Here is a 115,343-nt window from a genome sequence, read left to right as displayed (position 1 = left end):
CAGTTTATCGCAGGAATTGCGGCATCGGCTGTCAAGGGATAACGTAATTTATATGAGAGGGAGTATTTCATGCAGGAAATATACAGAGTAAAGACAAGTCCGGTGGCATTATCGGACAATATGATAACAGGTGAAAAATACAGGATTACATTTCTGACAGAGGCGCTTGTCCGTCTGGAATACAGTGAAGATGGCGTATTTGAGGATAGGGCGACACAGACAGTATTGTTCAGGGACTTTCCAAAGACCGACTATCATGTGGTGCGCAACGCTGATGGAATTGAGGTTCATACATCAATGCTGCACCTGATATATAATGAGAAGGAGTTCTCATCACACGGACTGAGTATACAGATCAAGGGAAACCTGAGCGCATATCACAGCATCTGGCATTATGGCGAGAAGGTGGATGATCTGCAGGGCACAGCGCGTACACTCGATGACGTAAACGGAGCGACTGAGCTTGGACATGGTGTCGTTTCACGCTTTGGATATTCAATTCTTGATGACAGTAAATCACAGATTTTACTTGATGATGGATGGATTGAGCCGAGAAAAAAAGGCGTGTCGGATTTGTATTTCTTTGGATACGGACATGAATACAAGCAGGCGCTTAATGATTTTTACAGGCTTTGCGGCAAGACACCGATGCTTCCGCGATACGCACTGGGAAACTGGTGGAGCAGATATTATAAATACTCAGAAGATAGCTATATGGAGCTGATGGACAAATTCGATGAAAAGAACATCCCGTTCACGGTAGCCGTAATAGATATGGACTGGCATCAGGTTGATGTGGACCCTAAATACGGAAGCGGCTGGACAGGATATACATGGAACAAAAAGCTTTTCCCGGATCCAAAGCGCTTTCTTGGAAAGCTCCATGACAGAGGAATGCATACTACCTTGAATGTGCACCCTGCGGATGGTGTGCAGGGCTGTGAAGAGATGTATGTTGATATGGCAAAGGAAATGGGCGTGGACTATGAAAAAGAGGATCCGGTTGTATGTGATCCGGCGAGTCCTAAGTTTTTGGAGGCATATTTTAAGTATCTTCATCATCCGAGAGAGGCTGAGGGCGTGGATTTCTGGTGGATTGACTGGCAGCAGGGCAGCAACTGCAAGGTTGAAGGACTGGATCCGCTATGGATTTTTAATCATTTTCATTATCTTGATAATAAAAGAGGCGGCAAGCGTCCAATGACATTCTCGCGCTATGCAGGTCCGGGAAGCCATAGATATCCGATTGGATTTTCGGGAGATACGCATATTACATGGGAGTCGCTTGATTTCCAGCCGTATTTTACAACGACAGCGACAAATATCGGATATGGATGGTGGAGTCATGATATTGGCGGACATATGTTTGGCTACAAGGATGATGAGCTTACAGCCAGATGGACACAATACGGTATATTCTCTCCGATAATGCGTCTGCACAGCTCATGCAGCGAATTTAACGGCAAGGAGCCGTGGAGATTCAAAAAAGAGACTGAGGAAGCGATGGAGGATGCTCTCAGACAGAGACATTGTATGATTCCGTATCTGTATACCATGAACTATCGCAGCTATGCAGAGAATATGCCGCTGATTGAGCCTATGTATTATGAGTATCCTGAGAATGCAGAGGCTTACGAGGTAAAGAATCAGTATTTCTTTGGCAGCCAGCTTATGGCAGCGCCTGTTACAACTCCACGCATTAAGGGACTTAATGTGGCAAAAACCAAAGTATGGTTCCCGGAGGGCATCTGGTATGATATATATACAGGCATGCGCTATGATGGTGGAAGGATGCTGGAGACCTACAGGGATTTGAGCAGCATACCGGTGTTTGCGAAGGCAGGAGGCATACTTGTGTGCGCGGATATGGATGAGCTTGATGCAAGGTCTGTTATCAAAAATCCTGATGTGTTATGTGTCAGGGTATTCCCGGAGGCTGATGGTGAGTTTGAGCTGTACGAGGATGACAACGAATCCTGCGGATATGTAGATGGCAGCTGCGTGACCACAGCTATGAAATATTATGCGGATAAAGACACGTTCGTTATTTCCCCGGCAGATGGCGATACATCATTAATACCTGAAAACAGAACCTATAAGCTTGTCTTTGAGAGAAGAACTGAGGCAGCAGCCGGTAAGGTGAAGGTATCTGTGGACGGTAAAGAGGTCTGGGCAAAGAATAAATATGATTATGAAAAAAGAAAGCTCATCGTTACTGTAAATGCATCGACAGCAAGCGAAATAAGCGTTGCAATATCGAAAGACACAGTAGCGTTTGATAATCAACTCGAAAAAAGATGCTTTGATTTCCTGAATCAGGCAGAGATAGGCTTTAGGCTAAAGGATGAAATCTATGGTCTCGTTACATCGGGAAAGAAAACCACAGTGATTTTATCGGAGCTTAAGGCAAAGGAGCTTGATACAGAGCTGTATGGTGCTTTGACAGAGATACTTACGGCCTGAGGCTATTGATTTTTAAATTGGTTTTTATAGAAGGTTGCTGGTTGCACTGTTAGGTGTGACCGGTGACTTTCTTTATTGTAAAAAGTAAAAATGGATGATACTATTATAGTAAGTTGAAGTATTTTATAGGAAACATCAGGAGAAACAACATGAACAATTGGGACAGAATGAGAGCGGGAAAGCTCTACAATGCGGACAGCGCAGACATAGCGGGCTACCATGAAAGAGGAATGGGTCTGTGCGACAAATTCAACCGCACACCGATTTGGATGAAGAAGCGTAAGCAGCGTATTTTGGAGAAAATGATACCATCCGCAAAGGATGGCGGTGCATTCATTTTTGCACCATTTTACTGTGAGTATGGTGTGAATATCCACTTTGGAAAAGGCTGCTTTGTAAACTACAAATGTACATTTCTGGATTGCGCACCGATTGAGCTCGGTGACGGAGTCTGGATTGGAGCAAATGTCACTGTTGCGACACCTTGTCATCCGTTTTTATCAGAGGAACGCCTGCCACAGGAATATCCGGACGGCTTCCATGACCTGGAATATGCAAAGCCTATTAGGATTGGCGATGGAAGCTGGATATGCTCTAGCGCTACAATCTGTGGTGGCGTCACAATCGGAAAGAACTGCATCGTGGCAGCAGGCGCAGTCGTAAACCGCGATATTCCCGACAACTGTATCGCAGCAGGTGTGCCGGCAAGGGTGTTGCGCAAGCTTGACGAGCAGGATCGCATGAATGTGTGGGACACCTACATGAAAAACGAGGTGCCATTGTCACAGAGGGATAAAGCGAGGTAGTTATTGACCATCATACCGATGAATGGTACTATAGTAATAACAACGAAACGACTCGAAACTATATAATTCAAGGGAGGATTACGCAATGGGAAACTCATATAAGAACTGTAAAATACAGGACAACACAGCAGAGCTGATATACGAAAACGGCAGTCTGTTTGTTACCATATTTGAAAACAACATAGTACATGTTGCGCAGAAACCCGGCATCGAAAGTGTTGCAATAGAGGATAGCTTCATTCCGAAGGCTGCCACACCAAGCGTGACTTGCATGGATACGTCAGATGCTAAGGAGACAGTGGCAGAAGCCGATGCAAGTGATGCAGCAGTTAAAGCAGTCATCAGCGCAAGGGATATTACTGTAAATGTAAAGGATAACGAGAAGCTTGATATTTATTATAAAGGTAAGCTTGTGCTTTCAGATTATGAAAAAGCGCGCAAAAAGAGTGAGAAGAATCCGTACGAGGATCTTGCCATTGCAGAGCTTGAGGGACATACTGTCGGAAAAGATGAAGAAAAAACTGACTCTGTTACCATCATCAAAAAGCTTGGAAAGGATGATGCTATTTACGGTCTGGGAGATAAGCCGGGCTGTCTCAACAAGCGTGGATATTCATATGTAAACTGGAACACGGATGATCCTGCGCCACATGTGGACAGCTTCAAATCGCTGTACAAATCAATACCGTTTTTTATAGTGCTGGGCAATGAATATTGCTATGGAATTTTTGCGGATAATACCTACAAGACAACCTTTGATTTCGGTTATGAGAATACAGATTACTATTTCATTGAGCATGAGAAGGGTGAGCTGAACTACTATTTTATGCCGGGAAAAGATATGGCAGAGGTGGTAGGACTTTATACATCACTGACAGGCACCACACCGCTTTATCAGAGATGGATATACGGCAGCCATCAGAGCCGCTGGGGCTATTACACGCAGGATGAGGTACTTGATATAGCTGACAAATTCCGCGAGCTTGATATCCCATGCGATGTAATCCATATGGATATCGATTACATGAACGGCTACAGGGTATTCACCTTTGATGACAAGAAATTCCCTGATGTAAAGGGACTTTCAGAGAAGCTTGCTGACAGGGGCGTAAAGCTCATATCCATCATTGACCCGGGCGTGAAAAAGGATGAGGACTATTTCATGTACAAAGAGGGCATGGACATGGATGCATTTGCACATGATACAGATGGCAGTGTATACGAGAATGCTGTATGGCCGGGCACATCGGTATTTCCGGATTTCACAAAGCAAAGTGTCAGAAGCTGGTGGGGAGACAAGACAAAGATACTTCTCGAGAACGGTATCAGCGGCATATGGAATGATATGAATGAGCCTGCAAGCTTCAACGGACCACTGCCGGATGATGTGCAGTTTGAGTATGGAGCACATGAAAAGGTTCACAATATTTACGGACATTTTATGGCAAAAGCCACATATGAGGGACTTGCGAAAAATGATGGAGGAAAACGCCCGTTTGTACTTACAAGGGCTGCATATGCCGGAAGCCAGAAATACTGCGGTGGCTGGACCGGAGACAATCACAGCATCTGGGCGCATATAGCGCTTTCACTCGAGCAGGTGTGCAATCTATCAGTCAGTGGACTTGCCATGTGTGGCAGCGATATAGGCGGTTTCGGAAGTGATACTACACCGGAGCTTCTTGTTAGATTTTATGAGGCAGCAGTATTTGTGCCGTTTTTCAGAAACCATTCAGCGATGGGAACACGCAGACAGGAGCCTTGGCAGTTTGACAAGACTACGATAGATGCAGTCAGAAAGACAGTAAAGCTCAGATACAGATTTATCCCATATATCTATGATCTGGCACATGAGTGTGAAAAGACAGGAGCGCCTATCGTGCGCCCGCTCGTATACGAGTACCCTGCAGACAGGCATGTGAGAAATATTTCCGATGAATATATGCTCGGAAGCTTTGTGCTGGTTGCGCCTGTAATCGCACCGGGCAAGGAGGCAAGAGAGGTATATCTGCCGGATGGCGACTGGTATGATTACTACACAGGCGAAAAATACAGTGGTGGCAGATACATTTTAGCAGATGCACCACTTGATAAAGTACCTGTATTCATAAAAGCAGGAGCCATTATCCCTGTTGCAGACGGAAAAATTCGCTCCACAGAGGACATTACAGAGGATAAGGTCAGCATACTGACATATCCGGGCAAGGGCAGCTTCGTGCATTATCAGGATGACAATGAGACGTTCGCATACAGAGACGGTGCGTACAATGCTGTTGAGTATACCCTGGATGGGGATAAGCTCGAGAAGAAAGTGGTGCATAAGGGATTGTACGAGGAGTCCTAATATGAAGTGCTTTATGTGTAAAGGAACGTTGGAAAATAAACTAACAAATTTTATTGCTGATATGGGAAACTGCATTATTATTGTGAAGTATGTTCCATCTCAGGTATGCACTCAATGTGGAGAGGTATCGTACAGCAATGAAGTTGCCGAGCAATTAGAGAAAATTGTTGACAAGATGAAAAATGCAATGACAGAAATTGCTGTTGTACATTATTCAGACAAAGTGGCATAAATTAAGGATAATAGAATAAAATTGTCTTTTATAAATCAATCCGCTATACTATTGATATATTTAGTGTAGCGGATTTTTTATAGAAATATAGGTGAGTTAATGTTAAAAATAGGAATATGCGATGATGATCCGACTTTTGTTGATGACATAGAAAAGAATATAGAGCAGACGATTAAAAAACATCATTGGAAGGGCATAATAGTAAAATTTACAGAGGCAGAAAATTAGTAAGAAGTAATGAAAAAAATAAGTTTGACATAATTTTTCTGGATATTGACATGCCTGAAAAAGATGGATTTTCAGTTGCAAGAGATATACCTGAAAAAGATAGTCTTTTAGTATTTTGTACAAGTCATAATGAACTTGTATATAATTCGTTCTCATATCAGCCTTTCTGGTTTTTATGCAAAGAAAATTATGATAAACATTTAGATGAAGTTTTGACAGCAGCGCGAAAAAAAATAGCATTAAGAAATACAAATTATGAGCTTGATATTAATGGAAAGATTTATAGTGTAGATATTGAACAGATATTGTATATTGATGTCTTAAAACATAGGGTACACATTCATTTTAAAGATGGTGGAGAAATAGATTTTAGGGAAAATTTATCTACAATAGAAGAAATTTTTAGAGACTATAGTTTTGTTAAAATTAATAGCGGATGTTTAGTAAATATGTCATGGATAAAACATATTTATCAAACGGAGATCGAACTGAAAGATGGACAGAATTTTTCTTTGAGCAGGGGAAGAAAAAATGAAGTTAGAGAAAAATTCCATGAATACATGAGGATAAGACGATGGTGGATTTATTTTGGATGATATTTGAACTGGTGGTAAATTTATTTCAATCAGCTATTGTTTTACAGACGATAAGAGCAATTTTAAAGGACAAGAGAACCGGAAAGAAAGCAAATCTGGCATATATATTATTTGTAGCAATATTATTTTTGGAATTATCATTTGTAAATTTTATAGTGCCATTTGAAGGAATAGGAATTATCATATCAATACTTATCATATACATATATTCACTAATAAATTTAAAAGGAACATTTATGCAAAAAATGTTCTGGTCAATTTTTGTTATGCTGCTTATCATGGGGATTACGACAGTTGTGCTTAGCATTGAGGGATGTATTATAGGAAAGGGGTATTTGAATCTTGTGATTCAAAAGGACTTATATCGTTTTGTAGGGGTAGTTATAATTCAGATAGTTCTGTTTTATTTGACGCGGTTTATGATAAAAAGAACAAAAAAAGACAGCACATATTCTCTGAAATGGAATGAATGGTTTGTGTTATTGATAATTCCTGTTATATCAATATTTACAATGTCTTTTGTTTCATTGATTATAATTAATATTGAAGATCAATTGTCACCGATGCAGCATATTTTTTCAATTCTATCAATATTGGGAATACTGATGACAAATTCTTTAGTATATGTACTATATGTGAATATGCAGAAGGATCATGCAAAACAGCTTGAATATAGTATTTTGCAACAGGCTTTTAAGAGCCAGGAGAAAAGTGTTGAGGAAACCAAAATACTTTATCAGTCGGTCAGAAGTATACGTCATGATCTTAAACAGCATTTTCAGGTGGCATTGACAATGCTGCATTCGGGAAAAATTAATGAAGCTGTAGATTATATGGAAAAATATAACGATACCGTATTGGATGGAATTTCGAATAAAGTCTTTTGCGATAATGATGTAGTAAATTACATTATAAACAGTAAAAGTAAGATATGCTCCGATAGACATATTAAAATATATATTTATATTGCAAATGAAATACCTGAATTTTCAGATCTGGATCTGTGTGTACTATTGGGAAATGCCTTGGACAATGCTATAGAAGGAGTTTCAGGCGAGGGTAATAATGAAATATATTTAGAACTTAGGAATGTAGATAACTTTTTTATGATATCGGTAAAAAATACGATAATTAATTCGGTATTGGAAGATAATCCAAATTTAATATCTACCAAAAATGAAAAAGAGGTACATGGATTGGGTATTCTTTCCATGAAAGAAGTAGTACAAAAATATAATGGTTCTATTGAATTTTATGAAAGCGACAATAAATTTTGCTGTGATATGCTTTTAGATATTCCGGACAATATGCAGTTTAAGTCGAAAAATGTACATAATAGGACAAATTATTGATAAAAATTAAAAAAGAGAGTAGATATAGTATCAGCAAGCGAAAGGGAGAAATGCCATGATATCTCAGATTGCTGAAACTGTATCTGCTTTTTTTATAGTATGGACGTAATTGATGAGGAAGAAAAAGAATTATGATAGAAATAAAAAATTTGAATGTTTCGTTAGGCGGAGCACATATTTTAAAAGATATAAATTTGTCGATAAAGGAAGAAAATTCGATTATAGGAATTTTCGGACCGAATGGTGCCGGTAAGACAACGTTAATAAGTGTGTTGACCGGTTCTATAAATAACTATACAGGCGTAGTAAAAGGAATCTGTGCTAAAGATATTTCTTATCTGCCGGATAAACCTTTTATATATAGATACATGAAATTAGAAGATGCGATAAAATATTATAAGGATGCTTTTAATGATTTCGACTCAGATAAAGCTGCAAAATTGTTAGGAAAACTTGGATTGAAATTGAAACAGAAAATTTCCCAGTGTTCCAAAGGTATGCTTGAACAGATACATATGGTTCTTGCACTTTCAAGAAATTCGGATGTTTATATTTTTGATGAGCCATTAGCTGCTGTTGATCCTTTGACAAGGGATGACATAATGGAAATGATTAAGAGTGAGCGGAAAAAAGGAAGTATTGTTTTTATCAGCACACATTTAATTAGTGATGTAGAGTCATTGTTCGATAGCATTATCATGGTAAAAGACGGGAAAGTTATTTTGCATGATAATGTACAAAGTCTTAAAAAAGAAAACAAAGCAGATCTTGAGACAATTTTTAAGGAGAAATTAAGATGAGCATTTGGAAAAATGAATATTTGAGATATAAATATTTCTGGGGAACAATCTTTGGAATAGAATTTTTATTAGATATACTTCATATTTTGCATATAATACCGATGGTTGAAGGGGTAGATATGATTTATTCAATATGGCAAATGCTATCATGGGTAGGAATTGTATTTCTGACAATTTATGATTTGTTTTCATTCTTTTATTTGAATAAAGATAGAATGTTGCATTTACTTCCGATTAGTAAATATAGGCTTTTATGGATGAAAGCAATTGTGTTTGGAACATATATGTTACTATTTTTCGTTGTTGGTATGGTACGCTATTTGATTATTCTGCCGGATAATGCAGTGAAATCTTTAATAAAAGTTGGAATGATATATTTACTTAGTAAAATGGTTGCGATATTCTCATTTTTATCATTGCTGATCATGCTTTTGCTTGTTATCAAGAAAATAAATAATTCTGTATTTGGAGCAATAATAATGGCATCGCTTTTTGTTGGAATAGTAGGTGTTCAGGCATATGGCCTATTTCAGGTTGTTAGTGCAAGTCATGATATAACTTGGACAATAGGTATTGTGGATGGGGCAACAGGAATGAATCAATATGCCAATATTCTTCCAATTGTATTTACAGAAACTGATGATAAGTTTCATTATGTAGAGGATAGTTTCTACATAATATCAGTATGGTTAAATATTGGCATATCAATCATAAGTTTTATTGCTTCAAGAATATTATTTAAAACACAGAGGTTTAACTATATTGAAAAGTAGTACATAACCTTAAATTTAAAATTCAATATCAACCTCTACAGGGCAGTGGTCTGAACCGAGCACATCGGTATGGATTGCTGCCTTTTGCAGCTTATCATTGATGCGCTTTGACGTGATAAAGTAGTCGATACGCCAGCCTGCGTTCTTCTCGCGTGCCTTAAAACGGTATGACCACCAGGAATATATACCCTCAGCATCCGGATAAAAATATCTGAAGGTATCGGTAAAACCGGAACCTAAAAGCTCTGTCATTTTAGCACGTTCCTCGTCTGAAAAACCTGCATTCTTGCGGTTTGTTTTTGGATTTTTCAGGTCAATCTCATTGTGTGCGACATTCAGATCACCGCACAGTACGACAGGCTTTTTGGCATCGAGTGTCTTAAGATATTCACGGAAATCATCCTCCCACTGCATACGGTACGGTAGCCTTTTCAGCTCATTCTGTGAGTTTGGAGTATAGCAGGTTACGAGATAGAAATTGTCATATTCAAGTGTGATGACGCGTCCTTCCTTATCATGCTCCTCAATGCCTATGCCGTAAGACACAGATAATGGTTCATTTTTGGCGAAAATGGCTGTGCCGGAATAGCCTTTTTTCTCGGCATAATTCCAGTACTGGTGATAGCCCGGCAGGTCAAGGTCAATCTGCCTTGCCTGTAGCTTGGACTCCTGTATACAAAAGAAATCCGCATCTATACTGTTGAAAAAATCAAGGAAACCTTTCTGGACGCATGCACGCAGTCCGTTTACATTCCACGATATAAATTTCATGTCTTAATCCTCCATATCATTGCAATAAATTATCATATATTTTCGCTTAAACATGACATTTTCCTAATAAAATTACAAAATCGCATTTTTTATTTTGATGATTTACTACAAAATCGCATTTTCTTTTTGGCAATTTTACTACAAAATCGCATTTTTTAAAAGAGGTTTGTATCTGCAGATTACACTTTTTATATAAAATACGTATAAAAGAGGAAGAAAATACGCAAGATAATACGCAAGATGGAGTCGGTTCATAAGCTGCACCAAGCTGGCGAAGAAATCAGAAATATGTGAAAATATGACATAAATATAATAAATCCGCTGCACTATATCAGATGATTACGCACATGATATAATGCAGCAGATTTTATTGTTAATCATTTTAAAACTCAAGTAAAATTGTTTTCTTACAGTACATCGCTTCCATCAGGAATCTTTGAGATAATAGTTCTGTTGATCCTGATTAGGAATAATGTCGAAACAGTAAAGGATATCACCTCTGCTATCGGGAAAGCCCACCATACAGCGTGGAGTCCACCAAGCTTTGAAAGGATGTATGCTGCCGGAATTAAAACCACAAGCTGTCGCATGATTGATACGATCATAGAAAAGACTGCCTTTCCCAAAGCCTGGAATACTGTGCCGACGATAATACAAAACCATGCGATGAGGAAATGCACACCGATTATTCTGAGCGCCGGAACTCCGATTTTGAGCATATCGTCAGAGGCGCTGAACATTCCAAGAAGCACCTGTGGTATGAACTCAAAGCAGGCAAAGCCAACGAAGAGCAGGCAGAATGCTGTTATCAGGCTGACCTTTATTGTCTTAACCATACGCTTCCTGTTCTGTGCACCGTAGTTGAAGGCAATGATAGGTGTGATTCCGTTGTTCAGTCCGAATACAGGCATAAAGAAGAAGCTCTGCAGCTTGAAATAAACACCGAAAACAGCAGCGGCAGTCGATGAAAAGCCGATAAGTATTCTGTTCATGGCATATGTCATTACTGAGCCTATAGACTGCATGATGATCGACGGAATACCGATAGCATAAATGGTTCCCATGATTTTGAAATCCGGGCTGTAGCCTTTGAAGCTCAGCTTGATCTCATGATTGAATTTGTGGTTGCATGCAAAAGCAACAACAGCTGCCACGCACTGACCCACAACGGTTGCCACAGCGGCACCGGTAGCGCCGAGCTTAGGGAAACCAAGCAGTCCAAAGATCATGATAGGATCCAGAACGATATTTGTGATGGCACCACAAAGCTGTGAGGTCATGCTGAAAATAGTTCTTCCTGTCGAGGTAAGTACCCTCTCAAAATAGATTTCGGCAAAAATACCAAATGAAAAAATCATAACAGTACTCAGGTAGCTCACACCCATATCCATGATTTCGACATCAGCATTTCCAATCTGACTCATGTAAAAAGGCTTTACGATTGTAAGTCCGAGAATCAGAAATATTACGTAGCTGAATGCATATAGTACGGCACCGTTGATGCCGATTTTGTTTGCCTCGTCGTATTTATGGGCACCGAGTGACTTTGACAGCAGCGCGTTCACACCTACACCGGTACCGGTTGCGACAGCGATGATGAGTGTCTGCAAAGGGAAGGCAAGTGAAACTGCTGTGAGTGCGTTTTCGGACAGCTTTGCAACGAAAATACTGTCCACGATGTTGTATAGAGCCTGTACGAGCATGGAAATCATCATAGGCAAAGACATGTTAAATACAAGCTTGCCGATAGGCATGGTTCCCATCTTGTTCTCTGTTACAGGGGCTGAATTTGTTTCCTGACTCATAATTCCTCCTATTGTAAATGATTGTTAATTTAAAACTCCTATATTATATATGTAGGAAGCTTTAGTTATTAAAATTAAAATCACCGGTAGATTAGCCGGTGTTAAAAATGTGCAACAAAGCGCCAATTACATATAATACCATGACTGCAGGATACTTTCAAGGTGTTCGTAAAAATGTTAAATCATATCATATGGATAAGCAGCATATAGCAGATAGTTCCTCCCGCGATAGAGAGTAGCATCTGCCTTTTCCATATATACCGTACGCCATTCCCAGAAACCAGAATCCTGTGAAAATGGGAAGCGTGGATATAAATTACAATAAGCGCTTGACAAAATGACACAGAGATATATAATTAGTTCAAAATTGAATAATTCAAAAATGTAAAACATAGTATCAAAATACTATCAAAATATCAATAGGAAAGAAGGAATATCACATATGAAATTTAACTTTGAGTTTACAGAGAAAATTTCGCGAACCTACAGTGATGAGTGCAGACCGCTGTGCCATGAGCTAAAGCTCCCACAGACAGCATTTGATATACTCATGTTTCTGGCAAATAATCCGGAATATAAGACGGCAAGGGATATAGTCGAAATAAGAAAAATCAAGGCAAATCTTGTGTCTGTAAATGTTGACAAGCTTGTGAATGAGGGCTATCTGGAGAGAAAGCCTGTGGAAAATGACCGTAGGAAGACGGAGCTTGTCTGTACCCAAAAAGCTAAGACTGTTATCGAAAGAGGCAGAAACATACAGCAGCAGTTTACCGCAAATCTGTTTGCGTGGATAGATGAAAAGCAGAAAAAGCAGCTGACAATTATTATGGAACAGATTGAGAATAATCTGGATGAAATAATCAGGAGGAAATCACACAAATGAACACATTAATAACTATAGTAGTAACATTTTTTGCCGGTATGGGCGCAGGTCTTGGAACCGGCTTTGCGGGACTGAGCGCAGCGGCAGTAATAAGTCCCATGCTCATCACCTTTTTAGGAATGAATCCATATATGGCAGTGGGAATAGCCCTGTCGTCAGATGTACTTGCCAGCGCAGTGTCAGCCTATACATATGGAAAGAACAAGAATCTTGATGTAAAAAACGGGCTCATAATGATGGTCACGGTTTTGTGCTTCACAGTTGTCGGAAGCTATGTATCAAGCCTCGTGCCGTCAGCAACAATGGGCAACTTTTCGGTATTTATGACATTTTTACTCGGAATCAAGTTCATACTCCGTCCTGTCATGACCACAAAGGAAGCCATGCAGGGCGTCTCAGCTAAAAAGAGAGCTGTCCAGTCAATCATCTGTGGCGTAATCATCGGATTTATCTGTGGCTTCATAGGCGCAGGCGGTGGCATGATGATGCTTTTGATCCTCACATCAGTGCTTGGCTATGAGCTTAAGACTGCAGTAGGAACGAGTGTATTTATCATGGCATTTACAGCCTTTACAGGAGCAGCCTCGCACTTTGCCATCGGTGGAAAACCGGACTGGTTTGTTATGCTTTTATGTATTGCATTTACACTTCTTTGGGCGAGAATTGCAGCGGTCTTTGCAAACAAGGCATCCGCAAAAACCTTAAACCGTGCCACAGGAATCGTGCTTGTGATACTCGGTATCGTGGTATTTGCATTTTCGCTTCTGAGCTAATTTTCTTGAATATATAACTGCAAGCCCCGGCTGCCCGACCGGCACACACAGCTTCCCCACGTGCTACGCTGCGCTGCTAAGATACTGTACGAAATTATGCTTCAAGGGTTTCTATGCCTGACGAAACCGTCGAAACGCGCCGTCCGTGGCGCGATTCTCCTCGCCCCTGCGTCCATGCAGGAGCGTTTCTGTGTTTCATGGCATAATTTCTACAGTATCTAAGCAGCTTCGCTATTCGCACGTGGGGAAGCTGTGTGTGCCGGTCGGGCAGCTGGGGCTTGCATCATTACATAAAACAAGATGAAAATCATCATACGTATTTTGAGGGAAATACGAAAAAATCCTACCATTTTGTGCAAAACCACATATTTAATAGAAAGATTTACATAAAGATTATTAAGAATATAGTATTGAGCTCTTAGAAAAATAGTACTATACTAAATTCGTCTGATGAATTCAGACTTGAGTATAAATAATAATATGATTAAAAGGTCAAAAGGTATCATAAGATAGGAGGAAATAAAAAACTATGTCTTCAAAAAAAGGTACGATGAAAAAGAAATTGGAAAACATGCATTTGGGTGAAAGAATCAACTATGGTTACAGAATGGTTATTACCATGATGCTTATTTCGGGACTGCTTTCGATTGCGGTCATTGGTGTGTTGTTTTTCAATATGTTAGACTATGTAAACAAGGTAAATGCTTCTGATCAGGCGGTTAAGATATGCAGAATAAATGTAACTGCAGCGGCAAGAGATATAAGAGAGATGGCACTTAATCCTGACAAATCAACATATGACGACTATGAGCAGAGTGCAAAAGCTTTGCTCGAGGATGTTGATGTGCAGTTAAAAACAATAAAAAAATCAGGTGTTGTTCCGGAGAATAAGTATAATGAATATTCAAAGGCTCTTTCTGACTGGGCGAATACCGGATACTCAATCATGGATAAGATTAAAGCCGGACAGAAGGATGGGGCTGTTGATCAGATTATCAATGAGTGTACACCAAAGTTAAATAAACTTGTTGAGCTTGCAAAGAAAATCGACACGCTGACTGACGCAAGAAGCCATCAGGCAGTTGTAAGGACATATGTATGTGCTGCAGTCGGACTCATAGTCATCATTATCTGTCTGACATGTGCATGGCAGTTGACAAAGAAAACAGGAAAGATCGTACTTGATACAATCCTTGAGCCGTTACATGCAATCGAGGATGTGGCAAAGGAGCTGACAGAAGGAAATCTTCACAGCACACTTGATTACCGTTCAGAGGATGAAATCGGTAGATTGGCACACAGCATGAGAAAGTCTATCCGTATTCTCGGCTCATATGTGGATGATATAGACAGGTCGATGAAGCTCTTTGCGGACGGACATTTTGATGCACAGCCGGAAGTAGAGTGGAGAGGCGATTTTGTAGGTATTTTACATTCATTTATGGAATTTGAAAAAAGTATGGCAGTCACCATAAAGGGAATCCAGAATGTATCAAGCGAGGTTTCAAGTGCGGCAGAGCAGGTAGCTGCAAGCTCAAATGACCTTGCAGACGGTGCAACCAATCAGGCTGCAGTTGTAGAGGAACTGACAGCGACAGTTGCGGGAGTTTCAGAGCAGGTGGAGCAGAATTCAGAGAGTGCAAAGGAAATCAGTGGAAAAGTGGATGAGCTTGGAGGTGCAATTTGGGAAAGCAATGGAAAGATGCAGGAGATGGTTGCATCTATGCATGAAATAAACGAAGCTTCTAAACAGATTGACCAGATTATATCAACCATTAATGAGATTGCATCACAGACAAACCTGCTTGCATTAAATGCTTCTATTGAGGCAGCAAGAGCAGGGGAGGCAGGAAAAGGCTTTGCGGTTGTGGCAAATCAGGTAAATATGCTTGCCGATCAAAGTGCACAGGCTGCAAAGGAATCAGCTGCGCTTATAGAGACATCTGTGCAAGCTGTTGAAAAAGGCATGAATATTGCAGAGCAGACAGCCTCACAGCTTGAAGAAGTAGCAGAGAACTCTAAGGTGATTACAAAAGAGGTGATTAATATAGCTGATACACTGGAGACCCAGACCAGTGAGATCAAGCAGATTAACGAAGGAATTGAGCAGATCAATGATGTTGTACAGACCAATTCAGCAACATCACAGGAGTGTGCGGCAGCCAGCCAGCAGATGAGCAGCGAGTCTGAAAATCTGAGTGAAATGATAGCGAAATTCAAAATCTCAGACATTGAAGAGTAATATAATAGAAGGTGAAATTTAATAATGGCTTTTGATGCATATAAAATACTTGACGAGCTGAAAACAGGAAGTATGATTGATTTAATTGCACCTTGTATGGATGATTATCTGTATATTATAGATTTGAAGAATGATACACTGAGGATATCACAGTCAGCGGTAGATCGTTTTATGCTTCCTGATAAATTTATAAATGATGCAACAAAGCATCTTCGTACATTGGTTTATGAGAAAGACCGTAAGCTGCTCGAAAACCACAAGCGTAAAATATATGATGGAAAAGAAAAAAGGTACAACGTGCTATGTCGTTTGATTAGCAGGAAGGATTCACCGGTATGGATTAGCTGCCGTGGGGAGGTAATCAATGATGATGAGGGAAAACCGCACTATATTATCGGCTGTATGAATGAGACAGGAACAAGGCAGAGAGCTGACAATATCAGTGGGCTGTTAGGTGAAAAGGAGATGGCGTCATATCTCTATTCACAGCCTAAAGAGAAGCTGTCAGGCTATTTCATTCAGATTGGAATTGACGATTTTGGGATAATCAATAATGTTCATGGACAGATATATGGCAACTACATACTTAAAAGAGTGGCTGAATGCATAGCAGATTGTCTCTCAGGCGGTCAGAAAATATATCATCTTGTTACAGACAAGTATATGCTTGTGGATATGTTGAGCAAATCGCAGGATGAGGTGGTGCAGTTGTTCAAAAGGATAGGTGAAAAAATTGATGAGTTTATAGTTGATGAAAACTATAAATCAATCTTTTCGGTTTCTGCCGGAGTGACAGATATATCAACACTGGCAGAGGGAGCAATAGAGTGCAGGAAAAAGTCGGATTTTTCTTTAAAATGCGCAAAAAAAAGAGGCGGAGGAAGCCTTTATTTCTTCGAGGAAGAGGATTATAAAGCGTCATTGCGCAAAAATACCATCCTGAGTGCGCTTCGTAGCGCAACTGTAAATGATTTTGAAGGCTTTGAGGTATATTACCAGCCTATCTTAGATAGTGCTGATCGAATAATCGGTGCAGAGGCACTTTTACGGTTTTTCATGCATTCGGATGAGGGCGATGAAATGATTTCCCCGGTTGAGTTTATTCCTTTACTGGAGGAGAGCAGGCTCATCATTCCGGTTGGAGAGTTTGTATTGAACGAAGCAGCAAAAATGTGCCGTGAAATGCAGCAGTATATTGCGGATTTCAGGGTAAATATCAATGTATCATATATACAGATTATGCGTGGAAGTATGGCAAATAAAATCCTTACTGCTATCCAGGCAAACAATCTGAGACCTGAATCAATCTGTATCGAAATGACAGAGAGTGGATTTATGGATATGACGCCATGTTTTTGCAGCTTCAGGAAAAAGCTTGATGAGAATAATATCCAGTTTATAATAGATGATTTTGGAACAGGCTATTCAAATCTTCGCTATATCAGTGAGATGAACCCGGACTATGTAAAGATAGATAAGGATTTTACGGCAATGGCAATGCGCAGTGAAAAGGACCATGAGCTGTTCAGAAAGATTATAGAGATGGTTCACAGTGTAAATATAAAAATCTGCATTGAGGGAATTGAGAAGGAAGAGTGGGCTTGCGCAATGAAAGAAATCCATGTAGACTATATGCAGGGATATCTGTATGGCAGACCATGCGAAAAAGGCGTGTTTTTAAACAACTATGTGATATAAGGAATATTTTCCGGGAGTTACAGACAAAAAGAATGCCAATGAAATATTTGAAAGAATATTTAAACGAACAGAAAAGTTAAACATCAAGGCATTGGGCAACAGGAGGCAAATCACATGCAAAATTCCAAAGAAAAAACTCTTTCCCAAAGGATTACAGAGAGAATTATCAAATACATACTGGATGAAAACCTGCAGCCGGGTGATAAGCTTCCGAACGAAACCGTAATGTGTGAACGGCTGAATGTTGGAAGAAGCTCTCTGCGTGAAGCTATGCGAGCACTCTCATCACGTAATGTAATCACCATACGCCAGGGCTCCGGTTCATATGTTTCCTCCACTCCCGGGATAATTGATGATCCTTTCGGTCTGACCTTTGTTGAAGATAAACAAAAGATGATTAAAGATCTGATGGAAATCAGATTTCTAATCGAACCATCCATAGCTGCCATGGCCGCTATCCGTGCAGATGAGACAGATATAAAAAATATCCTTACTGCATGTGAAAATGCCGAAAAATTTCTTCTTGCAGATAAAAATCACACAGAAAAGGATATAGCATTTCATACTGCTATTGCCTTAAGCAGCAAAAATATAGTTGTTCCAAAGCTGGTTCCTATCATCAACAGTTCAATTCCTCTGATCAGTGAGTCTAAAGAATTCACCCTACGGGATGAAATCATCGAAACTCATCGTGAAATTGCAGATGCAATTGCAGCCCACGATGCCGTCCGTGCCCACGATGCGATGTATCTGCATCTGATCTACAACCAAAAGCATATAAAATCCACAAATTAATGACTGTCCGGTTATCACCGGCCACACTGCGATGTGACCGGCAGTACTATATTTTATGGTTCTGGCGCTTGAAATAGTCGCCCAGCAACCTGTTTACGTTATACATCATAAGGCATTTGGGATGTAATGTCAAAACATTGGTAATGATAAAAAGGCCTACAATAGTTACTACAACATAAAGTTAACATATTATTATAAAAGAAAGAAGGATGAAATTATGTATGAAATGAAACCAGAATATTATATCGGAATAGATATGATTGATGAAGAGCACAAGCAGTTATTTAAATATGCAGATGAAGCATATGAACTGCTGCATGACGAGTTTACACCGGATAAATATGATAAGATGGATATCATATTGGAGAAGCTGCGCGACTACACAGTAAAGCACTTTGCTGACGAGGAGCAGTACATGGAATCAATCCATTACAAGAAGATGTTTACACAGAAGGTTCAGCATATGGAATTTGTACAAAAGCTGGATGAGTTCATTGAGCATCACAGTGATGAGGAGATAGATCAGGATGAGCAGATAATGGGAATCCTCAAATATCTCACAGACTGGCTGATAAACCATATCCTGTACGTGGACTGCCAGATACCAAAACCGCAATAAAGTACCTGAGTTTTAGCAAAGAGTAAGGACCGCAGGTCACCGCCTGCCGGGGGCAACGCACACACTCCCCGTAAGCGAATAGCGAAGCGGCTTAGATACTGTAGAAATTATGCCATGAAGCACAGAAACGCTCCTGCATGGACTCAGGGCGAGGAGAATCGCGCCACGGAAGGCGCGTTTCGACGGTTTCGTCAAGCATAGAAAGACTGTAAGCATAATTTCGTACAGAATCTTAGCAGCGCAGCGTAGCTTACGGGGAGTGTGTGCGTTGCCCCCGGCAGGCGGTGACCTGCGGTCCGAATTTTATAGAAAAATATAGCGTAAACAGCATAAGTTTGGTATAATTTGGATATGAAGAATAAGCGAAGATTTGCAATGGTCTCAGTTGCAGTAATCGTAGTAGCACTGCTCCTCGAGGCGGGAATTTTGAAATATGTAAATGACGCAAATGCATATAGGGTATCAAAGGTGCTTCTGGATCGTGTTGTCACTGTGCTCGATAAAAATGACCAGAGTGAGGAGGAGCTTATAGAATCGTTAAAGGACGATTATATAGTCAGGGCAAAGGCAGTGTCATATATCGTAGATGCAAAGCCGCAGGTAGAAAATGATGTGGAGGAACTGCAAAAGATAGCAAAGCTGATGTCGGTAGATGAGATACATCTGTTTGATGAAACCGGTCGTATAACCAGTGGCAGTGTGCCAAAATACTTTGGCTATAGCTTTGATTCGGGGACGCAGATGTCATATTTTAAACCGATGCTCACCGATAAGAGTCTTACGATGTGTCAGGATGTCACACCGAATACCTCAGAGGGCAAGGCGATGATGTATGCCATCACCTGGAATGAGGCAGGTACAATGATGGTACAGGTGGGCTTGAAGCCACAGAGGCTCTTGGATGAATTGAAGCAGAATGAGATTTCCACAGTGGTTTCTGATATGCCTGTATACAATGGCATGGAAATATACGTGGCAGATGCAGATACCGGGCTTATTAAAGGAGCCACAGCTTGTGACAAAATAGGAAAAACCTTTAATAATTTAGGTATTCCGACAGATATTAAGGAAAGTGATAAGCCTACGGTAAGGCAGGTGAGCGTAAACGGTACCGGCTGCAGATGCGTAATCAGAAGAGATGACAAATATATAGTGGCCGTCACCATTGAAAGATCCTTTTATATGACAAACAGCGTAGTGGCGATGCTTTTGGTGGGCATATATCTGATACTCGCATCATGCTGCATGGCGTATATGTTTTCAAAGATTATGAAGGAAAAATATGAGAAAGAAAAGCTGCTGTATACATCAAATACCGATGAGCTTACAGGATGCTTGAACAGACATGCTTATGAGACAGATATCAATAAGCTTGATTTGAAAAAAGAGTGGATATATATATCACTTGATTTAAACAGTTTAAAGCATGTAAACGATACATATGGACATGCTGCGGGTGATGAGATGATTTGCGCAGCCGTAGCATGCATGATGTCAAGCTTTGGTGAGTTTGGCAGGGTGTACAGAATAGGCGGAGATGAGTTTGCTGTGATAATCACACAAAAGCCGGATGAGCTTGATGCAATGAAAAATGAGTTCGACAGCAGCGTAGCAGGATGGAGAGGAAAACTAGTCGATTCCATGACCATCTCATACGGCTGTGTAAGCAGTCTGGAGGAGGACTGGGAGCATGTATACGATATTGCGAAGGAAGCTGACAGGAGAATGTATGCAAGCAAATCACGCTATTACAGTGACAGCGGCATAGACAGGAGAAAATAAATTAAAAAAGATTCCATCATTCCGAATATGGTATTGATGGAATCTTTTCATTTATAGATATAAGTATTCTGTTAGTTATGCTTACCTGACCAGCTTTTCCGCATAATCAAGTGCATCCACGATATTCTCATGGAAATTCTCTTTACCGACAAGCTCGATAAAACCATCCTTTTCCATGACATGCATAGGCTGTTCATTGACATGTGAAAAAATGAGTGTGATATTCTTGCGCTTGGCACGGTTAAAAAGCTCATGGAGCGATTTCATGGCGCTGGCATCAATCGCAGGAACACTTCTCATACGGATGACAACAGCCTTTGTGTGATGATGACTGTTGATATTAAGTATCTGGTCTGCTGCCGCAAAAAACATAGGTCCGCATATCTCAAAAACACTAATAGAGTGTGGGATATCGCGCAGTTTTTCAGCCTCTCCCGGTGTGATATCAGGCGAGTCGGTGTATTTCCATGCTTTGATATCGGCAGTTTCAGCCATACGCTTCATGAAAAGCAGTGCAGCAAGTACAACGCCAATCTCGATAGCCACCACGAGGTCAAAAAATACTGTCAGGAAAAATGTAGCAACGAGCACGATGATATCGCTCTTTGGCGCACTCTTGCACAGGCGGAAAAATGATTCCCAGTCAGCCATATTTGCAGCAACAACAAGCAGAACAGCAGCAAGCGTTGTCATAGGGATGAGCGCAGCAAGAGGCATGAGTACGAGCAGTATTATTGTGAGCGTCACGCAGTGTGTGATTCCTGCTATAGGTGTGCGTCCACCGTTTCGCACGTTTGCAGCAGTTCTTGCAATAGCACCGGTCGCAGGGATTCCACCGAACAGTCCTGAGAAGATATTTCCAAGTCCCTGGCCTATAAGCTCTGCATTTGATTTATGTGTATCTCCAATCATTCCATCGGAAACAACAGCCGAAAGCAGAGACTCAATTGCTGCAAGCACGGCTATGGTAAATGCCGGTGAGAGCATCTGCTGTACGAGCTTCATAGATATAGCCGGTACATGGAATTTTGGAAATGACGAGTTGAGCTGACCATATACACTTCCTATGGTATTTACATCAAGCTTTGCAAAATACACAATTGCCGTTGTGACGATTATTGCAACGAGTGATCCCGGGATTTTGTCGGTCACCTTAGGCCAGATGAGCATGATTGCAACAGCCACCAATCCGATAACTGTTGCGGTTACATTGATAGTGCCTATGTGTTTTCCATAGGCGATTATTTTGTCCAAAAATTCGGATGGTACGGATTTCATCTGAAGTCCGAAGAAATCCTTTAGCTGTCCGACAAAAAGTGTCACAGCGATACCACATGTGAATCCTGTAGTGATTGTGTATGGAATGTATTTAATCAGAGAGCCGAAACGACATATACCCATGATAACAAGTATTATTCCGGCAAGTATTGTTGCCACAATCAGTCCGTCAGTGCCGTATTCGGCAACTATTCCGTATATGATGACTACAAATGCAGCGGTCGGTCCGCCAATCTGCACACGGCTTCCGCCGAAAAATGAGATGAAAAATCCTGCTATTATAGCTGTGTATAGTCCCTGCTCAGGTCCGACACCTGAGGCAATCGCCAGTGCTATAGATAGCGGCAGTGCGATGATGGCTACAATGATTCCGGCTATGATATCCTTTATCAGCTGCGCCTTTGAGTAGCCCTTCATCACATCAAAGAGCTTTGGTCTTAATTCGTTCATTATCTGATTTATCCTTTCGGTAATTATAAAATATTTATTAAAAAAATATAAACGCGCAGTTCAAAATTTTATCACTTTAGTTATGGCTTTTCAAGTGGAAAATAAATAATTAGTGAAACAGCTCTACCACAAATACTGCCACACAGGAAGCCACGGCCACGGTTGTAAGCCCCTTGCCCTTTAATGCAAATATCACAGCCGCGATAAGCCCTGCTGCGGCACCAACCCACCAGTTAGTTGCATAAAACACTGCCGGAATAGTCATGGCAGTTAACACTGCATATGGAATATAGTATAGAAAAGATCGCACGAAGCTGTTGTTGATCTTTTCTTTTATTGCGATAAAAGGAATGACGCGGATCAGATATGTGGAGCCCGCGAGTATGAGTAAATATATAAAAAATACACTGTTTTTCATTATGTAAAATCTCCTTATATGCTTATTATCAAATATTTAATAAATCATTCCTTATCAGTATCATCTGCAACCGGAAAAAGCAGCGAACCTACAACAGCAGCTGCAATAGCTACAACTGTGATAGTGATACCGCTTGAAATCCTTGACAAAACCGGTATGTAGTAAAACATGCAGCTAAGCACAAGTGCAAGCACCACAACAAATACGATCGCCCGTGATTTCTTCATCTCAGGAACCACGATGGCCACGAACATTCCATAAATAGCAAGACTGAGCGCACTCATAAGCCTATCCGGCAATATACTTCCCAGTATAGCACCTATCAGCGTACCGACAGCCCAGCCGATGTATGGAAGAGTTGACAGCCCAGCAAAAAAGCTTCTGCTCACAGAATCCTCCTGGCTTGCCACGGCAAAAATCTCATCGGTCATCATAAATCCGAGTATCCATCTTGAAATTCCGCTAAATCTGGAATCCGCCTTCTGACCAACCGAAATCGACATAAAGGAATATCTTATATTAATAGTAATCTGCGAAATAAGCATCTGGAAATACTGTCCCGGATGCATCATAATTCCGATGCCTGCAAACTGTCCGGCAGATGTGACAGTGGTCATCGAAATGAGCACAGCCTGCCACCAGGATAATCCATATGACACCGCCATAATTCCAAAAGTAAATGAAACTGACAGATATCCGAGCGCAATAGGGATTCCTGCTGTCAGTCCTCTTTTATAGTTTTCCATTCTAAATTCTCCTTAGTATATTACAACAACATGTTATTCTAGCACAAATTTCATGAAAATGCACTTTCAAATTGTTTTTGGAAACTACACCTGTTATGGTGCTGTGTTATTGTTCACATTATAGTGTGACCTAACCTTAAAATTATGATAAAATAATAAGTAGATGGTCAAATGGTATCATCAATACATGTAATTCGATGTATACCTTAGTGAACCGCATGTCATAAAAATTAGAGGAATGGAAAAATGAAAGTTGTAGTAGCGATTGATTCATTTAAAGGAAGCATGACCAGCATGCAGGCCGGGATGGCATGTAAAGAAGGTATATTGGCGGCAATACCGAAAGCAGATGTGGTGGTCAGACCACTTGCAGATGGCGGCGAGGGAACTGTAACCGCTCTGGTAGAGGGCATGAATGGCACATATGAACATGTTGATGTAACAGGTCCCATGGGACAAAAGGTGCGCGCGGTATATGGAATACTTGAAGATAATACTGCTGTTATGGAAATGGCAGAAGCATCAGGAATAACGCTTGTTGATGGTGCTCTTGATCCATGGAAAGCTTCATCCACCGGGGTTGGAGAAATGATTCTTGATGCAACTCGTAAAGGCTGCCGGAATTTTATAATCGGAATAGGTGGAAGCGCAACCACTGAGGGCGGCATAGGAATGCTGTCGGCGCTCGGCTATGAGTTCTATGATGAGGATGACAATATTCTTCCACCGGTATTTGGTTCGCTTGCAAGAGTAAGAAAAATCAAGGCTGATAAAGTGTCGGAAGAATTAAAGCAATGCCATTTTAAAATAGCCTGTGATGTTACGAATCCGTTGTGTGGTGAGCTAGGGTGTGTATACATTTTTGGAAAGCAAAAGGGTGTACAGGAACATGAAAAAGCACAGATGGATAAAATGATGAGACAATATGCAGACTGTGTTGAGAAATTCGCAGGAAAACATTATAGCGATATACCGGGTGCAGGCGCTGCCGGAGGTCTTGGATTTGCGTTTCTATTTGGACTCGAGAATGTGGAGCTTAAGTCCGGAATAGATATAGTGCTAAACGCCATACAGCTTGACAAGGAATTGAAAAATGCCGATATCGTAGTGACCGGAGAGGGAAGACTTGATGGTCAGAGTGCCATGGGAAAAGTGCCTGTCGGAGTAGCAAAAGCAGGCAAAAAAAATGGATGCAAAGTTATTGCACTTGCGGGAAGCGTTACTGATGATGCAAAGGCATGCAATAAAGAAGGTATTGATGCGTTTTTTCCTATTATAAGAGGGGCAACAACGCTTAACGAGGCTATGGATATCAAAAATGCTCAAAAAAATATGAAAAACACTGCAGAACAAGTTTTCAGGCTTATTGACATCAGCTCGCTTATGGAATAATATATGTTAGTAAAACTATCGTTACTGTTTATACTATTTATAATATGTGGCAGTAACAAATCATGCGTGGTGCAGGGCAGGGATGAAAAGCCCTGTATATCATAGAATATTTCAATATAAAAGGAGAAAAGCAATGGCTAAGGAGAAAAAATTAGTAGAGGCCATCACTTCCATGGAGGAAGATTTCACACAATGGTATACAGACGTTGTGAAGAAAGCAGAGTTGATGGATTATTCATCTGTAAAGGGATGCATGATCTTTAAGCCCAATGGTTATGCCATCTGGGAGAATATACAGAAAAATCTCGATGCAATGTTTAAAGAGACAGGTGTAGAGAATGTATACATGCCAATGTTCATTCCGGAGAGCCTGCTCCAGAAGGAAAAGGATCACGTAGAGGGCTTTGCACCTGAGGTTGCATGGGTCACACAGGGCGGACTTGAGACACTTCAGGAGAGACTTGCAGTAAGACCTACATCAGAGACACTTTTCTGCGAGCTTTTCAGCAAAACAGTACAGTCACACAGAGACTTACCAAAGGTTTATAATCAGTGGTGCTCAGTAGTGCGCTGGGAGAAGACAACACGTCCATTCCTCCGCTCATCAGAGTTCTTATGGCAGGAGGGACATACTGTTCATGCAACAGCCGAGGAGGCAGAGGCACGTACAGTACAGATGTTAAACATCTATGCGGATTTCTGTGAGAAATACCTTGCAATCCCTATGGTAAAGGGAAGAAAGACAGACAAGGAGAAGTTCGCCGGAGCAGAGGCTACCTATACAATAGAGGCACTCATGCATGATGGAAAAGCACTCCAGTCAGGAACCTCACACAACTTTGGTGACGGCTTCCCTAAGGCCTTCGGCATCCAGTACACAGACAAGGACAATAAATTACAGTACTGTCATGAGACATCATGGGGCGTTTCAACACGTCTTATCGGAGCAATCATCATGGTTCACGGAGATGACTCAGGACTCGTGCTTCCACCAAAGATTGCACCAACACAGGTTATGGTCATTCCAATCCAGCAGCAGAAGGACGGCGTACTTGACAAGGCATACGACCTCAAGGAAAAGCTCTCAAAGGATTTCCGCGTGAAAATCGATGCAACCGATAAGACACCTGGCTGGAAATTCGCAGCACAGGAGGTTCAGGGAATCTCAACACGTATCGAGATTGGACCAAAGGATATCGAGAAAAACCAGTGCGTTATCGTTCGTCGAGACACAAGAGAGAAAATCGTTGTCTCACTCGATGAGGTCAATGAAAAGCTCGCAGAGGTACTTGAGACAATGCAGAATGACATGCTTGAGAAGGCAAAGGCATTCCTTGCAAGCCATATAAACGATGCACACGACTACAATGAGTTCAAGGCAATCGCAGAGACAAAGCCTGGCTTTATCCGTGCAATGTGGTGTGGAGACGAGGCCTGCGAGAACAAAATCAAAGAGGACACAACTGTTACAAGCCGTTGTATGCCATTTGGTGACCAGGAGCAGATTTCCGACGTATGCGTATGCTGTGGAAAGCCAGCGCACAAGCTAGTATACTGGGGCAAGGCATACTAAAAATTCGCGCCTAAATTCCCGTATATGAATGTTACAAGCCTCGGCGTAGTACCGCTACGCCTGCGTTTGTAATCATCCGTCTACGGAAATTTATTTCGCGAATTAATCATTACTTTTGTATATTATTATGATAAACAGCTCGCCGGAGGGGCGCATTGACGCAGTATACGGCTGTGGCGCATGCTCGATTTACGACGTGTTGTGTGTGAGAGTTAATGCCACCTGCGGCTGAAGCTGGCGCAAAAAATACTCGTTCAAGCGTAAGCGCGTTTGATTTTTTAGCGCCTAATAAGCTCTGCCGCAGGAGGTATTTACTCTCACCAGACTAAGGAGTTATGAGAGCATGTGTCACAGTCGTATGCTGTGGCAATGTGCCTCTCCGGCGAGCGTCATTTAGAATAAAAAGGAGAAAATGCAGATGCGCATAGATTTACCGCAGAATGTCAACTTCATAATAGACAGGCTCTACGAGCATGGCTTCGAGGCATATGCGGTAGGTGGATGCGTGCGTGATAGTCTCCTTGGCAGGACACCGCAGGACTGGGATATCACCACATCTGCAAAGCCTGCGCAGGTCAAAGCGATATTTGACCACACCATAGACACAGGTATCCAGCATGGCACAGTCACGGTCATGCTGGAGCATGTGGGCTATGAGGTCACCACCTATAGGATAGACGGAGAGTACGAGGATGCACGCCATCCAAAGGAGGTCACCTTTACCTCCAATCTGAAGCTCGACTTAGAGAGGCGCGACTTCACAATCAATGCCATGGCATATAATCACAGGGCAGGGCTCGTCGATGAATTTGATGGCATAGCAGATTTAAAAGCACATGTGATCAGATGTGTGGGCTGTGCACACGACAGATTCAGTGAGGATGCACTCAGGATGTTTCGTGCGGTGCGATTTGCAGCCCAGCTTGGCTTTGATATAGAGGCACAGACCAAAGCTGCCATAAAAGAGCTTGCACCTGCCATGTCAAAGGTCAGCGCAGAGCGAATCCAGGTGGAGCTTGTGAAGCTTCTGACATCAGACCATCCGCAGATGATGAGAGATTTGTATGAGCTTGGACTCACAGCGGTGTTCATGCCGGAGTTTGATGTGATGATGCAGACACCTCAGCACAATAAGCACCATATGTACAGTGTCGGCGAGCATACGCTTCATACCTTGGAGCATGTGCGAGCGGACAAAATCCTAAGGCTTACAATGCTGCTTCATGATGTGGCAAAGCCGGTGTGCATTACGACAGACGAGGAAGGCCAGAATCATTTCAAGAAGCATCCTGTTGTGGGAGCTGATATGACAAGAAAGATACTCAGGCGCCTTAAGTTTGATAACAGGACTACAGACTGCTGCTGTAAGCTTGTAAAAGAGCATGATGACCGTCCGGCCATCACGGAGCGCAACGTGAGGCGTGCCATGAGCCGCATAGGGACAGAGCTTTTTCCACTGTTATTTGAGGTGAAAAGAGCCGATACACTCGGACAGAGCATGTATAGGCGCGCAGAAAAGCTTGAATACATCGCAGAATATGAGCGTGTATACAGGAAAATCCTTTCAGACCACCAGTGTGTATCCAAAAAGGAAATGAAAATAAATGGCAGCGACCTGATTAAAATGGGAGTAGAGCCGGGACCGAGGCTTGGCGATATCCTGGACAGGCTTTATGAACAGGTGCTTGATGACCCGTCGCTCAATGAAGCACAAAAACTTAAAGAGCTTGCGAATAAAATAATAACCTCTCTCATATGATTAAAAAGCATCTGAATAGTTATGATGTATTAATCATATGAGGGGGGATTTTTTTGTATAATCAGCCGGAAGTGGCTTTGGAAAATTATGAGCTTACAGTAAGCAGGATAATAAAGGGAAGAGGGGCATATATATGTGATACAGGCATCGGGCAGAAAATGCTCGTGCCGTACAGAGGGCATGAGCAAAGGGCATGCACCCTGCGGGATACGCTGGCATTTATCCAGAGAAACGGCATGGATGTGGAGCAGATATCACAGACAAAGGAGCAGTGTATCATATCGCGAGACAACTGTGAGGCCGCATACATATTAAAGGATTACAGAGCAGGCAGAGAGTGCAGCACGGACAGCATAGATGATATGCGTGGCGGCAGCAGGGCATTGGCGCAGCTGCACAATATACTGGAAAAGTATCCGCTGCCTTCGGATATGGAGGTAGAAAGTCTGCACGAAAAAGCTCAGCGCAAATGTGCGCAGATAGTAAAGCTTAAAAACTACATACTGCGTCACAGCAAGACAAATGCCTTTGAGCATCTGTTTTATGAATGCTATGAGCGATTCTTAGAGCAGGGGCAGAAATCGGCGGAAATATTGTGTGAGCTGGAAAATAGTAAAAAGTCGGTTCCGATATACTGTCACGGAGCCTTCAACCAGCACAATGTCGTGTATACACAGTCCGGAAGATGGCTCCCTGTCAATTTCGAGACCATGCATCCGGGATATCCGGAAACTGATATTGCGGAGTACATGCGCAAGATGCTCGAAAAAAATCACTGGGATACAGCGGTTGCAGATGCAATTCTCGACAGCTATTGCAGCGTAAGAAGTCTTGATGATACATCAATGAGGCTGCTTGGAGCATTGCTTTTGTTTCCTGAAAAATTTTGTAAGCTCTGCAATCACTATAGCAACTCGCGCAAGTCATGGGTATGCGACCGCGATGTGGATAAGCTTGCACAGCTCATACAGCTAAGCGGGGAGCGCGAGGAGTATCTGCATGCCATAGTGTAAACAGTGATGAACATATATAGTAAATTTAATTGAAAAGTAAATGACTATACGATATATTATTATTGTGGAAAACGTTTAAAGCCGGCTATTGGCCATGATTGATGAAATACAAAAGAGAAAAGCATATTATATAAATCAATAAAGGAAATACAGATGAAGAAATTCACAGGATTATTTTGTGTGTTCTGCATGCTTATGCTGTCACTTGCAGCATGTGGAAAAACAGACACTGATGATGGTGTAAAAAAATTCTATAACAGCATGAATGATACGACGGAGGCCGTGGGAGAAAGCACGCAGTCCGGTTTGGAAACTGCTGCGGCGGAAAACGGAAAGTCCGTCAAGAAAAATTCAGATATTCTCATAGTATCGGACATAAACAGTGCCAACGAGACAATCAGGGTATACAATTACTCGACAGGAGTGCAGTATCAGTATTACTATGGACTGACCACCGGCTTTTTCGACAAATATGGCAATCACATGTCAGTTTCGGACATACATCAGGGTGATGTGGTTGACATATCAGGGGCAGATTCAGATGGCAAGGCAAAGCGTATACAAAAATCCGATAAGGTGTGGACAAACGACACAGTAACCAATTTTTCTGTGGATAAGGATAAGAGCGTGCTTGAAATCGGAAGCAGCAGCTACAGGCTGGGTGAGCGCACCATGATATTTTCAGGCTCGGAAGTCATAGATACTGACAGCATCACGGCGCAGGATAAGCTGTCTGTTGTCGGGATTGACAAGGATATAGTGTCAATTTCTGTCACAACAGGGCACGGCACACTGCAGCTTAGCAACACATCGCTGTTTGAGGGCAGCTTTTTGCAGCTCGGAGACAGGATATTTGCGGAAATCACTAAGGATATGTCGCTTGATGTGCCGGAGGGCAGCTATACGCTTGCCGTGGCCAACAACGGCTGGGGAGGCAGCACGGATATTGAGATAAAAAGAGGCGAGACCACAAAGGTCAACTTAAATGATTTAAAGGGTGAGGGACCTAAAAAGAGCAGCATACTTTTCGAGGTTGACGTGCAGGGAGCGAAAATATATGTCGATGGCAAGGAAATAGACTATACGAGCCCTGTTGAGATAACCTACGGAAAGCACACGCTTAAGGTAACAGCTGATGGCTATGACACCTGGACGAGGACACTTTACGTGAACTCAAAGGAGGCCACCATACAGATTACGATAAATGACAATGCGGATAGCACGGGCAGCGATGCATCAGGCAACGGCAACAACAGCACGGCCACCGCACAGACTCCTTCCGAGACAGCCTCAGAGAGGGCAGATGAGAAGGACAATCAAAGTACATCTCAAGGCACCACCGGCAGCTCACAGAGTACAAATTCATCACAGGGAACAGACAGCAAATCCTCTGACAGCTCGGGAAATAGTCTGACAAATAAGGATATATCCGATTATCTTTCTACATTAACCTCTTTATTAAGCTCAAAGTAAGGTTTTAAGAATGGTAAAAGTACATAAAAGCCTAGGAAATAGCGCATTTTCCTTGACAAACCCCATAAAAACAAGTATATATATTCTTGTAGGTAATTTGGGAATACAGCTCGAATTATATAAATTATGAAAATCCAGAGGAGGAATTTTATCATGAACAAAGCAGATTTAGTTGCAGCTATGGCAGAGAAGGCCGGAGTATCAAAGAAGGACGCAGAGGCATCTTTAAAGGCATTCACAGATGTTGTTGCAGAGGAGTTAAAGAAAGGCGAGAAGATCCAGTTAGTTGGATTCGGTACTTTCGAGGTATCTGAGAGAGCAGCAAGAACAGGAAGAAATCCACAGACTGGCGCTGAGATGACAATTGCAGCATCTAAGGCTCCTAAGTTCAAGGCTGGAAAGGCTTTAAAGGATTCTCTTAACTAATAAGTTAGACTATCTGGAGTAGAAGAATGGGTGAAGTCTTTAAGGCTCCACCCATTTTTGGCTATATCCCTTGAATTATATTAATAGTTATGAATTGGTTTATTAAAACCAGACACAGAGGTAACAATGAGATTAGACAAATTTTTGAAGGTATCGCGTCTGATAAAGAGGCGTACCGTGGCAAATGAGGCATGTGACGCAGGACGTGTCACAGTAAACGGCAGACCGGCAAAGGCATCTGTAAATGTCAAGGTCGGAGACATAATAGAGATAGCATTTGGACAAAAAACAGTCAAGGTCAGGGTATTAAATCTCCTTGACACAACAAAGAAGGAAGAAGCAAAAGATCTTTTTGAGTATATATAGGTAATATTTTCATGAATCCCGGCATATATTTACATATGTGATTCCACAGATGGCATGTATATGTGCGGCTGTCTATGGAGCATATTAAAAAATATGTGAGGGACAGGGAATGGAAGAAATATCAGGCACAAAGAGTCATAAGCTTATCTTGAATAATCGCAGAACAGGCAGCTTTACAGGCATTTTGGATGTGCTCTCCTTTGATGTGGGAGAGATACTTTTGGAGACGGAGCTTGGCATGCTTGACCTAAAGGGCAAGGATCTTCACGTAAACAGACTAAACCTTGAGAAGGGAGAAGCCGATATAGAAGGTGAGATAGACATGATTACGTATTCGAAGGTACCGGAGGTGACCGGAAAGAAGGATAAAATGTTTGGCAGGATATTCAGATAAGCACCTAAGGAGGAATAATGAGTAGACGTCGTGCAAAGAGAAGAGGCGGAGCTTTAAGTGTTTCTATCATAGTTATTGCATTTCTTGTGGTTATGGTAGTCCAGGTTGTGCAGCTAAAGCAGAAGGAGGCGGCATATGCCGCACAAAAGGCACAGCTGGAAAAGCAGTACACCAAAGAATCGGAGCGTGCTGATGAGATAGAAAGCATGCAGCAGTATATGCAGAGTGACCAGTACATAGAGGATATAGCAAAGAGCAAGCTGGGGCTTGCGTATGACAATGAAATAATCTTCAAGGAAAAGGACAAATAATTTTTGAAGAGATAGTTGCGCTTTTTCGTCAAAACCTTCATTTTTGACCACATATAATCGTTGAAAAAAGATGGAGGCAAAAAGATGAGGAGTGCAAATTTAAAAAAAGCTGTGTGGGGGCTTATGGCATTTGCATCCACACTGGTGTGTGTGATGGATTGTTATCCGCTGATACCGGCAGTGTACGGAGTTTATTGTCTGAGCAGTGAGCATACGATTATTTTTTACATAGGATTAATTATTGGAATGGGATACTTTATATCGATACCGTCGATATGCAAGTATCTCTTTATTATTGCGGTGATTTGCTTTGGAGTGAGGCTTTTCGTGAGAAAAAGCGCTAAAAACGGATGTCTGATAACAGCCGTTGTAGCAGCCTGTGCCACGGCGGGGATGAATCTGTCGGTAGCATTTCTGGGGAAGCCTGATACGGATGAGCTGGTGCTGGCTGTAGCGGAGAGCCTTGTTGTGTTTTCGATGGCCTTTGCACTGTGCAGGGCATGCGAATACTTAAGGACCTTTGGGCAAAATGAAAACCCGGTCATAGCAAGGCTTCTGCCCGACAGGGAGGAGGCATTTGCCACAGCGGTTTCAGGACTTTCGGGCATTATTTCGACTGCAAATGTCATGGCTGTAAAATGTACGGCAGATAAAATCCCTGATGAGAGTGAGAAAATACAGCTTGAGGTGACAGGCAGGCTTTGCGCATGCTGTGAGGGCTGCAGTGTGTGCTGGACAAGCGGGGCTTCGATTTCAGACGGTATAAAAATGCTTGCTGATGCAGTGCGCAAACGTATGAAAACAGAGGAAATTGTGCAAAACAGATATGTGGAGGGCTGCCCGCACTATACGCGCATGGTGGAGGCCGCTACAGAGGCATTTGCCCGTATTGAGCTAAATGAAGCCTGGTACAGGCGCCTTACGGAAAACAGACGCGTCATAGCCGCACAGCTTGACGCTATGGCAGAGCTTATGGAGGATTGGTGCAGGGCTGAAAAATGCATAGATAAAAAAAGAAGGCTTCGCCTTTCAAGAGTTTATGTATATACGAAAGAGGCCGGTATACAGGTGGAAAATGCCCATATTTATGAGAATGTAAGGCAGCAGATATGTATAAAGGCGGATGTCTGCACCAAGGCAGATGGCGGGATTGAAATTTCAAGGTATGTACAGTCGGTTTCGCGCGCCATGGGAGTGAAGCTTAGGCAGGCGCAGGGGACTGTTTCGATAATCTCCGACGAGAGGACATCTATTGTGCTGTACGAGGAGAATCAGTTCTATGCGCTTTCCGGAGTGGCGACCAAAAAGAAAACAGGCTCTCAGGCAAATGGCGACAGCTGCAGCATGTTTCAGCTGGATGATGGCATGTATCATGTGTGTGTATCCGATGGTATGGGCTCGGGCAAGCAGGCGCAGGCTGAGAGTACTCTGGTGGTGGATTTGCTTGAAAAGCTCTTAGAGGCAGGCTTTAGCAGGGAAAGTGCCCTAAAGCTGATGAACTCTGCCATGGTCATATCAGCGGGCGAGGAGTCCTATTCCACGGTTGATTTTGCCACAATAGACATGTACACAGGTGAGCTTGAGCTGACCAAAACAGGTGCAGCACCGTCATTTATCAAATCAGGGAAAAAAGTAAGTGTTATAGAAAATGAATCACTCCCGGCGGGAGTCGATGCAGCTCAGGAGAGCATACACTCAAAAAATACGCTTCAAAGTGGCGATTTTCTTGTCATGGTGACGGATGGTGTGCTAGAATATCTGCATGTGAAGGACAAGCAGGAGAAGCTTATGGATATCATCGCAGGCGTCAAAGGTGACAATGCCGGCGTGCTGGCGCAGGAAATTCTGGACAGGGTGCTGCTTGACACAGGCGGATACGCCATGGATGATATGACGGTTGTTGCAATAGGAATCTGGGAAAAATAATGATTAGACGGACAAAAGATTATATTTTGGAAAACAAAATGATAAAAAATCACAGCACAGTGCTTGTTGCGCTGTCGGGCGGTGCGGATTCAGTCTGCCTGCTGCTGTTGTTAAATGAGATAAAAAGACAGTGCGCAGATGAGCTGGATTTTGCGCTGGAGGCGGTGCATGTGGAGCATGGCATCAGAGGCGCCCAGAGCAGGGAGGATGCGAGGTTTGCGTCAGACCTCTGCGAGAGGCTTCACATACCGTGCCATGTACACTCTGTTGATGTGCCGCAATATGCAAAAAGCCATGGACTTGGGCTGGAGGAGGCCGCCAGGATATTGCGCTATGAGGCATTTGAAAATGAAGCCACCAGGATATTGCGCTATGAGACATTTGAAGAGGAAGCTGGCAGATATCCTTGCGAACCGGGCTGTGCATCAGACAAAAAGCAGGATAACAGCAGGCAGGTCGTCGTTGCAGTTGCGCACCATATGGAGGACAACGCGGAGACAGTCCTTTTTCAGATGCTGCGCGGAAGCGGAGCGAAGGGACTCGCCGGCATGCATCCGGTTTCCGTGAAGAATGGTGTCACCTATATCAGGCCGCTTTTATCGGCAACACGCGCACAGATAGAGGAATATCTGAGGGAAAAAGGACAGGCTTTTGTCACCGATGCCACAAACACTGACACAGCCTACTCCAGAAATAAGCTGCGCCATGATGTGTTTCCGCTGCTTTTGCAGATTAATGACAGGGCTATAGAGCATATCAATGAGAGTGCAGGACAGCTTGCGGTGATGAATGATTTTTACGAGGAGCAGCTAAAGGAGGCGTGCGACAGCATGGTTTCTAAAAAAGAAGACAGGGTGATACTTGAAATCAGCCGCTTTGAGAGTCTGCATCCGGCATTAAAAAGCGGAGTAGCGCGCGAGTGTATACATTTAGCGTCAGGGCGGCTCAAGGACATCACGAGCACGCATATCGGTGCGCTTGTAAAGCTTGCAGGGCAGCAGTCGGGCAGAAAAATCAATCTGCCGTATGGAATTATTGCGGAAAAATCATTTGGCGAGGTGATACTCTACGCCGGAAAGTGTGACGATGAAAAAGAAGAAATTCACGTTACAGCAAAGGAGCTTGAGGCACTAAGTGCCACGGGAGAGAAAAAAACCATCAGACTTTCGGCAGATGGCTCATATGTCACGCTTTGTATACAGGATTTTAATGGTAAAATGGACGAAATTCCCAAAAAACCATATACGAAATGGTTTGATTATGATAAGATGAAGAAAGGCTTTGAAATCAGAACGAGAAAAGCCGGTGACTATATAATTGTGGATGACGAGGGCCATCACAAGAAGCTGAAGCAGGTGTTTACAGGTGATAAAATCCCTGCACAGCAGAGAGCAGGACTGTGGCTCATAGCCCATGAATCACTGGTGCATGCCATTATCGGATACAGATCCGGCTGCAGCGCACTTGTTACACCACAGACAGGAAAAGTACTTAAGATCACATTTTACGGAGGAGAACAAAATGGATTTTTCAAAAAAATATGATATTTCGGTTTACCTGACAGAGGAGCAGCTCAATAAGCGTATCGCAGAGATTGGAGCGCAAATCACAGAAAAATACAGGGGACAGTCAGTATATCTCATTTGCATACTCAAGGGCTCAATATTCTTTACCACTGAGCTTGCAAAGAGAATTGATTTGCCTATGACTATGGATTTCATGTCGGTATCCAGCTATGGCTCAGGCACAGAGTCATCGGGCGATGTCAAGATTAAAAAGGACCTTGAGCATTCTATCGAGGGAGAGAATGTCATCATCATAGAAGACATCATCGATTCGGGAAATACTCTTAGCAGGCTTTCAAAGCTCCTTGCCAAAAGAAACCCGAAGAGTCTCACAATCTGTACACTTCTGGACAAGCCTGAGCGCCGTGTGGTTGATGATGTAAATGTAGACTACGTGGGCTTTGTGATTCCTGATAAGTTTGTGGTAGGCTATGGCCTTGACTATGATCAGAGGTTCAGAAATCTGCCTTACATCGGCTTCGTCGAGGGCGAAATAAAATAAAAAGGAGAAGTAAATTGAATAAACAAAAAAGCGGTATGCGCGGAATAGGCGTATACATTATCATTGTATTTGCAGTAATCTGCATCTGGTACTGGCTGAGCGCCGGGGCTACATCAAACTCTTACACACAGAGTCAGTTCGAGAAGGATCTTGACAAGAATCAGGTGAAGAGCGTAAAGGTAGTGCAAAACAGGGAGATACCGACAGGAAGTCTGGAGGTGAAGTTCAAGGATGGCACATCAAAGGTGCTTTATGTATCAGATGTAAATAATATCGAAAAGACCATGACAAAAGCAGGGTACACCGACTATACAGTTGCGGATGTTCCGGCTGAGAGCTGGATTATGACACTGCTTCCGTATCTTTTGGTATTCGGAGCCATGTTCATACTCTTTGCAGTGATGAACAACAACGCAGCAGCACAGGGCGGCGGTGGCAAGATGATGAACTTCGGCAAGAACCGTGCGAAGCTCACCACACAGGAGGAAAACCATATCAAGTTTTCCGATGTAGCAGGCTTAAAGGAGGAAAAGGAGGAGATTGCAGAGATAGTTGATTTCCTTCGTGATCCGGGAAAATACACCAGACTTGGAGCAAGAATCCCAAAGGGTGTCCTTCTTGTAGGACCTCCGGGAACAGGTAAGACTCTCCTTGCCAAGGCAGTAGCCGGAGAGGCAGGGGTACCGTTTTTCACCATTTCAGGATCTGATTTCGTGGAGATGTTCGTCGGAGTCGGAGCATCACGAGTGAGAGATTTGTTTGAGGATGCCAAGAAAAATGCGCCTTGTATCGTATTTATCGATGAGATTGATGCAGTAGCCAGACGACGTGGCACAGGAATGGGCGGCGGACACGACGAGCGTGAGCAGACATTGAACCAGATGCTTGTCGAGATGGATGGTTTTGGTGTCAATGAGGGCATTATCGTCATGGCAGCCACAAACCGTGTGGATATACTTGACCCTGCTATCATGCGTCCGGGACGTTTCGACAGAAAGGTTGTAGTAGGCAGACCGGATGTGGGCGGCAGAGAAGAAATTTTAGGTGTCCATGCCAAGAAAAAACCTCTTGCAGAGGATGTAGACTTAAAGCAGATTGCACAGACTACAGCAGGCTTCACAGGTGCAGACCTTGAGAATCTGATGAATGAGGCGGCAATCCGTGCAGCGGGCGAAAACAGAGAATATATCACACAGGATGATATCAGAAAATCCTTCGTCAAGGTTGGTATCGGAGCTGAGAAGAAGAGCCGTATCATCTCTGATAAGGAGAAGCGCATCACAGCCTACCACGAGGCAGGACATGCAATTCTTTTCCATCTGCTTCCGGACGTAGGACCTGTATACACAGTTTCAATCATCCCTACAGGAGCAGGCGCAGCAGGCTACACCATGCCTCTGCCTGAGAAGGATGAGATGTTCAACACAAAGGGTCGTATGCTTCAGGAAATCGTAGTGGATTTAGGCGGCCGTGTCGCAGAGGAGCTTGTATTTGATGATATCACCACAGGTGCATCACAGGATATCAAGCAGGCCACAAAGCTTGCTCGTGAGATGGTTACCAGATACGGTATGTCAGACAATATCGGCCTTATCTGCTATGCAGATGATGAGGAGGAGGTCTTCATCGGACGTGACCTCGCACATGCAAAGAACTACAGCGAGAGCATAGCATCGGCAATCGATGTTGAGGTAAAGCGTATCATCGACGAGTCATACGACAAGGCAAAGAGCATGATAGCAGAGTACAGAGGTGTGCTTGACAGATGTGCAGCACTTCTTCTTGAGAAGGAGAAGATCACAAGAGATGAGTTTGAAGCACTGTTTGATGAGGACAGCAAAACAGAAGTTGGACATAATATTTAAAAAATAGTCATACTTTTGTGCATAATGACTATATGAAAAATATTAAATAAGACTAAAGTACTATACAAATTGCATAAAAACAAACCTTGATTTTTATGCAATTTGTGAACACTTATCGTTATAACCGTGATATTATAATAACCGTAAAAACCCCCCAATACATTATATAGTTTTTGCTATACCCCATAGTAAAAATACCTTCTCCTAAAAGGCAGCCGAACGTAGGCTGTCTTTTTTATTAAAAAATATGCTTGCATAATCACATCTGTTGTGATAAACTATGCAAGTATCGTAATTGAATACATGGGCAGATTCCCGAGTGGCCAAAGGGGACAGACTGTAAATCTGCTGCAACTTGCTTCGATGGTTCGAATCCATCTCTGCCCATTAAAAAACCTCAAGTCGTATGACTTGAGGTTTTTTGCGTTATTTTTTGTGTTATTCCGATATTATCATTTAATCGGCCTGTGCTCCGCTGGCGGTAAGCACAGACTCCCATGCCATCGTATCAGGCCAGCCCTTTGTATCAAAGCCATCGCGGATACATCTGCTGTAGTAGTCGAGCTTGCTTCGTATTGGTGAGCTGTCTGTGAATCTGGCATCATCATAAATGCCGTTAATATGATCATCTATCGCGGTTCCGAATATTTCAGAGCGGTCCTCTGTCGCAAAGGTCATGCCGTAGGAATCAATGAAATACCCTGATATGTGGTTTGATGGATCATCCGGATTGTAGTTTGCGTAGCTGTCATCGTAGGAGAAGCTGTCAGGGTTAAAGCTGTTCCATTTCTCCTCGGAGAACTCGCTTTTGTCATCATAGGTGTGTATGAATGTAAGTCTCTGGTCTATCAGATGGGAAATCTCGTGTCCTACAGTGTAGCTGAAATCCCAGCTGTAGTTGCAGTTTAGAACCATCACATTGTGGTTGTTTATTATATTTACGAATCCGCTTGGCTCGTTTATCATATCTGAGTGGTCTGATGAAATGTCACCGCACAGATAGATTCGCATGCCTCTTATGTCGCCATAACACAGCTGAGTGAAAAAGTCATCAGGGAAACAGCCAAGTATTTCCTCAAGCGCATCCAGAGCAGCGGACAGCTTATCCTTGTTTTTGAACTGATGGATATTGTAGTAATCAATCCTCTTTGGCACCTCAGGCCCGAAATATACGGAAAAGCCGTATTTTTGTTCAAGGGCAGTGACACGCGCGTTTATGGCGGATAAATCGCCCCAGTCATATGACGCGGTGTCAGGCACCAGAGTGACCTCGTCTCCATATGTATTGTAGTCTGAATCCTTCCCGGCTTCGTCCATAGCCTCTTTATTTTCATCGGTACTGTCACCGGTGTCTATGGCAGAATATGGGGATACATATGAGCCATCATCGCGCAAGGCCTGCAGCAGGGTATCACAGTCATTGTATGATGTGATTTTGGCTTTGGTGTCATTCTTGCCCTTGTCGAGTGACCAGATGAGTATTTCAGGGTTGCACTGCGCTGTGTACAAAAGCAGCATCACACAGTTTGCATCAGGCAGATATACCGAGTTGGCAGAGAAATAGGTCTGGGTATCGGCTGCTGCAGAATCAGATGAGCTGTCGTGTGTTTTGCCTGTGCTTCGTGCTGCTGGATTGTATGAAAATGATGAGCTGACACCGGTGGTGGGTGAATACTTATAGTAACTGATGCTGTCGCCTGAGATTAAATCCTGGCAGCGTATGAGCATGTCATTGTCCTTGGCGAGGGCTACATCCACCACATCTGGCAGTGAAAAGAAGCTGTCTTTTCCGTCGGATGCATGATAGTTCCATATATTGTTGGCGGTGTCTGCCTCAATTACAAAGCCCTTTGAGTCGACACATGACATGGAAAAGCTCTGTCCTTCGTAGGTTGAAAGCACTTTATTATCGTCTAGGCTTATATCTGAGACTACATATTTGTAGGTATCGGGCGAGACGCCTGACACCAGAGCATATTTTCCGTCAGATGAGGTAGCAATCTGTGAGACATCATAGTAATTACCGGGATTTGGTACATCGCCGGCATCAGGACCGGATGTATCGCCATTGCCCTCATAGTCCTCAGGGGTATATTTGCAGGTTTTGATTTCTTTTAAATCCTTATCATAGATGGTTGCTTTTTTAGCGGATGAATCGATGAGCCACAATTTATCACCCTTAATCAGATAGTCATCGCAGTTTGTTTTGTCGTGGGCGAGACTAGCGGTTATTTCGTTGGACCAGGGATTGTATACATCAAATGAATACTGGACGGATTGACCATCAGTCTCTATGATGGAATTATTGTAGCTGCCCTGCCCTACCATAAGGATATTATCGCCAAACTGTCTTATGTCATTGTACGGATGCCCTTCAAAGGCGACATTGTGCAGGATGGACAGGTTACTGCTTCCGGTAACGCTTGTGGTGTCATCCCAAAAAGCAGGTGATTTGTGCAGAATAGCCTGCTTTTGTGCGGGGCTCTTGAATAAATAAGAGACATCCGAAAAAGAGCAGGCTGTCAGAGAAATCGCGCTGCATAGCACCAGCGAATATGTAATTAAAATAGTTGCATGTTTGCGTTTGAACAATTTTGCCTCCTTTGAAGGTGGTATATACTGCTATTCGCTTGTGGTGTGTGCAGTGGAAACACGTGCAGTCGATTCCCTTTCAATCAGTCTCGGACGCAGCTGTGTGCGGCTGATTGGAATATGGTGAATGAGCGAATTCAATATAATATATGCACAGCGTCCCAGATCATTACACTCCTGTCTGACAGTGGTAAGAGGCGGGGTGAGGGCTGCAGCAAACTTGACATCGTCAAAGCCGACCACACTTATGTCGTTTGGCACATTGAAGCCGTGCAGCTGGCACTCAGAGATAACACCCTTTGCGATAGCATCACTGCCGCAGAGGATAGCCGTAGCGCCTGCCGCGATAAAATTGGAAACGTAGTACTGTGCAGTTTCCGGAATATAGTAGCCGTGACCCATGAGCTCCGGGTAGATTTCAAGACCGGCATCGCGCATGGAGTTTTCAAAGGCTTCCTGACGCTGATCTGAAACCAGGGAAAAAAGAGAACCGTTGATAAAGGCAATCTTTTTATGACCCAGATTGTGCAGATGCTTTACAGCCATGTCAATGCCCTCGTAGCTGTCGGTGCCTACATAGGCTACATTTGGATTGTTTTCTATATAGTTATCAAACAAAACAGTAGGCATTGTTGTATTTTTGAGCTGCTGCATCCACTCATCGTGCAGGGCAAAGCCTACCAGAAATGCGCCGCAATAGCCATTCTTTAATATATATGTATCATATTTTTCTTCTGCCTGCAGCTGAGGTGTGACAGGGATGATGTCCACGTCCCATTTGTGCTTGAAAGCATTCTGCTTGAAGCCAAGCACTACATCATATCCGAACTCATCGATAGACTCGTAGTTCATATTTTCAATGAACAGAGCCAGCTTGCGGTTTTCTACCTTTCTTGAGCGTTTGGTGCTGTAGCCCATCTCTACAGCAGTATCTAAAACGGTCTGGCGAAGCTCCTCGCTTATATCGCTGGCACCATTTAATCCTTTAGAAACAGTACTGATTGATACACCCAGCCGGGCGGCAATATCCTTAATAGTAGCCATAATAGTAGTCCTTTCTTATGTGATAATTAAATTATACAATTACTATCAGAAATAGGCAATATTTTCTGCAATAATTTTTTCGAAAAATATCTTTGAAATCGTGGTAATAACTACCAAAAAATGAATGTAAATTACGTGAAAAGTGGCAAAAATGAGTTTGGAATCACTAAAACAATTGACAAATACGACAATAGGAAATAAAATAGTCTCAGATACGAAAAAAATAGAAAATTTTTAGGAAAGAGGAATAGAAATTTGGAGGCCAGAGAAAATCTCAGAGGCTCCGGAATACTTCTTTCAATCTCGAGTCTGCCGTCACCATATGGTATAGGTACTCTTGGGAGAGAGGCATACAATTTTGTTGATCTCCTTGGTGATTTGAAACAGAAGTACTGGCAGGTTCTTCCGGTTGGTCCCACCATATTTGGCGATAGTCCATATCAGCCATCATCAGGCTGTGCGGGCAATATCTATTTTATAGATTTAGATAAGCTGGTAGATGAGGGATTGTTAGAGAGGGAAGAAATCCTGGGGTACAACTGGGGCACAGACGAATCAGAAATTGATTATGCAGCATTACATCAGAACAGATACAAGATTTTACAAAAAGCGTTTGAAAGATTTGACACAAATGCACAAGAGTTTCAGGACTTTGTAAAAAAACAGTCGGAGTGGCTTGAGCAATATGCACTGTTTATGACACTGAAAACCGACAATTTATACAAAAATTGGAGCGAGTGGCCAAGCGAGTATAGAAATCTGCAAACGGTTGCGCTTGAAAATTACCAAAAAAAGAATTATAATACAATTACTTTTTGGAAGTTCTGTCAATACAAATTCTTCGAACAATGGGAGGATTTGAAAAATTATGCTAACTCAAAAGGCATCTACATAATAGGTGATATCTCATTTTATGTAGGATATGACAGTGTAGATGTATGGTCAGAGAGACAGCTTTTTATGATGGGCGCAAACGATACACCGGAGTATGTTGCAGCGGCCGGTCCTGATAAGTATTCAGAGAGCGGTCAGGTGTGGGGCAATCCAATGTATGACTGGGATGCCATGAAGGAGGACAGCTTCTCATGGTGGAGAAAGCGGATGCGTGTATGCAGAGAGCTTTTTGATATTGTCAGGATTGATCATTTTGCAGGAATTGTAAAAGCATATGCGGTACCGTACGGACAGGACAAGAGCCTATCCGGCAAATGGTTCAAGGGACCGGGGCGCAGGCTTGTCAATGCGATCAACGAAGAGCTTGAGGGTGTTAATGTAGTGGCTGATGATTATACGTCAGCAAGCCTTTTACCGGGAGTTAAAAAGCTCCTTGCAAAATCGGGCTGGATGGGAACAAAGGTCATGATGTTTGCCTTTGATGGTGATCCGACCAATGAATATCTGCCACACAATTATACTGATTCACATGTAGTTGCATATATTGGCACACATGACAATGAGACGATAGTTGGTTCATTCAGTGACAAGACAGATTATGAGCTTGCTTATCTGTATGAGTATCTGAATATTGAAAATAAATCACAGGTTCCAAACGCTCTTATCAGGGAGCTGTATCACAGCACCGCAGAGCTGGCGATAGTCCAGATGCAGGATATATTAGAGCTTGGAAATGAGGCTAGGATGAATTATCCTTCGACAGTCGGACACAACTGGAGATGGCGCATGACAAGCAAGCCACACAGACTGGACAACGAAAAGATAGCCTGGATTAGAAACATTGCGGTGGTTTACCGCAGATAATTAATTTGATATAAGTTGCACGGCAATTTATATATATACTTTTTTACATTTTATATTCAAAAAGGAGAGGAAGATATGAAGAAGAAAGTATTAGCATCTTTACTTTGCGCATCTATGGTAGCAACAATGTTTGCAGGATGCGGAAGCAGCAATGGAAGCAATGGAACAGAGAAAGCCGACAAGAAGGACGGCGGTAAGGAGACCATTACAGTAATGGGACCTTCAGAGGATTTAGATGATGCAAAGGGTGCTTGGCTCAAGACAGAGTGCGAGGCATTTGCTAAAGCAAATCCTGATTTCAACATCGAGTTCAAGTATGTTACATCATCTGAGAGTGATGCAAAGGACGTTGTTACAAAGGATCCTAAGGCAGCAGCTGATGTTTACATGTTTGCAAACGATCAGATTGAGCAATTAGTTAAGGCTAATGCTCTTGCTAAGTTAGGTGGAGAGACAGCAGATTATGTTAAGACATCTAACTCAGAGGCTATGGCAGCAACTGTTACATATGATGGAGACATCTACGCAGTTCCTTATACATCAAACACATGGTTCATGTACTATGACAAGAGAGTTTTCTCTGAGGATGATGTAAAGAGCCTTGATACAATGCTTACAAAGGGTAAGGTTTCATTCCCATTTGATAACGGCTGGTATCTCAATGCATTCTATGCAGCAAACGGATGTACAATCTTCGGAGACGGAACAGACAAGGCTGCCGGATATGATTTCAGCGGAGATAAGGCAGTAGCAGTTACAAACTACATCGTAGATTTATTTGCAAATTCAAACTTCGTAATGGATAACAATGAAGGATCACTTGGTCTTGCTGGACTTAAGGATGGCTCAGTAAACGCTTACTTCAATGGTAACTGGAACTATGACGCAGTTAAAGAGGCACTTGGTGAGGAGAATGTTGGTGTTGCAGCTCTTCCTACAATCAATATTGGTGGAAAAGACTGCCAGTTAAAGGCATTCTTAGGATCTAAGGCTATCGGTGTTAACCCTAACTGCAAGAACCAGGAAGTAGCAGTTAAGCTTGCAGCATTCCTTGGCAGCGAGGACGCACAGCTTGCTCACTTCAAATTAAGAGGACAGGCTCCTGTAAACACAAACCTTGTATCAAACGAGGAAATCGCAGCAGATCCTGTAGCAGCAGCTATGGCTAAGGTTTCATCTGATTGTTCAGTAGCACAGCCTATCATTGATATGGCAGGTTACTGGGATGCAGCTACACCATTCGGTGATGCTTTCCAGAACGGTGCAGAAGGCCAGATTACAAAGGACAATGCAGCTCAGAAGACAGAGGACTTCAATACTCAGCTTAATGATTCTCTTAAATAATTAAGTAAATCAGATTATGATTCCAAGGTTCCGGGCAGCCGGAATCTTGGAATAAATTAGTTTAAAGGAATGGCATATATAATGCATGCCAGGAGGAAAAGTATGATAGGAGCAAACAAAAAGAAAAAAGTTTCGGAATTTGCTACTCCGTATACTGTTGGCAATGCCCTCACAAAAGGCGGAGCTACAGTTAAGCTATCGGCACTCGTAATGGGTCTTGCCAATATGGCTCATAAGCAGATCATAAAGGGTCTGATTTTTCTTGCTATAGAGATTGCATATATAGCATATATGGTTAACGCTGGTGCTTATTACATTTCCATGCTGCCTTCACTCGGCTGGAGAAAGCAGGAAGAGGTATTTAATGAGCAGAAGCAGATTTATGAATATGTTGAAGGCGACCAGTCAGTATTATTACTGTTATATGGCGTCATAACAATTGCCATCACAGTATTATTTATTTACATGTGGTGCGAGAATTTAAAGAGCGGATATAAGGCAGAATGCCTTTCAAAAGCTGGAAAAGAAATCAATTCTTTTGGCAAAGATGTCAAGGATTTATTTGATAAAAATTTACATAAAACACTTATGTTTCTCCCACTTTTGGGAATATTTGTTTTTACCGTTTTACCATTGCTGTTCATGATTCCAATGGCCTTTACAAACTATTCAGTAAAGGGTGATCATCTGGTATTGTTCGACTGGACAGGCTTTGCCTCATTCGGACAGGTGCTTGGACTTGGTGGTAAGCTTGGTAAGGTATTCTGGAGAGTACTCGGATGGACAATCTGCTGGGCTGTATTTGCAACCTTCCTTTGTAACTTCCTTGGACTCATTCTTGCTATCGTTATCAATCGTAAAGAGACACATTGCAAGGCCTTCTGGCGTACATGCTTTGTTATCTCAATTGCGGTACCACAGTTCGTATCACTCCTTGTAATGAGACAGATGTTCCAGCCACAGGGTGCTATTAATAACCTGCTTTTGGAGTGGGGCTGGATAGATAACCCGCTTCCATTCTGGACCAACACTATGTGGGCAAGAGCTTCTGTTATTCTCATCAACTGCTGGGTAGGTATTCCATATACCATGCTTCAGGTTACAGGTGTATTACAGAATGTGCCTTCAGAGCTTTATGAGGCTGCAAAGATTGATGGTGCAAACGCAGGACAGATCTTCTTTAAGATCACACTCCCATATATCATGTTTATCATGGGACCATACATCATCACACAGTTTACAGGAAATATCAACAACTTCAACGTTATCTACCTGTTATCAGCAGGAAAGCCTACACCTGTCGGAGACAGCGCAGGAAAGACGGACCTTCTGGTTACATGGCTGTACAAGCTGACTATTGATAATCAGGAGTACAATATCGGTGCCGTTATCGGTATCCTCACATTCGTTGTACTTTCTATCGTAGCGCTTGTTACATACAGAAATACAAAATCATACAAGGATGAGGAGGGATTCATGTAATGAGTAGTGTAGCAAAAGCAAAAAGACCTATGTCTGCCGGACGTGCTAAGAAAATAGCAAAGAATTCCCTTGTCCATATCATTCTTGGAATACTTGCTGTAATATGGCTGTTCCCAATTTTTTGGATTATTATGACAAGCTTTAGAGCTGAGAGTGGTGCTTATACAAAGTACTTCTTCCCACATAGCCTTACATTTAGCAACTATACAAGGCTGTTCACAGAGACTACACTGTTGAACTTCCCGAGAGCATTTTTTAATACACTGTTTATTTCAGTGTTCTCATGTATTATTTCAACAGTATTTGTACTTTCTGTTGCATATTGTATGTCACGACTGAGATTCAAGATGCGTAAGCCTTTCATGAACCTGGCTATGATCCTTGGATTGTTCCCGGCTTTCATGTCAATGGTTGCCGTATACTTTATCTTAAAGGCTATCGGACTTACAGAGGGAGGCATGCTTCGTCTTTCGTTGATTCTGATTTACTCAGCAGGATCAGGAACAGGCTTCTATATCGCAAAGGGATTCTTTGATACTGTGCCTAAGTCTCTTACTGAGGCGGCTATCCTTGACGGATGTACACAGTTCCAGGTATTTTACAAGGTTATCCTGCCACTCAGTAAGCCAATCGTAGTATATACAGTACTTACAGCATTCCTTGCTCCATGGCTTGATTTCGTATTTGTAAGGGTTATCGTTGGTCCAAACGACAAGTATTGGACAGTATCTCTTCTCCTTTACAACATGCTTGAGAAAGAGTTTATAAACGGATGGTTCACAAGATGGGCTGCTGCTGCAGTTATTGTATCAATACCTATCTCAATACTTTTCGTTATCATGCAGAGATTCTACGTGGATGGACTTACAGGAGCTGTCAAAGGCTAATTTGGTTTTATTTGGGCCGCTGCACTTTTGTGCGGCGGCTTTTGATTTATATTGGGTTGTGGCAAACTTAGCACTTTCAGGTTGTGGGGTGCCGGGGTGGTACACAGTATATTCCTCAGGAAAATATGAAGTCAGCCACGGGCTTTCTTCGCTGCTTGGATTTGGAGGGATGAGGTGTGTGGCTTGTTTGTGGGGGATAGTACCCCGTGGCAGTTCATATTTTTATTCGGAACACACTGTGTACCCTCCGGCCGGAGGGTAGCGTGTGCTAAGTTTGTTGCTACCTTGTGGAAGATGTGAGAATGTGGTGGTTCTTGCAGATACAAATTTGCTCAGAATTTAGTTTAGAAAATAAGAAAAGGAGTGCGTATGATTAATAATAAAATAGGTGGCCACAATATGGTTGGCAGGGCTATGAATAGATTGGCTGGCAGGCTGACTGCTGTGGCGTTGACGGCAGCTATGGCGGTGTCAATGCTTGCGGGATGCGCTGCGGGTGGAAAGAATACCGAGACGGCTGCAAAGAAGGAGTACAAGCCTTCTGCGATGGAGCAGTTGAATGCGAAAAATGATCCTAATGTGATTCAGGACAATTACAGAACCTGCTATGAGGTGTTCGTATACAGCTTTTTTGACAGTGACGGTGACGGCATTGGGGATTTGAAGGGGCTTACAGAGAAGCTTGACTATATCGAGGGTCTGGGCTGTAATGAAATCTGGATGATGCCTATTATGCCTTCTCCTTCATACCACAAGTATGATATTACGGATTATATGAATATTGACAAGCAGTATGGTACTCTGGATGATTTTGATGCGCTCATTACGGAGTGTCACAAGCGAAACATCAATGTGATTATTGACTTTGTAATAAATCACACATCTAACGAGCATCCGTGGTTTAAGGCAGCTTCTGATTATATCAAGTCGCTTCCTGATGGGGCAGAGCCGGATCCTTCGGAATGTCCTTATGTTGATTACTACAATTTTAGCAAAACCAATGCCGGAGGCTACAATCAGCTGCCGGGTACGAATTGGTATTACGAGTCGCAGTTTGTAGACAGCATGCCTGACCTTAACCTGCAGAGCGAAGCTGTAAGAGGCGAGATTGACAAGGTTACATCCTTCTGGCTTGACCGCGGCGTGGATGGCTTCAGACTGGATGCCGTGCTTTATTACAATAATAATAACCAGACTGAGACTATAGATGACCTCACATGGCTTGTAAACAATGTGAAGAGCAAAAAGGCCGATGCTTATATGGTTGGTGAGGGCTGGACTACATACAGAGAGTATGCGAAGTACTATAAGAGTGGAATTGACAGTATGTTCAACTTTGATTTTTCACAGCAGGATGGATATATTGGAAAGGTGTTAAATGGTACAGCAAATCATGGTGCCAGCACATACGGCAATGCTTTGGTTGATGTGGAAAATGAGATAAAGAAGTATACAGACTCATACATTGATGCACCGTTCTATACAAATCATGATATGGGACGCAGTGCAGGATACTACAACGGAGATAATGCCGAGGAGAAAACCAAGATGGCGCAGGCTATGAATCTTCTTATGCCGGGAAATGCTTTTCTGTATTATGGAGAGGAAATCGGTATGAGAGGCACAGCCAATGATGAGACGAAGCGTCTTGCCATGAGATGGAGCGGGGATTCAAAAGCTAAGGGAATGTGTGTGGGACCTCAGAATGCAGAAGAAACCGAGCAGACATATGATACCCTTGATAAGCAGATGGAGGATCCATACTCTATTTACAACTTTGTGAAGCAGACAATATCAATAAGAAATGCTTTCCCGGAGATAGCACGAGGTACAAATACCTTTGAAAAGGATCTGTCAAATGATAATGTGTGTATATTCACAAGAGAGTACAATGGTGAGAAAGCAGTGCTTATATTTAATCCATCAAAGGATGAAGCAAGTGTGGACGTGTCATCGCTTGGAGTAAATGATGCTGTTGCAATGCTTCAGACTACAAAGAAAGCACCGTCATATAAGGATGGAACGGCAAAGCTGCCAGCGTATTCGGTACTTGTTTTGAAGTAAAATATATTTGATGAGAATAAAAATTTAATAGCTTAAATGGATTTGAAGAAGAAATATGAAAAACCGCCCGGATGGGCGGTTTTTTCAGCTATACCATTTCATGAAGCATATCCACAATCACTTCTCTGCAATGAGCTCCGAGATGCTTTTGTTCCTCTTTGCTGAGTGTTGCAGGATCAATAGGAGCGCCGTATCGGATAACCACATGACTCTTTTTGACCCATGGAAGGTGATCCTCGAATATTTCATTTGTTCCCATGATTGCCATTGGCACTATCTTACATTTGCTCTTTGTGGCAATCTTGAAGGTACCTTCTTTGAAAGGCTGTACCTCTGTCAGGTCATCCTTGTTCTTACAACGTGTGCCCTCAGGAAATACACATATGCTGATGCCGGATTTGACCTGATCTATGGCTGCAAGCACGACCTTTAATCCCTGCTTGATGTCATCGCGGTCCAAAAACAGGCAGTGCAGGCGCTTCATCCAGAGACCGAGCACCGGTATTTTTGTGATGCTCTGCTTTGAGATGTAGCCGGTCAGGCGTGGACATCTGGAGTAGGTGATTATGATGTCAAAGAAACTACGATGATTTCCTATATATAGTACAGCCTCGTCCTTTGGCACATTTTCCTCCCCTATAAATTCAATGTCTGCTCCGCTTAGGAATATGATGACACGGAAAGCCCACTGTACCAGGCGAAGCTGTGCCATATCGGCCCATGCCGGGGCAAATTTGTGTATTATCCACATGGCTCCGAGCACCGGAAGACCGAGCAGCAGATAGAAAAATACGAATATAACGATTAAAACTGAACGCATATTTGACCTCTCTTTTTCATAATATTAATTGTAATGTAACTATTCTAAAGGTGGCTTTGAATAGTTATTGATATTATATCATATCATAAGCGATATGATAAGAAAGAGAGGAAAAAATGTCAGGAAAATTGAGAAAACTTCTGGTGATGGCTGCAGGTGTGCTTGTGATATTGGAAACGACAGTGATTTCGGGCTGCCACGCAAATATTTCAGGCACAGAGAGTGACAGGATGGTTGAGTACACGGTGATCTGCGGGGATGAAATCCCGGAGGAGTTTAAAAAGCAGATAAATGAAAGCAAGGCAAAGGCGATGAAGCTGACGTACAAGGATGATGAATATTTATACATAGCGGAAGGCTTTGGTACAAAGGAGACTGGTGGCTACAGTATTACGGTTAACCAGTTTTATGTGAAGGATAAGGCAATGTATCTTGATACACGCCTGATACCACCGGAAAAGGGCGAGAAGGTCAGTAATCAGGCGAGTTATCCGTACATAGTGATAAAGACGGAATTGAGTGAAATGCCTGTCGTATTTGAGTGAAATTTTCGTAAATTGTGTTAAAAGTTGCGAAAAAACTGACAATCGGTACTAATGCCCTATTGCTATCACTGCGATACTTTGCTATACTAAAGTCACTAGATATTGTGGTGACATATTTATATATTCAAATATATTGATTGATATAATTGTTGATTAATTTGACCTGTTTTATATTTATACAGGGATTGATTTCATATATATGACATCGTCGTTACAATACTGGTAACCATGAGGACTATAGTTATGTGCCAGTGGGCATACCCACAATAAGGAGGCTTAAAATGGAACAGACAGAAATCAGAAAAGTCAGAGCATCGATTCACCAGCAGTGTGGCAACAGGGTAAAGATCCAGCAGGATCTCGGACGCAACAAGGTTGACATCCAGGAGGGTGTTATTCAGCAGGCTTACCCAAGTGTGTTTACGGTTCTGATAGATGATGAGTTTGAGCAGAATCCGCCACAGCTCTTATCTTTCACCTACACCGATGTTATTACAAAGGATATAAGAATGCAGCTTTGCTAGTATCATGAAGTAAATAGGTTACATCTTTATTATAATTATCATGAATTAAATGTTTGCATCTGCATAAAGTTACTCCATCTTGAATATGTATTTTATATACATATTTGAAGTGGGGTATTTTTTATGGAATTAATTACACAAAAAATCAGACAATGCATAGAAAAGGTAAATGATATGTCGCAGGTGGGCTTCGACAGGGACTATGTCATAAAGGACAACAAGCCCGATGTTTCCAAGGTGGTTTGTCAGAACGGACAGGTCAAGGTTGACGAGATAAAAGCGTCCGGCGAGAATATCTGGCTGAGCGGAAGCATTGAGTTTGAAGTGCTGTATACGAGAGATGAGGTCTATGAAGGCGATGAGACGGAGGAAAATATTGCCGGAAACAGGGTGGAGCATATAAAGGATGCAATACCGTTTCAGGAGAAGCTTGTGCTTCAGGGAGTATGCGAGAAGGATACGGTGCGTGTGTATACAGGGCTTGATGAGCTTACGGTGGGAGTTATCAATTCGCGAAAGCTCTCGGTCAGAGGCAGTATAAGCGTGGAGCTTTATGGAGAGAGGGAGGAAAATCTTGAGATTGCACAAGGGATTGATGACAGGGATGTGGAGCAGCTCATGGGACAGATGAAGGTGCTTAAGCTTGACAGTGCTGTCAGGGATATTGTCAGAATCAAAAATGTCGTCACCCTGCCAAAGACCAAGCCGAATATATGTAAGCTCATATCGAGTCTTGTTGATATGAGAAATCTGGAGTATACATACGAGCGTGACCACATCACACTGACAGGTGAGTGCCATGCGTGCATAGTGTATCTGAGTGAAGAGCAGGAAATATGCTGCTTTGAGGTGCAGGAGGGCTTTTCAAATGAAATACGCTGCGAGGGTGATAATGCCGGAAACATAGCCTGGCTTCGCACACAGCCTGCCATGCATCAGGTTGAGGCGGAAAATGATTATGACGGAGAGCTCAGGCAGCTTTCTATTGAGGCAGCGCTTGCGGTAGACGGAAAGGTCTGGAGTGAGGAAACGGTAGAGGTGCTCAATGATATGTACAGCGTATCCTGTCAGGTAAAACCCGCGTTTGAAAATGTGAAGGTATGCAGCCTTCTTATGAAAAATGATACAAAATGCCGTATTTTGGAGCAGCTGTACAGAGAAAACAGCAAAAAGAGGATTTTAAGAATCTGCGGTACAAAGACGCAGGCGGCTATTGCACAGATAAAAAATGCAGACACAGGCATTATTGTGTCGGGTGTATTGCAGGTGAATTGTGTGAATATTGTGGAGGATGATGGCTGTCCGATAGAGATGCATACAGACTCTGTGCCGTTTGAACAGTTTGTTGAGATACCGGGCATGGATGCACACACCTGCTGCGAGGTAAATGTGCAGGTGGATCAGGTGCAGGTCAACCTGCTCGACAACAGCGAATATGAAATCAAGGGTGTTGTCAGCATAAATGCCATCGCCCTGCAGCAAGATGAAGTGTCAGTCATAACATCGGTAGAGCAGGAAAAAATAGCACCTGATACTGAGGCTGAAGCAGCTCTGGTCGGCTATATAGTGCAGAAGGATGATAAAATGTGGGACATTGCAAAAAGATACCGCACCACTGTTGAAAACATAATGGAAATAAATGCTCTGACCTCCGATAGCATCAAACCTGATGACAGACTTATTATAGCGCGCATACCGGTGTGATGTAATTATGAAGCTGTTATTATGAAGCTTGTTGCATATAGTATATAAAAAAATGTGGAAAATTCTGTAAATTTACAAAAAGGTGTGGAAAAAAGGTTTATTTTGTGCGATAATATATCCGAATGTATATTGAACGTAAATTGTGGAAGGTAAGGTCAATCTGACCGTCGTATTACAGGAGGAATAAAATGAATCAGAAATGGACACGTGCTATATGTACTGTGTTAACATCAGCACTCGTTTTTACAGGACCGGCAGTAGAGGGCACTACATTTAGCGGATACATAAACAGTGGACTTGAGAAGGTGTATGCCAAGACACAGAAGCAGAAGGATGCAGAGAAGAAGAAGTCACAGGCTGAGCAGGATCTCAAGGATAAGAAGAATGAGATTAATGGTTTAAAGGATCAGCAGCAGACAACTGCTGATGATATAAAGAACAAATCCGCAAAGCTTGATGAGATTCTTGCAGCACAAAAGAAGCTTCAGTCAGATATCACAAGCAAGCAGGCAGAGATAGAGCAGAATCAGAAGGATCTTGCAGCAGCTCAGGAAAAGCAGCAGGAGCAGTATGACGCCATGAAGAAGCGTATACAGTTCATGTATGAAAACAGCGCTGAGGACAATATCTGGACAGCAATTATTGAGGCAAAGGGTATCACAGATATGCTCAATCGTATAGAGTACGTGTCAGACGTATATGACTCGGATCGTGCTCTTATGGATTCTTATCAGGCAGCAGTTGAGCAGGTGAAGGAGATTGGTACTAAGCTTGACAACGACATGAATGAGCTCACAGCCATGCAGGATGACTATGAGAAGCAGCAGGCAGATGTCGAGGCAGCTATAGTAGCTCTTGAAAACCAGAAGGAGCAGTATGCAAGCCAGATAGCTCAGGCACAGCAGCAGGCAGAGAATTATCAGAATATCATTACGGCACAGGGCAAAATCATTCAGGAGCAGGAAGCTGCGGCCGCAGCTGCAGCCGCAGCCGCTGCCAGAGCGAACAGCTCATCAAGCAGTTCAAGCTATGATGGTGGTGGAGCCGGCAAGGGCGGAAGCATTGCCAGTGACTATGCAGCAGGCGGTGGAAAGAACCCGAGTGCTTCAACAGGAGTTTCAGGAAGCGATGTAGTATCATACGCTATGCAGTTTAAGGGAAACCCATATGTATGGGGTGGAAACAGTCTTACAAACGGTGTAGACTGTTCAGGCTTTGTACATGAGGTATATGCACATTTTGGTATCAGCACACCGAGATATTCACAGGCATTTAAGTCTGTGGGACAGGCTGTATCCTTCGATAATATACAGCCGGGAGACGTAGTGGTATATCCGGGACATGTAGCTATATATGCAGGTGGTGGTGTGATAGTGGAGGCACAGTCCACTAAGGCAGGAATCACAGCAAACAGAAGCGTACAGTGTCATACAATACTTGCTATACGACGTCTTGTGTAGGATGATTATGAGCCGATAAGTATATTTATTATACTTACCGGCTCTTTTTGTGCAACAAACTCATTGCAATAAACGATAGCAATTTTTGCACATAAGGTGTATTATAGAAGCAGACGGCACCAATTCGCACAAAACGAACTAGCAAGCCTGTAAATAAAGAAAAGCAGGAGGAACAAACCATGCAGATGGAACAATTACAAAAAGACATGATTGCAGCAATGAAAGCAAGAGACAAGGTAAGAAAGGATGCTATATCCTCACTTGTATCGGCAGCCAAAAAGGCGGCAATAGATGAGGGCTGCAGAGACAATATACCGGAGGAGCTTGTCAACAAGGTCATCCTGAAGGAAATGAAATCCGTGAAGGAGCAGATTGACACATGCCCTGCCACAAGAACAGATCTGCTTGATGAGTACAATACCAGATATGCAATCTTTGAGGAGTACGCTCCTGCAATGATGTCGGCAGAAGAGGTAGAAAAGGAGCTCACAGAGCAGTTCTCAGATGTAATCGCAACAGGAAACAAAGGACAGATAATGAAGGCAGTCATGCCGCATTTCAAGGGCAAGGCTGACGGAAAGGTTATAAATCAGGTGGTTGCAAAGCTTTGCGCAAAATAAGAAAACACATCACAACAATTATACTTGCAGTGCTGGCTGTCATAGCCGGCGTGTATGCATATAATTATCATGATATGAAGCAGAATATTGTATACAATGAGCATCTGGATGACGTGGCTGTTACAGTGAATGGGAAAGAGCTGACATTGCGCGATATGGCATTTTATGTGGCATATGAGGAGATGAATGTCGAGAAGCAGGCCCTTGTATATGATTCCGATAATCCAAACAAGTATTGGAATATCCACACAAACGGTGAGTTTGTCCGTGTTACAGCGCGTAAAGCAGCTATGTCCATGGCCATTCATGATGAGATATTTTATGAGCTGGCAAAAAAAGAGAGCATTACACTTACTGATGACGAGAAAGAAGCTTTGAAAAATTCCGAGAAGGACTTCTGGTATGATTTGTCTGATATAGATGGCGCAAAGAAGCTTGGAGTCGAAAAAAAGGATATTTATTCGTCCATGGAAAAGTCTGCAATAGCCCGGAAATATCAGGAAATATATGCAGGGCTTGACAATGCCGAGATAACGGATTATGATTTCTCGGGAGGCAGATATAAGAAGCTGCTGGAGAAAAATAACTATAAAATAAAAGAAAAAGTGTGGAAAAGAGTCGATATGGGAAACGTTACTCTTGATCACTAGAAAGAAGATTTTATGTCAACAAAAATTGGAAGAAATGACCCTTGCTGGTGTGGCAGCGGAAAGAAATATAAGACCTGTCATGCAGCATTTGATATGAAGCTTGAAAAGCTTGCTGAGGCACATCATAAGATACCGAGCCATTCAATCATCAAGACACCTGACCAGATAGCGGGAATCAAGGAGAGCGCCAAGATAAATGTCGCAGTGCTCGACTACATAGGAGAGCATATCCACGAGGGTATGAACACCGCAGAGATTGATAAAATAGTCTATGATATGACCACCAGCATGGGAGGCATCCCTGCGCCGCTCAACTATGAGGGTTATCCTTACAGCGTATGTACATCGGTAAATGAGCAGGTTTGTCACGGATTTCCTTCGAAGGACGTCATCTTAAAGGATGGTGACATCATAAATGTAGACTGCTCTACAATTTTAAACGGATATTTTTCAGATTCATCAAGAATGTACTGCATCGGAAATGTAAGCCCGGAGAAGAAAAAGCTCGTTGAAGTCACAAAGGAGTGTGTAGAGCTCGGACTCAAAGAGGTAAAGCCGTGGGGCTTCCTCGGAGATATGGGACAGGCGGTGCACGACCATGCATTTGCAAACGGTTATACAGTAGTGCGTGAAATCGGTGGACACGGAGTGGGACTTGAATTTCACGAGGATCCGTGGGTAGGCTACAACACCAAGCGCGGCACTGACATGGTCATGGCACCCGGCATGATATTTACCATCGAGCCAATGGTCAACATGGGCAAGGCCGATATCTATGTAGATGACAAGAACAACTGGGAAGTATACACCGACGACGGACTACCATCAGCCCAGTGGGAAATCATGGTACTCGTCACAGAGGATGGTCATGAGGTGCTGAGCTGGTAAACCGGTAAGTATTATCAGAGTGCCTTTATGAGCAGACACTATTTCATAGGTGATAACATTATAAAGGGCGTGTGAAAAACGAAGTTTTTTCACACGCCTTTTTGCATAATCCAATACAGAATCTTGTAAGTGAAGCGTTGGCTTCGGGAGAGCATTTCTGCAGCCACGGACATGGTTTATAAACTCATCGTAGATTGCTTCGCATATATAACCCTAACTTACCGGAGAGTATGCTGTGTGTTCCGAAGAAAAATATAAACTGCCACGGCGTTCCATAAAATGTGGATATGATAATTCATAGCAAACTATCAATAAACTATCCGCAAATGATGCCGTGGCTGATTTTATATTTTTCTGAGGAATATACTGCATGCTAGGCCGGTCCTCACAGCCTGAATATGCGAAGCCCCATAAAACGAAGCCCCATAAAGCGTAGCCCCTACAGATTTGTATTCACCCCATTTATGGTCGCATTCTCATTCTCCCTCATAGGAATGACGAGACACTTCTCCCCATTGATGACCTGCGCATGAATCTGTGAAGCCTTCTCCGGCTTTACATGAAGCACCACATCATAGGTCTTAATTTGAGCAGTATAATTATCAATCTCTTCCTGCTTCTCAAGAAGCTGTGAGGTGCGCTCCTCAATCTGACTATTTTTCTCCTGGATAACAGAATCCTTCTCCTCAAGCTGTGCATTTTTCTCGTTGAGCTCGAGAGTTAAATCACCGACCTGGCTCTCAAGAGCAAGCTTTTCCACGCGGATTTCATTAGCTGCAAGAGCCTTTGAATCAATGACATTGGCTGCGATAGGCGGCTTGTCACCGAAGGCCTCGTTGACGGATTTTTCGATGCGTGAAATCTTTTCCTCAGAGACATGGCAGTCACTAAGAACCTTGTTCATAGCCTCGCTGTCGAGAATGAACGGATCGTCGTCATCATCGTGAGTCTCAGCGTAGTCATCAGCCATCTCGGACAGATTCTGCTGGATATCAAGCAGCTTGTCATCCGTGCTCTCGTCCTCGGCACCGAGCACATTTCTGACGATTGAATGGAAAGCCATCTTCTGCTCAGTAGCTGTGCGCTCCACACCGCAGCCGAGACCGTTTGTCATAAACTCAGAGTGAGGCTCCTTGGTATTTTTCGTATAGAAAAGAGTGGAGTGTATGTCTGTGCTCCTATCATTGAAGGCAGGGAATAAAAAGCCTGTCTCAGGTGCACCGACCACCCAGTCCCTTATGCGGGCTCCGATACGCTGCTCCTTTTCCAGATAGCCAAGGCCCGGCTTTGAAAGTGTGACAGGGCAGATGGCGCAGAGCATGTATTTGTACACCTCCTCGGACTCATCCACGTTGATGTTGTCCTTTGTGCGTGTCATGACATCGTAGCTGTCGAGATACAAAAGAATCAGATAGTTTCCGGCCTCGTCGTAGGTGTCGATGACCAGGTCATAGTATGTATCGAGCAGGGTCTCGTCATTAAGCTCGCTGTCGCGAAGCGCCATGAGAATCTGCTGGCGGCCTCCGACCTCTTCCTCCTCAAGCGGAAACTGCAGATTGAGCAGGTTGTTTCCGAGAGTGCCGGAAAGCACCTTGTTTGAAATCTCCAGATATTTGTAGTATTCATCCTCCTCCAGAGTGAGAAATTTGCCACCGAATTTGCAGACCTTTTCATGGTTGCAGTCCACGTAGCAGCCGACCAGACGGGTGAAGGTTGCCTGGTCTTTTTTTAATCTTCGTTTTAGTTCCAATACTTCTTTTTTGTTCATATTATCCTCGCATTATTTTCATACCATTCAAAAATTTCCGTAATCACATTATATGTATGGAATAAATATTTGTCAATTAAGCGGCGCTTTTTGTTACTGTCCGGACGCAAGCTTGACACCACGCTGTCAATCAAGAAAAAAGATGACAGACCAACCACAAAATGCTATAATTTAGGAAATCGACGGATTATGATATAAAGGCTGACACAGAGACATCCACAGGTGTCTCTGTTCTTGGATTGAGGCATAAATGGAGCAGAAAATGACAAACAATCACATTACAATCGGCATTCTCGCACATGTAGATGCGGGAAAGACAACCCTGTCTGAGGCCATGCTTTACAGCACCGGGCAGATTCGCTCACTCGGGCGCGTGGACCATCAGGACGCATATTTGGACAACGATGCGCAGGAGCGTGAGCGTGGAATAACCATTTTTTCAAAGCAGGCAAGGCTTGATATTTCGCGTGGCACAAATGCGGCAGGTACAGCAGATACAGCACGTACAGCAAATGCGGCAGATACAGCTCGTACATGGCATGTAGTCATGCTTGATACACCGGGGCATGTGGATTTTTCGGCAGAGATGGAGCGTACCCTTCAGGTGCTCGACTATGCGGTGCTTGTAATCAGCGCAACTGATGGAGTGCAGGGGCACACGCGCACACTGTGGAGGCTTTTAAAGCACTATAACGTGCCGACATTTATTTTTGTAAACAAGATGGATATGCAGGGCACGGATGCGGAGAAAGTGCAGGCAGAGCTAAAGAGTGAGCTGAGCGATGGCTGCGTGGACTTTTCTTCGCAGGATTTATTTGATGAGCTTGCCATGTGCAGTGAGCCTCTTTTAGATGAGTTTATGGAATCGGGAGAGCTTGCGGATGCGCATATTGCGCAGGCAGTAGCGCAAAGGGAGGTATTCCCATGCTTTTACGGCTCGGCACTTAAGCTTGACAGAGTGGATACGCTGCTTCAGGGGCTTTCGCGGTTTATGTGTGAAAGAAATTACCCTGACGGATTTTCTGCCCGTGTATACAAGATAGGCAGGGACGACAGAGGCAGCAGGCTGACATTTTTAAAGGTTACCGGAGGCTGCCTTAAGGTCAGAGACAAGATAGAGTACAAAGCGCATGGCGGTGACGAGGCAAAAGGCCTTCTGATTGAGAAAATAGATCAGATAAGAAAGTATTCCGGTGAAAAATATGAGATAGCTGATGTGGCAGAGGCAGGCGAGATAGTTGCGGTTACAGGTCTTAGCTCGACATTTCCGGGGCAGGGGCTGGGGGTTGAGCTGCAGTCCAATATGCCAATCCTTGAGCCGGTACTAAACTATAGGATGATTCTGCCTGATGATGTGAATCCGGCGGCATTTATGGAAAAGCTAAAGCAGCTTGAGGAGGAAGACCCACAGCTTTATATAGTGTGGGTGGAGGAGTTTAAGGAAATCCATGTGCAGCTCATGGGACAGGTGCAGATGGAGGTGCTTGTGCGCCTCATAAAGGACAGGTTTGGTGTTGTTGTCACGTTCGGACCGGGCAGCATTGTATATAAGGAAACGATAGCAAGGGCTGTCGAGGGAGTAGGACATTTCGAGCCGCTGCGCCACTATGCAGAGGTGCATCTGCTTTTGTCACCTGCGGAGCGTGGCAGCGGAATCACAGTCACATCCACCTGCAGTGAGGATGTGCTCGACAAAAACTGGCAGCGCCTCATAGCCACACACGTTGAGGAAAAGGAGCACAGGGGTGTGCTCACAGGCTCGGTGCTTACCGATGTGAAGGTCACGATTCTTACAGGAAGAGCACATGTAAAGCACACGGAGGGAGGCGATTTCCGTCAGGCTACATACAGAGCAATCCGACAGGGGCTTAAATCCACAGAGAGCGTGCTGCTGGAGCCGTACTACAGCTTTATCCTACAGGTGCCGATGGAGTATGTCGGCCGCGCAATGACAGATCTGGAGCAGAGATTTGCAAGAGCCGAGGGACCGCAGTTTGCCACAACCGCTGCGAGGGAGATGGCGACAATTACCGGAAAGGCACCGGTTGCGACGATGCAGGATTATGTGAGTCTGGTGCATGCGTATACAAAGGGGCTAGGGCACCTGACACTGGAGCTGTGGGGCTATGATGAGTGTCACAATCCTGCAGAGGTGATTGCGCAGATGCACTATGACAGCGAGGAGGATTTCCGCAATCCGACAGGCTCGGTATTTTGTGCGCACGGCTCAGGCTACGTGGTGCCGTGGGATGAGGTCCCTGAGCATATGCACCTGCCGTATGTATATCACGGAGATGAGTCTGAGGAGGCACTTGCAGCGAGTGCCCGCACGCAGAATGCATTTTCAGCGGAGGATGCGCAGGCGCTTGCTGGAAACCGCCGCAGGACGAGCTTTGAGAAGGCAGTTTCAGGTATGTCATCAGTGGAGCTTGATGCGCAGCTTGCAGATGTTTATGCCAGGGAGTTTGGCATGGGCAAAAACGATATCGCAGAGGACCAGAGGCGCAAATGGTCAGGCAAAAAGAAAAATGAGTATGAAGGTCTAAGTGGTAAACCGCGCACCGTAAAGCATGATAAGCACGGCAATCCGATTTATCCGAAGAAATCCCCGGGCGAAGAGTACCTGATAGTTGACGGATATAATATAATATTTGCATGGGATGATTTAAAAGAGCTCTCGCGCATAAACATTGATTCGGCGAGAGATGCGCTGAAGGATGTTTTATCGGATTACCAGGGCTATAAGGGCTGTCATCTGCTGCTGGTGTTTGATGCGTACAAGGTGAAGGGCAATGCCGGAAAGCGCGAGACCTTTCACAACATAGAGGTCGTGTATACAAAGCAGGACGAGACAGCCGATGCATTTATCGAAAAGACTGTGTTTGGCATACGTGACAGGTACAAGGTAACAGTGGCAACCTCGGACGGACTGGAGCAGCAGACGGTCATGAGCCTGGGGGCACTGCGAATGTCGGCACGCGAGCTTAAGGAGCATATTGATATGACGAAGCGTGCCGGGATGGAGGCATTCATATCAGGATAAGCCGTAAACAGGCAAGATTTTGAGAGACAAGGAGAAAAGGAAATGGTAGTAAACGAAAGCATGTACCAGCTCGGAAGCGTGCGCTCAGCAATCAGAGAGCTTTTCGAGTATGGTAAAAAAAGAGCAGCAATTGTGGGCAAGGAAAATGTATATGATTTCTCAATAGGAAATCCGAGCATACCGGCTCCGCAGATAGTAAACGACACAATAAAGGAGCTTGTGACAGATTATGATTCTGTTGCGCTGCACGGCTACACGTCAGCACAGGGAGACGTGGAAACGAGAGCGGCAATAGCTGAGTTTTTGAACAACACACATGGCACACATTTTAATGCGGACAACCTTTACATGACAATGGGAGCAGCGGCATCGCTGTCAATCTGCTTTCGTGCATTGACAAGTGACGCATATGATGAGTTTATTACCATAGCGCCATATTTCCCGGAGTACAAGGTATTTGTGAATGCAGCAGGAGCAAGGCTTGTAGAGGTGCCTGCAGACACAGAGCATTTTCAGATAGATTTTGAGGCTCTTGAGGAGAGAATCAATGCGCACACCAGAGGTGTCATAATCAATTCACCAAACAACCCATCCGGCACAGTCTATTCTGAGGAGACCATCAAAAAGCTCTCAGACCTCCTTGAGAAAAAGTCTAAGGAGATAGGAAGACCGATATTCATTATCGCAGATGAGCCGTACAGGGAGATAGTCTACGACGGAATCAAGGTACCGTTTGTGACCCAATATTACGACAACACACTGGTATGCTACTCATACAGCAAGTCACTTTCGCTTCCGGGAGAGAGAATAGGATACGTCCTCGTGCCTGATGAGGTGTACGACAAGGCTGAGCTGTATGCAGCAGTCTGTGGTGCGGGAAGAGCACTCGGTTACGTGTGCGCACCAAGCCTGTTCCAGAAGATGATAGTAAAATGCCAGGGGGCAACCGGTGATATCAATGCCTACAAAGAAAACAGAGATCTTCTGTACGAGGGACTCACAAGGATAGGCTATCACTGCTTCAAGCCGGACGGAGCCTTTTATATGTTTGTAAAGGCACTCGAGGATGACAGCAATGCATTCTGCGAGAAGGCAAAGGAGGAGGATGTGCTCATAGTAGCAGCAGACGGCTTCGGCTGTCCGGGTTGGGTGAGAATATCATACTGTGTGGACAGGGAAATGATAAAGCGCTCTATGCCTGCATTTGAAAAGATATACAAAAAATATAATAAATAATAGTTGATTATAACGAATAAAAAATACGCAAATGCCGAAAAATGTCTAAAATTGTACAGTTTTCGGCATTTGTAATGTATACTTTTTACAAAATCCGTGGAAAAGCGCTCCGTGTGACCGTTGTGTGACCAAAGCAGTGTATAATCCTATTCAAGAGGAAAACGTATAAATAAAATATGAGGATAAGAACGCGTGCTTTGGGATAAGGAGCCGGAATATGATAGATTGTCGCAGAGCATACATAGGGACGAAAATGGAATTAAAGCCGGAAGCATTTAAAGGGAAAATGTTTAAGGTAAATGAACGGAAAAATTTTTTTGAAAAAATTAAAAAAGTACTTGCATTATTCGTTTGACCATGATATTATAATACACGGTTCGTTGGTCAAGCGGTTAAGACGCCGCCCTCTCACGGCGGAAACACGGGTTCGATTCCCGTACGGACTGCTAAGTATTTAAAGTCGGTACATTCATGGAAGCATGATGTACCGGCTTTTTCGTTGTATATATTCATATGAGGCAGAGCTATTTATGAGCAGCTGCAGCTACTGTATGTTTTTTGAAGCCGTCAGGCGCTTTTGTGATGCGAAGGGCAACGACAATTATTGCGATGGCAAACAGCAGCTGTATTCCCATGCACATGAAAATAAAGTTAAGCTCCTTGACCGGATGAAAGTCAATATTTTTTACAGCCTGGTTGTACCAGTAGGCAGGCAGGAAGTGAGCGGCCTTTATAATGCCATCACTTAGAAATTCCTCCGGCACAAATATACCGCACAGGAATGCCATACCGAGTGACACGGTGTTCGCAAACATGTTCAGTATCTCAATGTTTGAGGTGATTTTGCTGATTAAAAAGGCAAATGCCAGCGAAACAAGCATGTAGCAGAGCATGTTGAGTGTGAACAGGAAGCCTGAAAACGAAAATGTGCTGCCCTTAAACATGATTGTAGCTGAGACAAAAATTACAGCGCATACCACAAGTCCGGTTAAAATCACACCCAAAAGCAGCTCGCGGTTGTAGTTTGCAAATTTATAGGATGAGCAGGATATTCTCTCCTTGATTTCCTTTTTGGAGAAAACCTGAAGGACAGGAGCTATACCTGCAATCATCATGACAAGGAGCACCCATCCAAGATAACTGAAGCAGTAGTATAGCCCTGAGTGCGAGGCGACACTTTTGCCACTGAGCAGTGAGACAGAAGCCTTCTGGCTTAGCGAGGTGTTTACTGCGGCTAGAGCATCAGCTTCAGAGTAGCCGGAAGCAATGTAGGTATTGTACGTTTTCGTAAAGCTGTTTATGGCAGATTCAAAGGTGGTCGCTGCCTGCGTACCCGGTATGGTCACAACATCAAGACTAAAGCCTTCTTTTATGATGAGAACACAGTTTACGTTTCTGGCAAAAAGCTCATCCTGCATAGTTTCCTTTTTATCATTTTTAATATTTTTTTTGATGCATGTCTTTTTAAGATAATCTGTCAGGGCTTTGCTTTCTGATGATTTGTCATAGTCAAACACTGCAAATTTGGGCTTGGTGGCTTCATAATCACCTTCAGCCTTGTTTGTGCGTGTCGCAGTGAGAACGACCATGACACCTATGAATATGGACAGGTACATAATCATCTGACCTATATGTCTGTTGAGTATTTTGAAATATGATTTAAATACTTGCATATTTTTCCCTCCGAAGCAGTACAAAGGCAATGATTAAAAGAATCACTGATTCTACTGCCATTATTGATATATTTCTGAAAAATCTGTCATAGCTGTCATATACGTTGAGCGAGTAAAAGCAGTCGGATATGAGACAGGCTGGGTTGAGGCGGTTGGCAATCGGAAGCTTGTGCTCGACCATATCCTTTATACCGTTGGCGCATAAATCCGCAAGCACGGAAAGCACCATGCCGATTCCAACAGAGATACCGATTTTGCTGCCCTCTGTAAGCTTGGGAATGGCACCTATTATCACTCCGATTGAAAGTCCGATCATGCAGCCGAAAAACAGCGTCAGGATGATTGCCGGATATTTGTTTCCGAAATCCACACCGAGCAGTGTCATGTAGACTAATGCAATTAGCTCAACAGCAAAATGGATGATTAAGAGTGAGATATACTCTGAAAAGATAAGAGTGTTTTTGCTTGCCGGCACAAGGCTTTTTCGCATGCCGAGAGAGCTTGTATCAGCTAACAGCCTGCAGGTGGAGGTTACGGCTGAAAATGAGGCGAACAGGCAGCTCATCGCAAATACAGCGTAAAAGTAATTGGTGTATTCATCCTGATTTCCCGATGAAAGAGAAAGCTCTTTATACTCTGATGCGGTGTCAGATAGCCCGGCAATTGCAGTCTCAAGCGCAGCCGGATTAGTCTTTGCTATGTTTGTAAATACGTCCTTTTGCTGTTTGTACTGAGTCAGGATGGATTCAAGTATGGTGGCATTGTATGAGTTTTCATCCACTACCAAAGAAGCATCCTCTGTGTAAATAATGCCTGTCACTTTTTTGTCATTTAGAGCTTTTTTGGCTGCTGAGCTATCCATTAGCTTCATGTTTATGAGGTCTGAAAATGAATTTGAGCTATCAGACTTGTCGTCTGATTTACTGACTGAATCAGTATGGTTTACATCGAGAGACTCAAGCACGCTCATCAGAGTGTCATCATTTTCAGATTCAACCACTGCCACATTTATTGTCTTGAACATTTCATCCTTTTCAAACAGATTTCCGAATGCCATATACATAAAGGTGGCGAGCACCAGTGGAAATGCAAGTGTCCAGAACAGTGTGACTTTCATGCGGAACATGCTCAGCATGGTGTATTTTGAGTTGTGAAAAAATAATTTTAGTCCATTCATCAATCCCTAAGCTCCTTTCCGGTAATCTCTAAGAATACGTCGTTAAGCGTCGGAAGCTGCGTGTATACCTGACCGAAGGACAGATTGTTCTGCTCTAAATAATCAAGCACATGGATTATATTGTGGCGTCCGCCACTGAAATAAATCCGAAGCTGTCCGTTTTCAAAGCTGACCTGATATGCATTGTGCAGCTGCTTTAATGAGTCAAGCTGTGCTTCTGACAGGTCTGCGATTTCTACGTTTATTGTCTCTGTATTTTTGATCATGCGTTTTAGCTCGTCCTTTGTGCCGAGTGCGAGAGCCTTGCCCTTGTCCATGATGAGTATGCGGTCACAGAGCTGCTCAACTTCCTCCATGTAGTGTGAGGTGTAGATGATTGTTGCACCATCACGGTTTAGTTTTTTGATGCCCTCCAGAATCTTGTTTCTGCTTTGAGGGTCGACAGCCACGGTCGGTTCATCAAAGAAGATGAGCTTTGGCTTGTGTGCTATGCCACACGCGATGTTGAGACGTCTCAAAAGTCCGCCTGAGAGCTTCTTTGGCAGAAATTTGCTGTAATCCGCTATGTCCACGAAATCCATTGCTTCCTTTACATATTTTTCTCGGAGCTTTTTGTCACTCACGTAAAGACCGCAGAAATAGTCGATATTTTCATATACAGTCAGTTCGTCGTACACGGCCACATTCTGCATGACCACGCCGATTTCGCGTTTGATATCGTAGCTGTTTGAGCGCATTTTTTGTCCGAATACCTTTATATCTCCCTTATCGTATGTGAGCAGGGAGAGTATGCAGTTTATAGTTGTGGTTTTTCCGGAACCGTTTGGACCGAGCAGTCCAAAGATTTCTCCGCTTTTTACAGTCAGGCCGAAATGGTCGAGTGCCACAAGCTCCTTGTAGCGTTTTACAAGGTTGGTTACTTCTATCGCATTTTTGGTTGTATCCATTGAATTGCCTCCATAATGTTGTATTTTTTGTTTACAAGCCTGATATTTGGTTCAATTACAGATTACTATATGGCGTGCCGGAAAGTAAGTGTCAAATGTCACATTCGTATTTATGGTTGGATGAGGCATTGCTGTGTAAAAAATGACATTTGTCATAGTGACGTTTGGTGCAATTTGTTGTAAGCTTATTTTATGGAAATGGAGGCCTTTGATGTATAAGATATGTAGTCAGTTTTTAATAGTTCTATCATGCGTGATGCTTATGGTGGCATCCCTTCAGGTCGATTACGTCATGATAGCGTGCATACTTACAGGAATAATCGTGTGCACATTTATAGACATGCAGGATGTGCCACAGATGAGTCCTGCTAACGAGAGCGAAATGGCAGACCGGGCTTTGGATTTGATTCTTGCGGTTTATATTCTGTCCGGATTATTTTTTGCACCATCATTTTTTATGCTGCCGTATGCAGCGATGGTATTCAGAAAAGAAAAATACACAGTGTCGAGGATGGCTGCAGCCGTAGTGGGGATAGCTGTATCGGTGGACTGTATCTTAAGGATAAAACATATAGCACCCGGGATTTTTTATATCTTAGAGGTTGTACTTCTCATGGCTTTTGCGATACTGCTTTCGTATTTCACAGAGCAGCTTTTGGGGTATCAGATGAAGCTGCACAGCATGAGAGATGCGTCCATGGAGCACGACATGCTTATGGAGCAGATGAATCATCAGCTTATCGAGAAGCAGAATGCGCAGATATACAATGCCACGCTAAAGGAGAGAAACCGTATCGCAAGGGAGATACACGACAACGTGGGTCACATGATTACGCGCTCTATTTTGCAGGTGGGAGCAATCGGTGTGATAAATACCGATGAAAAGCTTAAAGAGCCTATCGCAGACCTGAAGAGTACACTCGATACGGCGATGGACAGCATGAGAAAAAGCGTTCATGATTTGTACGATGAATCGGTCGATTTGCGTCAGGCGCTTGCGAAGCTTAAGCCTACAGACAGTGCATTTGCATTTTCACTCGAATACGACTGTGAGGATGATGTGTCCAGAGATGTCAAGTATGCTTTTATTGCAATTGCAAAGGAAGCGGTAAACAACGCAGTTAAGCACAGTAACGGCGATGAAATCAGGATAATAGTCAGAGAGCATCCCGCCTTTTACCAGCTTGAGATAATGGACAACGGCACATCGGTTGACGAAAGAAGCCTTTCGGGAGAAACAGGAGATGGAATAGGCATAAAAAATATAAAGGAGCGTGTTGCAGCGATAGGAGGAACCATGCGTATAAAGGCAGACGATGGTTTCAGGATATTTGTGACGCTCATGAAGAAGAAAGGAACAGGACATGAAGATAGTAATAATAGATGATGATAATCTCGTATCACTTTCGCTGAATACAATACTGAGCGCACAGGATGACATAGAGGTGTCTGCGGTAGGAGACAGCGGGCAGCAGGCGGTAAAGCTGTACGAGGAGCATATGCCCGATGTGATGCTCATGGATATAAGGATGCAGGGCATGACAGGTCTTGAAGCAGCAGAAAAAATACTCGAAAAATATCCGGATGCCAAAATACTTCTTCTGACCACATTTTCGGATGATGAATACATAGTAAAAGCAATCTCGCTGGGGGCGAAGGGCTATATACTAAAACAGGCCTTTGAGAGTATTGCCCCGGCACTTAGAGCTGTAAACAACGGACAGACAGTGTTTGGAACACAGATAATGGACAGGATACCACACCTGTTCGGAACTAACTGTAAAGCTTCATCAGACACCGGTCAGGCCCGGTTCATTGACGCAATGAAGAGCTATGATATAAGCGGCAAGGAGCTTTCAATCATAGAGCTGGTTGCAGAAGGACTAAACAACAAGGAAATAGCGGATGAGCTGTATCTGAGTGAGGGAACCGTACGAAACTATATCAGTGTTATACTTGAAAAGCTGCAGCTTAGGGACAGGACACAGCTTGCATGCTTTTATTATAAAAGTATGGGCTGAGCAGAAGATAATTTTTCTCAATAAGCAAATCTGACCTTGCAATATACCCTATGGGGGTATATAATGCCCTTGAAGACGGATACCCATAAGGGGTATGGTTAGATATATGCAACAATCGCAACTGTGAAGGTACTGAACAGTTACGAACGAAGAAAGAAGGGAGGCACCCATGGCAGAAAACGAAACCAAATGCTGTTGCTGCAACCGCAAAAAAGAGCGGTCAGAGAAGGAATATAAGGACCTCATCAACAGGCTTAGCCGTATAGAGGGGCAGATCCGTGGAATCAAGCGTATGCTGGATGAGGATTGCTACTGCCCTGACATCATCACACAGGTGGCGGCCGCAAACGCTGCACTCAACAGCTTCAATAAAGTCCTTTTGGCCAATCATATAAAGACGTGTGTGGCAGATGACATAAGAGCAGGCAAGGATGAGACAATAGATGAGCTTTTGAACACACTGCAGAAGCTTATGAAGTAGCATAATAAGAAGGCAGGTATAAAAATGAGTACAATAATCACAATATTAATAATAGCAATAATTGCCGCACTGGTAATTGTGGGCTTAAAGGAGACAATCAAGCATTCAAAGGGCGAGGGCGCCTGCTGTGGCGGTGGAGCCATGAAGGAGGACGAGGAAGCCACAGTGCAGCTTGATGGAGAGATAGTCACGAGAGCAGATGTGCATATAGAAGGAATGCACTGCATGAACTGCAAGAATTCAGTCACACGCTCGCTCCAGAAAATGAGCGGAGTATCTGCAGATGTGGATTTAAAGCATGGAGTGGCACATGTTGAGGCAACCAGAGAGTTAAGCGATGAGGAAATCACATTTGCCATCGAAAGACTGGATTTCAAGGTGACGGGAATTGAGAGACTTTAGAAAAAGGGTTCTCAATAGTTAGATTCGAATAGTAGAAAGAAGGAAATACAGACAGTATGAAGCAATATACAGTTACAGGAATGAGCTGTGCGGCATGCTCTGCCAGAGTGGAAAAGGCTGTCTCTAAGGTTGATGGCGTGACGAGCTGTTCTGTCAGCCTTTTGACCAACTCGATGGGAGTCGAGGGAAGCGCGACAGATGCGCAGATTGTAGAGGCGGTAGAGCAGGCAGGCTATGGAGCGAGTCCCAAAGGCACAGAAACAGAGATAGCAAATGGCAGAGCAAATAACAGCTTAGAGCAGCTAAAGGCAGCGCAGGATGCGCTTGTAGACAAGGAGACACCTAAGCTGCGCAACAGGCTTATAGCATCACTCATATTCTTAGTTGTTCTAATGTATTTTTCAATGGGACATATGATGTGGGGCTGGCCGCTGCCTGAGTTTTTCAATGGAAACCATGTGGCTATGGGGCTTTTGCAGCTTCTGCTTACAGTGGCGGTAATGGTCATAAACCAGAAGTTTTTTATCAGTGGTTTTAAGGGCTTGATCCACGGTGCTCCAAATATGGATACGCTTGTTGCGCTTGGCTCTGCGGCATCGTTTGGATACAGCGTGTATGCACTTTTTGCCATGACAGCTGCGCAGGTGAAGGGCGATATGGATGCGGTCATGTCATATATGCATGAGTTTTATTTTGAATCCGCAGCTATGATTTTGGCACTGATTACTGTAGGAAAAATGCTTGAGGCACACTCAAAGGGCAAAACAACAGACGCTTTAAAGAGCCTTATGCAGCTTGCCCCAAAGACAGCAACAGTGGTAAAGGACGGCGTGGAGCAGGAAATCTCGGTGGATGCTGTGCGAAAGGATGACATCTTTGTAGTCAGACCGGGGGAAAACATCCCGGTGGACGGTGAAATAATAGATGGAACAACCGCTGTCAACGAATCGGCACTCACGGGAGAGAGCATCCCTGTGGATAAACAGAAGGGAGATGCAGTAAGCGCTGCAACAGTGAACCAGTCAGGCTTTATAAAATGCCGCGCAACGAGAGTAGGCGAGGACACCACACTCTCACAGATTATCCAGATGGTGTCTGATGCCGCAGCGACAAAGGCACCTATTGCAAAAATCGCTGACAGGGTATCGGGAGTGTTTGTGCCGGCGGTTATCACAATTGCAGTCATTACAATAATAGCGTGGCTTATAGCCGGTGAGACCGTGGGCTTTGCGCTTGCCAGAGGCATTTCGGTGCTCGTGATAAGCTGCCCGTGTGCACTCGGACTGGCAACTCCAGTTGCGATAATGGTAGGAAACGGCAAGGGAGCAAAGAGCGGTATACTCTTCAAGACAGCGACAAGCCTTGAGGCAACGGGCCGCACACAGATTGTGGCGCTTGATAAGACAGGCACCATCACAAGCGGTGAGCCGAAGGTGACGGATATCGTGCCGGATGAGACATTTTTTGAGGAAAACGGCAATAATGCCGGAAAGCTTCTTGCAATAGCTGCATCAGTCGAGGCAAAGAGTGAGCATCCGCTTGCAAAAGCCATCATGGAGCGCGCAAAAACGGACGAAATCGCTATCGCAGAGGTGACAGATTTTAGCGCTGTTGTGGGAAATGGTCTGACAGCAACACTTGCAGGCAAAATGATAAAAGCAGGAAATCTTGCTTTTGTCAGCAAATTTGTGAAAGTGTCAGATGATATGCGCGCGAAAGCTGTCGAATTTTCAAAGGAAGGAAAAACTCCTCTGTTCTTTGCTGCTGATGACAGGCTGTGCGGTATCATAGCCGTTGCGGATACTATAAAGGAGGACAGTCCGGAAGCTGTCAGACAGCTTAAAAATATGGGCATCAGAGTTGTTATGCTTACCGGTGACAATGAGCAGACTGCCAATGCCATCGGAAAGCAGGCGGGAGTGGATGAAGTAATCGCAGGTGTGCTTCCGGATGGCAAGGAGGCTGTCATAAGAAAGCTTAAAAAGCAGGGCAGGGTAGCCATGGTTGGTGACGGAATCAATGATGCACCTGCGCTCACACGTGCAGATATGGGAATTGCAATCGGCGCGGGAAGCGATGTGGCAATAGATGCCGCGGATGTTGTCCTGATGAAAAGCCGACTGATAGATGTACCGGCAGCAGTGCGGTTGAGCCGTGCTACATTGACCAATATACACGAAAATCTGTTCTGGGCATTTTTCTATAATGTAATAGGTATTCCACTTGCGGCCGGTTTGTGGTATCCTTTATTAGGATGGAAGCTCAATCCGATGTTTGGAGCGGCGGCGATGAGCCTATCGAGCTTCTGCGTTGTTACCAATGCCCTGCGGCTGAATCTGTGCAGGGTGTATGATCCTAAGCATGACAGAAAAGCAAAACCAGATAGAAAAGGCAAAACAGATAAACCAAATGAAAGTGAGGAAAAATCAATGACAAAGACAATGAATATCGAAGGAATGATGTGCTGCCACTGTGAGGCAAGAGTAAAGAAGGCACTCGAGGCACTTGATGCAGTAAGTGAGGCAGCAGTAAGCCATGAGAGCGGAACTGCAGTAGTGACATTAAGCTCTGACATCTCAGATGAGAAATTAAAGGAGACTGTAGAGGCTGAGGACTACAAGGTTACATCCATTCAGTAATCAGTCATACAGTATAGCAATATGAAGAAATATATAGCATTGGTATTGGTAGCAGTGCTGGTGCTTGGGATTTTTACAGGATGCGGTAACAAAGGCAACAAAGAGACGGAGTCGCAGAGTGGTGATAAGGCCACTGAGTCGGTGAACTCTACAGAAAATAATACAGAGGACAGTACGGAAAATAGTACGGAAAATCAGAATGTGGCTGACACAGAGCAGCTCACCACAGAAAACGGACAGGAGAGCTCAGTTCTTGCCTGTCCGTCAGTAAACGGTAAGCTGCATGTGGAGGGCAGCAAGCTCGTTGATCAAAATAGCAACGAGGTGCAGCTTCGCGGAGTCAGCACACACGGTCTTGCGTGGTATCCACAGTATGTGACCAATGATTGCTTTGCTACGCTGAAAAGCTGGGGAGCAAATGTGGTAAGGCTTGCCATGTACACCTACGAAAGCGGCGGCTATTGCACAGACGGTGACAGGCAGCAGCTTGAGACACTTGTGCAAAACGGCGTGCAGTACGCACTCAACAATGACATGTATGTCATCATAGACTGGCATGTGCTAAACGATGGCAATCCAAACCGCTACAGCGATGTGGCAAAGACATTTTTTACAAAAATGGCACAGCAGTATGCCTCTTACAACAACGTGATTTACGAGATTTGTAATGAGCCGTGCAACGTTGCGACCTGGGGAGATGTGAAGTTTTATGTCAGCGAGGTCATTCCGTCAATCAGAAGCTACGACAAGGATGCAGTCATACTGATAGGCACACCTAACTGGAGCCAGGATGTGGATGAGGCAGTCAAGGACCCTGTCACAGGCTATGACAATATCATGTACACACTGCATTTTTATGCTGCAACCCACAAGGAGGACCTGCAGAACAAGCTAAAATCGGCGGCAGACGCCGGACTTCCGATATTTGTATCGGAGTTTGGCATCTGCAGCGCCGACGGAAACGGTCAGGTGGACATAGATTCCGCAAACAACTGGATCAGCCTGCTCGACAGCTACGGCATCAGCTATGTGTGCTGGAATCTGTCCAATAAGGATGAAAAATCAGCGCTTCTAACACCTGCCTGCGATAAGACAAGCGGTTTTACCTATGAGGATCTAAGCGATGAGGGCAAGTGGATGTACGGCGTGCTCACGAGTCATGTGACACCGTAAACACCCGGAATATAAAAACATTCGGAGGTAATCGGCTGTACGTCAAGCGGCGCGCCTGCTAATGCCGGGATAGAAGCCAATATGCGCTCAGCCGGCATGCACATGAGGCAGATGCAGATACTTCTCCCTGGTGGCCAGTCCACCGCGGATATGGCGCTCTGACTTGTTGATATCGAGAATGTGACGCGCTTTTGCGGCAAGCTCCGGGTCTATGCGAAGCAGCCTGTCAGCATCCGTGATATCCTTGTGCACAGTGGATTTGCTGATGCAAAACTGCTTTGCGGCCTGGCGCACCGTGGCGTTGTTTTCAACTATGTAGTTGGCGATTTCCACCGCCCTTGTCTCAATATATGATTTCAAAAAATACTCCTGCATATTCTGTTGTTACAGTTTATGCAGGAGTATTTTTAATATTACACACAGCTTGTAAATCTATTTTAGTTTTTTGTTAATATAAGAAAACATGCTTAACCATGATAATGATACATATTAAGCGTATGCAGATGCAATGAGCTCAATGCATTTGTCATATCCAAGCACAGAGCTGTTTAGCACCAGGTCATAATTTTTTCTGCTGCCCCACTCCTTGTCGGTGAAGTAGCGGTAATTTACCGAGCGCTTCTTATCGACATCCTTAAGCAGCTTTTTGACCTCGTCATCGCTCTTATGGTAGAGCTTTTTTATTCTTGCAGCCTTCTCAGGCTTATTTCCCTCAATAAAAACATTCAGCACATCATCCCTGTCAGAAAGAATGTAATCTGCGCAACGTCCTACAATGACGCATGGCTCTTTTTGCGCAATATCCTTGATGAGCTTCTGCTGGATATTAAAAATCTGGTCGGAAAGAGAAACTCCTGTGATGTCGCGCCCCACAAATGCATATGAAAAAATACTTCCGGCAGGCGCATATTCGCCCTGGTTTGCGACAATCTGCTCAGAGATACCGAGCTCCTTTGCCACATGCTCAATTATTTTTTTATCGTAAAACTCAATGCCGCATTTTTGAGCAAGCTGCTCGCCGATAAAGCGACCGCCACTGCCAAACTCGCGGCTAATAGTGATTATTTTAAAACTCATGATGAAACCTCCCAGCCTATAAAAGTGTTTATAATTCATTATAACGTAATTGCACACAAAATCAAAACAGAAATTTAACAAAATCGCTTGCAGATAAGCACTCCGTAATCTATAATGACATAAGAATACATGTTGCTTTTATGTAATCAATGAGACAGCAGCATGGCGAATAAACGTTTAGGAGGAAAACATGGATCAGGAAAAGGTCATAGTCATAGACTTTGGTGGTCAGTACAATCAGCTTGTTGCGCGCCGTGTCCGCGAGTGCAACGTGTACTGTGAGATTTACTCATACAGGATAGACATTGAGAAAATCAAAGAAATGAATCCAAAGGGCATTATCCTTACAGGAGGCCCAAACAGCTGTTATGAAGATGATTCACCATCATACCAGAAAGAGCTGTTTGAGCTGGGAATACCGGTGCTTGGTATCTGCTACGGTGCACAGCTTATGATGCATAAATTAGGCGGAAAGGTAATCACACCGGAGGTTGGAGAGTATGGAAAGACAGAAATCACATATTCTGCAAACGGCGTGATGTTCAAGGATCTGCCATCAGAATCAGTATGCTGGATGAGTCATTTCGACAGAATTGCAGAGGCAGCACCGGGCTTTGAGGTAGTTGCGCACACTGCAGACTGTCCAATAGCCGCAACACAGAATGTCGAGAAGAAATTATATGCAGTACAGTTCCATCCGGAGGTGCTCCACACCAAGAACGGAACACAGATGATTTACAATTTCGTCCGTGGCGTATGTGGATGTGCAGGCACATGGAAGATGGATTCATTCGTTAAAAACACAATCGAGGAAATCAGAGAGCAGGTTGGTGACGGCAAAGTGCTCCTTGCACTTTCAGGCGGAGTAGACTCATCAGTGCTCGCAGCACTCCTTGCCAAGGCAATCGGCAAGCAGCTCACCTGCGTATTCGTAGACCACGGACTCCTCCGCAAGAACGAGGGAGATGAGGTAGAGGGCGTATTCGGCAAGGGCGGATCGTTCGACATCAACTTTGTCCGCGTCAACGCACAGGAGCGCTACTACAGCAAGCTTGCAGGCGTCACAGAGCCTGAGCGCAAGCGTAAAATCATCGGTGAGGAATTCATCCGTGTATTCGAGGAAGAAGCCAAGAAAATCGGAAAGGTTGATTTCCTTGCACAGGGAACCATCTATCCGGACGTAGTGGAGAGTGGACTCGGCGGAGAATCCGCAGTCATCAAATCACACCACAACGTAGGAGGTCTCCCGGAGCATGTCGATTTCAAGGACATCGTGGAGCCACTCAGAAACCTCTTCAAGGACGAGGTCCGCAAGGTCGGACTGGAGCTCGGATTACCTGACTATCTCGTATTCCGTCAGCCATTCCCAGGCCCGGGCCTGGGAATCCGTATCATCGGCGAAGTCACAGCTGAAAAGGTACGCATCGTCCAGGATGCAGACTGGATTTACAGAAGCGAAGTGGAAAAAGCAGCAAAAGAGTACAAAGAGGCAAGCGGCGAGGAGCCGGCATGGATGCCAAACCAGTACTTTGCAGCTCTCACCAACATGCGTTCAGTAGGTGTCATGGGTGATGAGAGAACATATGATTATGCCGTTGCAGTCCGTGCAGTCCGTACCGTGGACTTCATGACAGCCGAAGCAGCCGAGATACCGTTTGAGGTGCTTCAGACAGTGATGAGCAGAATTATAAATGAGGTAAAGGGAGTCAATAGAGTATTCTATGATTTGACCAGTAAGCCACCGGGAACTATTGAGTTTGAATAACACAAATGAGCCAAGAAACGTTGAATTTACGGCGTTTCTTGGCTCGTTTTTTGTTGCGTGACAATAGAATGACAATAATTTTGGGAAAACTGAATGAATAATTATATAAATTTGTCGGATAAAGCGGTTATTGATTTATTTATATTTTTGAGGGCTGATAATTCATCTCTTATTTGCGGTTCCATAGTTAATAAATTACCAATAAAGTCAATATCAATTGAATACTTTTCTGTTATTAGTTTTCCACAGGTTTCGTAAGAAATTTCTATATCAAAAACTTTATCCGGATATGTACTGAAATCAAATCCCGAACTTATGTGTTGCTGTGGTGCAAGAAATACATTTTTTAAATTAGTTATTTTGAATTCGTCCATATTAGATTGTCCTGCTTTACTCCAATCTAAATCAGGAGTTATTTTTAATGATATTAATTTTGCAGGGGAGTTACCGAAATTCTTTATAATCAGAGAATGAAACGCACTTACGTCATTCTTAGATATGTAAAAAACAAGATTTCCTCTGTTTTGCTCAAAATACTGATTTTTTTGTTCGGCAAGCTGTTTTTTCATTTCTTTTAAATTCTGATATGTATAGTATATTGCAACTACAGAGCCAATAAATGTTGCAAGGCTTAATAATAAACCTATAAATTGAAATAACGTTGAATGCCATTCTGCTGATGTCATTGGAAAAAGACCTCCTTCTCAAATTTGTATTATCAAAATTTTTATTCAGTTGGTTCAATCGTATCTGTATCTACATCTATAATTTCTTCAGCGTCGTTAGTGTTTTTATCATTCAGAATGCTGAAGTCTTCTTTAATAAACATCTTGTATGCACGATTTGCAATCGTTTTTGTTTCCATTAAATCAAATCCACCACCGATGACACCACCAACAACAGGTACTAACTTAGCAATGTTGATGATACCCTTTTCACCAAATTTCGTTAGGAATCTAAATCCTACTTTTTGATTGATTTTGGTTAATACAGTACCAGGTATTTTTTTGATCATAGATGTAGTAAATTTTGTTCCAAATTTTATGCCAGCTTGTTTTACAATTTGGTCAATAGATATACCCGCTAAACAAGCGTAAACCAAAGTTTGTACCTGATCACTATTAGTGTCGTAGCCACCCATGTAAGCAAGACAAGCAATCATTCGCATTTGAACATACATTACACTACTTACATTTGCCGGTATAGCAACGGGTAAGGTAATTAAGCCTCCTAATCCAGTTATAAAGCCAGAAGTTGTACACTTGGCAATTTGATAGTTTACAAATTGCTTTGCAGCTTTTTCTGTCGAATCGTTTTTAGAAATATAATCATTTGCTAAAGCGTCAATAGGTAAACTTACTTTTGGAATACCATTGATAGATTTTTCGTACAAACTATCTAATAATTCCATAATTTGATTTTGGTTCATTTCCATATATTTGTAGCTCCTTTATTTTTTTAATAGGTGATGTTAATCTCGCGAAAACTATTCTTTCTTCGGTTTTCGCTTTCTCTTCACATAAGAGAAATCCGGAAACAAGTCTTTCAATGCTTCTGCAACTTCTTCATTTTCAATCATATCCTGAACCATCATTTGGTCATCATCTGCTAAATCAAGAGATACCGAGTAAGATGCATCACTATCTATCGGATTTGCAGGGAAGCGGATTTCTTTCTTGTAATAATCGCTTTCGGTGATTTCTCCGTCATCAAGTTTATCTCTTAGTCTTGCCCAATACTCAACCATCTTTTTGAATGAATCTAAATCTTCCTGCGGACGATATCCGGCACTAGGAAGTCGTTCTTCAAATTTTAATACTACTTCGCCATCTTTTATGGTAGGTCGCAATCCATATGCCCATTCCATATCAAATAACACATGGAGTGCACTGAAGATGTTTGCCACATCCGGATCTGACAATGCAAAGAAGCTGACATTAAGATGGTTTGCAATATTAAGCAAAGTTGCCTCGTCTGGATAACGGTTTCCTAATTCGTAGTTACGGATGGTGGACTCATTAAGTCCACATCGCTCAGCCAATTCCTTTTGTGTAAGTTCGGCTGCGATTCGGAAGTTTCTGATTAAAACGCCTACTCGGCTGGTAAATTTTTCGCCCATTACAAAAGCTCCTTCTTTTTAAAACTATATACAGTATATCACTAACAGTGCAAAAATGAAATGTTTTTTGGCAAAAAGTATTGACAGTACAAAAACGAACTGCTATTATAAAACACAACACAACCGTTCAAAAATGAACTGAATAATAAAAGTGCAACGGAGAGGAGGAAACAGCTTATGACGAACAAACGATTTATTACAGCAAAAGATGTAGTGGAAGAGCTTGGAGTCTCGACATCATATGCATATAAGCTCATACGCGAATTAAACGCAGAGCGAGCGGCAGATGGATTTGTGACAATCAAGGGACGAGTCAGCAGACAGTATTTTGATGAGCGAATCTATGGAACAACAGATAAGAAAGAGGTGATTTGATGGCGGTTATCAAAAACCAAAAGACCGGAATGTGGGAGGTCAGGACTTATTACAAGGACTGGACCGGCACACGAAGGCAAAAGACCAAGAGGGGCTTCGCTAAGAAGAGTGAGGCCCAGGAATGGGAACGTGCTTTTAAGCTGAAGGATGAAATGAATATCAATATGAAATTCAAGGATTTCGCGGAATTGTACCTTTCGGATATTCAGCCACGAATTAAGTACAACTCGTTTCTGACAAAGAAGCACATTATTGAAACAAAGATTTTGCCATACTTTGGGCACAGGAAGTTGAATGAGATTCGTCCGGCGGATGTGATTCAATGGCAGAATGAGATTATGAAACTCAAAAAGGACAACGGAGAAGCATATTCGCCGACGTATTTAAAAACCATACACAATCAGTTGAGTGCTATCTTAAATCATGCAGTTAATATGTATGATTTGAAGGATAATGTGGCTCGAAAAGCCGGTTCTATGGGGAAAGAAGAGTCGAAGGAGATTATGTTTTGGACGCAGGAGGAGTATCAGGCATTTATTGAGCAGGTGGCGGACAAGCCAATCTCATATTATGCATTTGAAATTCTGTATTGGACAGGAATTCGTGAAGGAGAACTGCTGGCACTGACACCTAACGATTTTGATTTTACGAAGAAAACACTTCGCATCAATAAATCGTATCAAAGGCTGGAGGGGAAGGATGTAATTACAGATCCGAAGACACCGAAGAGTAATCGAGTGATTGTTATGCCGGATTTTCTTGCTCTTGAAATTGAAGATTTTATCAGTAGATTGGATGGCATTAGAAATGATGATAGGATTTTCACCATTTCAAAAAGTTATTTGCATCACGAGATGGACAGAGGCGCAAAGCTGGCAGGAGTTAAGAGAATCAAGATTCATGGACTCAGGCATTCACACATTTCACTGCTGATTCATATGGGATATTCGGCACTTGCAATTGCCGAAAGAGTAGGACATGAGGCAGTGGATATCACTTATCATTATGCACATTTATTTCCAACGGTACAGTCAGATATGGCTGTGCATCTGGATTCAGAAAGGGAGGAACTTATCAATGTCAGAAAAAAATAGAGATGCAAAAAACAGATGGAGAACGGTGACAGTGGCATTTCGCTTGTCACCGGAAGAAAATGAGGAACTTACTACCCGTGTAAAAATGTGCGGATGCAGGACGAGACAGGAGTATATCATCCAAAGCATTCTGTATCAGAAGGTTGTGGCTATAGGCAATCCGCTAATGCTGGTATCATTTCGGCAGAATCTGCAGCATATTGAAGCGGAACTGGAACGGTTACAAAAAGCGGACGAGATGGATTCGGAGCTACTGACACCAATACGGACAATGCTGGAGATATTGGAGGCGTTTCGCGAAACGCCTCGTACTCTGGCAGGTATGGAGAGGCTGACAGTTAGTGATGAAGATTAAAAATGTGTTGAATATCGAAAGGAAGCGATTGCCATGGGACAGCAAACATTATTTGAAAAAATAGGAGTTCAGTATGAGGAAAGAGACGGATTGTTTTATCCGTTAATTGCATTAGATATTAAGGAAGATGGTGCAAATGTTGGAAAATACGGACGCATGTGGATGCAATATTTGAAGTCAAAATATCCACAGAGGTACCGAAGTCTGTTGCGATTCGGGGAACTGAACCAAAAAGCAGCAGAGGTAAATGAAGTGGCTTATGAATTGCTTGAGGATATTGAAACAGAATGGCTGCAAAAGCATAAGCCGAAGAATAAAAATTCTTTTACAGAAATGTATAGGCTGAGAATGGAAGCAAGGCTGATAGCAGAGGAAGTTGTATTACATGATGTGGTGAATTGCTTTCACTAGATGTAAAGAATGGCACGATACATAGCTCATTTATTCCTGTCAGAGTATAGAGATGTTCTTGTGTGCTTTGGCAGGATAGAGGCAAGTTGTAGAATTCAAATGAAGTGGAGCTGCTGGTGGTAAACAATATGTCGCGTATCCGCGACTATAGCTCCCGGCAGGGCGCAAAACCCGCTTGCGGGTCTGCATTTTTGATACCGCAGGTGTCAAAAGTGCTTTTGCGTTACTTTTGACAAAAGTAACAAAACCTTCCCTGGGAAATTTGCTGATATGTGCCGTATCCGGCACAATTACGGATAAGAAGGAGGTGTACGCATACATAGGAAAAGGAGGTTGATTTCAGATGGAAAGAACGATTAGTTTTATGAATGGGGAAGGTTCACTTGGTCACAATACAAGAGCATTTATTGCGGCAAATGTGGATGCTGATAGAACAAAAAATAATATCACTCTTGTGCATGAAGATTTGAAAACGGTATATCACAAATTGTTTGATGATTCCCTTAAAAAGTATAATGCCAAGCAGAAACGCAAAGACAGGCAGATTAAGAATTATTATGACAAGATTTCAAGAAGCAAGCAGGAGAAACTTTTTTATGAAGTCATTGTGCAGATAGGGAACAGAGACGATACCGGAGTAGGAAGTGCTGCGTCTGATATTGCGGTAAAGGTACTGACAGATTATGTGGAGCTATTTATCCGTAGAAATCCACAGCTATATGTATTTGGGGTTTATATCCATATGGATGAAGAGACGCCACATGTGTATATAGATTTTGTACCATTTTCAACAGATAACAAGAGAGGGTTAGAAACAAAGAATTCTCTGAAGGGTGCACTTGCATCCAGAGGCTTTGAAAGTGAGGGTAAGGGTAATACTGAATGGCAGCAGTGGTCGGAGGCAGAGAAAGAAGATATTGCCATGATAATGCAGAAATATGGTATCGGTTGGAAGAAGCTGGATACGCATAAGCTGCATTTATCGGTGCTGGACTATAAAAAGCAGGAACGTAGTCGCGAAGTCAAAGAGCTGGAGCAGGAACTTGAAGATATCGGCGTTGTAATTGAATTAAAAGAAGAACGAGAAGCTCGATTGGGCGATGAGATTCATAAACAACAAATACGGCTGAAAACAGAACGAGAGGAAGCAGAAAAGACCTTAGCGATAGTAACATCCTTGAAAGATAGAATCATGGATGAAGGGATTGCACAAGAAAAATATAATAAGGCTTTGGCTGCCGATAGTCAGGAATTGGAAGATATTATTACAGATAAAAAGAAACAGTTGGCAGATGTGCAGGTGGCACTTAATAAGGCTTTTGCAGTATTTGAGAACGCAAATGAAAAACTGGCTCAAGCAGAGAAAGAATTGTCAGGGATTAAGAAACTTAGGGATGACATGATAAAGCAAGGTGACGGGGATTATTATCTAAAGGAAGAGATTATCCGGCTGAGGTATGAAAACCAGAATCTGAAGGAGGAAAACAAGTGGCTAAAGGAAAAATTGGATAAAGCATGCGAATTTATGAAAAAGTTTGTGATTAAAGGAAAGTCAATGCTAGATAAATTTCTGGAGTGGATTGGTGAGAAGGTTAGAGATGGGAGAGGAAGGTAAAAGTTTTTATCAAGGTGGAGTCTTTGCTCCACCTTGTTTACTAATTTTCGAGAGAAACAACATATTTCATAAAATCTTTTTTGAAATAAAATGCTCTATTTTTGTCGGATATTTCTCTGCCATATATATTAGAAAAAATTGGATGATATGGTTTTGAATCCTTCGTTCTGATTTGAATAAATTCACCGTTTGCGGTATGTAAGGTGGCTCTGCTTGATTCTGATAATTGCGTATTAAACTGGTCGCATATATTGTAATAATCAGCCTCTAATTGAGCTGCAAGTTCGGCATATTTTGATAGAGATAAATCTACTTGGATAGGTTGCAAATACATCCAGTCTGCGGGAGAACCATCTTTACTGATAGGTACATATAACAGTCGCTGAATTTTTTGATACAGCTTTGTATCTTCAAAGGTGCGCTTTGCAAGCAATTCATCGATAATAGATGCGGTTTGGGTGATGAACATAGTTTCAAGTGGTTTTCCGGTTCGGTCACACTTATTTGTTTTTAATTCACCATCTTCAAAATCAAGAGTTGTATTTGAAAGGTTCAATCCAATAGTGAGTTCCAATAATTGCCCTGTTCTGCCTTTATTGATTTTCATCATTGCGTCTTGAACTTGAGAAGGGGATAGGTATTCGCTGAATGGGATATATGCTAATTTCTCAATTCGTCTTTGTGCTTCAATTAATTTCATTAGTATCAGACCTCCTTAAAAAATTCCGTTATTTCAATATCAAGCACATTTGCAATCTGATTGAGTACAGATATAGAAAGGCTCTTATCACATCCAGCAGCTTCAATTTTAGATAGATAGCTGATGCTGATTTTTGCCTGCTCTGCAAGTTGCACTTGTGTTAATTTTGCTTGTTCTCTGTAATGTTTTATATTTGCGCCTATAACACGATATAGGTTTGCATCATTATTAAAATACATATAAAAACCTCTTTCACTATTTGTGAATATTATCGCACGAGAGCAAATAGATATAAATTCACTTATAGTGAAAGGAAATAGCTATGGATTTTTATGAGATTATGCGTTACAATGATAAAATCAAGAAAGTGAAGGAGGCATGACTTATAAGTTTACAACCAAATAATTTTCAGCTTGAACCAACAACGGTCTGGTCATTCCCAGACAGAGGCAGTTGGGCAACGCACTCAGGAAAGTATCGAGGTAATTGGTCACCATATGTGCCAAGAAATCTGATACTTCGTTATTCAAATCCGGGAGACTGGGTCTTAGATCAATTTATGGGTAGTGGAACAACCTTAGTAGAAGCAAAGCTGCTTAATCGCAACGCGGTAGGTGTTGACATCAATCCGCAGTCAGTTTCAATCTCTGAAACAAATTTACAATTCCAATGTGAAACAAGTTCAAAAATATTTACTCGAAATGGAAATGCTGTAGATTTGCATTTTATCAAAGATAGTCGCATTGACTTTATCTGTACGCATCCACCATACGCAAATATCATCAAGTATAGTAAAGGTATTGAAGGAGATATTTCGTTACTTGGTGTGGATGAATTTTTGTCAGAAATGAAGAATGTAACAGAAGAATCTTTTCGTGTACTAAAGAAAGGAAAAATGTGTGCTGTAATGATTGGGGATGTAAGAAGGTATGGGAAAGTAATACCATTGGGCTTTCGTATGATGGAGTGCTTTCTTCAGGCTGGATTTACAAATAAAGAGATTATCATTAAGGAGCAGCATAATTGCCGTTCTACAGAATATTGGGAGAAACAGAACAATAATTTTCTATTGCTTGCACATGAGTATATTTTTGTATTTCAGAAGTGATTTAATTCACAAAGAGTGAAAGTTTTGGTTGTTATTTAATATGTTTGCAAGTATAATAGACATGTGAAAGTTTATTCTAAGTTGAACATAGAGAAGAGGAATCAAAATGAGTAATTCGAGTATCGCTCCATTTGTGAAATGGGCTGGTGGAAAGCGCCAACTTTTACCACAGATAAAAGAGCGTATGCCAGAACAATATAATAATTATTTCGAGCCATTTGTAGGTGGTGGTGCGGTAACATTTGAATTGCTGCCTGCAAATGCTCTGATAAATGATATTAACAAAGCACTGATTAACACATATAAGCAGATTCGCAATGTGCCAGAGGCATTTCTAAAAGCTGTAAACAAACTAGATGAAGAAATGTGGGAGGACGGTAAAGAATACTATTATTCCCTTAGAGAGCATTACAATGATAAGCTGATGAAAGCAGAATATGGTGTAGAACTAGCAGCGTTGTTTGTGTTCATCAATAAGCATTGCTTCAATGGTTTGTATCGGGTCAATGGGAAAGGACTTTTCAATGTGCCATATAACAATAGTCGTAGGGCATCTGTGGATGAAAAGGCTATTATGGAGACTTCGGAGTATCTTCAGAAGGTAAATATCATTGATGGCGATTTTGAGGCTGCTTGCAAAGATGCAAAAAGGGGCGATTTTATATTTATTGACAGTCCCTATGCACCATTAAATCCAACTTCTTTTGAGTCTTACACAAAAGAGGGATTTGATATTGAAAGCCACAAGAGATTGGCAAGGTTGTTTGATGAATTAACTGCCAGAGGCTGCTATTGTATGCTCACGAATCATAATACAGACTTGATAAATGAGTTGTATGGTAACAAGGGATACAAGATAGATGTTGTAAGTGTTAAGCGTATGATTAATTCGGATGCATCCAACAGGGTTGGAGAAGAAGTGATTATATGTAATTATTAGAGGAGTCGAGATAGTGGAGAACTTATTTATAAAGAAAGTGCCATTATACTTCGAGACAGAAGAATCGCAGTTAGTGTTGGGGGATTCTTTCAAAATTCTAACAAAAATGGAACCAGAATCTGTTGATATGATATTTGCAGATCCACCCTACTTTTTAAGTAATGATGGCATTACCTGTCAGGGTGGAAAGATGGTTTCAGTAAATAAAGGCTCATGGGATAAACTTTCGGAGAGTGGAACCAGCGTCGAAGAAAAACACAAGTTTAATAGAAAGTGGATTAAGTTATGTAAGAAAGTACTAAAGCCGAACGGCACGATTTGGATATCAGGAACATTACACAATATATATTCGATTGGTATGGCATTGGAGCAGGAAGGCTTCAAGATAATCAACAACATAACCTGGCAGAAAACAAATCCACCACCAAACTTAGCATGTCGATGCTTCACACATTCTACGGAAACTATATTATGGGCAAAGAAGAATGATAAGAAGTCTCGGCATTTTTTTAATTATGAAAAAATGAAAGAAGAAAATGGTGGCAAGCAGATGAAGGATGTATGGACTGGTGCATTGACGAAGCCATCTGAAAAGACGGAAGGCAAGCATCCAACACAAAAGCCAGAATATTTGCTTGAAAGAATTGTATTAGCTTCTACGGAGGAAGGACAAGTTATAATAGATCCATTTTGTGGCTCAGGGACTACCGGAGTGGAGGCTGTGCGATTGGGAAGGAAATTTATTGGGATAGATGTAAGTGAAGAATACTTACAGATAAGCAAGAGAAGATTGGAGAAGGTAGCAAATGACAAATAGATATTTTGATGAATGGCTGAGTAAGTTCAGACCGAGTATATCGACATATGATTATTATGTGGATTTTGAGAAGGTTTATAGAAATGTAGATGAAGTAAAGATTGAATTAAATCTATTAAATTCACTTATTGGTAGCAAGGATATAAAAACAGATTTTGTTAATCTATTAAAACGCTATCCTGAAATATTAAAGGCAATACCAATATTGTTGGCAAAACGGGAGAATGAGATATATTGCCAAGATGAAAATGGTGGATTTTTGTATAAATTTGATTATGGTAAATATCCTCCGAATAGTCATAGATACTATGAGATGTATACCTATTTTATGGAAAAAAGTGGACTGTTTGATTTGTTGCAGAATCATATTATTAAAGACTTAGTGGATTATGTGACAGGTGTAGAGACTGGACTTGATTCAAATGGTCGTAAAAATCGTGGCGGACATCTGATGGAGAATTTGGTCGAAAAGTATATACAAGAAGCTGGATTTGTACGAGATGTAAATTATTTTAAGGAAATGTACCTTGTTGACATAGAGAAAAAATGGAAAATTGATTTGTCCGCATTGTCTAATGATGGAAAGGCGGCGAAAAGATTTGATTTTGTTGTTAAGACGTCGAAAATGATATACGCAGTGGAAACAAACTTTTATACTGGTGGAGGTTCAAAGTTAAATGAAACTGCTAGAAGTTATAAGATGCTTTCGCAGGAAGCTAATACTATAGATGGATTTACTTTTGTGTGGTTTACAGATGGAATAGGTTGGAAAAGTGCAAGAGGGAATCTGAGAGAGACATTCGATGTCATGGATACGATTTATAGTATTGATGACATGGAGAATGGGGTTATGAGGGAGTTGTTTTCTTAAAGATAAGTTGAAGCTTAACAAAAAATATCTTACATACCAAAGTTACATTTTTTTGGATAATTGGGATAATATATTAAAGTATAATCAAAATTTTCTTACTCAGTATAGAGGTAAGTTTTTCAAAAATATGGATACAAATAATAATCTATTAAATAAAAGAAAGAGTGGTAATAATGGAAGAATCAAATTTAATGAATGAACTTTCAAAAGAAAGAAAAAGCATAAAAACAGATAGCTATGATATGTCTGTAGGTGAAATAATCAGTTTGTATAAGGATGGCGACTTGAAACTGAATCCTGCATATCAGAGATTATTTAGATGGGATGAGGACCATAAAACAAATTTTGTTGAATCTATATTAATAGGTATTCCTATTCCGGAGATTTTTGTTGCACAAAAAGAGGATGGGAAATGGGATATTGTTGATGGAGTACAAAGAATTTCTACATTACTCCAGTTAGTAGGAGAACTTCCTGATAGAAAACCGTTAGTTCTGCATGGAACAGGATATTTACCTTCTTTAGAGGGAATGACATGGGAGACGATGCCATCGGATGCAAAACGATTATTAAAGAGAGCTAGAATTGGAGTGAATATTATTCTCACTGAGAATAGTATACAATCACAGTATGATTTGTTTCAGAGATTAAATACGGGTGGTGTGTCGTTAGAAAGTCAGGAAATAAGAAATTGCTTAATTATCATGTTAAACGAAACTTATTATAACAAAATTAATGAATTGAAAACATATGAAAATTTTTTGAGATGCTTAACTTTAACAGATGAAAAATATAAAGTTGAGTATCATATGGAATTGATTGTTCGTTATCTTATAGCAAAGAATGATAAGGTGGATTATTCTGTATATAATATTGCAACGGAAAAAATGCCCCATTTTCTAGATAAGGAGATGACACGTTTAATTGCAGATGAAAAATTTGATTTAGATGTAGAAATTGAAATATTTAAAAGAGTATTTGATAAGTTGTCAGAAGTGATGGGAAAAGATTTGTTTAAAAAATATAATGTAGAAAAAGGAAAATTTGAAGGTAGTTTTTCAAATGCAAGTTTTGAAGCAATTTTGTTAGGTACGGCATTGAATTTTGACAAAATAGAATGGAGCGCCTATAGGAATAAGGTTATGAAGATGTATTCTCATCCGACCTTCTTGAAATATTCTGATAGAGGGGTAAAGGTGATTAATCGATTTAAAGAACTAAATAATTTTTCAAAGGAGTATTTTGCAAATGAAGATTGAACAGTTTGAAGATTATATTCATGATGATTTAGCATGGAGAAAAATGGAAATATCTCAATTGTTCAGAATATTCAATGATGCGGAAAGCAAAGAAGTTGTTACAAAATCTATAGTGCTTTTATTGTATGCTCATTGGGAAGGTTTTCTTAAAAAGTGTTTTAAATGTTATTTAAAGTATGTGTCAGAGCGAAAGGTGAAAATAAAAAAACTGACAGTAAATTTTAAGGCTATTGAACTTAAAAGTTTGGCACAGCAATGTATCGATGATGATGGTTTGAATTTGGCAAAAGAATTACAGTTTCTAAACAAACAAGAGAAAATAGCAGAAAAGCCTTTTAAGATTAGTATAGATGTTGATAATGATTTTGATGAAGATATAATAAATACTAAGCATAATCTCAGTTCTAAAGTGTTAAAGAACATATGTGATATAGTTGGTATTGTGTATAATAATGCTATGCAAGCTAGAGCTACATACATTGATTCAGTATTATTAAAGCATAGAAATTCAATTGGACATGCAGGTAAATTGGCAAAAGGAAATACAGATACCGAAGAAAGTTTATCATATGAACAGGTTGTGAAATTAAAAGAATTTATACTATTAATGCTGGATTATTATGCTCAAATTTTATTGGACTATACAGAAAAAGAGTACTATTTAATTGAAAAAGAAGACGAACGATTAGAATATGAAAAAGAAAAAGAAAATGAATTGAGTGGGCGTATAGAGAGAATGGAAAACAGTTTAAACGCGACAAAGCACTCATAAGAAAGGATTTACTATGTCGTATAATTGTCAGGTACAGACGCCAGATGAGTTTGTTCTAAAAATGCTGGATTATATAGACTACAAACATGAATTATATGGTAAAAGCGTGCTTGAAAATTCATGTGGAAAAGGGAATATACTAATTAGGATTGTAGAACGATATATTGCTGATGCAAAATCAAATGAAATACCTGAAGCTCTAATAATTAAAGGTTTGGAAAAAGACATTACAGGATACGAAATAGATGATAGTAGTATATGTGAATGTAAGAAGAAACTAGATAAGGTTGCTGAAAGATTTGGATTGTTTAATGTAAAATGGAATATTTTGAAATATAATTATTTGAAAACAAGTAAGGAAAAGTATGATTATATTATTGGAAATCCACCATATATTACATATCATGATTTAACTGAAGCTCAAAGAAAACTATTAAAAACAAAGTTTTCCACATGTAAAGAGGGTCGTTGCGATTATTATTATGCATTTGTAGAAAAAAGTATTAATTCTTTAAATGAAAATGGGAAATTAGTATATTTGATACCTTTTAGCATATTTAGAAATAAATATGCACAGGCGTTAAGAGACTATATAAAAGATACAATAACAGATGTTTATGATTTTACAGGAATCCAATTGTTTAGCGGAGTTGTGATTTCATCGACCATTATCTTGTGCCAAGCGGGTATAAAAAGGAATAGCATTAATTATCATAAAGAAATAAACGGAGAATTAGAAGTTGTTAAAAAAGATACTTTGAATGATAAATGGTTTTTTGTTCAAAAGACAAATAAAGGAGAGCGTTTTGGAGACTTTTTTTCTGTTCATAACGGTGTTGCAACTTTGTTAAATGAAGCATTTTTAATCTGCGATTATATTGAAGATAATGAGTACATATATGTAGGTGACATGAAAATTGAAAAAGAAATTCTTAGGCCGGCAGTTAGTACAAAAACTATGAAAAGAAAATCAGTAAAAAAAAGGGACGAGAAGATAATTTTTCCATATAAACTTTGCTCTAAAGGATACATTAAATATGAACAAAAAGAGTTTGAAGAGAAATTTCCAGAGGCATATAAGTATTTGAAAAGTTTTTATGATAAATTAAATAAGAGAAAATCTGATGAAAAGGCACAATGGTTTGAATATGGAAGAAGTCAAGCAATTGCAGAGATAAAAGGAGAAAAGTTGATATTTCCGATGGTATTTACAAATAAAGTTAAAGTGTATAAATGTAATAGTAATGCTGTTCCATATGCGGGGTATTTTCTGAAAAAAAAGGACCATAGCAGATATACGTTAGACGATGCGAAGAAAATTTTGCAAAGTGAAAAGTTTTATGAATATATAAAGGAACATGGTACTCCGACAACAGCAACTTCATATAGAATGTCAACTAAAGAAATAGAGAATTATCTTTTCGAGGGTATATAGACATTGTCAGTGACAACAAAATGACAATACAATCCTCAAAAAATCTACGCAACAGATAGAACCCAGACAAAATTGATGGATTTCTCCCACAAATAGCAACCATAAATACCACAAAACAACTTTGTGATTAAGAGTTTGAGTAGTAAACAGAGCTTCATAAATGGCGTAAACAAGCCATTTATGGGGCTTTTTCTTTTATCGTGATACCTATATGATACCTGTTTTGATAGTACCACAGATATTAATGAGTACTAAACAGAAGTGTCATAGGTATTATCTATTATCACATTTCTTTTTATTTTCAAAAATTATCCCAATTATATGAAGCACCAAAAACTGGTGCAAATTAGTGAAAATACACCAGTGGTGTCTCTTCCGTAAAAATATGGTTTGCGGTAGACTTTATAACACAAAAATAAAAAGTCCGCCAGAGAATATGTTTTGACGAAAAAAGTCCATGAGAGAATATTTAGCAAATTCATGTTTTGAATTAGAATGAGTGATGTAATCAAGAGACAGAGATGCTGCTATATTTGTAAAAAAACCGCTATTGTACCCTTATCTGAGAAAAAGGGTCGGGTTTGTCCCTTTTAAAATTTAAGACAAGAAAATACAATAGTTGCAACAAGTTATATAGAAGTTGTAGCTGCCAATATAAGTGTTTGATACATACCGGTAATTGCCGGGGAGAGGAGGTGAATGCACCATGGAAAAGTTATATTACACAGCAAAAGAGGTTGCTGAGATGCTTGATGTATCGGTATCTCATGCATACAAAGTAATAAGAGAAGCTAACAGGGAATTATCTTCTAAAGGCTTCTATGTCAGAGCCGGCAGAGTCAGCCGTAAGTATCTTGACAGCAAAGTATATGACTTATGTGATAAGACAGCATAAGGGAAAGGAGTAGTTGTATGGCAGCATACAAGGATGAGGCGAGGGGGACATGGTATGTCTCCTTTCACTACAACGATTGGACAGGTAAAAACAAAAGAAAGCTAAAGCGTGGCTTTCGGACGAGAAAGGAGGCATTGGAATATGAGCAGAAGTTTCTGCTGCAGCAGGCAACAAATCTGGATATGAGGTTTGAAGTTTTCTACAAGCTGTATGAGGAAGATTTAAAGCCTAAGCTGAAGCTTAACACATGGCGTACAAAGGATGTCATTTTTCAGAAGAAGCTGATTCCATATTTCAAGGAAAAGAAGATGAATGAAATCAGTCCTGCGGATATTATCAAATGGCAGAATGAGATGATCAAGAAGAGACAGGCAGACGGTAAGCCCTATAAGCCGACTTATCTGAAAACAATGCAGTCAGAGCTGTCAGCCATATTTAATCATGCGGTACGCTTTTACAATCTGAGAGAAAATCCTGTAAAGAAGGCTGGGACGATAGGTAAAGGCAAAGCTGATGAGATGGATTTCTGGACAAAAGAAGAATATCTCAAGTTCATAGAATGTGTAAAAGACAAGCCAATATCTTATTATGCATTCCAGATTCTTTACTGGTGCGGAATAAGGGAAGGTGAACTGCTTGCCCTGACACCAGCAGATATTGATTTTGAGAATAAGAAACTTCATATCACAAAGTCTTATCAGTATATCAATGGTGAAGATATCATCACAGATCCTAAGACGGAAAAGAGCAGAAGGGATGTTGTAATACCTGATTTTCTGGTAGAAGAGTTAAGACAGTTTATCGGAATGTTGTATGGATATGGCAGAGATGACAGAATATTTCAGATTACGAAGTCATATCTGCATCACGAGATGAGCAGGGGAGCGAAAGCGGCAGGAGTAAAGAGAATAAGAATTCATGATCTCAGGCATTCGCACATTTCTTTACTTATCCGCCTGGGTTTTTCAGCGGTAGCCATTGGAAACAGGGTTGGACATGAGAGCCAGACGATCACATTTCATTATGCACATATGTTTCCTACCGAGCAGATTGAGATGGCTGATAAGCTTAATGAAGAATTTGTGCCAAGTACAGGGAATGGAGGTGATGTTCAGTGAGTGGAGTTCATAAGAATCCGACAATCAGTTTTCGCATATCAGACTATGAAAGGCGTGAAATTGAAGCAAGAATCAAGGCAAGTGGAATGATGAAGAAAACATTTTTTACAAGATGCTGTATCTATGGTCGAATCTGTGTTGTAGGTAAGAAAGAAACAGTATATATGCTTGTGCAGAAGCTTGAGAAGATGCAGGCAGATATTCACAAAATGTATGATGAAATCATACAAACAGGACAGATAAAAGAAAAAGAATCACCGGTTGATGGTGGAATTTATACAGATATTGAGGAACTGCAGCATGACTATCTTGCTATGATAAAAGCGGTTGTGGATATGCTGGATGGTGCAAAATACCTCTGGCAGAAATAGTGGCTTTCCTGACGGCAATCGGGAAAGCCACGGCAGATAACAAAAGCGGGCTTCTGTTACCAAAACACCAATTAAAGTATAACAGCAGCCCACTTTTGAGACAATGATTATTTACGAAAGTGAGGCAGACAGTGGAAACAAATACAGAATTAAAAATGATACACCTCTCTGAGGTTGAATCACAGCAGATTAAATGGCTGTGGTATCCATTTATTCCTTATGGAAAGCTGTCAATAGTGCAGGGAGATCCAGGTGATGGAAAATCTACGCTGATTCTTAACATTGCGGCAAAGCTATCAAGGGGAGAATGTATAGATGAAAATATGAATATTACTGAGCCTGTAAATGTAATATATCAGACGGCAGAAGACGGACTTGCGGATACAGTCAAGCCGAGGCTTGAAGCAGCAAATGCAGACTGCAGCAGAATATCAATCATAGATGAGTCTGATAAGAGTGTGAGTATGACGGATGACAGGATAGAGGAAGCTATAAAAAGAGAAAATGCGAAGTTGTGCATCTTTGATCCGATACAGGCTTATCTTGGCGGGGATACTGATATGAACCGGGCAAATGAAGCCAGAGAAATGACGAAGAAGCTTGGAGGTATTGCTGAAAGAACAGGCTGTGCCATTGTTCTTATCGGTCATATGAATAAAGGCTCAGGAGCAAAGGCTGCTTATCGGGGAATGGGTTCTATTGATTTCTTTGCTGTTGCAAGGAGTGTAATGCTTGTCGGCAGAATAGAAGGGCAGAGTAATCTCAGGGCAATGATACAGATAAAGAATAATCTTGCAGCATTTGGTCATCCGAAAGCATTTGAACTGGCAGAGGATGGATTTCATTGGTTAGGTGATTATGAAATTACCGCTGATGAAGTACTGGGTGGTATGGTTCCTAAAGCAAGCAAACTTGAGATGGCAAAGCAGTTTTTAAGGGAACAGGCAGAAAAAACACAGAAGATTTTAAGCACAGAGGTTATAGAGCTTGCAGCACAGGAAGGAATATCGAAAAGAACACTTGAGACAGCCAAGAAGGAACTAAAGATAAAGGCTGAGCGTTGCAATAATAACTGGTATTGGAATTTGAGAGCATAAAAACTAACATCGCAACATTGCAAAGTGTCAGGTTTTGCAATCTTGAAGATTGCAAGGTTGCAAAATATATAGACCTTGCGATGTTGCGGTCTTTAAAAGAAAGGACAATTACGATGACATTATTTGAAGAATTAGGTGTTGAATATAAAGAAGTGGATGGGATTTTATATCCTCTTTTATCTGTAGATGAAGCAGAATACAATCTTACGGATATAGGAAAATATGGTCGGATGTGGCTTAGATATATGGAAGAAAGTAAAACTTCTGAGTATCGTCATATGGCACGAATGGGACAGCTTAGAAAGCAGGCAGAAGCAGTAAATGAAGAAGCATATGAGCGATTGGACAATATTGAAGCAGCATGGTTGAAAAAGCATATGACGGGTAAAAAGAAAACATTTATGGAGCAGCTGTATTTGCGAAATCAGGCAAGAGCGATGGCAGAAGAAATCGTGATAAATGAGATTGTGTTTAAGTGCAGATGAGGTTTAAAAGGCTGATGCCAAAACCCTCGGAGAGCCCCCGCAGTTTTGTCAGTATGACGAAACTGCTAGGGGGTTATCATCTATGGCAGAGCCAAGATGATAACTGTATCTCTCCGACAGAAAAATACGAATAAGAAAGGACAAAATGCCTATGGGAAATGTATCATACTCTGCTCATATAAGCAATGGCAAGAGTGCGATAACAAGTAAAAAAGCACTTGCAGGAGTTGCAAAGCATAACCTGCGTAAATATAAATCCGCAGATTACAGCTCAGATAATATCAGGCTGATTTATGGAACAACAGATTTGTTTCAGGATGTTAAGAGGGTATATCACAGAGAATTTGATGATGTGGTAAAGGAATATAACAGCAGACAGAAAAGAGAAGACAGAAAGATAAAGGACTACTTTGAACATGTTGCAGGTCTTAATCAGGATATGGCAGTTGAGATTATCTTTCAATGCGGGGACAAGAAATACTGGGAAGAACATTGGAAAAATAAAGATTATATGTCTGAAGTATTTGATTATATTCTTGACTGCCTGCAAAAGCTACTGCCGGAGTTCAAGATTGCGAATGCAGTCATACACTTTGATGAAGCCAGTCCGCATATGCATGTGGTAGGCGTTCCGGTATGGGAAGGAGCAAAGCGTGGCTTATCTAAGAAAGTATCAAAAAGAAATGTGTTTACACCACAAACATTATCTGTAATTCTTCAGGATAAACTGCGGGATGAGGCAAGCTATGGTTTTGAATGTTATTTCAAGGAACAGCTAGCAGAGAAGAAAAAGGGTCGTAACAATGACTTGTCTGTGACAGAATATAAGGTAGCACAGGAAAGGAAGAAACTTGCAGATATAAAGCAGCAGAACAATGAGGAGCAGGAGAAAAACACTAAACTGAGAAGCAATAACGCAAGCATATCATATCAGATTGCTACACAGGAACAACGCCATAGCAGAAATCTGGATGTTATAGCTGCTGATGAGGACAGGCTGGAGACAGTCAGGAGTAGTATTAATGCAGCAGAAACGGAATATGCAAAATATGAAGATATGATTACGGATAAAAAGAATAATCTGGAAATTCTTTCTTCTAAGGAAAGTGAACTGATTGAAAGAACAAAAATTGCAGAGAATGTATATGATATGTTCCGACAGGGTGGAACTGATGATGTCAGGGAGAAGCTTATTGATGTAATGTATGAGAACCAGAAGCTTAGAGAGGAAAATGCGACATTAAAGGAACTGTTGGAAAAGGCGTATGAGTTTATGAAGCAGTTTGTGATCGATGGGGTTAATCTGCTGGAGAGGTTCCTGGAGAGCGTGGGGAAGGTGGTTGGAAAGATAAGGTGATCTTTGATATAATATGATGCAAATTAAGAGAACTCATAATTAATTAAGAAAAGAGCTTGATAGAAGAAGAAAAGTGTGATAATATTATCATGGAGTACGAAAATATGTTCGAGGAATAAGCAGAGATGAAAATAAGCTATAAGAAATTATGGAAGTTATTAATTGATCGGGATATGATGAAAAAAGATTTAGCAAAGGAGGCAGGGATAAGCACAGCCTCAATTGCTAAATTAGGAAGAAATGAAAATGTGAATACTGATATTTTGCTTCGCATTTGTGTTGCTTTAAAATGTGAAATAAGTGATATATTAGAAATTGTTGTTGATGAATAAAGGAGAATGCTCATGAAAACACCTCATTTAGTACAATATCAGGGAAGTAAGAGAATTATAGCCCCAGAAATAGTTAAATTTTTTCCAACAACATTTGATAGACTCATTGAGCCATTCGCAGGTACATGTGCCATTACAATTTTATCCGCTGCACAAGGACTATGCGATGAATTTTGGATTAATGATATTAATCAACCTCTTGTAAATCTTATGGAAGAATGTATAAACAATCCTTTAAAATTAATTGATGAATATGAAAATATATGGAATGGACAATTTGCTGAAGGAGAAAATAATATAGACTATTTCTATAAAATTAGAGAAGAATTTAATAAAGGTAAGAAAGATTCAGCTAGGATGCTTTTTTTATTAGCAAGGGTAGTAAAGGGTGCGGTGAGATACAATTCTAATGGAGAATTAAATCAGTCGTGTGATAAAAGACGTTATGGAACAAAACCGAATGTTATTGCCAATAATGCATTAGCAATATCTGGATTGTTAAAAGATAAAGCCTCATTTTCGAATTTAGATTATAAAGATGTATTATCTAGAGCACAAAAAGGAGACTTGATTTATATGGATCCTCCTTATCAGGGAACTTCAAAAAGAGACAATACTAGAGATAATAGATATATTCAGGGCGTAGAATTTGATGAGTTTGTAGAACAGCTAAGAGAATTGAATGATAGAGATATAGATTATATAGTTAGTTATGATGGTAAAACAGGTGATAAATTTATTGGAAAAACTTTACCTAAATCATTAGAATTAACACATGTTTATATAAACGCCGGGTTATCAGCACAGGCAACACTTAATGGCAAAAATGAAATTACATATGAGTCATTATACGCTAGCAAAAATTTAATAAAAAGGCAAAAAAAATATGAACAAATGAAATTGTGTTTTGCATAAAGGAGAAAAATAATATGGATTTACCACAGGATTTTATAAATGTTTTAAATGCAGTAACAAAAAAGAGGGCAAGGTTTGTAATAGATACGATTCTGGAAAAGGGATATTGTAGTACGGAGGATTTAAAAAATGGAGGATATGAACATGCTCCAAGAGCTGCACGAGATGTAAGAGAATTGGGTATTCCATTGGAAACTTATAAAATAAAAGATTCTACAGGGAAAAGTATTGCAGCTTATAGATTTGGAGATTGGGAAGAAGCAAAGAGAAAAAATCAGTTATCTAAAACATCCGGAAGAACGCAGCTTACAGAAAAGTTAAAAAATGCATTATTGGAATATTATGGTGCTAAGTGTAATTTATATGGTGAAGAATATCCTGCAAGATTACTTCAACCAGATCATCGCATTCCATATGAAATAGGTGGAGATCCAGAGAATATGATGGATTTAGATCGATTTATGTTGTTATCGCCTTCAGCAAATAGAGATAAATCTTGGGCATGTGAGCATTGTGAGAACTGGATTAAGAAAGATATAAGTATGTGTAAGAAGTGTTATTATGCATATCCGGAAAATTACAGTCATATTGCTGGAAAATTAGAGAAAAGAGTTAATGTGATTTTTGATGATAAAGATATGCATTTGTATAACGAATTGCTTAGTCAAGCTAGTGCAAATGGTATTACATGCGAAGAAGAAACAAAAAGAATGATTGCATATTATCAGAAAATGTTAAAAATGCGAGGTGATAAAAAGTAAAATGCAAGAAAAATATTGGAATTATATGGTTCAAATAAAAGCGTGGACTTTTTATTTGGATATATATGCAGAAGATTCGTATAAATGGGATAGAAGAATTAATATATATGGAGCAATTGCGTCATCATCGAGTATAGCGGCATGGACAATATGGCGAAATTGGTCATTTATATGGGCAGCGATTATAGCAATATCGCAAGTGCTTACTGCAATAAAACAATATTTGCCATTTGGAAGAAGGTTAAAATATCTTCAACCATTTATTGAAGATATGAAGTTGCTTTATTTAAAAATGGAGTATGATTGGTATAAGGTTGCAGCAGGTGAATTATCAGAAACTGAAATTAATGGATTGTTATATTCATATAAAAAGGAATATTCAGGCATTGAAAGTAAATATTTAAAAGAAGAAATCTTAGTTGAAAATGTTAAATATAAAAATAAAGCTGACATAAAAACAGAAGGATATTTTAAAAATAATTTTTAGGAGGTAAATAGAATGGCAGATAAAACAAATCAGTCACCAGAAACACAAAAGAGAGGATTTTCATTACCAATAACATCTGTAAAACCACCAATGCCACCAGTTAAGGAACCTAAAAAAGAAAATGATAAGAAGTAAAGGAAGAATAAATGAGAAAAGCATTATGTGTAGGAATTGATAGCTATCAAAATATAGATGATTTGCATGGATGTGTGAACGATGCTAATGCTGTCAAAGCAGCTCTAGAGCGTAATGGTGATGGAACATTAAACTTTGATGTAAAGATTATGTGTTCAACAAGTGAAAATTCATATATTAATAGGGGAGAATTACGTGATGCGGTGGAGGAATTATTTAAGAGCGATTCGGAAATAGCAGTTTTTTATTTTTCAGGACATGGATCTATTGATAGTCTTGGAGGGTATTTATGTACCAGTGAGGTCAATAGACCAGATGATGGACTTTCGTTAAATGACATTATGGGGTTTGTTGCAACTTCGAAGGCTCACAATAAGGTAGTAATTCTTGATAGTTGCTTTAGTGGAGATATTGCTAATAAGACCGAAATGCCAAATTTTTCAGTCATACATAATGGAACGACATTATTGGCTGCCTGTGGAACGACAGAGTATTCTACGGAGAAAGATGGTCATGGAGTATATACATCATTATTAGTTGAGGCGTTATATGGAGGTGCAATGAATTTGTTGGGAGAAGTCTCTCCGGGAAGTATTTATTCGTATATAGATAGATCCTTGGGAGGATGGGAACCACGACCAGTATTTAAAGCAAATATCAATGGTTTTGTATCATTAAGAAGGAATACACCTCCGATTTCAATATTTGAATTGCAGAAGATAACAGAAATATTTAAATCAAAATATGATGAGTATCATCTTGATCCTACATATGAACCGGATAAACATGAGGCAGATATAAAAGAGGTAAATAAGGATCATGAGGCGATTTTTTCAACATTGCAGAAGTATGTAAAATTAAATTTAGTTGTACCTGTTGGAGAGGAACATATGTATTATGCTGCAATACATCATAAGGCATGTAAGCTGACTACACAGGGACAGCATTATTGGAACCTTGTAAAGAAAAACACTATATAAATAAAGGAGATTATTATGAGAATTAATGTATTTATACCACACAGATGGAATTATAATGATTATGAGGAGATAAGTGCTTTATTAGATAGAACCAAATATAATGTGAGAGATTATTCGGTACCAAGTACATCACCATTTGATAGCATTGATAGTAGATACAATGTTGATCCACAAATAAAAAGGCAGATACGATATGCTAGTGTAATTGTATGCTCTAATCGACCTGCAAATAGTAATGGTATGTCAATTGAGGAAATTAAATTTGCTATTGAGATAGGAAAACCAGTTGTTGCGGTAAAGATAACAAATAGCACAGCCTCGGATTTGATAAGTTTGAATGTTCCTGTTATTTCAAATAGGAAAGACTCATTAGAAAATTGGATAAGTCAAAATGTATAATATTGTGTTAAGTATGATCCGCATTGCAGATAATATTAAAAACAATAATATAAAGCTTTCGTATATTAAGAGGAGATAATATGGGAAATAGTTATCTAGACGTATTAGAACGAATAGCAAATGCACTGGAGCAACAGAATGGGATACCAATATGGGAAATATTAATTAATATAATTCCTTGGATAGGGGTTATTATACCAATAGTTGTATTGTTTATAGAGCGTGGGGAAACTAAACGACCATATGTTGAAGTGTCATTTGAACTTGTGCGGAGCACAATGGCCTGCTTAGTAATAAGAAATGTAGGTAGGGTTCCAGCAGAGTTAAAGTCTATGACTTTTAATGATTGTTTTATACAACAGTTATCCCCTGAGAAGGCAGAAATATTAAAGAATAAAAATAAAATGAATGTCACAATATTTCCGAATAGATATTGGGTACTCTCTTTAGATAAAAATGTATTTGATGTTATTAAGTTCGAAAATACAAAATTAGAGGTAACATATACTTATTCAAAAATTGGAAAAAGGAAAGAGTATAGTGATTATACAGAAATAGATTTTAAAGAATATAAATCTTTTTTAGTATATTTATCAGAAATAGATGAATTTAAAAATATGGCAGAAAAAAAGCTTAATGATATTACAACCTTATGTGATAATATAAATAAGCAAATGAAGGCATAAAGCATATAAATCTATTTATTTTTGAATTAATATGTGATACCTATATGATACTTAAATTTTTGAAAATATAAAATAATTGTGATAAAAGGTGAAATAATCGCCATTAAAAGCTCTAGAAATCAAGCTTTCACAGGGAGAATAAGTTTCTCTGCGGGGAGTTTGAATAACGGACATTTGAGCCACAAATCCTTATTTTACTGGAATTGTGGCTCTTTTATTTTACTCCGTGATGTTAATGTGATGTTAAGAATGATGTGCCATTACTTTTCCTACTCAAAATGAGCATTATTCTCGTGATGTGCAGCTTCCTGTAAAAGCGTAATCGAAAACAGTTGCAAATTGAAAGTGCAATAGAATATAGTTGCAAATAGAGTGATAAAATGTGAATTACATTGAAATGGATGTCTGAATATGATAGAATTTGTCACATGGAACCCACGACAGGGGTGGTAGCCTCCCGAGCCGATGAACCGGTTTACCGGAATACATAGGAAGGGAGGTGGCGCCGATGACAGCTTATGAGATCATTTCGATTTTCATTGGGATATTGGCTTTGCTGATGTCCTTTGGCAGCTTGATATTAGCGTTGCTTGCCTTTCTCGACAAGAGAAACAAGCGCAAATAAAAACGCCTACTCTGTCGCAACCAGAGTAGGCGTCTCTTTATAGAGAAATAAGCTCGCTCGGGAAACTCCACCTTTGGAGTGGGGCTCCTGAGAGGCATCCGTTCCCGCGGATGCCTTTCTTTACGATTAATATACCATAATGCTTTGCTAAATTCAAGAAATTATTTGTGCTCTATACCTGCATTATCTAACATCATGGCAAATACATCATATAGTGTTGGGTCGTTGTAAACTCCGAGAGGACGAAGAAAACTATAACGATTTTGATCACAATTCAGAGTAGACGACGGATCTATACGGTTATCTTTGGTGAGGGAAATAACCGCGGTACCACTTTGACTTCCAAATGACCACTTGAAATTATAATTAGTTGTACCGGTAGAATTGTCTGGCCCGATATATGAATAACTGAAAATCTCAAGATTATTCATAATTTTTTTGCCAGTATTCGCAGATCCGTTTAATCTTTTTGGCATAATAAATCATTCCTTTCTTATTTTGTGCTATTGTTGCGAAACTGGTTCAATCGGTCTGCCAGCTTCTGATCTTTATCTGGATAAAGATGTGAGTAGGTGTCCAAAGTAGTCTTTATTGATTCGTGGCCTAGCCGCTCCGCAATCTCCAATGGAGTAAAACCAAGCTCTATCAGCATACTTGCGTGAGAGTGCCGCAGGTCATGTACTCTGATCGGCTTCAGACCAATTCTTTCTGATACTCTTTTCATTTCTTTTTCCAGAGCTGTCTTCTGGAAGTAAAATATCCTGTCACCATTTCCGATACCATATAGCTTGGAAATGTATTCTTGAATATCATCATATAAGAAATCCGGAATGGAAATACATCGTTTGGCCTTTGGTGTCTTAGGCTCCAGGAAGAGCTCCTCACCTTTAATTTTTGCATAGTTCTTATTGATATCAATCCTTTTTGATGAAAGAATGTCTGCAGGTGTGAGTGCCAGAAGTTCTCCGCAACGCATACCGGTATAAAAGAGAATATCAAAAGCAAGCTTCATAGACGATTTGCTGATTGCATTTGAAAACTTCTCATATTCTGCCTGCGTCCAGATGTTCATTTCATCCGCTTTGCTCTTTCCCATACTGCCGGCCGCCCTGCATGGATTGACAGGCAAGCGATAATGAGATACAGCGTAATTCATTATTGCTGATAACTGGTTGTTCACAGTTTTTAAATATGTTTGGGAGAATGGCTTCCCATCATCATCCCGATAGGAGATAAGCTCATTCTGCCATTTTCTGACCTTTATTGTATCAATGTCACAAATCTTTTGCTTTCCAAAGTAGGGGAGCAGCTTCGTATCGATAATAAACCGCTTATTCTCCATTGTTGTAGGTTTCAAGCGGTGCTCCATATCTTCAAGATAATTTGCAACAAGGGAAGAAAAGAGTATGTCGTTTGAACTGCTTTGCTGATCCAGAAAGGACCTCTCATAATCTTTTGCTTCCCTCTGTGTTTTGAACCCTCGTTTACAGATATGCTTCTTTTCCCCAGTCCAGTCGGTGTAATAGAAATTGGCATACCATAGTGTTTTACCACTTTTGAGAGTGTATTTGTATGCTGGCATACAATCACCGCCTTTTTGAAGAGTGTTCTTTGATAAATTTTTTAGTACCATTAGCGACCATTTTATCAGCCTTTTCGATGTCTCCCTCCATATAAGCCCATATAATGTCTAATGTTTTTCTGACACCAAACACATGAGCAGGAGTTAGTGTTGGAGTAATAGTATCAACATAGAAATTTCTATATTCATCGATAGACATATTGAGCCTCTTAATACATAATCGAAGACTTCTTATAATTGCAGGTGGCAATAAAGGATGTGGCTCTACAATCGAAAAGTCTCCGTTTTTCCAATATGTATATTCGTCTAATGTATCAATGCCAGACAAATGCGTATATGCCGACAAAGTTAACAAATGCAACTGTTTATCATACATTTTCTCTTTGCGATTTATTTCTGACATGCTATATAAGTCACAAGCGTATAATCCAAGGCTACCTTCTTGCAGATGCATATGTGACTGACGGCTGATATTGTAAAACTGTTCATCTAAACTCGGCTTGTCAGCCTTTAAAGCGTTCTGCGTTGTAGGAGCTATATTCTTTTTAAATGGAAATTTAATGATTTTCCCCATCTCACCTTCTTTATTGTTATAAATTTTGTTTGTGCAGGGCCTCCTCTGGTACCACTCGAAGGATATTATTTTGCCTCTCGCATAGAAGAATTTGCTGCAACAGATTCTTCGTAACGCTGTTCTTTTAGATATTTTTTCATATCTCCAACGATTATATCCTGATTATCCTCGTTGAGCTGGCGAAAAACATTTATGTATTTTTGTTCTTTGTCAGTAAGATGTGTGGATAAGGATGTGTTGCTATCGCAAGGCGATTCTGGAAGATCAAGAAGATAATTGGCAGAAACATTCAGTGCTCCTGCTATTTTTATAAGCTCATCAACCGAAGGAACTTTGTTTCCCCATAAGAAAGCGTCTGCATCTTCTGAATTGAAACCAGTCGTTTTAGCAAAATCTTGTTGCGAAAGGTTTTTGTCTTTTAAAATGCTTTTCAACTTATCCTTAAAGGTAAGTCCAAATTCTGATGTATCCATTTGATAATTTGAATAATCAATACCGTAATTATCATTTCCAAGTATGTAATCAATTGGAACACCGAATATTTTTGATAATTTTAATAATGTATCATCTGTCAGCGGAACTTTGCCAGATTCGTATTTCGATATAGCAGCATCTTGAACATTTAATAATTTACCCAGTTCAGATTGCTTCATTCTCTTTTCTTCTCGCAATAATTTCAGCCTGTTCATAGAATGACCTCCTTAAATGTATTATAACATTTTCCTAACAGGAAAAGAAGAAACTTTCCTAATCGGAAAAAATTAAAAAAACTATTGACTTTCCTAATAGGAAAATGTAATATTAAAGTACAAACTTTCCTGAGAGGAAAATAGGAGGTGAGCAAATTGCAAAACATCAAGTTAAAGAACATGAGAAAAGAAAAAGGGGAGACGCAAATTGAAGTTGCCAAATTGCTTGGGTTAAAAACAGCTTCAGCCTACAACAAAAAAGAAAATGGAAAAGTCCCAATCACATTAGAAGAGGCTAAAATTCTATCTGCTCATTATAACCAGCCTATAGATATTTTTTGTCAATAAACTTTCCTAACAGGATAATTGAATTATAGACCATGGAGGTGAGTAAGAAAATGGCAAATATAACAGCCAAGACAAGCTCCAACATCTTTTACAAAGCCCGTTGCGAGGCGGCAACACACAATGAACAGTTGCGTCATTTTCGACTTGTTATCCAGATACTTTACAGACACACTGACCTTGAGGTTATCGCCGTCTTAGGTAAAGACAGGGTTTACCAGTTCTGAAAATACATAGTCGCCGGATACAGGAGCAAGCACACCGTCTTTGACATAATAGGCAAGTTCTTTTTCCGTAGCTGTCGGATAGAGCTTAAAGAATGTTTCCAAGAAAGCGGTCATGCAGTGTCTTGTCGGTCAGCTCACAGTACAGCCACGATTCCAGTTTATCCTCTAAGGACAGGAGCTGTTCTTGATATTTTCCCATTGTGATTTCACAGCGGATATGAAGCAGTCCCTTTTCCATCTGGTAATAAATCTTTGGAAACCACACGATTTTTTCTCTTGATCTGCTTTGCAGGTCAGTGAAAAAAACGCTGTCTTTGGTATTTTCCGATTCATACCATTTATTTTCCAGCACCATACGAGCCAGCTTTTGTCTGTGTAGCAACCGCTTGATACGGTTATATCCGTAACGGTAGTAGAGAAAAGCGACCAATGCACTAACACCAGTCGCTATCAGAACCGTAATGGAATTGTAGGCAGTCCAAGTAATTCCACCATGGAGCAGGTTAAAATTTTTCCAGTCGGTAACAAGAAGCTGTCGCAGGTTCAGTAGCAGGAATACCGCAACAAACAGGAGCAACAGCCAGCCGATACAGAAGTGATAGACCAGCGATTTGTCACTGGCACGAATCCTGTTACCTTTAGATTTTTCCATGCTTTCATAAAAACTCCTTTCTTTGGGCATAAGAAAAGCAGTCAATCATATAGACTAACTGCTAGTTATAACTTATTTAAAATGAGAAATTTTTCCATAGTTTTCGTATGAATATTTAAGTATTTGATAAATATCATCTCTAAGGACGTACTGATATTTTCCGGGTATAGTTTCATATGCAGGAAGTAGAATTGCTTTTGATGAAGAACCTCTATTCGGTTTTATCAATACTTGTTTCGCTGGTCTAGATTCTGATTTATGAATCCATTCTGAATTTAACAAAGAAAATCCCATATATGTATCAGAGCTATAATATGGTTCATTTCCGTTTTTTATAAACTTGAGTAATAATTTATAATCATTGGGTGAAAACTGGTCTACTTCTGTCCAAAGCATTTCTAAATTTCTTTTCAATTCTTCGGCTTCTCTCTGTTTACTCTGTTCTTCAATATCTTTTGAATAATTATGATACTGTATTTTTTGTACTAACCAGATTACAAGTTCTATAATCAGAAACCAAATGCAAAACAGAAAAACAGCATATCCTCCTACAGTAAATTTAACCAATAATTTATTGTTTGCAGGTGTTAGATAGTAAGTTATAAATGAAAATACTACTGCAACAACCGTCGGTATTAAATATTTTTCAAGAAATACTTTTAATAAATCTAATATTTTTTCACTCATATATTCATGCCCCTTATCAAAAAATCGTATTGATATAATTATACGATTTTTTAATATCAGAAGCAATCAAAACCTATATACAGACTTATTTCTTCGGTGGTTGCTGTGGAGCATTGTTCTGTGGAATTCCGGCATGAGTGCCTTTGTTCTTCGGAACAATGTCATCTGCCTTTACATACCAGTCCACATTTGCACCACGGTATTTCGCATTGGCTACCGTATCTGCAACAGGATTGATAAGTTCCACTTCGGCATTGTAGTCATAATCCTTTAACGGCATAGTAGCCGGAACAGATACCTGTATCATGCGTCCCTGTGTGTTGCATTTCAAATCGTAGGTACGTTCCTTGATTTCCTCACTGACCGTTCCATCTTCATTCTGTACATGAACCTCACGGTGTAATGCGGAGAACTTTAACACTCCGAAAGTCTTTTCCTTATCAATGACGATTCCATTTGCTAATCTCATAATCTGAATACCCCCTTATTTACTTTCTGCTGGTAACATATCGTCTGCAAGTAAGATGTAATTGACAAATCCACGTTCTCCGATTTTATAGCCATCAGTAGTGATTTGTGGATTGATAAGTTTTACTTTCTGCTCCGGCGAGAAATGTTTTTCGCCTGCTTCGGCAGGAAGCACAACGACAACATCATCGGCTCTTTGCACATCGGAATACAGGTTGTAGCTTCTGGTAATGACAGCCATACGCCCGTTGATTCTCGGCTGTTCCGTAGTATTTTCTCCGGCAAACTCCAAGTTTCCGAATGTCTTTTCCATATTTGGTACGACAAATCTTAATTCCATAATAATTGACCTCTTTTCTTTCTATTTGTAAGTTCTTTCCTGCTGCACTTTGTGTGGAGCTACACTCCCCATGCCCCTAGTAGACTTCACGCTCCCGTAAATCAGAGCTTCACGGGAGCGTGAAGTTGCAAAAAGAGTGGCGACCTTGAACGTTCCACCAACCGCTACCTTACCGCCTTATGATTTCTTTCTACGGCGTTTGAAGTAAAGCATACTGCCAACCTTGACAGGCTCTTTCGGATTGCTCATAAAGTGTGAAGAAGTGGAGGCTGCTCTGAGGACAACGGAGTAGTCACTGGCAAAGTTGCATAGGTTGTTGGATAACAAGCCAATAGAGTATGTGGCAATGGCTTTGTCCGGGGAAATGCAGGCATATTGTGATATTGAGGATGATATGGTTAAGGGAATGTTTGGGACGATTGTGCAAGGGTATTTGAAAAAGGGGTATAACCGAGCTACGGCGGAGATGATGGCTAGGGAGTTTTTTAGGTATGAGAGTTGAAATAGATGTAAATAAAATAACTATAAGAATGTGAAAAAATGTAGTATAATTAATAAAAATATGTGTTGGAGGGAATGATATGCTTTTATATGATTTAATTGAGAAATGTTCTTACAGAGATGAATATCAGAAGGAACATGAACAATGTGAGGATTGCTCATATGGGGACTGTTGTCCACGAGATTGTCAAAGTTGTTTACAGTATGTACATTTTCCTAAAAATGCTCCAGCTCCAAGAAAATATGACTGTATACATATGGCAGATTGCTATTATTGTAAATATGCATATAAATATGCATCTGAAATGGTGTATGGATTAAGCTGCTTTGCTGAAATTCGAGATAAGAAGAAATTGAAGATTATGTCAGTTGGATGCGGACCATGTACAGAATTGGCTGCAGTTGATTATCTTAGAAATGAGGGGGTGCTTAATTATGACCAATTGGACTATAGGGGAATTGATCCATTAGGAGATGTATGGAAACGTATTTGGACTGATATTAAAACGTATTTTGGAGATGGAATCCAGTTTTATCCAAATGATATTTTGCAATTAGTAGATATTATAGTCAAACATAGTTGGGTTCCAGATGTACTGATTTTTCAATATGTATTTTCTGATATGTATAAGCATTCAAACGAAGAAGAGATAATTCAATTTATAAATAAATTGGCTGTTTTTTTAAACTTATATGATGAAAAACCAATATATATATTGTGTAATGATATTAATCTTAGCAAATCTATGGGCGGTGGAAGAGAGTTTTTTGATATTTTAGAGTCAAAAGTTGAGAATCCCAAAATAGTGAGAAAAATGCATTTTGATAATATTAATAGAGATAGACACTATGAGTACGGAGACCAATATAATAGTAATGCACTTGTCTTTAATAATATAACAGATGACATAAGAAACGCATATAACCCATTTGAGAGTTGTGCTAGTGCACAAATACTTATAAAGAAGGAAAAAAGTGATTAAATGATATTAAGTGTAAGTAGAAGAACGGATATTCCTAATTATTATTCGGAATGGTTCTATAATAGAATAAAAGAAGGATTTTTATATGTTCGTAATCCTATGAATGCTCATCAGATAAGTGAAATAAAAATTACTCCAGATGTTGTAGATTGCATAGTGTTTTGGACAAAGAACCCTTTGCCAATGATAAAGAGGTTAGACGAGATAAAAGATTATAATTATTATTTTCAATTCACATTAACGGGATATGGAAATGATGTTGAGATTAATTTGCCAAATAAAAAAACAAAAATGATTCCAGTATTTCAAGAACTATCTGAAAAAATTGGCAAGCAAAAAGTGATTTGGAGATATGATCCTATATTCTTTTCTGATAGATATACGAAAGAATATCATTTGAAGGCATTTAAAAGTATTGCTGAGGCTTTAAGTGGATACACGGAAAAATGCGTGATTAGTTTTGTTGATATATATCCTAAAAATAAAAAAAATATGGATGGATTGTCAAGTTATGAATTAAATGATGATGAGCTGCGGGAATTTGCTGAGAAATTAAGTAAGATAGCTGCGGATAATAATATTAAGATTGGAAGTTGTGCAGAAAAAATAGATTTGGATGAATGTGGTATAATTCATAATTGTTGCATAGATAGAGAATTAATTGAAAAAATTATCGGATGTAAACTTAATGTTGGCAAAGACAAAAATCAGCGTAAAGAATGTGGATGCGTTGAAAGCGTTGAAATAGGTACTTATAATACATGCAAAAATGGATGTGCATATTGCTATGCAAATTATAGTTCAAAAAGTGTAGAAACAAACGCTGCCAAATATGATCCATCGTCACCTCTTCTATGTGGGCAGGTTCAAGAAGATGACAAAATAACGATTAGAAAAGTTGAGTCATTAAAAGAAACACAACTAAGTATTTTTGATATGTGAGTTCATTGTTATAACGTATATTTTTAAGAGTATATCTGGCTTCATTTTGGCTCTAAAAATTTTAGATGAGGTACACAAAAATGCGAAATAAGATGAATATGAAGAATAAAACGTACAAATATGTACCAAGAAACAGCCAGATAAATCTCTCCGCCCAAGAGTTTGAGCTGGATTGCATTAATATTATGAATTTTCTGGGGATAGCCAGATCTATTTCAGAAAAGACGATAGCTGAGGGAAAGAGATTTGTTTCGAGATATTATAGAAATAGACGACTTCGAGAGTTTTTAAAAGAACTGGATTTATCAGAGGGGCATTCTTCTGGCATCCCAACAATACAGGAAGAACTTGAAAAGAATGGCTCACCAAGAGCGGAGTCATTTACGGATGAAGATAGACGAGCTATGAGAATAAGAATTCAAATCCATCTGGCGTTTTTGGAAGCGGATGATCAAGTTTCGCTATCAGATAGCTATGAAAAAGCGGCGAAAAAAGTTATTGTATCATGAGGACTACCTGATAGATGCAGGTGTGCTGAGTGGAATTAAGAAGGCAAATTCGTTGGAATTTATGTTTTTGGAAGTCCGAATGATGGATAAATCTGGAATTGATTGAAGATACAAATTCTGGTCAGGAGCCGCTTGCGATGAAGAAGGAAAAGAAATCAGCAGAAAAATTAGCAGATCCAGTTAATCATACAAATGCTTTTATGTTGTAGTCAATAACTCTTATAATGAAGATGTGGAATGTCACAGAAAATGTCGTAGAAATGTCATAGAAAATGTCACAGAAATTTTGAGAAAAATCAAGTGGCTAAAATCAGAATATTCTAAGAAGAATCCTTCTAAAGAGTGCGTGATTCTTAAAATGATTTTTGAAAAACGAATATTTTAAAGTTAGTTTCAACGAAGTCTCACGAGATTTGAGACTGAGTGAGACTCTATGATATAGCAAAATGCGATAAAAATCGGTATTTGCAGGTGAATTATAAAGTTGTAGTCTCAAGACAGTTTTATTTTTGAAATCGTTTGTTGAGACTAGCATGAGACTGAGGAGGTTCAAAATCATGGGCATAAGCAAAAAGGATTGGAAATTATTTCGAGAAAGATTATCAGGCTGGCAGGAAAATTATATGGAAGGTCTTGTTAAAGAGTATGCAAATTTTCTGAATGATGATAAAAAGCCTGCATCAGAAAATTCTGGGAACTTGAAAAACGGATAAAAGAAGATAAGCGCCATCCGGGTGTTATCATGGAGATGAGTAAATCAGAGGTAATATGGGATATTGTTCGTCTCATTAGACTGAAAGTAATTACATATAATGATTTATCAGACTTTAGTGATGAATTACAGAATGAAGTAAAAAGAATACTTGAGTTGAGCAGGTGATACATATGGAGATTGGTGCAACAAAAGCAGTTCAAGATCGACTAAAAACAACAAAGATTGAAGAAAGCAAAGGCACTTCACTTGTGTTCTGTTGGGACACACATTTGACGAAAATAAAAGGAAGAAATGTCTTGTTTATTGTGAATGCCAGTAATCGTTATACAATAGCAATGACAGATATTGAACCAAGAAACTGGAATTACTATACAATGCATATCCGCAGTATGATTCATGGCGTGATGCAGGAAATGGGATATTCCGAGGATCAGATAGGGCAGTATTTTAAAATGTCAGGCGATACAACTGTAAAAAAACTCATGGTATGAAATCGGTTGGTGGCATTAACAGAATGGTAATGGATGCACAGTATTTTGGTAAGAAGTTGGAGAAAGAAGCAAAGTATCAATGGGAACTTAGTGAGTATCTGAACAGATATATTTGCCAGCCAGAGGGATTTGATGCATATGGATATCCGAGTGAACTTTTTAAATTAGACATGGAACGACTAGGGATAGCTACTAAGAGAAAGCCGGCAAAGGTAATTGATTTTACCAAGTACATAGATACTAATCGCAGTACTAACCATTAGCGCAAAAGAATTGTAAAAGCAATTGTTTGGGCATAAGAAGTTAGTTTGCAATGACAAAAAGCAAGATATATAAAATAATTCGTCGCTAAAAAGGCGACGAAAAAAGCGACGGAAAAGGAGAACATTCATGAGCATAACATTTGAAATAGTCAAATTTAAAAAGCCAACAAAAGATGATTTGTCTAATTTACATATGCTTAATCCTTATGGTTCTATTCCGATATTAGATGATGATGGCGATAGCACGGGATGGAATATTTATATGTTCAGGGCTGATGATAAGGGTATACAGAATATTATAAATAGCAGTTATGCAGTCAAAATGGAACTCCCAGAATGCATTACAGATTATGATAGTTTTTTTGAAGATTTGGGATTCCCTAAAGAGGTAGTAAGGAATGGAGATGTTCGCATTATAAAATCCAATTCCAGATATATTACTATTTCTTATGGTGATAAATCAAAGGAGATAGAAAAAAGCAGGCTTGAAAAATATAAGGTGATGGTTCGAACAAAATGTGTTGTTTTGAAGATTAAGGCTTTATGGAACAGCAGTGAAAATAATCTATATGGTATAGATAAAAAGAAAGCTATAAAGTGTATACCAGATATTGAAAATTATGAATATGTTCCAGTTAATAATAGTATGCTGGCAAAAGCAGAAATTCCCTTCTTGATATTTGAAAGAAACCGGGGAAAATGTTTTATAGAGATGTATTGATAGAATCTAGAGAAAGGAATGCTTTTATGAGCAAAGAATTACAGATAAGAAATAGCACTGTGGATTTTCTAGTTTTCACACGAGATGCAGGAGAAGACGGAATAGAAGTCAGGGTTCAGAATGGCGATGTATGGCTTACGCAGAAAGCAATTTCGCAGCTTTTTGATGTAGATAGAAGTGTGATTACAAAACATCTGAGCAATATTTTTAAAGAGGGAGAATTAGATGAAAATTCAGTTTGTGCAAAATTTGCACAAACTGCGGATGATGGGAAAACATACAATTATAAGTTCTATTCATTAGCAGCTATTATTGCTGTGGGGTATCGAATTAATTCAGAACGGGCAATGCAGTTTAGAACATGGGCAACAAAAGTATTGGATACATTTACAAAGCAGGGTTATGTTCTTGATAAAAGCAGATTGATTAATGGACAGATTTTCGACGAAGATTATTTTGAGCATCTTATTGCTGAGATTCAGGAAATCAGAGCAAGTGAGAGAAGATTTTACCAGAAAATTACAGATATATATGCAACAGCAGTTGATTATGATAAGAATTCACAGATGACAAGAGAGTTTTATGCAACAGTTCAGAATAAGATGCATTATGCAGTTCATGGTAATACAGCGGCAGAAGTGATAGTGGCAAGAGCTGATCATAATAAGGAACATATGGGACTTAAATCATGGAAAAATGCGCCTGATGGTAAAATAGTAAAAACAGATGTGTCAATTGCAAAAAACTACTTGGAAAAAGAAGAACTTGCAGAATTAAATGAGATTGTGACAATGTATCTTGATTATGCAACAAGACAGGCACGAAGACATATTCCTATGACTATGGAAGATTGGAAAACAAAGCTTGACGCATTTCTTAGATTTAATGATGCGGATGTACTTCAGGATAAAGGAAAAGTAACAGCAGCTATTGCAAAGGAATTTGCAGAAAGTGAGTTTGAGAAATACAGAGTTATACAGGATTCACTATATGAAAGTGACTTTGATAAATTGATGAATGATATGGAAAAGAATGATGCTATCCATTAGTACCTCAAAATTTCTAGTTGCAGAAACATCGTCCGGAGATTATAATTTCCATAGGTGGACTTGCAAACCGACAGAATATTATTTTGTGAATCGTAAACAAACCTGCAAGCCACCTGAACTACACACAATAATGAAAACCTGCAATGGTACTGGATTGGTACTAAAAATATGTGAAACGAAAAATAACGTGTGGAAAAGGTGTGAGTTATCAATACGAAATGGTATAGATAACTACGTTAAAATAACCTGAATCAAACCAGATTCTTCTAGTTTGAATAACGGATTAAAATGCTGGAAGCCTGTATTTATGCGGGTTTCCGGCATTTGTTTGTTAGGGCAAGGCCCTGTTGAGCAAAGCTCAACAAATAAACCACTTGCTATGCGAGTGGTTGAAGACGCTTTAGCTTACAGTAAAAAACCTCCAGTGATATAGTAAATGCAGGTTCGCCAACCGCATTTAATCACAGGAGGTATCCATAATGGACAATAATAGTTTATCACATACAAAATGGAACTGTAAGTATCATATTGTATTTGCACCAAAATTTCGTAGAAAAATAATATATGGGAAGTTACGTCAGAACATAGCCAATATATTAAGTGCTTTATGTAAGCGAAAAGGTGTCAAAATAGTGGAGGCAGAAATGTGTCCGGATCATGTTCATATGTTGGTAGAAATTCCGCCAAGTATAAGTGTATCAAGTTTTGTGGGATACTTGAAAGGAAAAAGTACACTAATGATATTTGAGAGGCATGCAAATTTGAAATATAAATTCGGAAATCGTCATTTCTGGTGTAGAGGATATTATGTTGACACAGTTGGAAAGAATGCAAAGAAAATACAGGAGTATATTCAAAATCAATTAAAAGAAGATTTAGAATATGATCAAATGACGTTAAAAGAGTATATAGACCCGTTTACGGGTGAGCCAGTAAAAGCTAACCATTAAATTGAGCCCAAGGGGCTCGGTAAGTAAATGTATTGCGGCTGGCGGCCGATTCAACGAGTCTTTAGACTCAAACGCCGGAAACGAGCCCTTATAGGGCGTGAGCAAACCACCGGCTCAGCCGGTGGTTATGATTTATCAAATGGCTTTAGTTTGGCTCTATTTGAGAACGGAGTGATGATAGGAAAGATAGAACGGACAGGAATAAGGAGGAGATTGCCATGCAATATGCCAGAAAGTTAAGAAAAGGTGACAAGGTAGCAATTGTTAGTTTGTCAAGCGGAATGTTAGGGGAAGAATTTTGCAGTCATAATATAGAAATAGGTGTAAAGAGATTAAAAGAATATGGATTAGAGCCAGTATTTATGTCAAATGCATTAAAAGGTATTGAATACTTAAAGGAGCATCCTGAAGCCAGAGCGAAAGACTTAAAAGATGCTTTTTTAGATGATTCTATTGCAGGGATTATTTGTGCAATAGGTGGTGATGATACATACAGAATTTTGCAATATTTGATGAAAGATGAAGACTTCATTAAAGCGGTACAAAAGAATCCTAAATTATTTACCGGATTTTCGGATACCACGATTAATCATTTAATGTTTCACAAACTTGGGTTATCTACATATTATGGTCCAAATTTTATATGTGACTTAGCAGAGATTTCTGATGAAATGTTGCCATATAGCAAGAAGGCATTTGAAAGCTATATAGAAGGAAATGAATATTGTGAGATTAAATCAAGTGAAATATGGTATCAGGAAAGAACTGATTTTTCAAAAGAGGCAGTTGGGACAGAGAGAATTTCTCATAGAGAAGAACATGGATTTGAATTATTACAGGGGAAAGAATGTTTTGAGGGAAGACTGTTAGGCGGTTGTTTAGAGAGTTTATATGATATTTTAACAACAACGAGATATGAAGATGAAAAAGCAGTATGCGAAAAATATGGATTATTTCCTGATATAGAGGAGTGGAAAGAGAAGATTCTTTTTATAGAAACCTGTGAAGAAAAGCCTGTACCAGAGCAGTTTGAAAAAGAAATTGCTATCCTTAAAGAGAAAGGTGTATTTGATGTTGTTAGTGGAGTTTTGGTTGGAAAACCACAGGATGAAGCATACTACGATGAATATAAAAATATTCTTGTGAAGGTAGTAAATAATCCAGGTTTACCGATTGTTTATAATGTGAATTTTGGACATGCAACTCCAAGATGTACTTTACAGTATGGTGCTATGGCTAGAGTAGATATGAAAAGGAAAATAATAAAATGTGAGGTAATGTAAATATGCTAAGATTAAGACCATACAATAAAAATGATGCAGAAATAATTATGTCATGGATAAAAGACGAGAGCGCTTTTTATAAATGGACAGCAGGAGTTTTAGGGGAATATCCAATTTCTGAGGAGCAATTCAATACAGTAAGTAATCTTATGGCATTTACTGCTATAGATGATAACAATGTAGTGGGATTTTTTACCATGAGAAGACCAAATGAGTTTTTTAATGAATTACGGTTTGGCTTTGTAATCGTTGATTCGAAAAAACGTGGGCGGGGATATGGAAAAAACATGCTGAAATTAGGCTTAAAATATGCTAAAGAAATATTCGGCGTTAATAAAGTTTCATTAGGCGTTTTTGAGAATAATGAATCAGCTTATTATTGCTATAAGGCGATAGGCTTTGAGGATGTATCTCAAGATGAAATAGAAAAGTATACTGTAATGGGAGAAGAATGGAATTGCCTTGAACTGGAAATAAATCTATAAAGTAAGTAAGATTTAAATAATCATGTCTTGGAGGTATGGAGAAATAGCTAACTTGAAAAAGTAAATTCCAGTGCAGAAGTAAATTCCACACTCATTTAAAAGTTCTTGATTTTCTAAGAGTTTTATAAGCTCAAAACGCTTATTTCTGTTATAATAGGAGTAACTTCTTG

114 protein-coding genes, 2 tRNA genes and 5 pseudogenes (1 of these 121 running past the window's edge) are annotated in these 115,343 nt (G+C 40.8%); 93 read left to right on the top strand and 28 right to left on the bottom strand.

All coding sequences use genetic code 11. The annotated features are described in order from the left end of the window. From ACW6PM_RS05965 to ACW6PM_RS05920, 10 genes are all read left to right on the top strand, one after another. On the top strand, window positions 1-42 hold the end of the coding sequence (locus ACW6PM_RS05965; RefSeq protein ID WP_308650126.1) for a carbohydrate ABC transporter permease. Its footprint begins 780 nt before the window's first position; the window shows 42 of its 822 coding nt (coding positions 781-822); its start codon lies off the left edge, out of view; the stop codon is at window positions 40-42. Between the two features lie 27 nt (window positions 43-69). After that, entirely contained in the window at window positions 70-2,463 is a 2,394-nt protein-coding gene (locus tag ACW6PM_RS05960; RefSeq protein ID WP_456056548.1) for a TIM-barrel domain-containing protein, read from the top strand. A gap of 149 nt (window positions 2,464-2,612) precedes the next feature. Continuing rightward, the gene (locus ACW6PM_RS05955) at window positions 2,613-3,269 is read left to right on the top strand and encodes a sugar O-acetyltransferase (protein ID WP_308656167.1); all 657 of its coding nucleotides are present in this window, start codon (window positions 2,613-2,615) and stop codon (window positions 3,267-3,269) included. A gap of 85 nt (window positions 3,270-3,354) precedes the next feature. Then, complete coding sequence (locus ACW6PM_RS05950) at window positions 3,355-5,613, top strand: glycoside hydrolase family 31 protein (RefSeq protein WP_456056547.1); 2,259 nt, start codon at window positions 3,355-3,357, stop codon at window positions 5,611-5,613. Between the two features lies 1 nt (window position 5,614). Continuing rightward, window positions 5,615-5,845 (top strand): type II toxin-antitoxin system MqsA family antitoxin, encoded by a 231-nt coding sequence (locus tag ACW6PM_RS05945; protein ID WP_456056546.1) that lies wholly within the window; start codon window positions 5,615-5,617, stop codon window positions 5,843-5,845. 99 nt (window positions 5,846-5,944) lie between these two features. Continuing rightward, window positions 5,945-6,073: a hypothetical protein gene (locus ACW6PM_RS05940; RefSeq protein WP_456056545.1), complete on the top strand. Its 129-nt coding sequence runs from the start codon at window positions 5,945-5,947 to the stop codon at window positions 6,071-6,073. Beyond that, window positions 6,031-6,669, top strand: a complete 639-nt coding sequence (locus tag ACW6PM_RS05935; protein ID WP_456056544.1) for a LytR/AlgR family response regulator transcription factor — start codon at window positions 6,031-6,033, stop codon at window positions 6,667-6,669. Before ACW6PM_RS05940 ends, ACW6PM_RS05935 begins: the two co-directional genes overlap by 43 nt. Beyond that, window positions 6,648-8,021, top strand: coding sequence for a sensor histidine kinase (locus tag ACW6PM_RS05930; protein WP_456056543.1), 1,374 nt, complete (start codon window positions 6,648-6,650; stop codon window positions 8,019-8,021). The genes ACW6PM_RS05935 and ACW6PM_RS05930 overlap by 22 nt, the downstream gene beginning before the upstream one ends. A 131-nt stretch (window positions 8,022-8,152) precedes the next feature. Next, window positions 8,153-8,821, top strand: a complete 669-nt coding sequence (locus ACW6PM_RS05925; protein WP_456056542.1) for an ATP-binding cassette domain-containing protein — start codon at window positions 8,153-8,155, stop codon at window positions 8,819-8,821. Beyond that, the gene (locus ACW6PM_RS05920; RefSeq protein ID WP_330022273.1) at window positions 8,818-9,594 is read left to right on the top strand and encodes a hypothetical protein; all 777 of its coding nucleotides are present in this window, start codon (window positions 8,818-8,820) and stop codon (window positions 9,592-9,594) included. The genes ACW6PM_RS05925 and ACW6PM_RS05920 overlap by 4 nt, the downstream gene beginning before the upstream one ends. Window positions 9,595-9,609: 15 nt before the next feature. On the opposite strand, the gene ACW6PM_RS05915 is transcribed toward ACW6PM_RS05920, so the two are convergent. Both ACW6PM_RS05915 and ACW6PM_RS05910 read right to left on the bottom strand, forming a co-directional pair. Continuing rightward, window positions 9,610-10,365 carry an exodeoxyribonuclease III gene (locus tag ACW6PM_RS05915; protein ID WP_456056541.1) on the bottom strand — a complete coding sequence of 252 codons (756 nt, stop codon included), beginning with the start codon at window positions 10,363-10,365 and terminating at the stop codon, window positions 9,610-9,612. Window positions 10,366-10,772: 407 nt separating this feature from the next. Then, a complete protein-coding gene (locus ACW6PM_RS05910; protein WP_456056540.1) occupies window positions 10,773-12,170 on the bottom strand; it encodes an MATE family efflux transporter in 1,398 nt (465 codons plus the stop codon). Window positions 12,171-12,612: 442 nt separating this feature from the next. On the opposite strand from ACW6PM_RS05910, the gene ACW6PM_RS05905 reads away from it, so the two are divergent. The 7 genes from ACW6PM_RS05905 (at window position 12,613) to ACW6PM_RS05875 (ending at window position 20,962) form a co-directional block, all read left to right on the top strand. Continuing rightward, window positions 12,613-13,053, top strand: a complete 441-nt coding sequence (locus tag ACW6PM_RS05905) for a MarR family winged helix-turn-helix transcriptional regulator (RefSeq protein ID WP_456056539.1) — start codon at window positions 12,613-12,615, stop codon at window positions 13,051-13,053. After that, window positions 13,050-13,826, top strand: coding sequence for a sulfite exporter TauE/SafE family protein (locus tag ACW6PM_RS05900; RefSeq protein ID WP_456056538.1), 777 nt, complete (start codon window positions 13,050-13,052; stop codon window positions 13,824-13,826). The genes ACW6PM_RS05905 and ACW6PM_RS05900 overlap by 4 nt, the downstream gene beginning before the upstream one ends. 529 nt (window positions 13,827-14,355) lie before the next feature. After that, complete coding sequence (locus ACW6PM_RS05895; RefSeq protein WP_456056537.1) at window positions 14,356-16,068, top strand: methyl-accepting chemotaxis protein; 1,713 nt, start codon at window positions 14,356-14,358, stop codon at window positions 16,066-16,068. Window positions 16,069-16,092: 24 nt separating this feature from the next. Then, on the top strand, window positions 16,093-17,766 hold the full coding sequence (locus tag ACW6PM_RS05890) for an EAL domain-containing protein (protein ID WP_456056536.1): 1,674 nt from the start codon (window positions 16,093-16,095) through the stop codon (window positions 17,764-17,766). A 114-nt stretch (window positions 17,767-17,880) separates the two neighbouring features. Further along, window positions 17,881-18,561, top strand: coding sequence for a FadR/GntR family transcriptional regulator (locus ACW6PM_RS05885; protein WP_308668062.1), 681 nt, complete (start codon window positions 17,881-17,883; stop codon window positions 18,559-18,561). Window positions 18,562-18,778: 217 nt separating this feature from the next. Next, window positions 18,779-19,180 carry a bacteriohemerythrin gene (locus ACW6PM_RS05880; protein ID WP_012741422.1) on the top strand — a complete coding sequence of 134 codons (402 nt, stop codon included), beginning with the start codon at window positions 18,779-18,781 and terminating at the stop codon, window positions 19,178-19,180. A gap of 351 nt (window positions 19,181-19,531) precedes the next feature. Beyond that, window positions 19,532-20,962, top strand: a complete 1,431-nt coding sequence (locus ACW6PM_RS05875) for a GGDEF domain-containing protein (protein ID WP_456056535.1) — start codon at window positions 19,532-19,534, stop codon at window positions 20,960-20,962. Window positions 20,963-21,043: 81 nt separating this feature from the next. Here the strand turns inward: ACW6PM_RS05875 and ACW6PM_RS05870 are convergent, their stop codons facing one another. From ACW6PM_RS05870 to ACW6PM_RS05860, 3 genes are all read right to left on the bottom strand, one after another. After that, complete coding sequence (locus ACW6PM_RS05870) at window positions 21,044-22,690, bottom strand: SulP family inorganic anion transporter (protein ID WP_456056534.1); 1,647 nt, start codon at window positions 22,688-22,690, stop codon at window positions 21,044-21,046. A gap of 109 nt (window positions 22,691-22,799) precedes the next feature. Beyond that, on the bottom strand, window positions 22,800-23,108 hold the full coding sequence (locus ACW6PM_RS05865; protein ID WP_117685362.1) for an AzlD domain-containing protein: 309 nt from the start codon (window positions 23,106-23,108) through the stop codon (window positions 22,800-22,802). A gap of 44 nt (window positions 23,109-23,152) precedes the next feature. Beyond that, entirely contained in the window at window positions 23,153-23,854 is a 702-nt protein-coding gene (locus tag ACW6PM_RS05860; RefSeq protein ID WP_456056533.1) for an AzlC family ABC transporter permease, read from the bottom strand. Window positions 23,855-24,100: 246 nt separating this feature from the next. Between ACW6PM_RS05860 and ACW6PM_RS05855 the strand changes: the two genes are divergently transcribed. The 14 genes from ACW6PM_RS05855 (at window position 24,101) to ACW6PM_RS05790 (ending at window position 38,806) form a co-directional block, all read left to right on the top strand. Continuing rightward, a complete protein-coding gene (locus ACW6PM_RS05855; RefSeq protein WP_456056532.1) occupies window positions 24,101-25,246 on the top strand; it encodes a glycerate kinase family protein in 1,146 nt (381 codons plus the stop codon). A 133-nt stretch (window positions 25,247-25,379) separates the two neighbouring features. Continuing rightward, window positions 25,380-26,819, top strand: a complete 1,440-nt coding sequence (gene proS, locus ACW6PM_RS05850; RefSeq protein WP_456056531.1) for a proline--tRNA ligase — start codon at window positions 25,380-25,382, stop codon at window positions 26,817-26,819. 418 nt (window positions 26,820-27,237) lie between these two features. Next, the gene (locus ACW6PM_RS05845) at window positions 27,238-28,578 is read left to right on the top strand and encodes a CCA tRNA nucleotidyltransferase (RefSeq protein WP_456056530.1); all 1,341 of its coding nucleotides are present in this window, start codon (window positions 27,238-27,240) and stop codon (window positions 28,576-28,578) included. Between the two features lie 53 nt (window positions 28,579-28,631). Continuing rightward, window positions 28,632-29,591, top strand: coding sequence for a hypothetical protein (locus ACW6PM_RS05840; RefSeq protein ID WP_456056529.1), 960 nt, complete (start codon window positions 28,632-28,634; stop codon window positions 29,589-29,591). A 153-nt stretch (window positions 29,592-29,744) separates the two neighbouring features. Further along, window positions 29,745-31,064: a PEGA domain-containing protein gene (locus ACW6PM_RS05835; protein ID WP_456056528.1), complete on the top strand. Its 1,320-nt coding sequence runs from the start codon at window positions 29,745-29,747 to the stop codon at window positions 31,062-31,064. Between the two features lie 153 nt (window positions 31,065-31,217). After that, window positions 31,218-31,490, top strand: a complete 273-nt coding sequence (locus ACW6PM_RS05830) for an HU family DNA-binding protein (protein WP_015515594.1) — start codon at window positions 31,218-31,220, stop codon at window positions 31,488-31,490. A 126-nt stretch (window positions 31,491-31,616) separates the two neighbouring features. After that, window positions 31,617-31,856, top strand: a complete 240-nt coding sequence (locus tag ACW6PM_RS05825; protein ID WP_441365289.1) for a S4 domain-containing protein — start codon at window positions 31,617-31,619, stop codon at window positions 31,854-31,856. Between the two features lie 109 nt (window positions 31,857-31,965). Further along, window positions 31,966-32,250, top strand: a complete 285-nt coding sequence (yabP, locus tag ACW6PM_RS05820; RefSeq protein ID WP_012741438.1) for a sporulation protein YabP — start codon at window positions 31,966-31,968, stop codon at window positions 32,248-32,250. A gap of 17 nt (window positions 32,251-32,267) precedes the next feature. Further along, complete coding sequence (locus ACW6PM_RS05815) at window positions 32,268-32,561, top strand: septum formation initiator family protein (RefSeq protein WP_308500123.1); 294 nt, start codon at window positions 32,268-32,270, stop codon at window positions 32,559-32,561. An 84-nt stretch (window positions 32,562-32,645) separates the two neighbouring features. After that, entirely contained in the window at window positions 32,646-34,487 is a 1,842-nt protein-coding gene (locus tag ACW6PM_RS05810) for a SpoIIE family protein phosphatase (RefSeq protein WP_456056527.1), read from the top strand. A gap of 38 nt (window positions 34,488-34,525) precedes the next feature. Beyond that, a complete protein-coding gene (gene tilS / locus ACW6PM_RS05805) occupies window positions 34,526-36,031 on the top strand; it encodes a tRNA lysidine(34) synthetase TilS (RefSeq protein ID WP_456056526.1) in 1,506 nt (501 codons plus the stop codon). Further along, entirely contained in the window at window positions 36,009-36,554 is a 546-nt protein-coding gene (gene hpt / locus ACW6PM_RS05800; RefSeq protein ID WP_012741442.1) for a hypoxanthine phosphoribosyltransferase, read from the top strand. The genes tilS and hpt overlap by 23 nt, the downstream gene beginning before the upstream one ends. A 35-nt stretch (window positions 36,555-36,589) precedes the next feature. Continuing rightward, window positions 36,590-38,419: an ATP-dependent zinc metalloprotease FtsH gene (gene ftsH / locus ACW6PM_RS05795; RefSeq protein WP_456056613.1), complete on the top strand. Its 1,830-nt coding sequence runs from the start codon at window positions 36,590-36,592 to the stop codon at window positions 38,417-38,419. A gap of 305 nt (window positions 38,420-38,724) precedes the next feature. Next, window positions 38,725-38,806: transfer RNA gene (locus tag ACW6PM_RS05790), tRNA-Tyr, on the top strand. A 69-nt stretch (window positions 38,807-38,875) separates the two neighbouring features. Here the strand turns inward: ACW6PM_RS05790 and ACW6PM_RS05785 are convergent. Next, entirely contained in the window at window positions 38,876-41,011 is a 2,136-nt protein-coding gene (locus ACW6PM_RS05785; protein ID WP_456056525.1) for a hypothetical protein, read from the bottom strand. Window positions 41,012-41,041: 30 nt separating this feature from the next. Beyond that, window positions 41,042-42,055, bottom strand: a complete 1,014-nt coding sequence (locus tag ACW6PM_RS05780; protein ID WP_448755021.1) for a LacI family DNA-binding transcriptional regulator — start codon at window positions 42,053-42,055, stop codon at window positions 41,042-41,044. A gap of 255 nt (window positions 42,056-42,310) precedes the next feature. Between ACW6PM_RS05780 and malQ the strand changes: the two genes are divergently transcribed. The 5 genes from malQ to ACW6PM_RS05755 all read left to right on the top strand — a co-directional run bounded on the left by malQ (window position 42,311) and on the right by ACW6PM_RS05755 (window position 49,590). After that, window positions 42,311-43,813: a 4-alpha-glucanotransferase gene (malQ, locus tag ACW6PM_RS05775; RefSeq protein WP_456056524.1), complete on the top strand. Its 1,503-nt coding sequence runs from the start codon at window positions 42,311-42,313 to the stop codon at window positions 43,811-43,813. A 75-nt stretch (window positions 43,814-43,888) separates the two neighbouring features. Next, entirely contained in the window at window positions 43,889-45,157 is a 1,269-nt protein-coding gene (locus ACW6PM_RS05770; RefSeq protein WP_456056523.1) for an extracellular solute-binding protein, read from the top strand. Between the two features lie 102 nt (window positions 45,158-45,259). Then, window positions 45,260-46,639 (top strand): carbohydrate ABC transporter permease, encoded by a 1,380-nt coding sequence (locus tag ACW6PM_RS05765; protein WP_456056522.1) that lies wholly within the window; start codon window positions 45,260-45,262, stop codon window positions 46,637-46,639. After that, window positions 46,639-47,526 carry a sugar ABC transporter permease gene (locus ACW6PM_RS05760; RefSeq protein WP_456056521.1) on the top strand — a complete coding sequence of 296 codons (888 nt, stop codon included), beginning with the start codon at window positions 46,639-46,641 and terminating at the stop codon, window positions 47,524-47,526. Before ACW6PM_RS05765 ends, ACW6PM_RS05760 begins: the two co-directional genes overlap by 1 nt. 369 nt (window positions 47,527-47,895) lie before the next feature. Then, window positions 47,896-49,590, top strand: coding sequence for an alpha-amylase family glycosyl hydrolase (locus ACW6PM_RS05755; protein WP_456056520.1), 1,695 nt, complete (start codon window positions 47,896-47,898; stop codon window positions 49,588-49,590). A gap of 88 nt (window positions 49,591-49,678) precedes the next feature. Here ACW6PM_RS05755 and ACW6PM_RS05750 read toward each other — a convergent pair whose 3' ends face one another. Further along, window positions 49,679-50,410, bottom strand: coding sequence for a lysophospholipid acyltransferase family protein (locus tag ACW6PM_RS05750; protein ID WP_456056519.1), 732 nt, complete (start codon window positions 50,408-50,410; stop codon window positions 49,679-49,681). 116 nt (window positions 50,411-50,526) lie between these two features. On the opposite strand from ACW6PM_RS05750, the gene ACW6PM_RS05745 reads away from it, so the two are divergent. The 7 genes from ACW6PM_RS05745 (at window position 50,527) to ACW6PM_RS05715 (ending at window position 56,801) form a co-directional block, all read left to right on the top strand. Next, window positions 50,527-50,955 (top strand): protease complex subunit PrcB family protein, encoded by a 429-nt coding sequence (locus tag ACW6PM_RS05745; RefSeq protein ID WP_456056518.1) that lies wholly within the window; start codon window positions 50,527-50,529, stop codon window positions 50,953-50,955. Between the two features lie 281 nt (window positions 50,956-51,236). Beyond that, entirely contained in the window at window positions 51,237-51,479 is a 243-nt protein-coding gene (locus ACW6PM_RS05740) for a Veg family protein (protein WP_012741456.1), read from the top strand. A gap of 123 nt (window positions 51,480-51,602) precedes the next feature. Beyond that, window positions 51,603-53,183, top strand: a complete 1,581-nt coding sequence (locus tag ACW6PM_RS05735) for a DUF3794 and LysM peptidoglycan-binding domain-containing protein (protein WP_456056517.1) — start codon at window positions 51,603-51,605, stop codon at window positions 53,181-53,183. A 188-nt stretch (window positions 53,184-53,371) separates the two neighbouring features. Further along, window positions 53,372-54,643 (top strand): C40 family peptidase, encoded by a 1,272-nt coding sequence (locus ACW6PM_RS05730; RefSeq protein ID WP_448755012.1) that lies wholly within the window; start codon window positions 53,372-53,374, stop codon window positions 54,641-54,643. Window positions 54,644-54,822: 179 nt separating this feature from the next. Next, window positions 54,823-55,263: a GatB/YqeY domain-containing protein gene (locus ACW6PM_RS05725; RefSeq protein ID WP_012741461.1), complete on the top strand. Its 441-nt coding sequence runs from the start codon at window positions 54,823-54,825 to the stop codon at window positions 55,261-55,263. Next, window positions 55,251-55,913: a hypothetical protein gene (locus ACW6PM_RS05720; protein WP_448755011.1), complete on the top strand. Its 663-nt coding sequence runs from the start codon at window positions 55,251-55,253 to the stop codon at window positions 55,911-55,913. The genes ACW6PM_RS05725 and ACW6PM_RS05720 overlap by 13 nt, the downstream gene beginning before the upstream one ends. A 12-nt stretch (window positions 55,914-55,925) precedes the next feature. Continuing rightward, on the top strand, window positions 55,926-56,801 hold the full coding sequence (locus tag ACW6PM_RS05715) for a methionyl aminopeptidase (protein ID WP_012741463.1): 876 nt from the start codon (window positions 55,926-55,928) through the stop codon (window positions 56,799-56,801). 439 nt (window positions 56,802-57,240) lie between these two features. On the opposite strand, the gene ACW6PM_RS05710 is transcribed toward ACW6PM_RS05715, so the two are convergent. After that, window positions 57,241-58,569: a DUF4317 family protein gene (locus ACW6PM_RS05710; RefSeq protein WP_456056516.1), complete on the bottom strand. Its 1,329-nt coding sequence runs from the start codon at window positions 58,567-58,569 to the stop codon at window positions 57,241-57,243. A 262-nt stretch (window positions 58,570-58,831) separates the two neighbouring features. Between ACW6PM_RS05710 and ACW6PM_RS05705 the strand changes: the two are divergent. The 4 genes and pseudogenes from ACW6PM_RS05705 to ACW6PM_RS05690 all read left to right on the top strand — a co-directional run. Continuing rightward, window positions 58,832-59,545: pseudogene (locus tag ACW6PM_RS05705) on the top strand (GTP-binding protein); the annotation flags it as partial. 15 nt (window positions 59,546-59,560) lie between these two features. After that, window positions 59,561-61,612, top strand: coding sequence for an NYN domain-containing protein (locus tag ACW6PM_RS05700; protein ID WP_456056612.1), 2,052 nt, complete (start codon window positions 59,561-59,563; stop codon window positions 61,610-61,612). Between the two features lie 42 nt (window positions 61,613-61,654). Then, window positions 61,655-62,848: a pyridoxal phosphate-dependent aminotransferase gene (locus tag ACW6PM_RS05695; RefSeq protein ID WP_456056515.1), complete on the top strand. Its 1,194-nt coding sequence runs from the start codon at window positions 61,655-61,657 to the stop codon at window positions 62,846-62,848. A gap of 374 nt (window positions 62,849-63,222) precedes the next feature. Continuing rightward, window positions 63,223-63,294: transfer RNA gene (locus ACW6PM_RS05690), tRNA-Glu, on the top strand. A 78-nt stretch (window positions 63,295-63,372) separates the two neighbouring features. Here the strand turns inward: ACW6PM_RS05690 and ACW6PM_RS05685 are convergent. Genes ACW6PM_RS05685 through ACW6PM_RS05675 form a run of 3 tightly spaced genes read right to left on the bottom strand, consistent with a single transcriptional unit; the run spans window position 63,373 to window position 66,645 of the window. Beyond that, window positions 63,373-64,521, bottom strand: a complete 1,149-nt coding sequence (locus ACW6PM_RS05685; protein ID WP_456056514.1) for an ABC transporter permease — start codon at window positions 64,519-64,521, stop codon at window positions 63,373-63,375. Next, entirely contained in the window at window positions 64,508-65,638 is a 1,131-nt protein-coding gene (locus tag ACW6PM_RS05680; protein ID WP_456056513.1) for an ABC transporter permease, read from the bottom strand. Before ACW6PM_RS05680 ends, ACW6PM_RS05685 begins: the two co-directional genes overlap by 14 nt. 59 nt (window positions 65,639-65,697) lie before the next feature. After that, complete coding sequence (locus ACW6PM_RS05675; RefSeq protein ID WP_456056512.1) at window positions 65,698-66,645, bottom strand: ATP-binding cassette domain-containing protein; 948 nt, start codon at window positions 66,643-66,645, stop codon at window positions 65,698-65,700. 211 nt (window positions 66,646-66,856) lie between these two features. On the opposite strand from ACW6PM_RS05675, the gene ACW6PM_RS05670 reads away from it, so the two are divergent. The 6 genes from ACW6PM_RS05670 (at window position 66,857) to ACW6PM_RS05645 (ending at window position 73,361) form a co-directional block, all read left to right on the top strand. Continuing rightward, window positions 66,857-68,032 carry a sensor histidine kinase gene (locus tag ACW6PM_RS05670; RefSeq protein WP_456056511.1) on the top strand — a complete coding sequence of 392 codons (1,176 nt, stop codon included), beginning with the start codon at window positions 66,857-66,859 and terminating at the stop codon, window positions 68,030-68,032. Beyond that, window positions 68,010-68,666 (top strand): response regulator transcription factor, encoded by a 657-nt coding sequence (locus ACW6PM_RS05665; protein ID WP_456056510.1) that lies wholly within the window; start codon window positions 68,010-68,012, stop codon window positions 68,664-68,666. The genes ACW6PM_RS05670 and ACW6PM_RS05665 overlap by 23 nt, the downstream gene beginning before the upstream one ends. Window positions 68,667-68,835: 169 nt before the next feature. After that, a complete protein-coding gene (locus tag ACW6PM_RS05660; RefSeq protein ID WP_015569092.1) occupies window positions 68,836-69,147 on the top strand; it encodes a metal-sensing transcriptional repressor in 312 nt (103 codons plus the stop codon). Window positions 69,148-69,171: 24 nt separating this feature from the next. After that, window positions 69,172-69,549 carry a heavy-metal-associated domain-containing protein gene (locus ACW6PM_RS05655; RefSeq protein WP_456056509.1) on the top strand — a complete coding sequence of 126 codons (378 nt, stop codon included), beginning with the start codon at window positions 69,172-69,174 and terminating at the stop codon, window positions 69,547-69,549. Window positions 69,550-69,605: 56 nt separating this feature from the next. Continuing rightward, window positions 69,606-72,188, top strand: coding sequence for a heavy metal translocating P-type ATPase (locus ACW6PM_RS05650; protein ID WP_456056508.1), 2,583 nt, complete (start codon window positions 69,606-69,608; stop codon window positions 72,186-72,188). A gap of 21 nt (window positions 72,189-72,209) precedes the next feature. Beyond that, window positions 72,210-73,361, top strand: a complete 1,152-nt coding sequence (locus ACW6PM_RS05645; RefSeq protein ID WP_456056507.1) for a glycoside hydrolase family 5 protein — start codon at window positions 72,210-72,212, stop codon at window positions 73,359-73,361. Window positions 73,362-73,448: 87 nt separating this feature from the next. Here ACW6PM_RS05645 and spoIIID read toward each other — a convergent pair whose 3' ends face one another. Both spoIIID and ACW6PM_RS05635 read right to left on the bottom strand, forming a co-directional pair. Further along, on the bottom strand, window positions 73,449-73,721 hold the full coding sequence (spoIIID, locus tag ACW6PM_RS05640) for a sporulation transcriptional regulator SpoIIID (protein ID WP_456056506.1): 273 nt from the start codon (window positions 73,719-73,721) through the stop codon (window positions 73,449-73,451). 129 nt (window positions 73,722-73,850) lie between these two features. Then, a complete protein-coding gene (locus ACW6PM_RS05635) occupies window positions 73,851-74,438 on the bottom strand; it encodes a cytidylate kinase-like family protein (protein ID WP_330021348.1) in 588 nt (195 codons plus the stop codon). Between the two features lie 190 nt (window positions 74,439-74,628). Between ACW6PM_RS05635 and guaA the strand changes: the two genes are divergently transcribed. Beyond that, complete coding sequence (guaA, locus tag ACW6PM_RS05630; protein ID WP_456056505.1) at window positions 74,629-76,203, top strand: glutamine-hydrolyzing GMP synthase; 1,575 nt, start codon at window positions 74,629-74,631, stop codon at window positions 76,201-76,203. Window positions 76,204-76,304: 101 nt separating this feature from the next. Here the strand turns inward: guaA and ACW6PM_RS05625 are convergent, their stop codons facing one another. The 3 genes from ACW6PM_RS05625 to ACW6PM_RS05615 are packed head-to-tail and all read right to left on the bottom strand — an operon-like array spanning window position 76,305 to window position 78,322. Next, window positions 76,305-76,889, bottom strand: a complete 585-nt coding sequence (locus ACW6PM_RS05625; protein ID WP_456056504.1) for a hypothetical protein — start codon at window positions 76,887-76,889, stop codon at window positions 76,305-76,307. Window positions 76,890-76,930: 41 nt separating this feature from the next. Then, on the bottom strand, window positions 76,931-77,638 hold the full coding sequence (locus ACW6PM_RS05620; protein WP_456056503.1) for an EcsC family protein: 708 nt from the start codon (window positions 77,636-77,638) through the stop codon (window positions 76,931-76,933). 51 nt (window positions 77,639-77,689) lie between these two features. Further along, a complete protein-coding gene (locus ACW6PM_RS05615) occupies window positions 77,690-78,322 on the bottom strand; it encodes a helix-turn-helix domain-containing protein (protein ID WP_456056502.1) in 633 nt (210 codons plus the stop codon). 177 nt (window positions 78,323-78,499) lie between these two features. Here ACW6PM_RS05615 and ACW6PM_RS05610 point away from each other — a divergent pair, with 177 nt between their 5' ends. The 5 genes from ACW6PM_RS05610 to ACW6PM_RS05590 all read left to right on the top strand — a co-directional run bounded on the left by ACW6PM_RS05610 (window position 78,500) and on the right by ACW6PM_RS05590 (window position 82,172). Next, a complete protein-coding gene (locus ACW6PM_RS05610) occupies window positions 78,500-78,697 on the top strand; it encodes a DNA-binding protein (protein WP_456056501.1) in 198 nt (65 codons plus the stop codon). After that, window positions 78,697-79,791: a site-specific integrase gene (locus tag ACW6PM_RS05605; protein ID WP_308804307.1), complete on the top strand. Its 1,095-nt coding sequence runs from the start codon at window positions 78,697-78,699 to the stop codon at window positions 79,789-79,791. Before ACW6PM_RS05610 ends, ACW6PM_RS05605 begins: the two co-directional genes overlap by 1 nt. Continuing rightward, entirely contained in the window at window positions 79,775-80,146 is a 372-nt protein-coding gene (locus ACW6PM_RS05600) for a plasmid mobilization protein (RefSeq protein WP_456056500.1), read from the top strand. Before ACW6PM_RS05605 ends, ACW6PM_RS05600 begins: the two co-directional genes overlap by 17 nt. A gap of 33 nt (window positions 80,147-80,179) precedes the next feature. After that, window positions 80,180-80,557, top strand: coding sequence for a TnpV protein (locus ACW6PM_RS05595; RefSeq protein WP_151199283.1), 378 nt, complete (start codon window positions 80,180-80,182; stop codon window positions 80,555-80,557). 343 nt (window positions 80,558-80,900) lie between these two features. Further along, window positions 80,901-82,172 carry a plasmid recombination protein gene (locus ACW6PM_RS05590; protein ID WP_456056499.1) on the top strand — a complete coding sequence of 424 codons (1,272 nt, stop codon included), beginning with the start codon at window positions 80,901-80,903 and terminating at the stop codon, window positions 82,170-82,172. A gap of 40 nt (window positions 82,173-82,212) precedes the next feature. Here ACW6PM_RS05590 and ACW6PM_RS05585 read toward each other — a convergent pair whose 3' ends face one another. Both ACW6PM_RS05585 and ACW6PM_RS05580 read right to left on the bottom strand, forming a co-directional pair. Next, window positions 82,213-82,872, bottom strand: coding sequence for a MutH/Sau3AI family endonuclease (locus ACW6PM_RS05585; protein WP_151199281.1), 660 nt, complete (start codon window positions 82,870-82,872; stop codon window positions 82,213-82,215). A gap of 5 nt (window positions 82,873-82,877) precedes the next feature. After that, window positions 82,878-83,111 carry a helix-turn-helix domain-containing protein gene (locus ACW6PM_RS05580; RefSeq protein ID WP_151199280.1) on the bottom strand — a complete coding sequence of 78 codons (234 nt, stop codon included), beginning with the start codon at window positions 83,109-83,111 and terminating at the stop codon, window positions 82,878-82,880. Window positions 83,112-83,257: 146 nt separating this feature from the next. On the opposite strand from ACW6PM_RS05580, the gene ACW6PM_RS05575 reads away from it, so the two are divergent. The 22 genes from ACW6PM_RS05575 to ACW6PM_RS05470 all read left to right on the top strand — a co-directional run bounded on the left by ACW6PM_RS05575 (window position 83,258) and on the right by ACW6PM_RS05470 (window position 100,717). Further along, window positions 83,258-83,980, top strand: a complete 723-nt coding sequence (locus ACW6PM_RS05575) for a TRM11 family SAM-dependent methyltransferase (RefSeq protein WP_456056611.1) — start codon at window positions 83,258-83,260, stop codon at window positions 83,978-83,980. Between the two features lie 106 nt (window positions 83,981-84,086). Further along, complete coding sequence (locus tag ACW6PM_RS05570; RefSeq protein WP_456056498.1) at window positions 84,087-84,920, top strand: DNA adenine methylase; 834 nt, start codon at window positions 84,087-84,089, stop codon at window positions 84,918-84,920. A gap of 13 nt (window positions 84,921-84,933) precedes the next feature. Continuing rightward, window positions 84,934-85,737 carry a DNA-methyltransferase gene (locus ACW6PM_RS05565; protein ID WP_151199277.1) on the top strand — a complete coding sequence of 268 codons (804 nt, stop codon included), beginning with the start codon at window positions 84,934-84,936 and terminating at the stop codon, window positions 85,735-85,737. Continuing rightward, complete coding sequence (locus ACW6PM_RS05560; RefSeq protein WP_456056497.1) at window positions 85,727-86,608, top strand: type II restriction endonuclease; 882 nt, start codon at window positions 85,727-85,729, stop codon at window positions 86,606-86,608. The genes ACW6PM_RS05565 and ACW6PM_RS05560 overlap by 11 nt, the downstream gene beginning before the upstream one ends. Window positions 86,609-86,781: 173 nt before the next feature. Beyond that, window positions 86,782-87,867 (top strand): DUF262 domain-containing protein, encoded by a 1,086-nt coding sequence (locus tag ACW6PM_RS05555; RefSeq protein ID WP_456056496.1) that lies wholly within the window; start codon window positions 86,782-86,784, stop codon window positions 87,865-87,867. Then, the gene (locus ACW6PM_RS05550; RefSeq protein WP_456056495.1) at window positions 87,857-88,639 is read left to right on the top strand and encodes an MAE_28990/MAE_18760 family HEPN-like nuclease; all 783 of its coding nucleotides are present in this window, start codon (window positions 87,857-87,859) and stop codon (window positions 88,637-88,639) included. Before ACW6PM_RS05555 ends, ACW6PM_RS05550 begins: the two co-directional genes overlap by 11 nt. Before the next feature lie 61 nt (window positions 88,640-88,700). After that, window positions 88,701-90,074, top strand: coding sequence for an Eco57I restriction-modification methylase domain-containing protein (locus ACW6PM_RS05545; protein WP_456056494.1), 1,374 nt, complete (start codon window positions 88,701-88,703; stop codon window positions 90,072-90,074). Between the two features lie 706 nt (window positions 90,075-90,780). Next, complete coding sequence (locus ACW6PM_RS05540; protein WP_021923573.1) at window positions 90,781-90,969, top strand: MerR family transcriptional regulator; 189 nt, start codon at window positions 90,781-90,783, stop codon at window positions 90,967-90,969. A gap of 17 nt (window positions 90,970-90,986) precedes the next feature. Next, on the top strand, window positions 90,987-92,087 hold the full coding sequence (locus tag ACW6PM_RS05535) for a site-specific integrase (protein ID WP_456056493.1): 1,101 nt from the start codon (window positions 90,987-90,989) through the stop codon (window positions 92,085-92,087). Beyond that, window positions 92,084-92,458, top strand: a complete 375-nt coding sequence (locus tag ACW6PM_RS05530; protein ID WP_456056492.1) for a plasmid mobilization protein — start codon at window positions 92,084-92,086, stop codon at window positions 92,456-92,458. Before ACW6PM_RS05535 ends, ACW6PM_RS05530 begins: the two co-directional genes overlap by 4 nt. Before the next feature lie 155 nt (window positions 92,459-92,613). Beyond that, the gene (locus tag ACW6PM_RS05525) at window positions 92,614-93,555 is read left to right on the top strand and encodes an AAA family ATPase (RefSeq protein ID WP_117996564.1); all 942 of its coding nucleotides are present in this window, start codon (window positions 92,614-92,616) and stop codon (window positions 93,553-93,555) included. A 113-nt stretch (window positions 93,556-93,668) separates the two neighbouring features. Next, window positions 93,669-94,040, top strand: a complete 372-nt coding sequence (locus ACW6PM_RS05520; protein ID WP_456056491.1) for a TnpV protein — start codon at window positions 93,669-93,671, stop codon at window positions 94,038-94,040. Window positions 94,041-94,191: 151 nt separating this feature from the next. Continuing rightward, window positions 94,192-95,397, top strand: a complete 1,206-nt coding sequence (locus ACW6PM_RS05515; protein ID WP_456056490.1) for a plasmid recombination protein — start codon at window positions 94,192-94,194, stop codon at window positions 95,395-95,397. A 125-nt stretch (window positions 95,398-95,522) separates the two neighbouring features. Then, window positions 95,523-95,729 carry a helix-turn-helix domain-containing protein gene (locus ACW6PM_RS05510; RefSeq protein ID WP_109216367.1) on the top strand — a complete coding sequence of 69 codons (207 nt, stop codon included), beginning with the start codon at window positions 95,523-95,525 and terminating at the stop codon, window positions 95,727-95,729. Window positions 95,730-95,741: 12 nt separating this feature from the next. Continuing rightward, the gene (locus tag ACW6PM_RS05505) at window positions 95,742-96,644 is read left to right on the top strand and encodes a Dam family site-specific DNA-(adenine-N6)-methyltransferase (protein ID WP_456056489.1); all 903 of its coding nucleotides are present in this window, start codon (window positions 95,742-95,744) and stop codon (window positions 96,642-96,644) included. A gap of 14 nt (window positions 96,645-96,658) precedes the next feature. After that, window positions 96,659-97,405, top strand: a complete 747-nt coding sequence (locus ACW6PM_RS05500) for a hypothetical protein (protein ID WP_456056488.1) — start codon at window positions 96,659-96,661, stop codon at window positions 97,403-97,405. Window position 97,406: 1 nt separating this feature from the next. Continuing rightward, window positions 97,407-97,892 carry a hypothetical protein gene (locus ACW6PM_RS05495; RefSeq protein ID WP_456056487.1) on the top strand — a complete coding sequence of 162 codons (486 nt, stop codon included), beginning with the start codon at window positions 97,407-97,409 and terminating at the stop codon, window positions 97,890-97,892. A gap of 12 nt (window positions 97,893-97,904) precedes the next feature. Next, the gene (locus ACW6PM_RS05490; protein WP_456056486.1) at window positions 97,905-98,027 is read left to right on the top strand and encodes a hypothetical protein; all 123 of its coding nucleotides are present in this window, start codon (window positions 97,905-97,907) and stop codon (window positions 98,025-98,027) included. A gap of 11 nt (window positions 98,028-98,038) precedes the next feature. After that, window positions 98,039-99,007: a caspase family protein gene (locus tag ACW6PM_RS05485; protein WP_456056485.1), complete on the top strand. Its 969-nt coding sequence runs from the start codon at window positions 98,039-98,041 to the stop codon at window positions 99,005-99,007. A gap of 15 nt (window positions 99,008-99,022) precedes the next feature. Further along, window positions 99,023-99,406, top strand: coding sequence for a TIR domain-containing protein (locus tag ACW6PM_RS05480; protein ID WP_109216372.1), 384 nt, complete (start codon window positions 99,023-99,025; stop codon window positions 99,404-99,406). Between the two features lie 80 nt (window positions 99,407-99,486). After that, window positions 99,487-100,092 (top strand): hypothetical protein, encoded by a 606-nt coding sequence (locus ACW6PM_RS05475; protein ID WP_456056484.1) that lies wholly within the window; start codon window positions 99,487-99,489, stop codon window positions 100,090-100,092. 508 nt (window positions 100,093-100,600) lie between these two features. Further along, window positions 100,601-100,717 (top strand): hypothetical protein, encoded by a 117-nt coding sequence (locus ACW6PM_RS05470; protein ID WP_412670819.1) that lies wholly within the window; start codon window positions 100,601-100,603, stop codon window positions 100,715-100,717. Between the two features lie 161 nt (window positions 100,718-100,878). Here the strand turns inward: ACW6PM_RS05470 and ACW6PM_RS05465 are convergent, their stop codons facing one another. The 4 genes from ACW6PM_RS05465 to ACW6PM_RS05450 all read right to left on the bottom strand — a co-directional run bounded on the left by ACW6PM_RS05465 (window position 100,879) and on the right by ACW6PM_RS05450 (window position 103,562). Then, complete coding sequence (locus tag ACW6PM_RS05465) at window positions 100,879-101,193, bottom strand: hypothetical protein (RefSeq protein WP_456056483.1); 315 nt, start codon at window positions 101,191-101,193, stop codon at window positions 100,879-100,881. A 17-nt stretch (window positions 101,194-101,210) separates the two neighbouring features. Beyond that, window positions 101,211-102,299 (bottom strand): site-specific integrase, encoded by a 1,089-nt coding sequence (locus tag ACW6PM_RS05460; RefSeq protein WP_456056482.1) that lies wholly within the window; start codon window positions 102,297-102,299, stop codon window positions 101,211-101,213. A gap of 4 nt (window positions 102,300-102,303) precedes the next feature. Continuing rightward, window positions 102,304-102,873: a hypothetical protein gene (locus ACW6PM_RS05455; protein WP_456056481.1), complete on the bottom strand. Its 570-nt coding sequence runs from the start codon at window positions 102,871-102,873 to the stop codon at window positions 102,304-102,306. Window positions 102,874-102,938: 65 nt separating this feature from the next. Beyond that, window positions 102,939-103,562, bottom strand: a complete 624-nt coding sequence (locus ACW6PM_RS05450; RefSeq protein WP_456056480.1) for a helix-turn-helix domain-containing protein — start codon at window positions 103,560-103,562, stop codon at window positions 102,939-102,941. A gap of 156 nt (window positions 103,563-103,718) precedes the next feature. On the opposite strand from ACW6PM_RS05450, the gene ACW6PM_RS05445 reads away from it, so the two are divergent. Further along, complete coding sequence (locus ACW6PM_RS05445; RefSeq protein ID WP_456056479.1) at window positions 103,719-103,910, top strand: helix-turn-helix domain-containing protein; 192 nt, start codon at window positions 103,719-103,721, stop codon at window positions 103,908-103,910. Window positions 103,911-103,933: 23 nt separating this feature from the next. Here ACW6PM_RS05445 and ACW6PM_RS05440 read toward each other — a convergent pair. The 5 genes and pseudogenes from ACW6PM_RS05440 to ACW6PM_RS05420 all read right to left on the bottom strand — a co-directional run. Beyond that, window positions 103,934-104,245: pseudogene (locus tag ACW6PM_RS05440) on the bottom strand (conjugal transfer protein); the annotation flags it as partial. Further along, window positions 104,235-104,786 (bottom strand): annotated as a pseudogene (locus tag ACW6PM_RS05435) (ATP-binding protein); the annotation flags it as partial. The pseudogenes ACW6PM_RS05440 and ACW6PM_RS05435, both read right to left, overlap by 11 nt. A 72-nt stretch (window positions 104,787-104,858) precedes the next feature. Continuing rightward, on the bottom strand, window positions 104,859-105,473 hold the full coding sequence (locus tag ACW6PM_RS05430) for a hypothetical protein (protein WP_456056478.1): 615 nt from the start codon (window positions 105,471-105,473) through the stop codon (window positions 104,859-104,861). Window positions 105,474-105,558: 85 nt separating this feature from the next. After that, the gene (locus tag ACW6PM_RS05425) at window positions 105,559-105,942 is read right to left on the bottom strand and encodes a YdcP family protein (RefSeq protein ID WP_456056477.1); all 384 of its coding nucleotides are present in this window, start codon (window positions 105,940-105,942) and stop codon (window positions 105,559-105,561) included. Window positions 105,943-105,957: 15 nt separating this feature from the next. Continuing rightward, window positions 105,958-106,281, bottom strand: a complete 324-nt coding sequence (locus tag ACW6PM_RS05420) for a YdcP family protein (protein ID WP_456056476.1) — start codon at window positions 106,279-106,281, stop codon at window positions 105,958-105,960. Between the two features lie 304 nt (window positions 106,282-106,585). On the opposite strand from ACW6PM_RS05420, the gene ACW6PM_RS05415 reads away from it, so the two are divergent. The 11 genes and pseudogenes from ACW6PM_RS05415 (at window position 106,586) to ACW6PM_RS05365 (ending at window position 115,173) form a co-directional block, all read left to right on the top strand. Further along, entirely contained in the window at window positions 106,586-106,783 is a 198-nt protein-coding gene (locus ACW6PM_RS05415) for a DUF6061 family protein (RefSeq protein WP_456056475.1), read from the top strand. 79 nt (window positions 106,784-106,862) lie between these two features. Next, on the top strand, window positions 106,863-107,765 hold the full coding sequence (locus tag ACW6PM_RS05410) for a hypothetical protein (RefSeq protein ID WP_456056474.1): 903 nt from the start codon (window positions 106,863-106,865) through the stop codon (window positions 107,763-107,765). Beyond that, complete coding sequence (locus ACW6PM_RS05405) at window positions 107,766-108,707, top strand: DUF1848 domain-containing protein (protein ID WP_346991512.1); 942 nt, start codon at window positions 107,766-107,768, stop codon at window positions 108,705-108,707. It abuts the gene before it with no gap. 80 nt (window positions 108,708-108,787) lie between these two features. Continuing rightward, a complete protein-coding gene (locus ACW6PM_RS05400) occupies window positions 108,788-109,216 on the top strand; it encodes a hypothetical protein (protein WP_456056473.1) in 429 nt (142 codons plus the stop codon). Between the two features lie 557 nt (window positions 109,217-109,773). Further along, a pseudogene (locus ACW6PM_RS05395) lies at window positions 109,774-110,096 on the top strand (hypothetical protein). 5 nt (window positions 110,097-110,101) lie between these two features. Further along, window positions 110,102-110,685 (top strand): annotated as a pseudogene (locus ACW6PM_RS05390) (DUF6933 domain-containing protein). Between the two features lie 127 nt (window positions 110,686-110,812). Next, a complete protein-coding gene (locus tag ACW6PM_RS05385) occupies window positions 110,813-111,406 on the top strand; it encodes a hypothetical protein (RefSeq protein WP_117481630.1) in 594 nt (197 codons plus the stop codon). 26 nt (window positions 111,407-111,432) lie between these two features. Further along, window positions 111,433-112,455 carry a virulence RhuM family protein gene (locus ACW6PM_RS05380; RefSeq protein ID WP_456056610.1) on the top strand — a complete coding sequence of 341 codons (1,023 nt, stop codon included), beginning with the start codon at window positions 111,433-111,435 and terminating at the stop codon, window positions 112,453-112,455. Window positions 112,456-112,934: 479 nt separating this feature from the next. After that, entirely contained in the window at window positions 112,935-113,405 is a 471-nt protein-coding gene (gene tnpA, locus ACW6PM_RS05375) for an IS200/IS605 family transposase (RefSeq protein ID WP_456056472.1), read from the top strand. Between the two features lie 218 nt (window positions 113,406-113,623). Continuing rightward, entirely contained in the window at window positions 113,624-114,688 is a 1,065-nt protein-coding gene (locus tag ACW6PM_RS05370) for a S66 family peptidase (protein WP_456056471.1), read from the top strand. 2 nt (window positions 114,689-114,690) lie between these two features. Beyond that, window positions 114,691-115,173, top strand: a complete 483-nt coding sequence (locus ACW6PM_RS05365) for a GNAT family N-acetyltransferase (protein ID WP_456056470.1) — start codon at window positions 114,691-114,693, stop codon at window positions 115,171-115,173. Window positions 115,174-115,343 lie beyond the last annotated feature (170 nt).

This window comes from Agathobacter sp. (assembly GCF_977054825.1).
This window is presented reverse-complemented; position numbering and strand designations above follow the sequence as displayed.

Excerpts from the sequence above, each read along its gene's own strand:
- ACW6PM_RS05960 (WP_456056548.1), top strand. The coding sequence starts at position 70 with ATGCAGGAAATATACAGAGTAAAGACAAGTCCGGTGGCATTATCGGAC.
- ACW6PM_RS05955 (WP_308656167.1), top strand. The coding sequence starts at position 2,613 with ATGAACAATTGGGACAGAATGAGAGCGGGAAAGCTCTACAATGCGGAC.
- ACW6PM_RS05950 (WP_456056547.1), top strand. The coding sequence starts at position 3,355 with ATGGGAAACTCATATAAGAACTGTAAAATACAGGACAACACAGCAGAG.
- ACW6PM_RS05945 (WP_456056546.1), top strand. The coding sequence starts at position 5,615 with ATGAAGTGCTTTATGTGTAAAGGAACGTTGGAAAATAAACTAACAAAT.
- ACW6PM_RS05940 (WP_456056545.1), top strand. The coding sequence starts at position 5,945 with ATGTTAAAAATAGGAATATGCGATGATGATCCGACTTTTGTTGATGAC.
- ACW6PM_RS05930 (WP_456056543.1), top strand. The coding sequence starts at position 6,648 with ATGGTGGATTTATTTTGGATGATATTTGAACTGGTGGTAAATTTATTT.
- ACW6PM_RS05925 (WP_456056542.1), top strand. The coding sequence starts at position 8,153 with ATGATAGAAATAAAAAATTTGAATGTTTCGTTAGGCGGAGCACATATT.
- ACW6PM_RS05920 (WP_330022273.1), top strand. The coding sequence starts at position 8,818 with ATGAGCATTTGGAAAAATGAATATTTGAGATATAAATATTTCTGGGGA.
- ACW6PM_RS05915 (WP_456056541.1), bottom strand. The coding sequence starts at position 10,365 with ATGAAATTTATATCGTGGAATGTAAACGGACTGCGTGCATGCGTCCAG.
- ACW6PM_RS05910 (WP_456056540.1), bottom strand. The coding sequence starts at position 12,170 with ATGAGTCAGGAAACAAATTCAGCCCCTGTAACAGAGAACAAGATGGGA.
- ACW6PM_RS05905 (WP_456056539.1), top strand. The coding sequence starts at position 12,613 with ATGAAATTTAACTTTGAGTTTACAGAGAAAATTTCGCGAACCTACAGT.
- ACW6PM_RS05900 (WP_456056538.1), top strand. The coding sequence starts at position 13,050 with ATGAACACATTAATAACTATAGTAGTAACATTTTTTGCCGGTATGGGC.
- ACW6PM_RS05895 (WP_456056537.1), top strand. The coding sequence starts at position 14,356 with ATGTCTTCAAAAAAAGGTACGATGAAAAAGAAATTGGAAAACATGCAT.
- ACW6PM_RS05890 (WP_456056536.1), top strand. The coding sequence starts at position 16,093 with ATGGCTTTTGATGCATATAAAATACTTGACGAGCTGAAAACAGGAAGT.
- ACW6PM_RS05885 (WP_308668062.1), top strand. The coding sequence starts at position 17,881 with ATGCAAAATTCCAAAGAAAAAACTCTTTCCCAAAGGATTACAGAGAGA.
- ACW6PM_RS05880 (WP_012741422.1), top strand. The coding sequence starts at position 18,779 with ATGTATGAAATGAAACCAGAATATTATATCGGAATAGATATGATTGAT.
- ACW6PM_RS05875 (WP_456056535.1), top strand. The coding sequence starts at position 19,532 with ATGAAGAATAAGCGAAGATTTGCAATGGTCTCAGTTGCAGTAATCGTA.
- ACW6PM_RS05870 (WP_456056534.1), bottom strand. The coding sequence starts at position 22,690 with ATGAACGAATTAAGACCAAAGCTCTTTGATGTGATGAAGGGCTACTCA.
- ACW6PM_RS05865 (WP_117685362.1), bottom strand. The coding sequence starts at position 23,108 with ATGAAAAACAGTGTATTTTTTATATATTTACTCATACTCGCGGGCTCC.
- ACW6PM_RS05860 (WP_456056533.1), bottom strand. The coding sequence starts at position 23,854 with ATGGAAAACTATAAAAGAGGACTGACAGCAGGAATCCCTATTGCGCTC.
- ACW6PM_RS05855 (WP_456056532.1), top strand. The coding sequence starts at position 24,101 with ATGAAAGTTGTAGTAGCGATTGATTCATTTAAAGGAAGCATGACCAGC.
- proS (WP_456056531.1), top strand. The coding sequence starts at position 25,380 with ATGGCTAAGGAGAAAAAATTAGTAGAGGCCATCACTTCCATGGAGGAA.
- ACW6PM_RS05845 (WP_456056530.1), top strand. The coding sequence starts at position 27,238 with ATGCGCATAGATTTACCGCAGAATGTCAACTTCATAATAGACAGGCTC.
- ACW6PM_RS05835 (WP_456056528.1), top strand. The coding sequence starts at position 29,745 with ATGAAGAAATTCACAGGATTATTTTGTGTGTTCTGCATGCTTATGCTG.
- ACW6PM_RS05830 (WP_015515594.1), top strand. The coding sequence starts at position 31,218 with ATGAACAAAGCAGATTTAGTTGCAGCTATGGCAGAGAAGGCCGGAGTA.
- ACW6PM_RS05825 (WP_441365289.1), top strand. The coding sequence starts at position 31,617 with ATGAGATTAGACAAATTTTTGAAGGTATCGCGTCTGATAAAGAGGCGT.
- yabP (WP_012741438.1), top strand. The coding sequence starts at position 31,966 with ATGGAAGAAATATCAGGCACAAAGAGTCATAAGCTTATCTTGAATAAT.
- ACW6PM_RS05815 (WP_308500123.1), top strand. The coding sequence starts at position 32,268 with ATGAGTAGACGTCGTGCAAAGAGAAGAGGCGGAGCTTTAAGTGTTTCT.
- ACW6PM_RS05810 (WP_456056527.1), top strand. The coding sequence starts at position 32,646 with ATGAGGAGTGCAAATTTAAAAAAAGCTGTGTGGGGGCTTATGGCATTT.
- tilS (WP_456056526.1), top strand. The coding sequence starts at position 34,526 with ATGATAAAAAATCACAGCACAGTGCTTGTTGCGCTGTCGGGCGGTGCG.
- hpt (WP_012741442.1), top strand. The coding sequence starts at position 36,009 with ATGGATTTTTCAAAAAAATATGATATTTCGGTTTACCTGACAGAGGAG.
- ftsH (WP_456056613.1), top strand. The coding sequence starts at position 36,590 with ATGCGCGGAATAGGCGTATACATTATCATTGTATTTGCAGTAATCTGC.
- ACW6PM_RS05780 (WP_448755021.1), bottom strand. The coding sequence starts at position 42,055 with ATGGCTACTATTAAGGATATTGCCGCCCGGCTGGGTGTATCAATCAGT.
- ACW6PM_RS05770 (WP_456056523.1), top strand. The coding sequence starts at position 43,889 with ATGAAGAAGAAAGTATTAGCATCTTTACTTTGCGCATCTATGGTAGCA.
- ACW6PM_RS05765 (WP_456056522.1), top strand. The coding sequence starts at position 45,260 with ATGATAGGAGCAAACAAAAAGAAAAAAGTTTCGGAATTTGCTACTCCG.
- ACW6PM_RS05760 (WP_456056521.1), top strand. The coding sequence starts at position 46,639 with ATGAGTAGTGTAGCAAAAGCAAAAAGACCTATGTCTGCCGGACGTGCT.
- ACW6PM_RS05755 (WP_456056520.1), top strand. The coding sequence starts at position 47,896 with ATGATTAATAATAAAATAGGTGGCCACAATATGGTTGGCAGGGCTATG.
- ACW6PM_RS05750 (WP_456056519.1), bottom strand. The coding sequence starts at position 50,410 with ATGCGTTCAGTTTTAATCGTTATATTCGTATTTTTCTATCTGCTGCTC.
- ACW6PM_RS05745 (WP_456056518.1), top strand. The coding sequence starts at position 50,527 with ATGTCAGGAAAATTGAGAAAACTTCTGGTGATGGCTGCAGGTGTGCTT.
- ACW6PM_RS05740 (WP_012741456.1), top strand. The coding sequence starts at position 51,237 with ATGGAACAGACAGAAATCAGAAAAGTCAGAGCATCGATTCACCAGCAG.
- ACW6PM_RS05735 (WP_456056517.1), top strand. The coding sequence starts at position 51,603 with ATGGAATTAATTACACAAAAAATCAGACAATGCATAGAAAAGGTAAAT.
- ACW6PM_RS05730 (WP_448755012.1), top strand. The coding sequence starts at position 53,372 with ATGAATCAGAAATGGACACGTGCTATATGTACTGTGTTAACATCAGCA.
- ACW6PM_RS05725 (WP_012741461.1), top strand. The coding sequence starts at position 54,823 with ATGCAGATGGAACAATTACAAAAAGACATGATTGCAGCAATGAAAGCA.
- ACW6PM_RS05715 (WP_012741463.1), top strand. The coding sequence starts at position 55,926 with ATGTCAACAAAAATTGGAAGAAATGACCCTTGCTGGTGTGGCAGCGGA.
- ACW6PM_RS05710 (WP_456056516.1), bottom strand. The coding sequence starts at position 58,569 with ATGAACAAAAAAGAAGTATTGGAACTAAAACGAAGATTAAAAAAAGAC.
- ACW6PM_RS05700 (WP_456056612.1), top strand. The coding sequence starts at position 59,561 with ATGTGTGAAAGAAATTACCCTGACGGATTTTCTGCCCGTGTATACAAG.
- ACW6PM_RS05695 (WP_456056515.1), top strand. The coding sequence starts at position 61,655 with ATGGTAGTAAACGAAAGCATGTACCAGCTCGGAAGCGTGCGCTCAGCA.
- ACW6PM_RS05685 (WP_456056514.1), bottom strand. The coding sequence starts at position 64,521 with ATGCAAGTATTTAAATCATATTTCAAAATACTCAACAGACATATAGGT.
- ACW6PM_RS05680 (WP_456056513.1), bottom strand. The coding sequence starts at position 65,638 with ATGAAAGTCACACTGTTCTGGACACTTGCATTTCCACTGGTGCTCGCC.
- ACW6PM_RS05675 (WP_456056512.1), bottom strand. The coding sequence starts at position 66,645 with ATGGATACAACCAAAAATGCGATAGAAGTAACCAACCTTGTAAAACGC.
- ACW6PM_RS05670 (WP_456056511.1), top strand. The coding sequence starts at position 66,857 with ATGTATAAGATATGTAGTCAGTTTTTAATAGTTCTATCATGCGTGATG.
- ACW6PM_RS05665 (WP_456056510.1), top strand. The coding sequence starts at position 68,010 with ATGAAGATAGTAATAATAGATGATGATAATCTCGTATCACTTTCGCTG.
- ACW6PM_RS05660 (WP_015569092.1), top strand. The coding sequence starts at position 68,836 with ATGGCAGAAAACGAAACCAAATGCTGTTGCTGCAACCGCAAAAAAGAG.
- ACW6PM_RS05655 (WP_456056509.1), top strand. The coding sequence starts at position 69,172 with ATGAGTACAATAATCACAATATTAATAATAGCAATAATTGCCGCACTG.
- ACW6PM_RS05650 (WP_456056508.1), top strand. The coding sequence starts at position 69,606 with ATGAAGCAATATACAGTTACAGGAATGAGCTGTGCGGCATGCTCTGCC.
- ACW6PM_RS05645 (WP_456056507.1), top strand. The coding sequence starts at position 72,210 with ATGAAGAAATATATAGCATTGGTATTGGTAGCAGTGCTGGTGCTTGGG.
- ACW6PM_RS05635 (WP_330021348.1), bottom strand. The coding sequence starts at position 74,438 with ATGAGTTTTAAAATAATCACTATTAGCCGCGAGTTTGGCAGTGGCGGT.
- guaA (WP_456056505.1), top strand. The coding sequence starts at position 74,629 with ATGGATCAGGAAAAGGTCATAGTCATAGACTTTGGTGGTCAGTACAAT.
- ACW6PM_RS05625 (WP_456056504.1), bottom strand. The coding sequence starts at position 76,889 with ATGACATCAGCAGAATGGCATTCAACGTTATTTCAATTTATAGGTTTA.
- ACW6PM_RS05620 (WP_456056503.1), bottom strand. The coding sequence starts at position 77,638 with ATGGAAATGAACCAAAATCAAATTATGGAATTATTAGATAGTTTGTAC.
- ACW6PM_RS05615 (WP_456056502.1), bottom strand. The coding sequence starts at position 78,322 with ATGGGCGAAAAATTTACCAGCCGAGTAGGCGTTTTAATCAGAAACTTC.
- ACW6PM_RS05610 (WP_456056501.1), top strand. The coding sequence starts at position 78,500 with ATGACGAACAAACGATTTATTACAGCAAAAGATGTAGTGGAAGAGCTT.
- ACW6PM_RS05605 (WP_308804307.1), top strand. The coding sequence starts at position 78,697 with ATGGCGGTTATCAAAAACCAAAAGACCGGAATGTGGGAGGTCAGGACT.
- ACW6PM_RS05600 (WP_456056500.1), top strand. The coding sequence starts at position 79,775 with ATGTCAGAAAAAAATAGAGATGCAAAAAACAGATGGAGAACGGTGACA.
- ACW6PM_RS05595 (WP_151199283.1), top strand. The coding sequence starts at position 80,180 with ATGGGACAGCAAACATTATTTGAAAAAATAGGAGTTCAGTATGAGGAA.
- ACW6PM_RS05590 (WP_456056499.1), top strand. The coding sequence starts at position 80,901 with ATGGAAAGAACGATTAGTTTTATGAATGGGGAAGGTTCACTTGGTCAC.
- ACW6PM_RS05585 (WP_151199281.1), bottom strand. The coding sequence starts at position 82,872 with ATGAAATTAATTGAAGCACAAAGACGAATTGAGAAATTAGCATATATC.
- ACW6PM_RS05580 (WP_151199280.1), bottom strand. The coding sequence starts at position 83,111 with ATGTATTTTAATAATGATGCAAACCTATATCGTGTTATAGGCGCAAAT.
- ACW6PM_RS05570 (WP_456056498.1), top strand. The coding sequence starts at position 84,087 with ATGAGTAATTCGAGTATCGCTCCATTTGTGAAATGGGCTGGTGGAAAG.
- ACW6PM_RS05560 (WP_456056497.1), top strand. The coding sequence starts at position 85,727 with ATGACAAATAGATATTTTGATGAATGGCTGAGTAAGTTCAGACCGAGT.
- ACW6PM_RS05555 (WP_456056496.1), top strand. The coding sequence starts at position 86,782 with ATGGAAGAATCAAATTTAATGAATGAACTTTCAAAAGAAAGAAAAAGC.
- ACW6PM_RS05550 (WP_456056495.1), top strand. The coding sequence starts at position 87,857 with ATGAAGATTGAACAGTTTGAAGATTATATTCATGATGATTTAGCATGG.
- ACW6PM_RS05545 (WP_456056494.1), top strand. The coding sequence starts at position 88,701 with ATGCTGGATTATATAGACTACAAACATGAATTATATGGTAAAAGCGTG.
- ACW6PM_RS05540 (WP_021923573.1), top strand. The coding sequence starts at position 90,781 with ATGGAAAAGTTATATTACACAGCAAAAGAGGTTGCTGAGATGCTTGAT.
- ACW6PM_RS05535 (WP_456056493.1), top strand. The coding sequence starts at position 90,987 with ATGGCAGCATACAAGGATGAGGCGAGGGGGACATGGTATGTCTCCTTT.
- ACW6PM_RS05525 (WP_117996564.1), top strand. The coding sequence starts at position 92,614 with ATGATACACCTCTCTGAGGTTGAATCACAGCAGATTAAATGGCTGTGG.
- ACW6PM_RS05520 (WP_456056491.1), top strand. The coding sequence starts at position 93,669 with ATGACATTATTTGAAGAATTAGGTGTTGAATATAAAGAAGTGGATGGG.
- ACW6PM_RS05515 (WP_456056490.1), top strand. The coding sequence starts at position 94,192 with ATGGGAAATGTATCATACTCTGCTCATATAAGCAATGGCAAGAGTGCG.
- ACW6PM_RS05510 (WP_109216367.1), top strand. The coding sequence starts at position 95,523 with ATGAAAATAAGCTATAAGAAATTATGGAAGTTATTAATTGATCGGGAT.
- ACW6PM_RS05505 (WP_456056489.1), top strand. The coding sequence starts at position 95,742 with ATGAAAACACCTCATTTAGTACAATATCAGGGAAGTAAGAGAATTATA.
- ACW6PM_RS05500 (WP_456056488.1), top strand. The coding sequence starts at position 96,659 with ATGGATTTACCACAGGATTTTATAAATGTTTTAAATGCAGTAACAAAA.
- ACW6PM_RS05495 (WP_456056487.1), top strand. The coding sequence starts at position 97,407 with ATGCAAGAAAAATATTGGAATTATATGGTTCAAATAAAAGCGTGGACT.
- ACW6PM_RS05490 (WP_456056486.1), top strand. The coding sequence starts at position 97,905 with ATGGCAGATAAAACAAATCAGTCACCAGAAACACAAAAGAGAGGATTT.
- ACW6PM_RS05485 (WP_456056485.1), top strand. The coding sequence starts at position 98,039 with ATGAGAAAAGCATTATGTGTAGGAATTGATAGCTATCAAAATATAGAT.
- ACW6PM_RS05480 (WP_109216372.1), top strand. The coding sequence starts at position 99,023 with ATGAGAATTAATGTATTTATACCACACAGATGGAATTATAATGATTAT.
- ACW6PM_RS05475 (WP_456056484.1), top strand. The coding sequence starts at position 99,487 with ATGGGAAATAGTTATCTAGACGTATTAGAACGAATAGCAAATGCACTG.
- ACW6PM_RS05470 (WP_412670819.1), top strand. The coding sequence starts at position 100,601 with ATGACAGCTTATGAGATCATTTCGATTTTCATTGGGATATTGGCTTTG.
- ACW6PM_RS05465 (WP_456056483.1), bottom strand. The coding sequence starts at position 101,193 with ATGCCAAAAAGATTAAACGGATCTGCGAATACTGGCAAAAAAATTATG.
- ACW6PM_RS05460 (WP_456056482.1), bottom strand. The coding sequence starts at position 102,299 with ATGCCAGCATACAAATACACTCTCAAAAGTGGTAAAACACTATGGTAT.
- ACW6PM_RS05455 (WP_456056481.1), bottom strand. The coding sequence starts at position 102,873 with ATGGGGAAAATCATTAAATTTCCATTTAAAAAGAATATAGCTCCTACA.
- ACW6PM_RS05450 (WP_456056480.1), bottom strand. The coding sequence starts at position 103,562 with ATGAACAGGCTGAAATTATTGCGAGAAGAAAAGAGAATGAAGCAATCT.
- ACW6PM_RS05430 (WP_456056478.1), bottom strand. The coding sequence starts at position 105,473 with ATGAGTGAAAAAATATTAGATTTATTAAAAGTATTTCTTGAAAAATAT.
- ACW6PM_RS05425 (WP_456056477.1), bottom strand. The coding sequence starts at position 105,942 with ATGAGATTAGCAAATGGAATCGTCATTGATAAGGAAAAGACTTTCGGA.
- ACW6PM_RS05420 (WP_456056476.1), bottom strand. The coding sequence starts at position 106,281 with ATGGAATTAAGATTTGTCGTACCAAATATGGAAAAGACATTCGGAAAC.
- ACW6PM_RS05410 (WP_456056474.1), top strand. The coding sequence starts at position 106,863 with ATGCTTTTATATGATTTAATTGAGAAATGTTCTTACAGAGATGAATAT.
- ACW6PM_RS05405 (WP_346991512.1), top strand. The coding sequence starts at position 107,766 with ATGATATTAAGTGTAAGTAGAAGAACGGATATTCCTAATTATTATTCG.
- ACW6PM_RS05400 (WP_456056473.1), top strand. The coding sequence starts at position 108,788 with ATGCGAAATAAGATGAATATGAAGAATAAAACGTACAAATATGTACCA.
- ACW6PM_RS05385 (WP_117481630.1), top strand. The coding sequence starts at position 110,813 with ATGAGCATAACATTTGAAATAGTCAAATTTAAAAAGCCAACAAAAGAT.
- ACW6PM_RS05380 (WP_456056610.1), top strand. The coding sequence starts at position 111,433 with ATGAGCAAAGAATTACAGATAAGAAATAGCACTGTGGATTTTCTAGTT.
- tnpA (WP_456056472.1), top strand. The coding sequence starts at position 112,935 with ATGGACAATAATAGTTTATCACATACAAAATGGAACTGTAAGTATCAT.
- ACW6PM_RS05370 (WP_456056471.1), top strand. The coding sequence starts at position 113,624 with ATGCAATATGCCAGAAAGTTAAGAAAAGGTGACAAGGTAGCAATTGTT.
- ACW6PM_RS05365 (WP_456056470.1), top strand. The coding sequence starts at position 114,691 with ATGCTAAGATTAAGACCATACAATAAAAATGATGCAGAAATAATTATG.